115 protein-coding genes, 2 tRNA genes and 2 pseudogenes (1 of these 119 cut by a window edge) are annotated in these 114,196 nt (G+C 65.3%); 65 read left to right on the top strand and 54 right to left on the bottom strand.

The window, feature by feature from the left end; all coding sequences use genetic code 11:
• The 16 genes and pseudogenes from JZ792_RS05745 to JZ792_RS43185 form a co-directional block, all read right to left on the bottom strand.
• Positions 1-294 carry the 5' portion of an ABC transporter substrate-binding protein gene (locus JZ792_RS05745; protein ID WP_216907570.1) on the bottom strand. 690 nt of this gene lie to the left of the window's left edge, so 294 of the gene's 984 nt are visible here — the first part of the coding sequence; its start codon is at positions 292-294; its stop codon lies beyond the left edge, outside the window.
• Between the two features lie 31 nt (positions 295-325).
• A complete protein-coding gene (locus JZ792_RS05740; protein WP_216907568.1) occupies positions 326-1,411 on the bottom strand; it encodes a FecCD family ABC transporter permease in 1,086 nt (361 codons plus the stop codon).
• The gene (locus JZ792_RS05735; RefSeq protein ID WP_216907566.1) at positions 1,408-2,244 is read right to left on the bottom strand and encodes an ABC transporter ATP-binding protein; all 837 of its coding nucleotides are present in this window, start codon (positions 2,242-2,244) and stop codon (positions 1,408-1,410) included. Before JZ792_RS05735 ends, JZ792_RS05740 begins: the two co-directional genes overlap by 4 nt.
• A 4-nt stretch (positions 2,245-2,248) precedes the next feature.
• Positions 2,249-3,172 carry a GHMP family kinase ATP-binding protein gene (locus JZ792_RS05730; RefSeq protein WP_216907564.1) on the bottom strand — a complete coding sequence of 308 codons (924 nt, stop codon included), beginning with the start codon at positions 3,170-3,172 and terminating at the stop codon, positions 2,249-2,251.
• Complete coding sequence (locus JZ792_RS05725) at positions 3,169-4,023, bottom strand: class I SAM-dependent methyltransferase (protein WP_254189352.1); 855 nt, start codon at positions 4,021-4,023, stop codon at positions 3,169-3,171. The genes JZ792_RS05730 and JZ792_RS05725 overlap by 4 nt, the downstream gene beginning before the upstream one ends.
• Positions 4,004-5,320 (bottom strand): MFS transporter, encoded by a 1,317-nt coding sequence (locus JZ792_RS05720; protein WP_216907562.1) that lies wholly within the window; start codon positions 5,318-5,320, stop codon positions 4,004-4,006. Before JZ792_RS05720 ends, JZ792_RS05725 begins: the two co-directional genes overlap by 20 nt.
• Positions 5,317-6,363 carry an enolase C-terminal domain-like protein gene (locus tag JZ792_RS05715; protein ID WP_216907560.1) on the bottom strand — a complete coding sequence of 349 codons (1,047 nt, stop codon included), beginning with the start codon at positions 6,361-6,363 and terminating at the stop codon, positions 5,317-5,319. The genes JZ792_RS05720 and JZ792_RS05715 overlap by 4 nt, the downstream gene beginning before the upstream one ends.
• A complete protein-coding gene (locus JZ792_RS05710) occupies positions 6,360-7,430 on the bottom strand; it encodes a PLP-dependent cysteine synthase family protein (RefSeq protein WP_216907558.1) in 1,071 nt (356 codons plus the stop codon). The genes JZ792_RS05715 and JZ792_RS05710 overlap by 4 nt, the downstream gene beginning before the upstream one ends.
• The gene (locus JZ792_RS05705) at positions 7,427-8,287 is read right to left on the bottom strand and encodes a Rossmann-like domain-containing protein (protein ID WP_216907556.1); all 861 of its coding nucleotides are present in this window, start codon (positions 8,285-8,287) and stop codon (positions 7,427-7,429) included. The genes JZ792_RS05710 and JZ792_RS05705 overlap by 4 nt, the downstream gene beginning before the upstream one ends.
• Positions 8,284-9,549, bottom strand: a complete 1,266-nt coding sequence (locus JZ792_RS05700) for an ATP-grasp domain-containing protein (protein WP_216907554.1) — start codon at positions 9,547-9,549, stop codon at positions 8,284-8,286. The genes JZ792_RS05705 and JZ792_RS05700 overlap by 4 nt, the downstream gene beginning before the upstream one ends.
• Before the next feature lie 1,569 nt (positions 9,550-11,118).
• Entirely contained in the window at positions 11,119-11,826 is a 708-nt protein-coding gene (locus JZ792_RS05695) for a DUF8020 domain-containing protein (RefSeq protein ID WP_216907552.1), read from the bottom strand.
• An 853-nt stretch (positions 11,827-12,679) separates the two neighbouring features.
• Positions 12,680-13,531, bottom strand: a complete 852-nt coding sequence (locus JZ792_RS05690) for a phosphoadenosine phosphosulfate reductase domain-containing protein (protein ID WP_216907550.1) — start codon at positions 13,529-13,531, stop codon at positions 12,680-12,682.
• A gap of 113 nt (positions 13,532-13,644) precedes the next feature.
• The gene (locus JZ792_RS05685) at positions 13,645-14,754 is read right to left on the bottom strand and encodes a deazapurine DNA modification protein DpdA family protein (protein WP_216907548.1); all 1,110 of its coding nucleotides are present in this window, start codon (positions 14,752-14,754) and stop codon (positions 13,645-13,647) included.
• Positions 14,755-14,805: 51 nt separating this feature from the next.
• Positions 14,806-15,870, bottom strand: coding sequence for a DUF4192 domain-containing protein (locus JZ792_RS05680; protein ID WP_216907546.1), 1,065 nt, complete (start codon positions 15,868-15,870; stop codon positions 14,806-14,808).
• Positions 15,871-16,132: 262 nt separating this feature from the next.
• On the bottom strand, positions 16,133-16,882 hold the full coding sequence (locus tag JZ792_RS41845; protein ID WP_254189351.1) for a DUF4192 domain-containing protein: 750 nt from the start codon (positions 16,880-16,882) through the stop codon (positions 16,133-16,135).
• Positions 16,872-17,204 (bottom strand): annotated as a pseudogene (locus JZ792_RS43185) (DUF4192 family protein); the annotation flags it as partial. The pseudogene JZ792_RS43185 and the gene JZ792_RS41845, both read right to left, overlap by 11 nt.
• A gap of 325 nt (positions 17,205-17,529) precedes the next feature.
• Here JZ792_RS43185 and JZ792_RS05665 point away from each other — a divergent pair.
• Entirely contained in the window at positions 17,530-18,018 is a 489-nt protein-coding gene (locus tag JZ792_RS05665; RefSeq protein ID WP_216907543.1) for a hypothetical protein, read from the top strand.
• 193 nt (positions 18,019-18,211) lie between these two features.
• Here JZ792_RS05665 and JZ792_RS05660 read toward each other — a convergent pair whose 3' ends face one another.
• Positions 18,212-18,823 (bottom strand): hypothetical protein, encoded by a 612-nt coding sequence (locus JZ792_RS05660; protein ID WP_216907542.1) that lies wholly within the window; start codon positions 18,821-18,823, stop codon positions 18,212-18,214.
• 766 nt (positions 18,824-19,589) lie between these two features.
• Here JZ792_RS05660 and JZ792_RS05655 point away from each other — a divergent pair.
• Entirely contained in the window at positions 19,590-19,766 is a 177-nt protein-coding gene (locus tag JZ792_RS05655; protein WP_216907541.1) for a hypothetical protein, read from the top strand.
• A gap of 451 nt (positions 19,767-20,217) precedes the next feature.
• Here JZ792_RS05655 and JZ792_RS05650 read toward each other — a convergent pair whose 3' ends face one another.
• The 3 genes from JZ792_RS05650 to JZ792_RS05640 are packed head-to-tail and all read right to left on the bottom strand — an operon-like array spanning position 20,218 to position 22,630.
• Entirely contained in the window at positions 20,218-21,123 is a 906-nt protein-coding gene (locus JZ792_RS05650) for a DUF2637 domain-containing protein (protein ID WP_216907540.1), read from the bottom strand.
• Positions 21,120-22,199 carry a tyrosine-type recombinase/integrase gene (locus JZ792_RS05645; RefSeq protein WP_216907538.1) on the bottom strand — a complete coding sequence of 360 codons (1,080 nt, stop codon included), beginning with the start codon at positions 22,197-22,199 and terminating at the stop codon, positions 21,120-21,122. The genes JZ792_RS05650 and JZ792_RS05645 overlap by 4 nt, the downstream gene beginning before the upstream one ends.
• Positions 22,196-22,630 carry a hypothetical protein gene (locus JZ792_RS05640; protein WP_216907536.1) on the bottom strand — a complete coding sequence of 145 codons (435 nt, stop codon included), beginning with the start codon at positions 22,628-22,630 and terminating at the stop codon, positions 22,196-22,198. The genes JZ792_RS05645 and JZ792_RS05640 overlap by 4 nt, the downstream gene beginning before the upstream one ends.
• 1,452 nt (positions 22,631-24,082) lie before the next feature.
• On the opposite strand from JZ792_RS05640, the gene JZ792_RS05635 reads away from it, so the two are divergent.
• Positions 24,083-25,822 carry a recombinase family protein gene (locus tag JZ792_RS05635; RefSeq protein WP_216907533.1) on the top strand — a complete coding sequence of 580 codons (1,740 nt, stop codon included), beginning with the start codon at positions 24,083-24,085 and terminating at the stop codon, positions 25,820-25,822.
• Here JZ792_RS05635 and JZ792_RS05630 read toward each other — a convergent pair.
• Both JZ792_RS05630 and JZ792_RS05625 read right to left on the bottom strand, forming a co-directional pair.
• A tRNA-Leu gene (locus JZ792_RS05630) sits at positions 25,801-25,888 on the bottom strand. The genes JZ792_RS05635 and JZ792_RS05630 overlap by 22 nt on opposite strands.
• Positions 25,889-26,040: 152 nt before the next feature.
• Positions 26,041-26,910, bottom strand: coding sequence for an NAD(P)-dependent oxidoreductase (locus JZ792_RS05625; RefSeq protein WP_216907531.1), 870 nt, complete (start codon positions 26,908-26,910; stop codon positions 26,041-26,043).
• 135 nt (positions 26,911-27,045) lie between these two features.
• On the opposite strand from JZ792_RS05625, the gene JZ792_RS05620 reads away from it, so the two are divergent.
• Positions 27,046-27,402, top strand: a complete 357-nt coding sequence (locus JZ792_RS05620) for a winged helix-turn-helix transcriptional regulator (RefSeq protein WP_308165165.1) — start codon at positions 27,046-27,048, stop codon at positions 27,400-27,402.
• Between the two features lie 94 nt (positions 27,403-27,496).
• Positions 27,497-27,581: transfer RNA gene (locus JZ792_RS05615), tRNA-Leu, on the top strand.
• A 675-nt stretch (positions 27,582-28,256) separates the two neighbouring features.
• On the opposite strand, the gene JZ792_RS43180 is transcribed toward JZ792_RS05615, so the two are convergent.
• Complete coding sequence (locus JZ792_RS43180; protein WP_216907529.1) at positions 28,257-28,580, bottom strand: ATP dependent DNA ligase; 324 nt, start codon at positions 28,578-28,580, stop codon at positions 28,257-28,259.
• A 66-nt stretch (positions 28,581-28,646) separates the two neighbouring features.
• Between JZ792_RS43180 and JZ792_RS05605 the strand changes: the two genes are divergently transcribed.
• Positions 28,647-29,237, top strand: a complete 591-nt coding sequence (locus tag JZ792_RS05605; protein WP_254189350.1) for a tyrosine-type recombinase/integrase — start codon at positions 28,647-28,649, stop codon at positions 29,235-29,237.
• Between the two features lie 142 nt (positions 29,238-29,379).
• Here the strand turns inward: JZ792_RS05605 and JZ792_RS05600 are convergent, their stop codons facing one another.
• Complete coding sequence (locus tag JZ792_RS05600; protein WP_308165164.1) at positions 29,380-30,111, bottom strand: TetR/AcrR family transcriptional regulator; 732 nt, start codon at positions 30,109-30,111, stop codon at positions 29,380-29,382.
• A gap of 86 nt (positions 30,112-30,197) precedes the next feature.
• On the opposite strand from JZ792_RS05600, the gene JZ792_RS05595 reads away from it, so the two are divergent.
• The 5 genes from JZ792_RS05595 to JZ792_RS05575 all read left to right on the top strand — a co-directional run bounded on the left by JZ792_RS05595 (position 30,198) and on the right by JZ792_RS05575 (position 34,919).
• Positions 30,198-31,295, top strand: a complete 1,098-nt coding sequence (locus JZ792_RS05595; protein ID WP_254189349.1) for an MBL fold metallo-hydrolase — start codon at positions 30,198-30,200, stop codon at positions 31,293-31,295.
• A gap of 89 nt (positions 31,296-31,384) precedes the next feature.
• A complete protein-coding gene (locus tag JZ792_RS05590; RefSeq protein WP_216907525.1) occupies positions 31,385-32,962 on the top strand; it encodes a zinc-binding dehydrogenase in 1,578 nt (525 codons plus the stop codon).
• Positions 32,959-33,753 (top strand): MBL fold metallo-hydrolase, encoded by a 795-nt coding sequence (locus tag JZ792_RS05585; RefSeq protein ID WP_216907523.1) that lies wholly within the window; start codon positions 32,959-32,961, stop codon positions 33,751-33,753. The genes JZ792_RS05590 and JZ792_RS05585 overlap by 4 nt, the downstream gene beginning before the upstream one ends.
• 102 nt (positions 33,754-33,855) lie before the next feature.
• Positions 33,856-34,392: a VOC family protein gene (locus JZ792_RS05580; protein WP_216907521.1), complete on the top strand. Its 537-nt coding sequence runs from the start codon at positions 33,856-33,858 to the stop codon at positions 34,390-34,392.
• 17 nt (positions 34,393-34,409) lie between these two features.
• Complete coding sequence (locus JZ792_RS05575; RefSeq protein WP_216907519.1) at positions 34,410-34,919, top strand: carboxymuconolactone decarboxylase family protein; 510 nt, start codon at positions 34,410-34,412, stop codon at positions 34,917-34,919.
• A gap of 651 nt (positions 34,920-35,570) precedes the next feature.
• Here the strand turns inward: JZ792_RS05575 and JZ792_RS42595 are convergent.
• From JZ792_RS42595 to JZ792_RS05545, 7 genes and pseudogenes are all read right to left on the bottom strand, one after another.
• The gene (locus JZ792_RS42595) at positions 35,571-35,702 is read right to left on the bottom strand and encodes a hypothetical protein (protein ID WP_256461365.1); all 132 of its coding nucleotides are present in this window, start codon (positions 35,700-35,702) and stop codon (positions 35,571-35,573) included.
• Between the two features lie 150 nt (positions 35,703-35,852).
• Positions 35,853-36,836: an SDR family NAD(P)-dependent oxidoreductase gene (locus JZ792_RS05570; RefSeq protein ID WP_216907517.1), complete on the bottom strand. Its 984-nt coding sequence runs from the start codon at positions 36,834-36,836 to the stop codon at positions 35,853-35,855.
• A 13-nt stretch (positions 36,837-36,849) separates the two neighbouring features.
• The gene (locus JZ792_RS43175; protein WP_216907515.1) at positions 36,850-37,068 is read right to left on the bottom strand and encodes a hypothetical protein; all 219 of its coding nucleotides are present in this window, start codon (positions 37,066-37,068) and stop codon (positions 36,850-36,852) included.
• On the bottom strand, positions 36,975-37,817 hold the full coding sequence (locus JZ792_RS05560) for a glycoside hydrolase family 3 C-terminal domain-containing protein (protein WP_216907513.1): 843 nt from the start codon (positions 37,815-37,817) through the stop codon (positions 36,975-36,977). Before JZ792_RS05560 ends, JZ792_RS43175 begins: the two co-directional genes overlap by 94 nt.
• Positions 37,818-37,966: 149 nt before the next feature.
• Positions 37,967-38,395: pseudogene (locus JZ792_RS05555) on the bottom strand (CoA transferase); the annotation flags it as partial.
• Between the two features lie 489 nt (positions 38,396-38,884).
• Complete coding sequence (locus tag JZ792_RS05550; RefSeq protein WP_216907511.1) at positions 38,885-39,154, bottom strand: hypothetical protein; 270 nt, start codon at positions 39,152-39,154, stop codon at positions 38,885-38,887.
• A gap of 11 nt (positions 39,155-39,165) precedes the next feature.
• Positions 39,166-39,717: a TetR/AcrR family transcriptional regulator gene (locus tag JZ792_RS05545; protein ID WP_216907509.1), complete on the bottom strand. Its 552-nt coding sequence runs from the start codon at positions 39,715-39,717 to the stop codon at positions 39,166-39,168.
• Positions 39,718-39,838: 121 nt separating this feature from the next.
• Between JZ792_RS05545 and JZ792_RS05540 the strand changes: the two genes are divergently transcribed.
• The 4 genes from JZ792_RS05540 (at position 39,839) to JZ792_RS41840 (ending at position 42,657) form a co-directional block, all read left to right on the top strand.
• Entirely contained in the window at positions 39,839-40,591 is a 753-nt protein-coding gene (locus JZ792_RS05540; RefSeq protein ID WP_216907507.1) for a carboxymuconolactone decarboxylase family protein, read from the top strand.
• 60 nt (positions 40,592-40,651) lie between these two features.
• Complete coding sequence (locus JZ792_RS05535; RefSeq protein ID WP_216907505.1) at positions 40,652-41,281, top strand: MerR family transcriptional regulator; 630 nt, start codon at positions 40,652-40,654, stop codon at positions 41,279-41,281.
• Entirely contained in the window at positions 41,278-42,213 is a 936-nt protein-coding gene (locus JZ792_RS05530; RefSeq protein ID WP_216907503.1) for an NAD-dependent epimerase/dehydratase family protein, read from the top strand. Before JZ792_RS05535 ends, JZ792_RS05530 begins: the two co-directional genes overlap by 4 nt.
• Before the next feature lie 243 nt (positions 42,214-42,456).
• Entirely contained in the window at positions 42,457-42,657 is a 201-nt protein-coding gene (locus tag JZ792_RS41840; protein WP_254189348.1) for a hypothetical protein, read from the top strand.
• A 371-nt stretch (positions 42,658-43,028) separates the two neighbouring features.
• On the opposite strand, the gene JZ792_RS05520 is transcribed toward JZ792_RS41840, so the two are convergent.
• Positions 43,029-43,841: a LuxR C-terminal-related transcriptional regulator gene (locus tag JZ792_RS05520; RefSeq protein WP_216907501.1), complete on the bottom strand. Its 813-nt coding sequence runs from the start codon at positions 43,839-43,841 to the stop codon at positions 43,029-43,031.
• A gap of 130 nt (positions 43,842-43,971) precedes the next feature.
• Here JZ792_RS05520 and acs point away from each other — a divergent pair, with 130 nt between their 5' ends.
• The 5 genes from acs (at position 43,972) to JZ792_RS42900 (ending at position 49,027) form a co-directional block, all read left to right on the top strand.
• Positions 43,972-45,903 (top strand): acetate--CoA ligase, encoded by a 1,932-nt coding sequence (acs, locus tag JZ792_RS05515; RefSeq protein WP_216907499.1) that lies wholly within the window; start codon positions 43,972-43,974, stop codon positions 45,901-45,903.
• A gap of 387 nt (positions 45,904-46,290) precedes the next feature.
• Positions 46,291-47,385, top strand: a complete 1,095-nt coding sequence (locus JZ792_RS05510; protein ID WP_216907497.1) for an NAD(P)/FAD-dependent oxidoreductase — start codon at positions 46,291-46,293, stop codon at positions 47,383-47,385.
• Entirely contained in the window at positions 47,382-48,266 is an 885-nt protein-coding gene (locus JZ792_RS05505) for an RNA polymerase sigma-70 factor (protein ID WP_216907495.1), read from the top strand. Before JZ792_RS05510 ends, JZ792_RS05505 begins: the two co-directional genes overlap by 4 nt.
• 76 nt (positions 48,267-48,342) lie before the next feature.
• The gene (locus JZ792_RS05500) at positions 48,343-48,747 is read left to right on the top strand and encodes a hypothetical protein (protein WP_216907493.1); all 405 of its coding nucleotides are present in this window, start codon (positions 48,343-48,345) and stop codon (positions 48,745-48,747) included.
• A 55-nt stretch (positions 48,748-48,802) separates the two neighbouring features.
• Complete coding sequence (locus JZ792_RS42900) at positions 48,803-49,027, top strand: SDR family oxidoreductase (RefSeq protein ID WP_216907491.1); 225 nt, start codon at positions 48,803-48,805, stop codon at positions 49,025-49,027.
• A gap of 503 nt (positions 49,028-49,530) precedes the next feature.
• On the opposite strand, the gene JZ792_RS05490 is transcribed toward JZ792_RS42900, so the two are convergent.
• Entirely contained in the window at positions 49,531-50,133 is a 603-nt protein-coding gene (locus JZ792_RS05490; protein ID WP_216907489.1) for a TetR/AcrR family transcriptional regulator, read from the bottom strand.
• Between the two features lie 98 nt (positions 50,134-50,231).
• Here JZ792_RS05490 and JZ792_RS05485 point away from each other — a divergent pair, with 98 nt between their 5' ends.
• The 4 genes from JZ792_RS05485 to JZ792_RS05470 all read left to right on the top strand — a co-directional run bounded on the left by JZ792_RS05485 (position 50,232) and on the right by JZ792_RS05470 (position 54,128).
• Positions 50,232-51,128, top strand: a complete 897-nt coding sequence (locus JZ792_RS05485; RefSeq protein ID WP_216907487.1) for an alpha/beta fold hydrolase — start codon at positions 50,232-50,234, stop codon at positions 51,126-51,128.
• Positions 51,129-51,736: 608 nt separating this feature from the next.
• Entirely contained in the window at positions 51,737-52,207 is a 471-nt protein-coding gene (locus JZ792_RS05480; RefSeq protein WP_216907485.1) for a tautomerase family protein, read from the top strand.
• A 109-nt stretch (positions 52,208-52,316) separates the two neighbouring features.
• Positions 52,317-53,324: an NADP-dependent oxidoreductase gene (locus JZ792_RS05475; RefSeq protein ID WP_216907483.1), complete on the top strand. Its 1,008-nt coding sequence runs from the start codon at positions 52,317-52,319 to the stop codon at positions 53,322-53,324.
• A gap of 216 nt (positions 53,325-53,540) precedes the next feature.
• Positions 53,541-54,128: a TetR/AcrR family transcriptional regulator gene (locus JZ792_RS05470; RefSeq protein ID WP_216907481.1), complete on the top strand. Its 588-nt coding sequence runs from the start codon at positions 53,541-53,543 to the stop codon at positions 54,126-54,128.
• A gap of 515 nt (positions 54,129-54,643) precedes the next feature.
• On the opposite strand, the gene JZ792_RS05465 is transcribed toward JZ792_RS05470, so the two are convergent.
• Positions 54,644-55,417 carry a PaaI family thioesterase gene (locus JZ792_RS05465; RefSeq protein WP_308165161.1) on the bottom strand — a complete coding sequence of 258 codons (774 nt, stop codon included), beginning with the start codon at positions 55,415-55,417 and terminating at the stop codon, positions 54,644-54,646.
• Between the two features lie 250 nt (positions 55,418-55,667).
• Here JZ792_RS05465 and JZ792_RS05460 point away from each other — a divergent pair, with 250 nt between their 5' ends.
• Both JZ792_RS05460 and JZ792_RS05455 read left to right on the top strand, forming a co-directional pair.
• The gene (locus JZ792_RS05460) at positions 55,668-55,823 is read left to right on the top strand and encodes a hypothetical protein (protein ID WP_216907477.1); all 156 of its coding nucleotides are present in this window, start codon (positions 55,668-55,670) and stop codon (positions 55,821-55,823) included.
• Positions 55,820-56,053 carry a hypothetical protein gene (locus tag JZ792_RS05455; RefSeq protein ID WP_216907475.1) on the top strand — a complete coding sequence of 78 codons (234 nt, stop codon included), beginning with the start codon at positions 55,820-55,822 and terminating at the stop codon, positions 56,051-56,053. The genes JZ792_RS05460 and JZ792_RS05455 overlap by 4 nt, the downstream gene beginning before the upstream one ends.
• A 105-nt stretch (positions 56,054-56,158) precedes the next feature.
• On the opposite strand, the gene JZ792_RS05450 is transcribed toward JZ792_RS05455, so the two are convergent.
• Positions 56,159-56,875 carry an SDR family oxidoreductase gene (locus JZ792_RS05450; RefSeq protein WP_216907473.1) on the bottom strand — a complete coding sequence of 239 codons (717 nt, stop codon included), beginning with the start codon at positions 56,873-56,875 and terminating at the stop codon, positions 56,159-56,161.
• Between the two features lie 140 nt (positions 56,876-57,015).
• Here JZ792_RS05450 and JZ792_RS42895 point away from each other — a divergent pair, with 140 nt between their 5' ends.
• Positions 57,016-57,969: an AraC family transcriptional regulator gene (locus JZ792_RS42895; RefSeq protein ID WP_216907470.1), complete on the top strand. Its 954-nt coding sequence runs from the start codon at positions 57,016-57,018 to the stop codon at positions 57,967-57,969.
• Between the two features lie 386 nt (positions 57,970-58,355).
• On the opposite strand, the gene JZ792_RS05440 is transcribed toward JZ792_RS42895, so the two are convergent.
• The 6 genes from JZ792_RS05440 to JZ792_RS05415 form a co-directional block, all read right to left on the bottom strand.
• Positions 58,356-59,489, bottom strand: a complete 1,134-nt coding sequence (locus JZ792_RS05440; RefSeq protein WP_216907468.1) for an FAD-dependent monooxygenase — start codon at positions 59,487-59,489, stop codon at positions 58,356-58,358.
• A gap of 42 nt (positions 59,490-59,531) precedes the next feature.
• Complete coding sequence (locus JZ792_RS05435) at positions 59,532-60,458, bottom strand: VOC family protein (RefSeq protein ID WP_216907466.1); 927 nt, start codon at positions 60,456-60,458, stop codon at positions 59,532-59,534.
• 125 nt (positions 60,459-60,583) lie between these two features.
• Positions 60,584-61,516 carry a flavin reductase family protein gene (locus JZ792_RS05430; RefSeq protein WP_216907464.1) on the bottom strand — a complete coding sequence of 311 codons (933 nt, stop codon included), beginning with the start codon at positions 61,514-61,516 and terminating at the stop codon, positions 60,584-60,586.
• Positions 61,517-61,608: 92 nt separating this feature from the next.
• Positions 61,609-62,628 carry an amidohydrolase family protein gene (locus JZ792_RS05425; protein ID WP_216907462.1) on the bottom strand — a complete coding sequence of 340 codons (1,020 nt, stop codon included), beginning with the start codon at positions 62,626-62,628 and terminating at the stop codon, positions 61,609-61,611.
• Positions 62,625-63,602, bottom strand: a complete 978-nt coding sequence (locus JZ792_RS05420) for a fumarylacetoacetate hydrolase family protein (protein ID WP_216907460.1) — start codon at positions 63,600-63,602, stop codon at positions 62,625-62,627. The genes JZ792_RS05425 and JZ792_RS05420 overlap by 4 nt, the downstream gene beginning before the upstream one ends.
• A gap of 85 nt (positions 63,603-63,687) precedes the next feature.
• Positions 63,688-64,623 (bottom strand): LysR family transcriptional regulator, encoded by a 936-nt coding sequence (locus tag JZ792_RS05415; RefSeq protein WP_216907458.1) that lies wholly within the window; start codon positions 64,621-64,623, stop codon positions 63,688-63,690.
• A gap of 197 nt (positions 64,624-64,820) precedes the next feature.
• On the opposite strand from JZ792_RS05415, the gene JZ792_RS05410 reads away from it, so the two are divergent.
• Genes JZ792_RS05410 through eno form a run of 3 tightly spaced genes read left to right on the top strand, consistent with a single transcriptional unit; the run spans position 64,821 to position 68,115 of the window.
• On the top strand, positions 64,821-65,834 hold the full coding sequence (locus JZ792_RS05410; protein ID WP_216907456.1) for a C-terminal binding protein: 1,014 nt from the start codon (positions 64,821-64,823) through the stop codon (positions 65,832-65,834).
• Complete coding sequence (locus JZ792_RS05405) at positions 65,831-66,820, top strand: phosphotransferase family protein (RefSeq protein ID WP_216907454.1); 990 nt, start codon at positions 65,831-65,833, stop codon at positions 66,818-66,820. Before JZ792_RS05410 ends, JZ792_RS05405 begins: the two co-directional genes overlap by 4 nt.
• Positions 66,817-68,115 carry a phosphopyruvate hydratase gene (gene eno, locus JZ792_RS05400; protein ID WP_216907452.1) on the top strand — a complete coding sequence of 433 codons (1,299 nt, stop codon included), beginning with the start codon at positions 66,817-66,819 and terminating at the stop codon, positions 68,113-68,115. Before JZ792_RS05405 ends, eno begins: the two co-directional genes overlap by 4 nt.
• 97 nt (positions 68,116-68,212) lie before the next feature.
• Here the strand turns inward: eno and JZ792_RS05395 are convergent, their stop codons facing one another.
• Both JZ792_RS05395 and fdhA read right to left on the bottom strand, forming a co-directional pair.
• Positions 68,213-68,614, bottom strand: coding sequence for a GlcG/HbpS family heme-binding protein (locus JZ792_RS05395; protein WP_216907450.1), 402 nt, complete (start codon positions 68,612-68,614; stop codon positions 68,213-68,215).
• A 42-nt stretch (positions 68,615-68,656) separates the two neighbouring features.
• Positions 68,657-69,877, bottom strand: a complete 1,221-nt coding sequence (gene fdhA / locus JZ792_RS05390; protein ID WP_216907448.1) for a formaldehyde dehydrogenase, glutathione-independent — start codon at positions 69,875-69,877, stop codon at positions 68,657-68,659.
• 157 nt (positions 69,878-70,034) lie between these two features.
• On the opposite strand from fdhA, the gene JZ792_RS42890 reads away from it, so the two are divergent.
• A complete protein-coding gene (locus tag JZ792_RS42890) occupies positions 70,035-71,372 on the top strand; it encodes a helix-turn-helix transcriptional regulator (RefSeq protein ID WP_308165159.1) in 1,338 nt (445 codons plus the stop codon).
• A gap of 450 nt (positions 71,373-71,822) precedes the next feature.
• On the opposite strand, the gene JZ792_RS43500 is transcribed toward JZ792_RS42890, so the two are convergent.
• Positions 71,823-72,344: a LysR family transcriptional regulator gene (locus tag JZ792_RS43500; protein WP_438804295.1), complete on the bottom strand. Its 522-nt coding sequence runs from the start codon at positions 72,342-72,344 to the stop codon at positions 71,823-71,825.
• 220 nt (positions 72,345-72,564) lie between these two features.
• Here JZ792_RS43500 and JZ792_RS42580 point away from each other — a divergent pair, with 220 nt between their 5' ends.
• The 7 genes from JZ792_RS42580 to JZ792_RS05345 are packed head-to-tail and all read left to right on the top strand — an operon-like array spanning position 72,565 to position 78,892.
• A complete protein-coding gene (locus JZ792_RS42580) occupies positions 72,565-73,467 on the top strand; it encodes an FAD-dependent monooxygenase (protein ID WP_216907446.1) in 903 nt (300 codons plus the stop codon).
• Positions 73,468-73,489: 22 nt separating this feature from the next.
• Positions 73,490-74,794: a VOC family protein gene (locus tag JZ792_RS42885; RefSeq protein WP_308165158.1), complete on the top strand. Its 1,305-nt coding sequence runs from the start codon at positions 73,490-73,492 to the stop codon at positions 74,792-74,794.
• Positions 74,707-75,444 (top strand): fumarylacetoacetate hydrolase family protein, encoded by a 738-nt coding sequence (locus JZ792_RS05365; protein ID WP_308165157.1) that lies wholly within the window; start codon positions 74,707-74,709, stop codon positions 75,442-75,444. The genes JZ792_RS42885 and JZ792_RS05365 overlap by 88 nt, the downstream gene beginning before the upstream one ends.
• Positions 75,441-76,169 (top strand): SDR family NAD(P)-dependent oxidoreductase, encoded by a 729-nt coding sequence (locus JZ792_RS05360; RefSeq protein ID WP_216907442.1) that lies wholly within the window; start codon positions 75,441-75,443, stop codon positions 76,167-76,169. The genes JZ792_RS05365 and JZ792_RS05360 overlap by 4 nt, the downstream gene beginning before the upstream one ends.
• 14 nt (positions 76,170-76,183) lie before the next feature.
• The gene (locus JZ792_RS05355; RefSeq protein ID WP_216907440.1) at positions 76,184-77,182 is read left to right on the top strand and encodes a cyclase family protein; all 999 of its coding nucleotides are present in this window, start codon (positions 76,184-76,186) and stop codon (positions 77,180-77,182) included.
• Positions 77,183-77,209: 27 nt separating this feature from the next.
• Positions 77,210-77,605 carry an SDR family oxidoreductase gene (locus JZ792_RS05350; RefSeq protein WP_216907438.1) on the top strand — a complete coding sequence of 132 codons (396 nt, stop codon included), beginning with the start codon at positions 77,210-77,212 and terminating at the stop codon, positions 77,603-77,605.
• A 12-nt stretch (positions 77,606-77,617) separates the two neighbouring features.
• A complete protein-coding gene (locus JZ792_RS05345; protein WP_308165155.1) occupies positions 77,618-78,892 on the top strand; it encodes an alpha/beta hydrolase family protein in 1,275 nt (424 codons plus the stop codon).
• Here the strand turns inward: JZ792_RS05345 and JZ792_RS05340 are convergent.
• On the bottom strand, positions 78,846-79,529 hold the full coding sequence (locus tag JZ792_RS05340) for a TetR/AcrR family transcriptional regulator (RefSeq protein WP_216907436.1): 684 nt from the start codon (positions 79,527-79,529) through the stop codon (positions 78,846-78,848). The genes JZ792_RS05345 and JZ792_RS05340 overlap by 47 nt on opposite strands.
• Positions 79,530-79,707: 178 nt before the next feature.
• Here JZ792_RS05340 and JZ792_RS05335 point away from each other — a divergent pair, with 178 nt between their 5' ends.
• The 6 genes from JZ792_RS05335 (at position 79,708) to pcaD (ending at position 84,685) form a co-directional block, all read left to right on the top strand.
• Positions 79,708-79,992 carry a putative quinol monooxygenase gene (locus JZ792_RS05335; RefSeq protein WP_216907434.1) on the top strand — a complete coding sequence of 95 codons (285 nt, stop codon included), beginning with the start codon at positions 79,708-79,710 and terminating at the stop codon, positions 79,990-79,992.
• Positions 79,993-80,087: 95 nt separating this feature from the next.
• Positions 80,088-81,320, top strand: a complete 1,233-nt coding sequence (locus JZ792_RS05330) for an FAD-dependent oxidoreductase (protein ID WP_216907432.1) — start codon at positions 80,088-80,090, stop codon at positions 81,318-81,320.
• A 40-nt stretch (positions 81,321-81,360) separates the two neighbouring features.
• The gene (locus JZ792_RS05325) at positions 81,361-82,335 is read left to right on the top strand and encodes a PDR/VanB family oxidoreductase (protein WP_216907431.1); all 975 of its coding nucleotides are present in this window, start codon (positions 81,361-81,363) and stop codon (positions 82,333-82,335) included.
• A gap of 25 nt (positions 82,336-82,360) precedes the next feature.
• On the top strand, positions 82,361-83,572 hold the full coding sequence (locus JZ792_RS05320) for a cytochrome P450 (RefSeq protein WP_216907413.1): 1,212 nt from the start codon (positions 82,361-82,363) through the stop codon (positions 83,570-83,572).
• 22 nt (positions 83,573-83,594) lie between these two features.
• Positions 83,595-83,912, top strand: coding sequence for a hypothetical protein (locus JZ792_RS05315; protein ID WP_216907411.1), 318 nt, complete (start codon positions 83,595-83,597; stop codon positions 83,910-83,912).
• A complete protein-coding gene (pcaD, locus tag JZ792_RS05310; protein ID WP_216907409.1) occupies positions 83,909-84,685 on the top strand; it encodes a 3-oxoadipate enol-lactonase in 777 nt (258 codons plus the stop codon). Before JZ792_RS05315 ends, pcaD begins: the two co-directional genes overlap by 4 nt.
• A 68-nt stretch (positions 84,686-84,753) precedes the next feature.
• On the opposite strand, the gene JZ792_RS05305 is transcribed toward pcaD, so the two are convergent.
• Positions 84,754-85,521, bottom strand: a complete 768-nt coding sequence (locus tag JZ792_RS05305; protein ID WP_216907407.1) for an IclR family transcriptional regulator — start codon at positions 85,519-85,521, stop codon at positions 84,754-84,756.
• Positions 85,522-85,597: 76 nt separating this feature from the next.
• Between JZ792_RS05305 and pcaH the strand changes: the two genes are divergently transcribed.
• From pcaH to JZ792_RS05260, 9 genes are all read left to right on the top strand, one after another.
• Positions 85,598-86,377, top strand: a complete 780-nt coding sequence (pcaH, locus tag JZ792_RS05300) for a protocatechuate 3,4-dioxygenase subunit beta (protein WP_216907405.1) — start codon at positions 85,598-85,600, stop codon at positions 86,375-86,377.
• Positions 86,370-86,942, top strand: a complete 573-nt coding sequence (gene pcaG, locus JZ792_RS05295) for a protocatechuate 3,4-dioxygenase subunit alpha (protein WP_216907403.1) — start codon at positions 86,370-86,372, stop codon at positions 86,940-86,942. The genes pcaH and pcaG overlap by 8 nt, the downstream gene beginning before the upstream one ends.
• Positions 86,939-88,144: a lyase family protein gene (locus JZ792_RS05290; RefSeq protein ID WP_216907401.1), complete on the top strand. Its 1,206-nt coding sequence runs from the start codon at positions 86,939-86,941 to the stop codon at positions 88,142-88,144. Before pcaG ends, JZ792_RS05290 begins: the two co-directional genes overlap by 4 nt.
• Positions 88,141-88,515 (top strand): 4-carboxymuconolactone decarboxylase, encoded by a 375-nt coding sequence (gene pcaC / locus JZ792_RS05285; RefSeq protein ID WP_216907399.1) that lies wholly within the window; start codon positions 88,141-88,143, stop codon positions 88,513-88,515. Before JZ792_RS05290 ends, pcaC begins: the two co-directional genes overlap by 4 nt.
• A gap of 20 nt (positions 88,516-88,535) precedes the next feature.
• Positions 88,536-89,729, top strand: coding sequence for a 4-hydroxybenzoate 3-monooxygenase (locus JZ792_RS05280; RefSeq protein ID WP_216907397.1), 1,194 nt, complete (start codon positions 88,536-88,538; stop codon positions 89,727-89,729).
• A 35-nt stretch (positions 89,730-89,764) separates the two neighbouring features.
• Complete coding sequence (locus JZ792_RS05275) at positions 89,765-90,511, top strand: IclR family transcriptional regulator (RefSeq protein ID WP_216907395.1); 747 nt, start codon at positions 89,765-89,767, stop codon at positions 90,509-90,511.
• A 107-nt stretch (positions 90,512-90,618) separates the two neighbouring features.
• Positions 90,619-91,707, top strand: coding sequence for a Rieske 2Fe-2S domain-containing protein (locus tag JZ792_RS05270; protein ID WP_216907393.1), 1,089 nt, complete (start codon positions 90,619-90,621; stop codon positions 91,705-91,707).
• 793 nt (positions 91,708-92,500) lie between these two features.
• Entirely contained in the window at positions 92,501-93,496 is a 996-nt protein-coding gene (locus tag JZ792_RS05265; RefSeq protein WP_216907391.1) for a porin PorA family protein, read from the top strand.
• A gap of 47 nt (positions 93,497-93,543) precedes the next feature.
• Positions 93,544-95,496: a sensor histidine kinase gene (locus JZ792_RS05260; RefSeq protein WP_216907389.1), complete on the top strand. Its 1,953-nt coding sequence runs from the start codon at positions 93,544-93,546 to the stop codon at positions 95,494-95,496.
• Positions 95,497-95,498: 2 nt separating this feature from the next.
• On the opposite strand, the gene JZ792_RS05255 is transcribed toward JZ792_RS05260, so the two are convergent.
• A complete protein-coding gene (locus JZ792_RS05255) occupies positions 95,499-96,437 on the bottom strand; it encodes a LysR family transcriptional regulator (RefSeq protein ID WP_216907387.1) in 939 nt (312 codons plus the stop codon).
• A 161-nt stretch (positions 96,438-96,598) separates the two neighbouring features.
• On the opposite strand from JZ792_RS05255, the gene JZ792_RS05250 reads away from it, so the two are divergent.
• The 7 genes from JZ792_RS05250 (at position 96,599) to JZ792_RS05220 (ending at position 103,506) form a co-directional block, all read left to right on the top strand.
• The gene (locus tag JZ792_RS05250; protein ID WP_216907385.1) at positions 96,599-97,591 is read left to right on the top strand and encodes a fumarylacetoacetate hydrolase family protein; all 993 of its coding nucleotides are present in this window, start codon (positions 96,599-96,601) and stop codon (positions 97,589-97,591) included.
• Positions 97,591-98,619, top strand: coding sequence for an amidohydrolase family protein (locus JZ792_RS05245; RefSeq protein ID WP_216907383.1), 1,029 nt, complete (start codon positions 97,591-97,593; stop codon positions 98,617-98,619). The genes JZ792_RS05250 and JZ792_RS05245 overlap by 1 nt, the downstream gene beginning before the upstream one ends.
• The gene (locus JZ792_RS05240) at positions 98,616-99,554 is read left to right on the top strand and encodes a VOC family protein (RefSeq protein ID WP_216907381.1); all 939 of its coding nucleotides are present in this window, start codon (positions 98,616-98,618) and stop codon (positions 99,552-99,554) included. Before JZ792_RS05245 ends, JZ792_RS05240 begins: the two co-directional genes overlap by 4 nt.
• 53 nt (positions 99,555-99,607) lie before the next feature.
• Complete coding sequence (locus tag JZ792_RS05235) at positions 99,608-100,738, top strand: FAD-dependent monooxygenase (protein ID WP_216907379.1); 1,131 nt, start codon at positions 99,608-99,610, stop codon at positions 100,736-100,738.
• Positions 100,738-101,736 (top strand): cyclase family protein, encoded by a 999-nt coding sequence (locus JZ792_RS05230; RefSeq protein ID WP_216907377.1) that lies wholly within the window; start codon positions 100,738-100,740, stop codon positions 101,734-101,736. The genes JZ792_RS05235 and JZ792_RS05230 overlap by 1 nt, the downstream gene beginning before the upstream one ends.
• Positions 101,737-101,815: 79 nt before the next feature.
• Positions 101,816-102,721 carry a fumarylacetoacetate hydrolase family protein gene (locus JZ792_RS05225; RefSeq protein WP_216907374.1) on the top strand — a complete coding sequence of 302 codons (906 nt, stop codon included), beginning with the start codon at positions 101,816-101,818 and terminating at the stop codon, positions 102,719-102,721.
• Entirely contained in the window at positions 102,718-103,506 is a 789-nt protein-coding gene (locus tag JZ792_RS05220; RefSeq protein ID WP_216907372.1) for an SDR family oxidoreductase, read from the top strand. The genes JZ792_RS05225 and JZ792_RS05220 overlap by 4 nt, the downstream gene beginning before the upstream one ends.
• Positions 103,507-103,548: 42 nt before the next feature.
• On the opposite strand, the gene JZ792_RS05215 is transcribed toward JZ792_RS05220, so the two are convergent.
• Genes JZ792_RS05215 through JZ792_RS05200 form a run of 4 tightly spaced genes read right to left on the bottom strand, consistent with a single transcriptional unit; the run spans position 103,549 to position 106,647 of the window.
• The gene (locus JZ792_RS05215) at positions 103,549-104,247 is read right to left on the bottom strand and encodes an alpha/beta fold hydrolase (RefSeq protein ID WP_216907370.1); all 699 of its coding nucleotides are present in this window, start codon (positions 104,245-104,247) and stop codon (positions 103,549-103,551) included.
• Positions 104,238-104,999: an enoyl-CoA hydratase/isomerase family protein gene (locus JZ792_RS05210; RefSeq protein ID WP_216907368.1), complete on the bottom strand. Its 762-nt coding sequence runs from the start codon at positions 104,997-104,999 to the stop codon at positions 104,238-104,240. Before JZ792_RS05210 ends, JZ792_RS05215 begins: the two co-directional genes overlap by 10 nt.
• Complete coding sequence (locus JZ792_RS05205; RefSeq protein ID WP_216907366.1) at positions 104,996-105,508, bottom strand: nuclear transport factor 2 family protein; 513 nt, start codon at positions 105,506-105,508, stop codon at positions 104,996-104,998. Before JZ792_RS05205 ends, JZ792_RS05210 begins: the two co-directional genes overlap by 4 nt.
• Before the next feature lie 14 nt (positions 105,509-105,522).
• Positions 105,523-106,647, bottom strand: coding sequence for a 3-hydroxyacyl-CoA dehydrogenase family protein (locus JZ792_RS05200; protein ID WP_216907364.1), 1,125 nt, complete (start codon positions 106,645-106,647; stop codon positions 105,523-105,525).
• Between the two features lie 71 nt (positions 106,648-106,718).
• On the opposite strand from JZ792_RS05200, the gene JZ792_RS05195 reads away from it, so the two are divergent.
• From JZ792_RS05195 to JZ792_RS05180, 4 genes are all read left to right on the top strand, one after another.
• A complete protein-coding gene (locus JZ792_RS05195) occupies positions 106,719-106,889 on the top strand; it encodes a hypothetical protein (protein ID WP_216907362.1) in 171 nt (56 codons plus the stop codon).
• Between the two features lie 39 nt (positions 106,890-106,928).
• Positions 106,929-107,642: a 3-oxoacid CoA-transferase subunit A gene (locus JZ792_RS05190; RefSeq protein WP_216907360.1), complete on the top strand. Its 714-nt coding sequence runs from the start codon at positions 106,929-106,931 to the stop codon at positions 107,640-107,642.
• A complete protein-coding gene (locus tag JZ792_RS05185; protein WP_308165152.1) occupies positions 107,639-108,319 on the top strand; it encodes a 3-oxoacid CoA-transferase subunit B in 681 nt (226 codons plus the stop codon). Before JZ792_RS05190 ends, JZ792_RS05185 begins: the two co-directional genes overlap by 4 nt.
• Before the next feature lie 1,548 nt (positions 108,320-109,867).
• The gene (locus JZ792_RS05180; RefSeq protein WP_254189346.1) at positions 109,868-111,025 is read left to right on the top strand and encodes a phosphotransferase family protein; all 1,158 of its coding nucleotides are present in this window, start codon (positions 109,868-109,870) and stop codon (positions 111,023-111,025) included.
• Between the two features lie 291 nt (positions 111,026-111,316).
• Here the strand turns inward: JZ792_RS05180 and JZ792_RS05175 are convergent, their stop codons facing one another.
• The 3 genes from JZ792_RS05175 to JZ792_RS05165 all read right to left on the bottom strand — a co-directional run bounded on the left by JZ792_RS05175 (position 111,317) and on the right by JZ792_RS05165 (position 113,335).
• On the bottom strand, positions 111,317-112,300 hold the full coding sequence (locus tag JZ792_RS05175; RefSeq protein WP_216907358.1) for a VOC family protein: 984 nt from the start codon (positions 112,298-112,300) through the stop codon (positions 111,317-111,319).
• Positions 112,300-112,845, bottom strand: coding sequence for a DJ-1/PfpI family protein (locus JZ792_RS05170; RefSeq protein WP_216907356.1), 546 nt, complete (start codon positions 112,843-112,845; stop codon positions 112,300-112,302). The genes JZ792_RS05175 and JZ792_RS05170 overlap by 1 nt, the downstream gene beginning before the upstream one ends.
• A gap of 70 nt (positions 112,846-112,915) precedes the next feature.
• Positions 112,916-113,335, bottom strand: a complete 420-nt coding sequence (locus tag JZ792_RS05165; protein ID WP_216907354.1) for a hypothetical protein — start codon at positions 113,333-113,335, stop codon at positions 112,916-112,918.
• Between the two features lie 92 nt (positions 113,336-113,427).
• Between JZ792_RS05165 and JZ792_RS05160 the strand changes: the two genes are divergently transcribed.
• Positions 113,428-113,997, top strand: coding sequence for a TetR/AcrR family transcriptional regulator (locus tag JZ792_RS05160; RefSeq protein WP_308165151.1), 570 nt, complete (start codon positions 113,428-113,430; stop codon positions 113,995-113,997).
• Positions 113,998-114,196 lie beyond the last annotated feature (199 nt).

Below are 114,196 nucleotides of genomic sequence, written 5' to 3'. Positions count from 1 at the left end.
GGCGTATTGGCCCGGGAAGGGAGAGGTTTCGAAGGTGCGGGCGACGACGCGGTCGGCGGCTCCGGCCGCGGCGATCATCGGCGCGCCGATCGATCCGACGGTGACCGCTCGTCGCGGCGGCGCGTCGAAGGTGACGTCGCGTCCACAGCTCGAGATCGTCATCGGGAAGCCGGGGGCCGTTCGGGTCGTCTCCGAGGAGGTGGTGCCGCCGCACGCGGTGAGTCCCGCGACGAGTGCGACCGCGGCAGACAGGAGTGCCGGTCGCCGGAGGCGCCGAAGGTGGAGGGATTTCACTGTTGTCGTTGTTCCTTTTCTGGGCAGGGGATTACGTGTGTGTGCCGCGCATGCGGCGGATGAGAACGAGCAGTAGAGGCGCGCCGACGACCGCGGTGACGATTCCCAGCGGTAGTTCGCGTGGGGCGAATGCTGTGCGGGCGACGACGTCGGCGGCGACGAGGAAGATCGCGCCGATCAGCGCCGAGACCGGAATGAGGGCACGGTGGGTGCTTCCGACACAGAGGCGGGCGATGTGCGGGATGATCAATCCGACGAATCCGATCGCGCCCGACACCGCGACCACAGCGCCGACACCCAGTGCGACGATGCCCAAGGCGTAGATGCGTAAGCGGATCGGTGAGAACCCCAGTGTTCGTGCGGTGTCGTCGCCGATGGCCAGTGCGTCGAATCGTGTACTCATGACGAACAGGACGCCGAGGAAGACCAGGACCACGGCGCTGGTGAGGCCGACCGAGCTCCATGCCGCCGAGCCCAACGACCCCAGCAGCCAGAACAGCACCGCGCGCGCGCCTTCGGGGGAGTCCGAGGCGAAGATGAGGAAGCTGGTCGCCGCGGAGAAGATGTAGCCGATGGTGACGCCGCCGAGCAGTAGACGCAGGGAGGTCATCTGGCCGTTGATCCTGGCGACGAGGAACAGCAGGACGGTGGCGATCATCGCTCCGAGGAACGCGCTCGAGGTGAGGGCGGCCGTAGAGACGGCGGTGGTCGAACCGAACAGCAGACAGACCGCGGCACCGGTGGAAGCGCCCGAGGTGACGCCGAGGATGTGTGGATCGGCCAGCGCGTTGCGGATGATGGTCTGCAAGACCACGCCGCTGACGGCCAGCGCGGCGCCGACGCAGGCTCCCAGCAGCACCCGGGGGATGCGCACCTGCCACACGATCGAGTCGTGGGCTCGGCTCCAGCCGACGGCGTCCGGCCATCCGAACATGTGGTGGCCCACGATCTCGGCGACTGTCGAGGGCGGCACCCAGACCGGGCCCAACCCGGTCGCGACGACGATGGTGGCGATGAGTGTCGCACCGAGTCCACCGATCCAGGCGAGGGTGATCCAACGCTTCCCGGCGTGATCGAGGTCATCGACGGTTCGCGGTGCCAGGGTGGTGGTGGTCACGAGTGCACTACCTTCCCGTCATCGACCGCGGTGTGGACGGGGCTGGCCGCCGAATCTTTCGCGGATAGCGACGTGGTCCGCCGTGGTCCGAAGAGCAATTGGGTGGACCCGAAAGCGATCGAGCGCTGCACCGAGACCTGATAGACGGGCTCGAGTACTTCCGGGGTCAATACCTCCTCGACCGGTCCCGCTGCGGTGATCCGGCCTCTCTCGAGCAGGACGAGGCGATCGCAGTAGCGGGCGGCGAGGTTGAGGTCGTGCAGGACTACCACCGTGGTGACCGCCAGTTCGCTCACGAGGCTGAGCAGTTCGTGTTGGTAGCGGACGTCGAGGTGGTTGGTGGGCTCGTCGAGCAGGATGTGGTCGGCGTCCTGGGCCAGCGCGCGGGCGATCAGAACCCGCTGGCGTTCCCCGCCCGAGAGTGAGGCGTAGCTGCGGTCGGCGAATTCGCGAACGCCGACTCGGCGCATGGCCGCGGCGGCGGCGACCCGGTCCTCGCGGGAGTAGCCCTGGAACGCCCCGACCCACGGTGACCGGCCGAGCAGCACCATTTCCGCGACCGTGATGGGGGTCTCGCTCGAGGATTCCTGGGTGACGACGGCGAGGCGGGCGGCCATCTGCTTTCCGCGCATGGACTCGACCGGCGTTCCGTCGATCATGATGGTTCCGCCACGCGGGCGCAGCGCTCGGTAGATCAATCGCAGCAGGGTCGATTTGCCGGATCCGTTGGGCCCGATCAGTCCCAGACTGATACCGGAATCGGCGACCAGCCCGATGTCGGTCAGCACGGTCTTGCCGTCGTAGTCGAAGTGGACGTCCTCGAGGGTGATCATGCGCTCACTCCGGCGACCGAGCGGGCGACCCGGGGCCGACAGGCCAGTCCGGCGGACCCGGTCGCCAGGTGCGATGCACCGAGATCGACGTCGCGAAGCCCTCGCATATCTCCTGCGCCCGAACGAGTTTGAGGTCATGATCGGGATCGGCGTCCGACAGCAGGATGCCGGTGGTCGTGCCGCTGTGTGCGATCACGACGCCGAGGGCCCCGAGCCGACGAGTCTGGTCGGCGACGGCCTCGAGATGTGGGCGTTCGCGCAGTACGGAGTTCTTGACGGCGCTGTGTGTGGAGATGGCGCCGATCGTGGCGAGATCACCGCAAGCGATGGCGGCGGCGAGGTCGGCGAGCATCGTGCTGTATTCGTGCCCGTCTGCGGCGGAGAACGGTTTGTCGCGTCGGTTGAACTCCACGGTGTCGAGTTGTCCGCCTTCGTCGCCGAGCACGATCGTCATCGGCGGCAAGGGCCGCAGTCGGGAAAGCAATTGCACCTCTCGGTGGTAGAAAGCGACCGCGCCGGGATACATGACGCCGTCGGAAGGTTCGATGTGCCGCAGGTCGGCTTCGATTTCGTGAGCGGTGATCGCGCAACCTTGGGAGTTGGCGACCGCCCGGGCGGTCGCCACCAGGTCGGCGGTGGAACTGGCGAGCCCTTTGCCCTCGGGCAACTCGCTGACGATCGTGAGCCGCCCGCCCTGGCCTCGGGAGGTTCTGCCCAGCATCATCTCCACCAAGCGGCGTGCCTTGGTCTTGTGCGAGGGCGAGACGTGGACGCGGTCCTGGTGTGGATCGGGTTCGAACACCGCGACCGAGCCCTGCCGAATCGGGAGGGTGACCAAGAAGTCACGGTGCTCGGAAGTGATGCCCTGCAACAGTTCCCCGCAGCTTCCGAACGCGCTGCCGACGCCGATCTCTCGCGGTCCGCTCACGACGGGGCCGATGTGAGGTGGGGACGACGCCGCGCCACGACGTGTAGACGGTCGTCCTCGAGCCGGTCCTCGAGTACGCCGTCGCCGGGCCACGCCGGCTCGGTGAGCGGTCCGGGACGATCGAACAGGGCAACGACACCGAAACCGGACAGAGCCAACAGGTGTCGCAGTTCCTGGGGAAACAGCAGACGCCAGGCTGTGTCCTGGCTGACCGGTTCCGGACAGCCGTCCCACGTCCAGACCCGCCGCCGACGCAGCAGCTGTGCCGGCAGATCGATCGACAGCGAGGTACGGGAGGTGTAGCCGACGCCCTCCCATTCGATCCGGCGCACCGATTCCTGATCGAGCAGTTCGCGGCGGCCGCGGTCGGTGAGCAGGAACGCGGCGTTGCGCATCTCCATGATCAGCAATCCGCCCTCGCGCAGACACCCGAAGAACGAGACCAGCGCGGCACGGATGTCGTCGGTGTCGTGCAGATGCAGCAATGTGCTGCCCAAGCACGTGAGAACATCCACGGGTTCGGGCACGGTGACGTCGCGGGCGTCGCCCACTCGGAAATCCTGACCGGGGTACTTCGCGCTCGCGTAGGCGACCATCCGGTCGGAGATGTCGATTCCGGTGACGCGATAGCCGATCTCGGCCAGCCGCGCTGCGTCACGTCCGGTGCCCGCGCCCACATCCAACAGCCGTGAACCGGGGATGGGCTCGGTGTCGGCATAACGGGTCACCAGGTCGTCGACGAAGCGGGCGTTGCGTTCGCCGGTGTCGGGGAAGGTCTGCTCGTACAGGGCGGGATTGTCGGTCAGCAAGTTCTCGCTGATCAGCATCGGGTCAGCGCCGGTCGGTGTCATCGTCGGATTCGCCTTTCACGAGAACGGTCGGGACCCGGTCTGCGGCGTTGCCACCGCCGGGCGCGGGCAGTGCGCCGACTCGGTGTAGCGCGGTCACCGCTGCCGCGGAAGCGAAACCTGTGCCCGCGCACAGCAGTGCGGGCCACCACGCCGACGCTCCCCCCAAACGGTCGATCGCGGCGCCGACCGCCGAGGTGAGTGTCACCGTGAACACCCCGGAGACGAGATAGAAAGCGCCGTAGTAGGTTCCGGTGAGACTGGGTCCGGCGAAGCGGGGAACGAGTTCCAAGACGAACGGTTGAACGGTCATGATGCCGATGGCCAGGATGGCTGCGGCGACGAGCACAGGAACGACCTGCGCCGCTGTGGGAACCGGTCCGTCGGTGATCGCGTCGATGACACGCACCGCCGCGGGCGGAACCAGGAAGGCAGCGCCCATCACGCTCATGCCGAGGGCCATGGCCGGACCTCGCGCACGGTTGCCGAATGCTCGTGTGATCCTGACCTGCAGTGCCAGGATGACGATCGTCTCGGTGAGGAACAGCGCGGCGACGGCTGCGGCCCCGGCGGTGTCGCCTGCGGCATCTTGGGCTTGCAGGGTGAAGATGAAATAGATCTGACTCTGCAGTGCGAACATTCCCATGAGGGCGACGGCGAACATCCAGAACACGCGATGCCCGACCAGGTTGGTGAGGTCACCGAACAGGCTGGTGCCGCTCGGTGTGACTCGGCGCTCCGGTAGTAGCAGGAACTGGGCAATGGTCAACGTGAGGAACACTGCCGCGGCGACGACGGCGGTCGGCCGGAAGCCCAGCGAGATCAGTATCGTTCCCACGATGGGTCCGGCCGCCGACCCGACGTTGCCGAAGATGTTGAACAGCGCGAAGGCGTCCGCGGCGCGGTCGTCGCTGTCGCGGGCGATGTAGGCACGGACCGCCGGATTGAACAGCGCTCCCGCGAAACCGGTCAGGACCGAGGCGGTCAGGACCACCGCCAACGAACCACCCACGGCGAACAGAGCGAATCCCGTCGCCCGGATCGCGGCCCCGATGATGATCACCCGCCGCGCGCCGAGTCGGTCGGCAGCGGTGCCGCCTACCAGGAACAAGCCCTGCTGGCTGAGGTTGCGCACACCCAGCACCACACCGACCACAGCCGCCGACAGTGCCAGGTCCTCGAGCAGGTAGTCGGCAAGGAAGGGGATGAGCATGTAGAACCCGATGTTGCCAGCGAGTTGGTTGACCAACAGCAACCGGACCGACAGGGGGAACGTCCGGAACAAGCGCAAGGTGGTCATGTCACGGCTCCGTGAGGTTCGATTCCCAGTCCGAGGCCCGGCGGTCGCCGCAACACTCCGTCGGAGCCGGAAAGACCCCGCCACGGGTCGTCGGCGATGAGCAGGTGCCCGTCCAGATCGACCCAGCGCGCGGCCCCACTGAGATGGGCGGCCGGCGCGATACTCAACGATGTAGAGGCCTGGCAGCCGAGCATGACATCCACCCGTGCGGTTCGCGCCCAGTCGATCATCGCGGCGGCGGCGTGCAGACCGCCGCATTCGGCCAATTTGATGTTGATGCCGGCCACCAACGCGGGCAGCGCCGCCAACTGCTCGACCGTGCCCGCGTCCTCGTCGGCGATCACCGGCATCGGCACCGCCGAGGCAACCGCGTCCAGTGCGTCGAGCCTGCCCGCCGGCACCGGCTGCTCGACAGCCGAGATCCCCGCGTCGGCCAAGTCGCACAGCACGGTCACGGCGGTCTCGACGTCCCAGGCGCCGTTGGGATCGAGCAGCAATCGGGCGTTCGGGGCCGCCGCGCGCACCGCGCGCACTCTGGCCGTGTCCTCGGCGGGATCCGCGCTGCCCAGTTTGAGTTTGAGCACGGTGAAGCCCGCGGACACCAGATCGCGGGCATGACGTGCCGCGATATCGACCGGCACGATGCCCAGTGTGTAGGCCGTGGGTACCGAATCCCAGTGCGGCATACCGAGATAGGCGTCCAGTGGCTGTCCGGCACGGATCGCGAGGAATTCGTGCACGGCCGCGTCGACTGCGGCGACCACCGGCAACGCGTCGCGTAACTCCGCGCGCAGTTCGGGAAGGCGGACGCGGAGATGGCGTGGATCGCGCTCGGCGGCGAGCCACTGCGCGGCGCGACGCAGCGCGTGGTCGATGGTCTCGAGTGTGATGCCCAGGCGGGGGCTGGTGACGACCTCCCCCCGCCCGCGAATATCTCCCTCCGACACCGTCACCCATACCGCGTCGCGAGTCGACATCGTCGCCCGCGAGATCCGCAGCGGTTCCTTCAGATCGATCCGGATGCTGTGCCAGTCCAGTCTCATACCCGCACCTGCCCCGCGGCGGGATCGCGCACAACACGACACCGGCCCCATCCGTCGACCTCTCGCTCCTCGGGGGTCGCCAACTCGGTCGGCTCGGTGTGCGGCTCGGCCAGCAAACCACGCTGTGCGCACCAGGCGTCGCTGTAGATGGTGTGCAGGTATCGGTGCGGACCATCGGGGAAGACGGTCAGCACCCGTGCGGTCGGATCTTGTCGCACCACCCAATTCGCCACCAAGGCCGCGGCTCCGGTACTCCAACCGCCTGCCAGACATGTGTGTGCGGCCAACGAACGACACGACGCGATCGTTTCCACCGGCCCGACCCAGTGCACTTCGTCGTAGTCGGTGTAGACGACGTTGCGGGGCAGGATACTGCTGCCGAGCCCGCGCATGATCCGCTCCTTCGACGGCTGACCGAAGATTCGCGAGCCGACCGAGTCGACACCGACGACACGCAGACGCGGCCAATGCCGACGCAGGACCCGGGTCAAACCCGCGCAGTGCCCGCCCGAGCCGACACTGGCGACGAGTACGTCCATCGGTTCGGCCTGTGCCAGGATCTCCTCGGCCATCGCGGTGTAGCCGAGCGCGTTGTCGGGGTTGTTGTACTGGTCGGGCCAGTAGGCGTTCGGCGTCGCTGCGATCACTTCGGCCAATCGATCCAGGCGCGCTCGCTGCCACCCGCCCTCGGGGTGCGCGGTATCGACGATCTCGAGATGTACCCCGTAGATGTCGAACAACCTGCGCATGTCGGGCTCGAGTTCACGGTCGACCACCAGGACGACCGGATGCCCCAGGGCCCTGCCTGCCAGCGCCAGCCCCAAACCGAGTGTGCCGCTGGTCGACTCGATGATCGGTGCGCCGGGGGCGAGATCACCTCGGTCGATCGCCGCGAGCAGCATCGAGGCCGCGGCGCGTGCTTTCATCCCGCCCAATCCGGCGTCTTCGATCTTGGCCCAGTAATGTCGTGCGCTTCCGGCCGCGACGGGGATCGCGGTCAGGGGAGTGCCGCCGATCGAGCGGAGAAGTCCGTGCCGCCCGTCGTGTGGGTGTGTCACCGTGGTCATATCGACTCCGCACGTCGGTAGTGGAAGTGTGTGCTCGGACCGCCGTCGAGGGCGAAGAACGGATACGGTTCCGCGGAGATCGCGGTGACCGCGTCCTCACCGAGAAACCACGGCAGTACCGCGCTGCCGCTCTGGGCGAACATGACCAGAGGGATGCCTCGGTGGGCGCAATCCCGCAGGATGGCGTCGAAACTGCCGTTCACCAAGGTCATTCCGGTGACGAGCAACGCGTCGTAGTCCTGGCTCACCTCGGCGATCGAGGTGAGCACGGGTTCGCCCCATTCGGTCGTGCCACCCACGGCGTCGCAAGCGATGTAGGACATGCCGCGCTGGCGGAGTTGAGCCAATAGCGAATTGACCACGCCGATCACCAGCACCGTGCGCACCCTCGTCGCGGGGAGCAGGTCGATGACCGTCCGCGCACGCGACTGCGACTTGGCCAGCGAGGACGGCCCGTTCACCGGCACCGGCTCACCGACGAGACCGGCAGCGCGCGGATGCGGGTGGACATACATGAGGTAGCCGTCGAGTGCGGCGATCCGCACGGCGGGAATCGCATGGTCGAGCAGATCGCTCACCTTCGCGCCGACGCACTCGTCGAGGACTTCGGCGTGATCGCGGTCGGTTTCCGGTTCGAAACCGCACGAGCCCACAGCGGACCCGATCCGAAGGCTCAAGATCTCGTTGCGATAGGCGTGTACTCGTCCGATGTGACGGGTGCCGTAGGTGGTGAGGAAGGCCGTCGAGACCGAGATCGTGTCAGGGGAGGGGCCCAGTGCCGCTGTGCGGACCAGATCGGTGAGCTCTTCGACGGTTCGGGGCCGCGCCGAGGGCGCGGTCTTGTCGATTCCGGTCATGCGCGATCACGGTTGTCGCGATAGGACACACGCAGCCCGGCGATGAGGTCCTGGGCGACCATCGCCGCCGCGCCCGGCTTCTCGTCGACCACCATTACGTGGGCGAGGTAGTCGTTGTTGCTGTTCGCCACGCGCACGTCCTTACCGGGCGCGGCCAGCGTGTGTTCGACCACGTGATCGAGTGCGGACCACTGTTCGGCACCGGTGATGCGGTCGAGTTCGCCTTGTCGGTCGGGTACCAGGAAGGCGATCGCGGCACTTCCTACGCCGGTATCACGTGGCGTGAGATCGGGTTCGACACCAGCCGCCAGATCAGCGTGTGCCGCGGCGAGGTCGATACCGGTCACACGTCGTACCAACTCGGTGATCCGGTTACCCGCAGGGCGGGGATTGACCTCGATCAGGCGCGGGCCGTCGGCGGTCAGCTTGATCTCGGTGTGCGCGACCGTGCTGTCCAGCCCCAGGGCCGCTATCGCGGACAGTGCCAGTGCACCGATCCTGTCCGCCTCCTCGTGCTCGATCGCGGCCGGGAACATGTGCCCGGCCTCGATGTAGCACCCCGTACCGATCACACGCTTGTCGGTGATGCCCACGATCGAAGTACGTCCGTCCCGGGACACGGTCTCGACGCTGAACTCCGCACCGACCAGACACTGCTCGACCAGCACCTGCGGGGCGCGTACCTGCCCGCGGGCATTCACCGGGAAACCCGCGATCGCGTCGACAGCGGCCCGCAGTTGCTCGACGTCGTCGACCTTGCGCACGAACATCCCGCCACACAGGTCGACGGGCTTCACCACCACCGGGAACCCGATGTCCTCGGCGGCATCGACGATCTCCTCCCACCGTGCGACAACCGCGAACCGCGGACCGGGAACACCCGCAGCACCGCAGATTTCGCGGGTCATGGCTTTGTCGCACGCTGCGACCGCCGCCTCACGGCTCGGCCCCGGCAGCCCGAGTTCGGCGGCGATCGCCGCGACGGTCGGTAGATAGTAGTCGCACGAGGAGAGCACCCCGTCGAAGCGCAGCACCTCGTGCAATCGATGTGCGTACGACGCCAGAGCGGACTCGTCGTTGGTCTCCGCCGACACGATATTCGCCGCCGACAGCAACGGGTGAGCGGGGTCGCCCGCCGCCCGCATGTAGTGCCCGAGGTCCCGGGTCAGAAAAGTGAAGCTGTGTCCGCGGTCGTGGATACCCCGCGGCAGCAGTGTGCTCATCGATCCGACCCAGCTCTCCACCATGAGTAGATGTCCCATGTGGCCTCCTCGTCACTAGAATGTATGGAAATGATAATCGTTACCGAAAAATCTCGAAACAGCTTTCGCAGAAGAGGTTTCGATGACCGTGTGGTGTCAGGCGGGCCTGTCCGGTCGGGAGTGGGTCGAATGGGAGCGGGAAGCGCGACGGGGCGTCGTGGACTATCGGCGCGATCGGCAGTCGTTCGCCGGTCAACGGTGGCGAGGCGACGATCAATCCGAAGAATGCTGCCGAGGTGACGGCCGCCTCGAGGCTGTGGTGGGGATGGGCGACTGCGGTACCTGCGGCAACCAACTCGGGGCTGCTCTGCGGTAACCCACTGTCGCCGTTGCCTTCGCGCTGCGATGATCGAACATGATGGCGGTGAGCGCCGTCACCGACCCGAGGGTTGAGGCGTGGCTCATTGTGATCGACATTGTCATTCCCTGTTGTGTCAGGCGCTTCAGCGTCCAGATGATCTTACTGGTAATGATTTCCATTTGCATAGTGGGTGATTCGGAGGCCTTATCCGATCGGGGTGAGCGCACTTCGGTCGGCCGCGCCGACGCGCTGCGAAGGGGCCCGACGAGCGCGCCCTGCTCTTCGAAAGATCTTGCGGAAGCCGAGCTCTTGTGAATCCGGGTCATACAGCTGCCGACCCCGGTCGGGCCTTCTACCGGTAAATCGTGGCGGCTCTTTCGGCTCGCGCGTGTCAGGTCGGGCAGTAGATCCACATGGGCTCGGGTGTTTTCGTCAAGATGCAGGTGGCGCAGCCGATGCGGGTTCCGACTCTCGATCACGGCATCGGGACGTTGTCGGGAAGCGGCGCAGGAAGCTCAACTCGCTCGGTGGTCCTGGTGGTTCGACCGAGCCTGCGGCAACTGTAAGTCTCGGCCCACTCGCATCGCGCTCGGCGTGGGCCGGGACTTTTGGGAACGACCGGGTCGACCAGCGGTTCCCAGGCGTGGGCGCAACGGCAGGCAGGGCGCGGCGCGACAAAGTTTCGAGACAAGAGACGACTTCTCGGCCTCGCCTGACCGGCCGCGCAAGGATGGGCTGGTGTCGAACAGGCATGATCGAGTCGCCTGACGAGGAGGATACCGTCGGCGACGATCGCGGTCTGTCCGCTCGGACCTGGTCTCGAGCTCGGACGTCTCGGCGTATGCGTCATTCGAATCGCCTCGGGCAGAGCGAGTTCGACCTGAACCCCCACACGGAAGAGGAAGTACGTGTCCGGATCATGGTTCCAGGACCGTGGGGTCATGTCAGGGCGATGGAGGGGTAGTCGACTACCAACAGGCACCTGTCCAATCCTTGTCCGCCCGCACGAGGAGAATCGTCACAAAGGACCGCGTCATTGGCGCGTGGCCATCGGGCGTGATGGTGGACGAGCAAGGTCGGAGGACCATGCGGAGATCCTCGAGGTGTGGGATGGCTCGGTGCGGGCGTACCGGATGTGCGACTTGTAGATCGGCGGTGGTACGCGAACCCGGTTCGAGCCGAGTCGGTCTACGCGGGAGCTGAAGAGCGGAAGCGCCGAGACGGCGATTCCGCCCTTTCGGAGAGGCGTCAGGTTGTCGTCTCCGGCACTACTTCGTGGGGGCGGGTTTAGGGGAGGGCTGGTTGATGGTGGTGAAATACTGGATACCGGCGGCGATGGCGACCGGGGCGGTGATGAAGATCTGGCCGACGATGGTCCCGAGCGCGCCGATGCCGGCGGCCCCGATGAGGCACCCGATCAGCCCGGCAGGCAGCCCGCCGAACAAGGTGCCGAGGGTGCCGCCTGCGGCGCCGGTGATACCACCGAGGACACAGCCGATGCCGGCGCCGGTGAGTCCGCCGACCAGCGTGCCGATGGTGGCACCCATGGAGATGGTGCTGGTCATCCGGCTCCAGGCGGCTTGCTCACGCTCGTACTCGGTCTTCCATGGCGCTTGGTCCTCGTAGGGGAGGGCGACCGGCTCGTAGACGGCCTTGTCGATGGCGAGTTGCGGTGTGAGCGTGGCGGTGTTTCCTGCGATCTCGGCGGCGATCGGGAACTCGAATTCATCGATCCTGAACTTCAATGGCAGACCGGCGACCACGGTGCCGTCGACTGCCTTGAGCTTCAGGGTCTCGTCCTCGATGACGACCGTGCCGGAGTCGGTCGTCACGATGGCCTGGGTGTCGGTGGTGAGGGCGGAGTAGCCCACTGCCCTTTCCGGTCCGGGAGTAGGTGTGGCATTCACACTTCCTGCGGTCACGCCTGTCGCCACGGTCAGCAGTGCGACCGCAGCCGCCAGTGTCCTCTTCTTCATTTCAGGAATACCTCATCTCGTTCGAGCAGCGGCTGAGTGCCGCGACGAAGCATAATGATAATCATTACCATTTGTACAGTCTCGGTCTCCGAGGATCGAGACTCTGGTCTGGGCTATTTCACGGCTATGGGGAGTTGTGGTATTCCGATGGCGATCGGACCAGCACGTACGGTGTTGCGGGCCAGTCGATCCAGCGCGACAAGCTTCTTGCGGGCTGCTTCCAGATGATTTGCAGCCCTTGAACTTCGCCGAGCCATCCATTGGCGCGCGCTTCGGTGATTCTGTCGGCGAGGTTGCGGACGATCGCGACCAGTCGGTCTCGCTGTGCGGGGTCGACCCTGAGCCGTCCGGTCGCGTTGGGTGACCGCTTTTCGGAGTAGGCCCTCGGTGCCGTCGATCATCGCTCCGGCCTCGGCAGCGTTGGCCGCGGCCAGCAGATCGGCCGCCGCGCGGTGCCTGTCGTTGGCGGTGCGAACCAGCAGCGGTAGAACGGGCAGCCGTTCGCGGGTCCGCTGGTCCATACGGGCCTTACGCCGCGCGCGATCCTTGGCGGTCTGGATTTCGGTGTCTGTGATTGGGCACGGCGCAACCCTGTGGCTCCAGCGCGCGGGTTCTCGACGGCCCAGTGCGCGATGTCGAGGTAGAACGCGCGGACCCGGATCAACTCGTCCTTGAGGTTCAGCCGCGGCGTCGGGACCTTGATTCGCTCGCGTCAGCGTTGGTGTGGTCCCGGTCGTCGACCACGACGAACGGGACCACCTCGTGGGGTCTCTCTACCACGCGACCCCACCGGGGCAGCCGAATCCCATCGACATCCAACTCGTCAAACCCATCTGCGCTCATCCACGTTTCTTCACATCCGACTCGAATGAACGAGGAATACACAACGCGCCAGAGTGATCGACAGAGACGCGCGGGAGTGTCGGGGCTTAGTCCGGTCAACATGTCGCGGAAAACCTGCCCGGTAGGAATAATGTGGTCGAGTGCGCGCCGCCGCGATCCGCGCCCACACCGTCTCGACATCCCAGGCGTGGATCGGCAGCCAGGTGTCCACGATCCGCCGCGAATTCGACACACCACCGCTGGGTGGGTTCCCGGCGTTGCGGGCGGCGCCGCACTGCGGGCATGGACACGTCCTGCCGGACTCGTGCACGAACGCGGGCCTTCTGCTTCTCTCCCTTGATTCCTGGGCCCTATGACCCATCGTGTTCAAAACCCTGATCGGGCGGTCCACGATCCCGGCGGCGCGCGATTCCGCGACCAGCATCGTGATCACCCGCCGCGCTGGCGTTCTCTTGAAATCGCTTGTGCACCAACGGTTGCGGTGTGATGGCCATTTGCCTCGTTCGGTGACGCGGTCGAGCAGATCCCCGCCGGTCCGGGCTACGACCTCATGACGAAGCGCATAGTGCTCGGCGTGTTCTCGCGCGAGAGCCGATGTCTCGGGCCAGTCGGCGCGGCCCATGTCGGCATGGACGGTGGTGACCCGGTCCAGCACACCGAGGCGGTGGAACTGCTCGACCAGGACATCGGTCATCGCCTGGCTGTCCTTGCCGCCGGAAATCGAGATCATGTAGTGGTCGTAGTCGAGCAGGTCCGGGCCTGCCGCGAGCGAGAAATCCGCCGCAGCAAGCGAAAGGTCCGAGCGACGGGCGCGGCGGGTGCCGCGCGGGACGGCGGGTCTGGAAACAGTAGAGATGGACACGAAACGGACCGCCTTTCTCGGTCGATGTCTCCCGCCGGGTCGAGGTGATGGGTTGCCGAAGACGCGAGCACCTGGGCGGGGCCAGGCGATTGCGTCGTGCGCGTGCTGGGTGTTCAGGCGGCCGGTGACTGGACGGTGTCGGTGAGGTCGAATAGTGCGAATCCGGCCTGGTCACCTCGGGTGCGGTGAGCCCGCCCAGGGGAGCGTTGGTGCGATGGCGTGGCCGCGAGGCCGGCCGGTAGCGGGTCGTCCCACAGCCCGGGGTCGGCGGTGGCGCGCTGCATGTGATTCACGCGGAGGGCGTGCATGGCCTTTTCTCGCCATGCCAGGGCGTAGCGCAGGCAGTGGCGACAATCGGTGAGATGGCGCCGCCCGGTGGCGTCGGGGCGGGAAAGGTGGACGCACCCCGGCATCAGGGTGCGGGCTCGGCGCGCGGCCATCGACCACCCTTGACTATCAGCACTGTGGAGCAGATGCCCGGCCAGGGCGAGGGTGCGCAGCGAGACCCCGTAGCCGTGCAGTCGCATCCCGAACGGGGCCAGTGCGGTGAGGATTCGGGCGATGTCGTGGTCGGCGTTGCGTCGGCAGATACTGCCGACCCCGACCCAGCGTCCGGTCAGGTCGACACCCGCGCGCTCGTACATTCCGACGTGGGCGACGAAGTCTTCGGGCCGCCAGCCCTGCAACGTCGGAAGCCATGGCACGAAATCGAACTGCTCGACCAGATAGAGGTAGTTCTCGACGGTGAGCCGTTGATGCTCGTCAATGCTGAGCCCGGTCGCGGTCAAACAGGCTGGCTCGCAGGGGTAGTCCTGGATGCCGACGAAGCACGGGGGCCCGATGTCCTCGATCAGCCGTGCCCACAACGCCCCGTATTCGTCCGGGCTCGCCCACCAGGGATGGGAGTGGCGGTCGCGGGTGAGCACAAGCGCGGAATAGGCCCCCGAGTCCCCGGCGTAGGGCGCGAGGTTCATGCGGACCGGGAAGCGTTCGCCGCGAGTGCGGTAGCGCACGAGCCGGGTCGCGGAGAGGAACACCGGGACCGGGGCGGTGTCGAGCAGGCTGGGTTGGGCGAGACCGAGGAAGAACCGCATCCGCCGCGCCGGGTCCGGGTGTTCGCTGGTGCCCGTCCACTGGGTGAGCGGACCCCACGCGGTGTCGAACCGCTCGAACCCGTGCCCGCCCGCCGGGGCGAGGCCGATCGTGTTGTCGTGTCGAGACATCGGTGATCCTCCTTCCGGTTCCACGTCACGCGGCGGGCCGGGCCGCTGGGTTCAGTCGGGGGCGGTGTAATCGATGGTGATGCCGAGGTCGGTGGCGGCGGCGGCGCCGAAGCGCGCGATCCGGTAGAGGGCTTCGGGGGCGAGTCGGTTCTCGAGGGCGGTGTAGATCAGGTGGGCGGTGATCTCTCTGGGGTTGGCGTGCAGGGCGACCGAGGTCGCGAGCGAGGCCAGTCCGCCGTCACCGCGCAGGAACGCGCTGTAGGCCAGCAGCATCACCGGTGTCGCGCGCAGCGGGCCGGGCAGGCACCGGCCCAACATCGCCCACAACGCTTCGGCGGCGTCGGCGTGGTCTCCGGCGGCGGTGGCGTGCAGGCATTGGCTGACCGCCGCGACCGACAGGGCGGCGGCCACGCGCGCGAGGTGCCGCGCGTTCGGGACGGCACCGTCGGCGATCTCGGCGATCGCCTCCAGGACCAGCTCCAGGTCACGCCGGTTGAGGCTGCGCACGTGCTCGTCGTGATCGGCCAGCGCGCGGCGCGAGCACGCGTCGAGCGCGGCAGGCAACTCGGCCGCGACCGCGCCGACCAGGTCGAAATCCGCTGTCAGTACATCGTGCAATGCCTGGGTGAGTTCCAGGACCGCCACCCCGGCTGCGGCGCGCTGCGGCGTGCCGGCTTTGGGGGTGGAGGCGGATTGGGGCGGGGTCGTCGCGTCGCGATGCCCGGACAGAGGCCACCACGGTTGGTCTCGGGCGAGTTCGCGGGTCGCCCAGCTCGCCGCGAGGAGCAGGGGTCCCTCGGTCAACGCGTCGGTGAGGTATTCGACCAGACGATATCCGCGATGATCGGGGTCGGCCGTGGCGGGAGTGAGACGGTCGTCGATGAGGATCGCGTAGCCGAGCCCGGTACCGGTCGTGGCGATGCGGCGTCGCAGCCACGCGGCCAGGATCGGGGCGGAGGCGCTGAATTCGATGTACGACAACGAAGCACGGGCGTCGTCGGTGTGCTGGTCGGGCACCAGGATCACGATCAGTGATCGGCTCGGGGCGAAGTCCAACGCGGTACGGATCGCGGAGATCCATTCCCGCGGCGGGAACTGGGGGTCGTCATTGAGCACGAGACATCCTTCGCGGTTGGTAGGAATGAAGGGGGACCGTCGCTACCGTGGTGTGCTTGTCGCAGCGGCGTCGGGTGGCTACGGCTAGGTATTCAGCGGTGTGACAATCTATTTCGGCTGTCCTGGCCGCACTGAGTGGCTGGTCGGGGTGCCCCATCGGCCGCCGAATGCAGAGCCCGAAGGCTCGTGTGGTGTGGTGTGGGGCCGTGGGCCTCGGGTGTCGGTGAGCGGCCGGTGGTGAGGCAGCGGGTGTTCGGTGTCGTCAGGGGATGGTGATACCGAGGTCGGCGGCGGCTGCGGTGGCCGAGCGCGCGAGCCGGTGTAGGGCTCGGGGTGGGAGGCCGCGGTCGATCACGGCGCCGAGCAGGCGGGCGTGGAGGTCGGCGGGGTCGGCGTGGAGAGCTGTCGTGACGGCGAGCCGGGCCACGACGCCGTCGCCGCGCAGGTGGGCACTGTGGGCGAGCAGGACCGCGGGATGGGCACGGTGAATGCCGGTCAGACTGCGGGTCAACAACACCCACAAGCCCTCGGCCGCGACGGCGTGCTCGCCGGTGGCGGTCGCGGGCAGGCATCGCGATACCGCCGCGACGCTCAGCGCGGCCCCCAGCCGCGCGAGGCGGCGCGCGGTGAACTCCTCACCGGCGGCGAGATCGGCGATCGCGTACAGCACCGCTTCGAGATCGCGGCGGTCCTGATCCGACATGGCCTGCGGGTGGGTGAGTGCGGCGCGGCGCCCGTGTAGGTCCGCGACAGCCTCGGTCAGGGCCGCTGAAACCGGTTCGGCGAGTGCGGGATCGGTGGCCAGCGAGTCGGCCAGCGCGGTCCTGGATTCCAGCACTGGTACCCCGAGCGACGCGCGCTCGCGTGCGAAGGGGGAGTGAGCGGGGTCGGGCAGGGTGCCGGAATCGGCGGGCTCCGACAGCGACCACCACGCCCCGCCCGCCACGATTGCGGCGGTCGCGAAGCTCCCCTGCCACCGGACAGAACGATTCGGCCAGCACGCCCACCACATGCTCGACGAGACGGTGATGGCTGATCTCGCCGGTCGGGGTCCGGGTCCCCTGGTGGTGCGGAGGGTGCAGCCGGTCGTCGACGACGAGCACGAAACCGATCGCCGGGCCCATCGCCGTGATCAGCGGACGGAGGCGGTCGGTGATCGAGGTCGGACTGTCGGTGAGATCGAAGCGGGGGAACGCCGCCGGTTCGTCACTGCTGGTTTCCGTGGATGCCGGGATCAGGACCAGGATCAGCGACCGTCGCGGAAGGAACCCGATGATGCCGGGTACCGAGGCGATCACCCGGCTCGCAGACCAGGGCGGGGTGGGCGTGGACATAGCGAAACTCCTTCTCGGTCAACGGAAAACAAGCTGAGGGGCGTGCGTTGGAACCGGGCCTGCGTCGAGACGTCACAGGGCGAGCAAGCGCTGCGGAGCGTCGTCGATGCCTCTCAGCGGTCCCGACAGCGAACACGGGCAACCATGTGGCGGCAGTTGTCTTTGCGGACGCGTTGACACGACGGGTGATCACGGCGAGGGGCAGGGGGTAGCATCGCTGGTGGAGGATCAGCAGGCTGGCCGATAATTTGGAGGTCAGCACATGGCTGCACGTCGCCCACCGCGCCCAACGCGGACGGCTCGATCACCGGAAATGACGCAGCGGGTGCAACGTTCACGCGAGCGTGTGCGCCGACGCCGCGAACTCGCCCGCGAACGCGACCGGGAAGTGTCGGCGGCGGTGCGCCGCTATCTCGCCGATTGGCAGGCGATTAGCGCGTGCGAGGCCAAGCGTGACTCTGAGATCGCCGAACTACGCCGCCGAATCAGCGCCGTCGAAGACGAAGCCGCCGCCCAGATCTCGGGTCTACGCGCCGACCAGGGCCAGGCGGCGGCGATCATTCGCGACCAGCCCGGCCACACCGACGACGACGTCGCCGACCTGCTCGAGATCACCCCCAAACAAGTCCGTCAACTCATCACCCTCGCCCGCACACAGCCCAACGACCCGGCCGACTCTGCCGCAGATGATGTCGAACAGACCGAGATCACGCATGATCAAGCCGTGCAGACCGAAGAAGCACAGACCGATACAGATGGCGCTCGAGCACTGACCACAACCGGTGACTCGGTACCGACCGACCCATCGAAATGACCCAGGATCGCCATCAGCCACTCTCAGATCAGCTGCGCGTGACTCGGTCGGCACCCAATCGCCGCGAGCGCGGCTGATGCTGAAAGCACAGCACGCCAACCGACCTCACGACACTCACCGAGCCGAGGACGGCGACGTTCGCGGTGAACGAAGTACGCGTCGAGCGGATGCCATATCCGCCACGCAGCGTCGATCAGGTGGCGAAGTAGCGGCCGACTTGCCACACATACCAGCGGAACTGCTGAGGCGACAACGGCTGCCGCACCGGGATACCCGCCACCGGCGAATACGGCCAGAACGCCCAACCACACCGATGACAGTAGAACCCGGCCCGCCACAGCCCGTGCGCAGCCGGGCGCCCGCGCAGAATCCGGTTGTTGTGACGCCGCCGGGCCCAGACAACAGCCAGGCACAACAGGCCCGGCGACGCGGTGAACCCGACCATGAACACCCCGGCCACCGCCGTCTGCACTTGGGCTTCGACCGGATCACCGTGGGTGCTGATGGCGAGAGTCAGGACCAGAGCCCACAAGAACGCGGGGATCAGTAACAGACAGCCCCAACGGGTCAGCCGCCGCGTCGGCTTCCAGGCGGGTTCGCGGGCGAAACTGCCGGCCAGTGCGGTGGTATGGGTGCGATCGACGGTCATGGTGCCGAACACCGGCACCAGCCCACCGCTCGAAACACCGAATCCCGAATACGATCCGCTGCCGTAGGAGACTGCGGTGCCGTCCGAACACAGCGCGGGCACACTCTGCACCCAGTCCAGCCGCCCGCAGCTGGGGCAGGTGATGTCGATATCCATCCGCGGATCTCCCGATCGGGCAACCACGTCGACGTCACGGCGGCGCGGTGGTGCCTGCGATGAAACCTCTGGCAAATCGTATTGAACACCGCCGGCGCGGATGTGTCGATGATCCGAATATGCGTAACGCATGGTCTGTTTCCCTTTCGTGGACGTGTCACCGCGAGGTCGGTCCGACAGGTCCGGGGGTTGGCAAATAGCTGGTAAATGGAGGTGAATTTCCGGCGCGGATCTCGCGCGAGGGCTGCTGAAAACTTCCAGGCGAAGGAAGGTGCCGGTCTTGAAATGTGCGTCAAATCACTCCGGAGAACCCGTCTCTCAGCGGCAGAGGCCGTTCGGAAGCGGTCGCAAGACTCGAAACCGGGCGACAGCGGGGGTGTCATCGAGGCGGTGGTGACCGGGTCGCCACCTGCGGTCACGGTGCGAAACCGCTGAACACGGCGGCCAACGCTCGGTGGTGGGTACGCGCGGAGTCAACCGGTCGAAGACACCGCGCGGCCGGGCTGCTGTTCGGCGCGGCCGAGGCGATCTCGTGGACGATGTCGTCGTACGCGAAGCACGCGGGTTCCACTGCGTTCCGTTCGAAGGTTGTCGCCGGCGAGTTCGATGCTGATCTGCGGGCCACCGGAGTCTTCTTCGACAAGGCGGACAGAACGAGACCGGGGTCGTAGCTCGCGCTGTATCGGTGAGGAGCAGCGGACTGGCCGGGGTGGGCGATTCCGGAACACTATGTTGAGCAGGGGTATACAGGTCGAGGGAGGTGCTGATGGACAGCTCAACGGACGCTACGGACTGCGCGCGGGACAGCGTGCGCGCGGGCATCGTCTACGCAGCGGGTCGGATCATCGAGCGCAGTGTCGATCCCAGCATCACCGCGGAGGCACGCAAGATCCTTCGCCTCGCCCAAACTCTGGAGTCGCACCATCCCTACGCGTCCGGATAGGGGCCGGCGCCGTCGAGGTAGGTACTTCGGTCGTGTGAGGTGCGATGTGAAGGGTTACGTCGTGATCGTCGGGCACTCATCATCGACCGGGTATCGCCCAGCGGGTTTGCTCCGATCTCCGCCGACTGCGGACCATCGCTCTCCGACGAGGCGTCGACTCGCAACTGGCGCACGAGTGGTACCACGCGTCCGCGTCGAGATGGAGTGCAGCACACTACTGCTGCCCGGGTCATGTAGCCGCTTGTGGGCAGAGAAGTCGGAACCTCACAGCGTCGGGTAGCTGCGAGCGTCAGGGACCCATCTCAAAGGCACGCCAGTATTCGCGCGCCGTCGACAACAGAGCGGTGCACGCACTTTGCGCTGTGCCGCGTCGAGGACGGGCCGAGGGTCGAAGATTCTGTGCTTAACATGACGCTTCGGGCCGAGCCTACGTCTCGGCCCGAAGCGATTGTCAATTCGTACCAACCGGGGTGTTGAACTCCGACTCGGCTGCGCTGGTACGGCCAGTCCCCTCGGTCGTGGGAACTGTCTGCTCATCGATGTCGTGAGCATGAAGACTGGCGGCGTCGCTGAGGATTCGACTGATGGTGGAGCGGCTCTTGTTCAACTCGGCAGCGATTCGAGAGGGATTCCAGCCGTCGAGGTGATGGTGGGTCAGTGCTCTGGCGACCAGGGCGGGGTCGCGGCGCTTGGCTGGATCACGTGCGCACAGTCGCGCCGCCTCCGCCGAAAAGTCTCGGCCTGTGTCATCGGCCGCAGGTGTCGGGGTGTGTACGGAACCGGCCACCACCGCTGGGGTCTGCGCAGCCAGAACCCTGATCGCCGTGGGTTGTTCGTCCAGCGGCGACGCAACACCGTTCGCCCGGTCGGTTTGGTGCGCACCCTTTTCTCCGTGACCAGAGTGCGCGAGGGCGAGCAGTGCAACGGTGGCCTGTGCCATGGACCCTTCGATGATGACGGGCCACAGCCACGCTTCGCCTGCGGGGACGCCGGCGACAATGGCCAGCGACCGCAGTGCGGTGAACGACAGCCAGAACGCGCCGGTGGCGATGAGCACGGTCATCGCGGTCGCGACCCACCGTGTGGCGCGGGTGGCGGTGTGCGCACGGGCGAGGACTGTCACCCCGTGGATGGCAGCGAGCAATGCCAGAGGCGGGATGACCGCGACCGCGGCGGCCACGGCGGGCAGTGCGGTGTCGTGCAGGAGGGCTTGGGTGGCGTTGCCGGTGATGCTGACCGTGGCGGCGGCGGCGAGCACGCTCCAGAAGAAGCCGTGCGCACGCGATGTCGGTGTGTCGGCCCCGTGGTGCACCGTGCGCACGGTGCCCGTGGAGGAGGTGAGGGCGAAGTCGGTCATGAGCGGGTTCCTCCGATCGTGGGCTCGGCGTGCGGACGGTCCGGCCGGTCGTGGCGGTAGGCGGGGGCCAGTGGATGGGATTCTCCGGTGAGAACGGCTACCGCGGCGGCGATCTCGTGCAGGTGGGCTTTGACGTAGGTGGCGGTGACACCGGCGCTCTTGCCGCGGTGTCCGGCGTAGGCACGGGCGACGGCGTAGCTGAAGGTGCGTTCGACCCAGGTCAGTGTGGTGTGGCGCAGCCAGTGCATGCTGACGCCCTGAGTGGCGACCCACGGCAATTCCTCCCCGATGCGTCCCCAGATGTGGTCGTAGCGACGCGAGGTGATGGGTCTGCCATCGCGGTAGCGCAGCAGTTGCTCCGAACGCGGGCTCCCGCGCTCGGCCGCATGCTCGAGTAGCCCGCGCATCAATGTCGGTGACACCGGTTGCCACCGGTCACTGCCGTCCTTCTCGCGCAGAAAGATCAGGCACTGGTCGGGATCGAGGTCGTGTGGGCGCAACGCGAGGGAACCGCTACGGCGGCAGGCGGTCTCGATGTGCAGGCGCAGCACCAGCGAGTCGAGGTCGGGGTCGTCGCCGGTGGTCGCGGCGACGGTCCAGATCTCGGTCAGCTGATTCGATCCGATGGCGTAGCGGTTCGACGGACGCCGCGTCGGGCGAGCGATCCCGCGCGCAGGGTTGTCGACAGGGCGGATCCAGCCCGAGTCCTCGGCGAACCGATAGACACACCGCAACGCGCTGACGAAATTCTCCGCCGCGCCGGTACCGCCGCGGGAGGCCCGGTTGGTGCGGGCCTCGGTCTGGATGCGGCGGGCCATGTCCTCGAACTCCGCCTTGGCCGGTTCGTCCAAACGCCTGTCGGCGCAGTGGGTGAGCAGGTGGGTGAAGTGGGTTTCGTAGGTGCGCAGGGTGCCGGGCGAGAGCCGGGCTCGCACCTTCGGGATGACCTCGGCGAAGGTCGGCACGGTCGTGCCGGGGTCGACGAGATCGGCGGGGGAGATACCCATCTGGGTCAACAGCAACCGTGCCGCAGCGAGGGTGTCGGCGGTGACCGGCGAGTGGCTGGAGGTCGTCATCGGTGGGCCTCGCTCACCAGCGCGAGACTCGTCGCGCACAGTTCGTCGAGTGCCGCGGGTGGGTGGATCAGTAGGTGATGGCTGATGCGGTGGGCGATCAACAGGACGCGGTCACCGATGTCGAGGCCGACCCGGCGGCGCAGCCGGTAGGGGATACGGAAGTAGCCGCCCTCGGCGAAGGTGACGTCCGCGGCGGGTGCGGGGCGAGCCAGCAAAGCACCGGCATCCAGACATGTCAACTCCAGCCGGATTCCCGGCCGCCAGTCGAGCGCGGCGAACACCGTCCGGTCCACGATCCGGCCTCCGGCCCCGACGGTGCACAGCCCGTACTGGATGTGCCCGTTTCCGGGACGGACCACGCGGTTCGTGACCTGCGGTCCTGAAACACGTTCCTGCAACCCCGGCTGCGGCGGGATGATCGGCGCGATCACCGCCGATCGCTTCCGTCAGCAAACATCCGGGATACGGCACAAATGACGGGAAATGGCATCCGCGCCACCAAAAGGCGCAGGTCAGAAGGTGAAATCACAGCTCGGGCTCCTGGGATAAAGGGCCCTCGCGCACACTGCACGGATATCTGTCACGTATGACGGAGATCTGTGCGCGAGAGGGGACTACCGCACACGGAAACATGCTGTTCAAGGGGTATATCTGGCAGATTTGCCAGATATCGAGCCGACGTCGGGTGGCTCTGTCCTCGTGAGCGGTGACGATGACTGGAGGCATCGGCTGCTGTCGGGTCGCCGTGAGTGGTGCGGGTGGTCAGCCGGAGGGGGTGCGGTGACCGGTGGGTCGTCGAGGTCGACTTGGAAGGTGAGCTGGTCGCCACCAGTGACGGTGAACACGGTCGCGGTCGAGCCGGTGGCACGGAAGAGTTCGGTCGCGGTGAGGGCGGTGGAGCGCGCACTCCCCTCCGGCTGGGGCGGGGTTCGGAGTTCGTTTGTTCGAAAGCGTTCGGTTGGGGAGTTCCGCCGACGACGATGGGTTGCGGTTGTGGACGGGCAGGTGCCGCGTAGGGCTTGAGATCGGCCAAGGCAACCATGTCGGTACTGACATATATGCATCAATATATGTGTCCGTCGATCGGGATACCGCGGTTGTATGTCGTCTGGCCGGGGACGGCTGGGACTGACGGGGAGGGGTCATGTCCTGATCGTGGTGTTGTGCGGCGATGTCGGGGGCTGTGGGGATGGCGGTGTGATCGTGTTCGATGGGGGTTGGAGGACCCATCGGCATGTCGCGGCGCGCTCGGGCAAATGTCAAATGCTGAGTCTGAATCCTCGATATTCTGCTGCATTTAGCGCCTCTGGACTCTTGCCAGCCTGCTTTGTCTCTATCGGACTGCTGCACGAGTGAGACTTCGGTGGTGCGAATTCGGATCACGCAGGTAGGGGCAGGATTCGGTGTGGCGGAATCGCTGGTGATGGGGTTTCATTGAGGGTGGAGGATCGGCAGGCTGGTCGAAAGGTCAGCATGTCGTGTGTGCGCTTGAGAGTTTCTCCGGTGTTGTCGGCGGCGGTTTCGCGGCGGTGTCCTGGTCCTCGATGATTCGGGGATTGACCTCGGATGAGTTTTCGCTTGGTAGAGCGTCGTTTTCGGGGTCGTCGAAGTGGTGTCCTGGTCGGCCGGTGAACGGGTTCGGATTCTCGACTCGACGGACTGGTCAGTGTGGTGCGCGCCCTGGGCTGTCCGACGCGGAGGTCGTCGTAGTCGGAAGCGCCGTTCGGTGACCGAGCCGGTCGACGCGGGCTCCGGTGATGATCCTGGTGGGTTCGCGGTTGTAGTGCCTGATGGTCCGCCGGAGTTGAGTGTGGCGGCGGCGCGGCTGTTGTTGGGGTTGTTGGTCGAGCATTCTCATAGGCGAAGTGGAGAAGGAGAGGGTGATGGGCGTGGAGGTCGGCGAGTGGGACGTGCTCGACGAACTGCTGGGACTCGTCCCGGAGATGGTCGATCCGAGCGGTGATCGCCGGTTCGCGTTCTATGGGCGGTGTTCGACCGAGGACAACCAGGATCCGGAGACCTCGTTTCGGTGGCAGCGGGGTAACGCGGAGAAGTTCGTCGACGGTGCGGCGATCGTGGCCGACTATTTCGATATTGGTCAGTCCCGCTCGGTGCCGTGGCACCGCCGTCAAGAAGCGTCGCGGTTGCTGGCAGATCTGAAGAACCCTGGGCGGGGGTGGTCTGCGATCGTGGTGGGCGAGGGCACACGGTGTTGGTTCGGCAACCAGTTCAGCCTGGTCGCTCCGCGTATCGAGGGACACGGGGTGGAGGTGTGGGTGCCAGAGTTGAACGGGCTGTTCGATGCCCGCAACGTCACGCATTCGATGATGATGTCGATGCTGGGCGGGCTCAGCGAGTCCGAACGCCAGCACGTCCAGCAACGCACCCGCGCCAGCATGGACGCCCAGGTGTTGAACGAAGGCCGACACCAAGGCGGACGCCCGCCCTACGGATACCTGGTGATCGACGGTCCACCGCATCCGAACCCGAACCGGGCCTCCGACGGACTCAAACTGCGGATCCTGTCCCTGGATGCAGCGGCGGCGCCGGTGGTGGCGCGGATCTTCCGTGACTATCTCGCAGGTCTGGGGGACAAGTCGATCGCGACCGCGTTGAATCGGGAAGGTGTTGCGTGCCCGTCAGCGCATCGCCCGGAGCAGAACCGGCATCGTTCCCAGGATGGTTGGCAAGCGAGCACGGTGACCGCGATCCTGACCAATCCGCGCTACACCGGGTACGCGGTGTTCGGTCGGTGGAGCAAGAAAGAGGAACTGCTCGATATCGATGACGTCGCCGCCGGACATGTGGTGCGGTTCCGTCGTTCACCGAACGACCGAATCGTGCGGTCGCGCAAGCCCGCTCATCCGGCGATCGTGTCGGTGGCCGACTTCACCGAAGCGCAGCTGCTGCGTCGCCGCCGTGCTGGGACGAGCAACCGTTCGCGGGCGAAGCTGGAACGCACACGTTCGGCACCGCATCTGTATCTGTTGGCCGGGCGGATCCGATGCGAGATCTGTGATCGGCGAATGCAGGGCGAGACCGTGCATCAACATCCCTACTATCGGTGCCGCGCGAAAACCATCGCCCCCGGCAGCCCGCTACTCGCCGAGCATCCCCGCACTGTGAACCTGCGTGAAGACCACTTGGTGGGTCCGGTCGACGGCTGGCTGTCGAGCTTGTTCGGCCGCGAACACCGGGACCACACCATAGCCGCCCTCCTCGCAGCCCAACCCAGCGAGGACACCGACACGCGGCGAGCGGGATTGCGACAACGCATCACCACCGCCGAGGGAAAACTCGCCAATCATCTGGCCGCGATAGAGGCGGGCGTCGAACCTGCAGCATTGGTCGCGGCGATGAACGCCGCCCAGGCCGAGAAGGCCGCCGCCGAGGTTGAACTCAAGGGCCTGCCCCAGGTCCGGACACTCACCGAGACCGAGATCCAAAAACTGGTCGAGTCCCTCGGCGACGTGAAGGCCGTCCTGACCGCAGCGAATCCCGCCGACAAGGCCCAGCTCTACCGGGCACTGGAACTCGAAGTGCGCTACCACCCCGACAAACACAGGGCAATCGTTGGCGTCACCCCTTGTGGGGTTAGCACTGGTGTCCGGAGGGGGACTTGAACCCCCACGCCCGTTAAAGGGCACTAGCACCTCAAGCTAGCGCGTCTGCCATTCCGCCACCCGGACCGGTGGTGCTCAGCAAGGTTAACGGATGCGTCGGCTGGGACCAAATCGCGGTACAACCGGACGCGCCCGGCGGGATTCCGCCGGGCGCGTCAGGCCTCTGACCGGGGAGAATTCGTCGGTTCGTGCGATTCCGAGCCCCGGTCGTCGACGGCTCAGCGGAGCTCTTCGAACGTTCGAGCGAAAGCGAGGTCGCCGTGTCCATCGGCGACCTGACGGTCGATGAGATTCTTCACCGGCGCGATGACATCGAGTGCGATCCCCGCGTCACGACTGGCCGTCACGATGGCGTCCAGCGCGGCCTTCTGGAAACCCAGGTGCTGGACATCGGTGGTGTAATCACCGGAATCGATGGTTCGGCCGTATTCCGGGAGCCCGTGTGCCATCGCCCTCACCCACCCGGACGCGCGTTCCGCGAATTCCGCGGCGGACACACCGACCGAGCGGACCATCGCCGCCCCGTGGAAGAAGCCGGCGAACATCGAGTACATCACCGACAGCAAGGCGAAATCGTAGGTGGAAGCCAGTCCCGGATCTTCCCCGAGGAATTCCACGGCAGCCACCGACTCGAGCAGCGATCGGTTGCTCTCGAATACGGCGCGGTCCCCGCTGTAGAGGATCGATGCTCCCGGCTGTCCGATCATCGACGGCACCGCCATGATCCCGCCGTCGAGATAGCCGACGCCGTTCGCCGCCGCCCACCTCGCCAGTTCGCGGGCGTGTTCCGGCGCCGTGCTGGTCAGGTTGATCAGCTGTCGCCCCCTCAGTCGAGCGACGACGGGGTCCAGAGTTTCGTGCACCGAGGCGTGGTCGAGCAGCACCGCGATGACGAGATCGTTCACCCCGACCGCCTCGGCGACCGAAGGGGCACCGATGGCGCCGACTTCGATCAGATCGTCACCGCGCCCGGGTGTCCGATTCCACACGGTCGTCGGTCGGCCGCTCGCGACGAGCGCCCCGGCCAGAGCATGTCCCATAGCGCCGAGACCGAGCACGGTCACTCCGTCGTGCAGGATTTCCGCCATGTGCGGATCAACTCCTCGAATAGGAAAATATCGTGGTCAGCGCGCTGAAACAAACAGTGCCTCCCCGTCGTTGAGTCGACAAGTACCCACTATTCGGTCGGGTACTTACCGGTGGGTGTGTGAAGAGGTCGCGCGGTGAGTGAGAAGAGATCCGGCCCATATTTCTGCGGCATCGACGCGGCCATGGACGTGATCGGTGGCAAATGGAAGCCCCTGATCCTGTGGGAGCTGGAAGCGAACGGAGTACGCCGTTTCGGTCAACTCCGACGCGGACTTCCCGGCGTCTCCGAGAAGATGCTCATCCAGCACCTGCGCGAACTCGAAGCCGACGGCATCATCGCCCGCGAGATCTTCGCCGAGATCCCACCCCGCGTGGAATACGAACTGACACAACTCGGTTCGGAGCTGAACAGCGCCCTGCGACCGCTCGGGGCATGGGGCCGCGACCGCATCGACCGGATCGGCGCGAATCGCGTCCAACCGCCCCCGTGACCCCGCGATTGGCATTCCTCGGACCGATATGTCTAAGATTTCGAATCGTCGGCGACGTACGAAGTCGCCTGCGTGACAAGAGAACACATCACCGGTCCGGGTGGCGGAATGGCAGACGCGCTAGCTTGAGGTGCTAGTGCCCTTTAACGGGCGTGGGGGTTCAAGTCCCCCTTCGGACACGACCACTACGCCCACGGGCGGTTGCGGGTCGACTTCGGCAACGACCGATCGTGCGGTGTGGTCGTAAGTGAGTTTGAGGCCGAGCTGGCGGTACAGCTCCAGCTTCTCCGAAGCGTCGGCGCGGCCGAGGATATCGGCCATTCCTCCGAGGGATTCGATGAGTGTCTCGATCTCGGCTCGGGTCAACGTCCGGTTCGATTGTTCGTCGGCCTGTAGCGCGATGATCCGGTCCGTGGCGAGCTGTCTTTTTCGTTGCACGTCGGTGGTCCACTCGGCCACAAGTATCGGGTCTGTGCCCGCTTCGAGGGCTTCGCGGTATCTGGCCATTTTCTTATCGAGTTGGGCAAGTTCGCGTCGCGCCGAGCCAAGCGCTGGGGTGTTGTCGGGTCGGGCGGTTTCGAGCGTGGTCAGCGAGTGCTCGATCTGGTCGGGGTGGAAGATGGGGACGGACATGATCAGGTCGTGTGCCTCTGAGTCGGGATCGATCGGACCGCCGATCTCGGGGACCCACAGCGCCACGCCGTAATGGACGAACACCGGGAAGGTGAGCCCGAACTGGTTGCCGTAGAACGCGCGCTGTGGTTCGCCGATCACGACCGCGTCGAGACCGATTGCCGTGCTGCACTTTCCTGGCGTCGGCGCGGCGATGCGGGAGGCTCGAGTGTCGCATTTGGTTACCGCGTCGGAAGCACAACTTCGGCGGGTGAGCGGTCGTGCCGCAGCCCGCGGAAGCCAGGATGTCGTAGTACTTCGTCTCCGGTGAACTCGCGGTACTCGACATAGGCGATCAAGACCGGCTCGACGTAGCGGGCGGTCCTAGCGATCGCGGTCGGTACCGTAGCGAGCGGGCTGGTCGGTTGCGCGATGGCGTCGAGCATCGCCCGCAGAGCCCGACGATCAGTGGTTGTGAATCCCGTCCCGACAGCCGATATACCGGAGCGCTGACCCGCTGTCGTGCGCGGCGAGCACCAAGGACCCGAACGTGTCGGCGAAGGCACCGTTACCTGGTAGCCAGGCCGAGCCGGTAGACCTCTCTCATCGATATCGAGAGAGGTGGTGCTGAGTTGTTCAAGGAGATCTGCCGGGACGTGCGGACTGCTCAGGTGCCGAAGTGGGGGCGCGTCGTCGAGGTGTCGGGGCCTGTTCTCTTCACGGTCATCGACGAGACCGGAGAACCGGTGGCGCCGATCCGCCGGTTCTTGATCGATGTCATCGCGCAAGGCAACAGTCGGAACTCGGTACGCCGCAGCGGGCGAGCGAAGGCACACCACAACCCTCTCGACCCGACCGTCCCGAAGGTCGGATCCGCTACAACCCGAAACTGCCCAAACCAGCCCCGCGAGATCTCGGACCCGCAGTGGCAGGCGTTGTTCGCGGCGTTGCGATCGAATCGGGACCGCGCGGTGCTGACTGTGGCGGTCAGCACCGCAGCGCGTGCCCAGGAGATCCTGGGAATGCGGATGGCGGACCTGGACTGGGGTGAGCAGCTTGTCCAGGTGATCCGCAAGGGAACGCAAGCGAGCCAATGGCTTCCGGCCAGCGGGGAGGCGTTCGTCTGGCTGCGGCTCTATCTCGCCGAGCTCGATGCACCGTTGGACCTGAGACAGCAGCTGTGGCGGACACTGCGGCGCGGGATCCCAGTACCAGCCGATTAAGACATTCGGGTCAGCGCAGGCGGCGTCACCGCACCCCGGCTCCGCCGAGCTGAGTTCGAGGCTGCCTCAGTGCCACCGCTCTCGACACGACCCAAACCTACAGCGCTGTCTGCAACGACGACGCCCTGCGGCACTGGCCTGCTCATCGACCGGCTGGATCGGGTGCTTCATTGTCAGCGAGTCGTGCGGTGAACAGGCCGACGAGTAGGTCGATGGTGAAGTCGAACTCGCGGTCACGGTCGAAGCGGGCGAGGTAGGGGGCGGCCATGGCGACCTGTGGCAGCCCCGATGACTCGAGCATGCTCTGCCTCTTAGTAATCTCGGCGGGTTCAGCAGTCCCGAAGGTGGGTCCGGCTGAGACCTCGCGCAGCAGGGTGCCTATGAGCGTGGCCAGCAGGGTGCGCATCAGGTGTACCGCCACTTCAGGGCCGCAGCCTGTGCGTCGCAGCACCGACAGAGCTCCTTCGACCGGTGACAACCCAGCGGTCGAGGAGAGCTGCCGGGTCAACACCAGTGTCGCGGCCTGGGGATGGGCAAGGGTGATCCTGCGGAACTCGTGCGCCCAGGCACGGAAGTCGTCTTCCAGTGAGTCGGTTTCCGCCGGGGGGATCAGCTGCTCGAGCAGGTACTCCGCAACCGCGTCGAGAAGGTCGTCCTTGTCCTGCACGTAGTGGTAGAGACTCTTGGCATCGACGCCGAGTGACCTGCTGACTGTTCGCATGCTCAGCGCGTCTATGCCTTCGGCATCGATCACCGCCAGCGCCGCCTCGCGGACCGCAGCGCGGGAGAGCTGTTTCTGAGCTTTCGGCGGCCGACCACGGCGGGCCGGAGCGGGGCGGTTCAAGGCTGCTGACGGCGCGGCTGCTGGGTTCACGGATTCCACCCTTGCATATTTCCACATCGTGGGTTTTACTTATCAGTAATCCCACGCTGTGGAATTACTGATTCGAGGTGAAACCGATGCAAATGCCCTGGCAACAAGGTGACGTGCTGGGCCTGGCGAGCATCGGCTCACCGGTCGACACCCTCGGCGACCAGTCTCTGATCGACGGCGGGCCGGGAGCGCGCCTGGCCACCATCCGCACGCAGGCCGGCGAGTTCCGCAAGGAGTTCATCGAAACGGGCACACCCGACAGCGTCGTCACCTGTGACCTGGTGACGCTGCCATATCCGACGCGGTTCGGGCTGTTTCGTGCGTCGCGGGCGATCGCGCCGTTCCTGGCGATCACCAACCGGATGCTGGTGATCCGCTGGCGTGAAAGCGATGGCACCCCGCGGGTGCTGCTGTTCGAACCCAGCGACGTCGAGCTCGGCCGCTACACCCCGTATTTCGACAAGCTCGCCGGGCGCACGCCCGCGGTGGTGTCGAACCTGATGGTCACCGAACATGGAACCGTGCAAGGTCACCTGGCGCGATTGGGGATCACTCCCGCCGAGGTCGACTACCTGATGTTCGATCACCTGCACACTCAGGATCTGCGTCGCTGGGTCGGCACCACCACCCACCAGGCCGATCTCGGTGAACGTCCGCGGGCGGTGTTTCCCCGGGCCAAGGTCATCGTGCAGCGCGACGAACTCGCCGCGATGGCCGAGCTGCACCCGACGCAGCGACCGTGGTACCAGCCCGATGCCTACCGTGACGTGCCTCCCGATGCGTTCCTGCCGATCAACGGGTCGGTTGTGCTAGGTCCCGGTGTCGCGGTGGTCAAGACCCCCGGCCACGTCTTCGGTAACCAGAGCCTGGTGCTCAACACCTCCACCGGCGTGTGGGTCAGCAGCGAAAACGTCATCGCCACCGAATGCCTGACCCCTGAACACTCGCGGATGCCCGGGCTGGCCCGCTGGGCCAAGGAGTGGGGCCAAGAACTCGTGCTCAACGCCAACACGATCGAAACCACCGTCGACCAGTACAACTCGATCGTGCTGGAGAAGACGCTGGCCGACCGAAGCCAAAAGGACTCCCGCTTCCTACAGTTCTTCCCCTCGAGCGAGCTGACCACGGCCTGGACCAACCCCGGCACCTCACCGACCTTCACCCACGGCGCCATCGCCCACTGAAGACCCGAGTCGGCCGAGTCGGTAGCCCACCGGCCGCCCGCCGCGCGGGCCGGACGACATTTCCCAATGCTGTGAAAGGAACCCCGCGCATGCGCGCACTCATCGGCGGCGGCAAGACTTGGCAGCTGCGCGACATCGACTCCCCGAGCCATCTCGGAGCGATCCGCATCCAGGTCATGGCCGCCGGAATAGACCGCGCCGACCTGTATGCCCTCGACGGCAGCTATACCGCCAAGTCCCAGCAGTCCGGGGAATTCACCGCCGGGATGGAGGTCGCCGGCATCGTGGAGACTTCGAGCCCGCTGGCTCCGCATCTGCGTGCCGGGACGCGCGTTATGGGCATCACCGTCGCAGCGTTCGCCGACTACGCCCTGTGTGATCCGCGGTTGCTCGTGCCCATTCCGGACGGTCTGAGCTTCGAGCAGGCAGCAACGTTGCCCGTCGGGTTGATCACCGAACACGACGCGCTGGTGACCCAGGCGGGTTTCACCGTCGGCAACAGCGTGCTGATCGTCGGCGGCACTTCCTCGATCGGGCTCGTCGGAATCCAGCTCGCCAAAGCCCTGGGAGCGGCGACGGTCATCGCGACCACTACCAGCGAGGAAGAGCGCGACGCTCTGACCGCCGCTGGTGCCGACGTCACGGTGAATACCACCACCGAGGACCTCGCCGAACTCGTCTCCGCTGCAACCGGCGGCACCGGCGTGGACATCACCCTCGACCACGTGGGCGGCGACCTGTTCGTCGCCCTGCCCGCCGCCACCGCCATCGGCGGCACGATCGTCAGCATCGGCCGCCTCGCTGGCGCGGCAACGAGTCTGAACCTCGACACCATCGCCTTCCGACGCCAGCGGCTGCTCGGAACCACCTTCAGTATCCGCACCCGCGCCGAACTCGCCGAGGTCGTGGCCGCGCTGACCTCCCATGCGCTCACCGCGGTCGCCGCAGGCAAGGTCCGGTCGTGGCTGGACACCGTGTTCATCCCGGAAAACGCCGACGAAGCCGCCGAACGGCTGCGCGGCCACGATGCGCTCGGCAAGATCGTGTTGTCCTTCGCCGCCACCCATCCCGGGTCGGCGCCCGCCCCGGCACAACCGGCCGATATGTTCGGCACGATCCGCCAGATCGGCTATGTCGTGCGCGATATCGAAGCTTCCATGCGCGGCTTTGTCGACAGTGGAATCGGGCCCTGGTTCTACCTCAAGGGCCTGCAGCCGGGGAACTTCACCTACCGTGGCGAACCGTCGGGAATGGTCATGGATGTCGCGGTCGCCAACAGCGGCGACATCCAGATCGAGCTCATCAGCCCGGTCAACGACGAACCCTCGATGTACAAGGACTTCCTCGACGCCGGCCATGAGGGCACGCAGCACTTCGCCTGCTGGAACGAGAACTACCAGGATCTCTACGACCCCGGGTTCACTGTCGGGCAGGAAGGCGAGATCGGCGGCGCTACAGGCCGATTCGCCTACCTCGAGACCGAACACCACCCCGGCACCGTCGTCGAGATCTCCGACTTCGGCGGCACCAAGAAATTCGTGTTCGACTTCATCGAACTCGCCGCCGCCAACTGGGACGGCACCAACCCCATCCAGGTGATCGACCCCGCTCTGCTCAGCGGCGACCCGGCCGTCATGGACGAGATGAAAGCGGCACTGGGCGGATGAGAGTCCATCACCTCAACTGCGGCACCATGCACCCGCACTTCACCCCCGCAGGGCTGGTCTGCCACGTACTGCTGGTAGAAACCCCCGGAGGTTTGGTCCTCGTGGATTCCGGGCTGGGGCTGCACGACTCGCTCTCTCCTGCCGAGCGGTTCGGACCGGGCCGCCACTATGTCCGGCCCGTCTTCGACCCTTCCGAAGCCGCGATCATGCAGATCCGGCGCCTCGGATTCGACCCGCACGATGTGCGCCATATCGTGCTGACCCATCTCGATGCCGATCACGCCGGGGGTTTGGCCGACTTCCCCTGGGCTCAGGTGCATCTCACCAGCGCGGAGTCCTTCGCCGCGCAGCATCCCCGCACCTTCATGGAGCGGGAGCGCTACGTCGCAGCCCAACGCTCGCACAACCCAACCCTGGTCGAACACACCGCAGTCGCCGGTGAGTCCTGGCGCGGTTTCGCCGGTGCCGAAGAACTCACCGATATCGCCTCGGGCATCGTGTTGATCAATCTACCCGGCCACAGTCGCGGTCACGCCGCCGTGGCGGTCGACGCCGGTGATCGCTGGCTGCTGCACGTGGGTGACTCCTTCTATCACCACGGCCAGCTCGACGGCAGCAATTCGGCCCCGCGTGCGATCACCGCGATGGAACGAGTCACCGCCTACGACTGGAAACAGGTCAAGGCCAACCATCGACGGCTCACCGAGCTGTGGAATACCGCCGAGCCGGACCTGCTGCTGGTCAACGCCCACGACCCCCACCTGCTCGACCGCGCACTCGGCCGCACCTAACCGGCCCGACGGACCAACCCAGCCACGCCCGACAGCGCAGTCCTGCAGAGCAGACCGCGCCAGGATGGCGCGCCCGAAACACGCACAGAAAGTACCGATTCCATGAGCCGGATCTTCGGCAGCATCGCCCAAATGGGCTACGTCGTCCGCGATATCAACGCTGAAATGCAGCGGTGGATCGCCCACGGCGTCGGCCCGTGGTTCTACGTCCACGACGTCGAAACCGACTACTTCACCCACCGCGGCACACCGTCGCCGATGAAAATGAGTGTCGCCCTCGCCAATTCCGGCGACGTGCAGATCGAACTGATCCAGCCCCGCAACGACGCCCCGTCGCTGTACCGGGAATTCCTGGACTCCGGTCGCGAAGGCCTGCAGCACATCGCCTACTGGAGCGAAGACTTCCAAGGTCTCTACGACAAGGCCCTGGAATCGGGCTACGAGGTCGGCCACGAAGGCTCGATCGGGGGCGAGCAGGGCCGTTTCGCCTACCTCGACACCGAGAAGACCTTCGGCCACATCATCGAGATCTCCGACATCAGTGGGCCAAAGGGCCTGTTCTTCCGCTACATCCGCGAGGTCGCCGCCACCTGGGACGGCAGCGAACCCATCCGCGGCGACATCGACAAACTGCAGTGAGTACCGAAGGACAAACCATGACTACGATCGCCTACCCCGACCCCGCCACGCTGCCCGAACAACTGCGGCAGGCACTGGCCACACACACCGCCAACATCTACCGCATGGTCGCCCACTCCCACGGCATGGGCGTGAGCTTTCTGAGCATGGCCGATGCCATGCTGCAAACCAACTCGGTGCCCTTCGCACTACGCGAACTGGCGATCCTGCGCGTGGGCCACGTCTATGAAGCCGCCTACGAACTGCACCATCACGAACGATTCGCCCGCGCGATCGGACTCAGCGAAGAAGCGATCGCCGCGGCCGCGACGGGATCGGGTGAGGGCATCAGCGCCGACGAGGCCGCCGTATTGCGCTGGACCGACGAGCTGCTCAACGACCACACCCTCGGCGAAACGACCCGCACCGAAGCCCTGGAACTGTTCACCGTCACCGAGCTCGCCGACTTCGTGCTCACCGTCGGCTTCTACCAACTGGTCTGCAACTTCCTCAACGCTTTCGACATCACCACCGACGGCGAAGCATGACCGCGCAGTGGCCACTACCGCGGTCCTGATTGCCGGCACCTCATCGGGAATAGGCCGGGGCCACAGCCCAACACCTTGCCCGAATACCCGAGCTGACGGCCTACCTGTGGCAAGCGTGTGGTAGGGGCTGTCGGTGGGTGCGGCTGCCATCGCGGTGGTGACGATGTCGCTGAACCCCGTGCCGCTGCGGCTCCCCACGACTTGCCGCCAGCCCCCGACACCCTCGCCCGCGCAATCACCGGAGCCGTCACCACCGCAAGACCATGAGCACCAATCAGCGTCGGCCTTGTCGCGAAGGTCTTGATCCGGGGGCGACGCCCACGCCTGTCGGGCAGCTGGGCGTTCGGTGCCCTTCTGCGCCATCAGCACCGGCCCACCCGAGGTCGGCAGCAGCGCGCCGCCAACTCCTCCGCGAGCTGCCGAGATCGCTGACTGGTCGGACCAACGTCACCAACCAGCTGCGTGCGAACTCCGGCGCCATGGACAAGAACGGAAGGCACTTCCGCACCCACGCACTGATCGGAACAGCCCTCTCCGGCGAGATCGACAGCGTGTTCTGTGAGCGCATCCAGATGAGATCCGATGCGGGGCAGGCCGGCTGTAGAACTGCGACAACAGCTTCGGATCGGAACAGTCGAAATCGACCGACAGTCAGCGCAGACCCCAGTAGCGCAGCGTGGAGACGCACAGATCGAGACAGGCGCCGTCGAGATACCATCGTGCGCCATCGACGCGAGCGAGCAGATTGGGGCAGTCTGGCTCGTCGCGCGCACTTCTCAGCATTTGTGCATGCGAATAGGCCACCTCGAGGCGGGGCTATCGTCACATACGATTCGCACCCGTCATAGACCGGATTTTCGGGCTGCATCTCTGACGTATCGCTCGGACAGCGACCGGGAGCGGCCGCGTCCCCGGCTCCCGGTCGCCGAATGATCAGACCTCGGGCGAGAACAATCCATCCGGCACGGCCCGGTCGAGTTCGTCCAGCGTCCAGAGGCTGCGCAGGTCGTTGTCTTTGAGGATGACCGGACCGTCCGTCACGTCGGTCCAGCGTGTGACTTCCGATCCCTTGACCGCGAATACCTGTCCGGTGACATCGGCGGCAGCATCCGTGCACAGCCAGGTGAGCATCGGTGCGATCAGGTCCGCCGGGGGCAGGTAGAACTGTCCGAACTGGTCCTCCGGCACGCCCTGTGCGCGGAGAGCCTCGTCCATTTGATCTTTGTAGAGGTCGAACGTGCGGGTGCCTGCTGCGGGGGCATAGCAATTGAAGGTCAGTCCGGTGCCGCTGTACTGATGCGCGAGGTCGTGACACAGACCGATCCCGCCGTTCATCGCGATAGCGCCCAGCGGGTTGGCCTGAGTTCCACGCGCGATCTCCGACGTGGCGAACAACATTCGTCCCCAACCGCGCTCGACCATCCCCGGCACAGCCGCACGAGCCAGCCAGAACTTCTGCCCGATATACAGGTTGAGCAGCTTCTGCCACGACTCGTCGTCAGCCTGAAGCCCGGCCATCGCACCGGCGACAAGGGCACCGGCGTTGGCCACGACGATGTCGCAGGCACCGAAGTTGTCGACGGCTACCCGGACGGCGTTGGCGGCTCCCTCGGGCTCGGCGATCGAATCGTAGCTCGGTACGGCGACTCCTCCCGCCTCGACGATCGCGGCGACGGTGCCGTCAGCGGCCTCGGAGCTGCGCCCCTCGCCGCCGACGCTCGTGCCCAGATCGTTCACGACCACGTTCGCCCCTTCGGCGGCGAGTCGGATGGCGAGTTCCTTTCCGATGCCGTTGCCGCTACCGGTCACCAGCGCAGTCCGGCCTTTCAGTCGATCACTCATGGGTGTTTCCTCTCGGTTGGGGTCGGCGTAAGCCGGCCCGTGGGTTGTGACTCGGGGTGTCGTGAGGCTGCGCACCGGGACGGTAAGGTCACCGGTCCGTCTCCGAGCAGTGTTCTGGCGTCCTCGGTGACCTCGAGGGGATGTACGCGAGGGCTTCGCCGCGGTAATCGCCTTCCCACCCCTGCGGGAAGTCCCGGCCGGAGTCCGGGAAGGTCACGATCGCGCTCTTGCAGGCCTCGAGTTCGATGTGTTCGAAACCGACGAGTCGAAGAACCGGGTGTACGACACTGCTGACCTCGGGATGCACGTACAGCGCAACGACCTTCTTGTCCGCGCTCTGGTATTCGCGATCGTCACCGACAGGGTGACCGTGCCGTCGCGGCTGATCTCGGTGCGGTCGAACTCCGGGTCGCCGTAGCCGAAGTCCGTGTAACCCAGGCCGAAGCCCAACGGGTAGCGGCGAGTTGTCATCGAACACGTAGCCCGGACGCGCCGCGGGTTGCGGTTGTAGAAGATCCGAAGCTGCCCGGCGTTGCGCGCGATCGTGACAGGCCGCCGCCCGGACGGATTGACGTCGCCGAACAGGATGCCCATGATCGCATTACCGGTCTCGTGCCCTTCGTACCAGCTCTCGAGGATCTCAGAGACCGACTCCGCCAGATCGAGCACCGGCGCGAGCGCCACCGAGAAACCCGCTACGCGAAGCTCCTTCCGAATGACGCCGAAAACCCGGCCGATCAAATCCCAATTCCGACGGTTGCCCAGCCCGATCGACTGTGGGAACGTCATCGCGCCGGCCAGCGAGGGGCCGTGCGAACCTTCGCAGTCGAACAGCACCGGGATGCCGAGAGGAATATCCTCGATCACCCGAGACTGAATCGCGTTCATCGTCGCCACCTCACCCGCGACGGTCGGGTGCCGGAATAGGAAGAACGAGCTGATGCCGTCCGGGATAGCAGAGCGCGCCACGGTCTGGTCGATCTCGCCCTGCTCGTCCACGATACCGAAAGTCGGCCGAGCGTCCTTGGCCGATATCGGAAACAACGTGGTCTTCACCCCAGGTTGAGACTCGCTCCTCGGCCATGCGCAGACCACGGGGCCGCCGGTGAGGGTGATAGACGAGACCGCAGGATCGGGCCGCCGATCGGATGTGCCGGCCACTCCGAGAGCGTCGACCCGACAGTGGCCGGAGTTCAACAAGACGGGAAGCTCGGTGAGTCGTAGCCGCCCTTGTCCGCATCGGGTCCACGCGCCCCCAGAGCAGTTCCCCGGACATAGATGATATCGGGATTGATCGCCCGAATATCCTCGTCTCTCCCGAGTTTCCGACGCGCGTCGGGCAAGAAATTGGTCACGAAGACATCACACGTCCGCACGATGTCGTAGAGAATCTCGAGAGCTTCCGGCTTCTCCAACGCCAAACCGATACCACGTTTACTGCGGTTGGGATGCTCCATGATCGGCGCGAACCCACCGTCGGCCTCCATACCACCGAGATTTCGGAGACCACGCTGGGCATCACCACGCACCGCGTGTTCCACCTCGATCACATCAGCTCCCCAATCGGCGAGCACCGCGCCCGACACAGGTACATACGTGAACTGGGCAACCTCGACCACCCGCACCCCGCTCATCGGCCTAGACGGCATCCGCGAACTCCCTACTGACAACGGCACGATAATGACCAGGTTGAGTTCTGAATCACTTTCACCGTAACTTCATTCGATTGATCACACAAGACAGGCAGTAGAATGAACACATATTCACAGTCGGTCCGCGGGCGATCGAACTCATGTGGCGCGGTGTCACCCGAGCCGGCCGACGCCCGCCACCACCTTGTCGCGCTACTGTCGAGAACTCTCGACAGGTCAGGCGAGTTTCTGCACGTCGGAGTGCCAACTGTCGGGACCTCCGGCCTTGGGGACCCACCATTACAAGCGGCAGACCGGCGAATGTGTCGACAACGACCAGTTCGACTTCGCGGTCATGATGACCCGACTCCAAGGCCGGCAGCTGGACTCTTGGATCGATATCGTCACCAACGACTCGCTGACCGCGACAGCCTCTTTCGCCCGGAAGCTGCGCCGCGACATCGACGCCGTCCGCAACGGCCTCGCCCTGCCCTATAGCTCGGTAACAGTGGGGAGGAAGCCGAAGTGTCCGGCGTGGTGGGTGTAGGTGAGGTCGGTGAGCAGGCTGTGGTTGTCGGGGGTGGAGAACCAGGCGATCTGGTCGTAGAAGTTGTGGTTGTTGTTGTCGCCGAAGATGGTGCGGTCGACGGTGTCGAGTTCGGCGGGTGGGAACAGTCCGGTGGAGACGAAAGCCGAAGAGTGGGTTGCCGAGTCGGTCGAGGTTGAAGTCGCCGCACAGGATCTGGCTGCGGCCTCATTCATCGGTGCACCGCTCAACCCAGTAGCCGCGCGGCGATGGCCCGTGCGCGCTCGGCGGCGGCCGGACTCGACTCGCGCACCGCTGTTACGATCGCCCCGTCGACCAGTAGCGCGAAGTCCGAGGCCAATTCGGCGGCGTCTGGGCGGCCCGCGTCCGCGAGCAGGTCCGCCAGGTAGTCGATGACGCGCCGCTTGTGCACGTCGGCGACCCGATGTGCGGGGGAATCCGGATCGGCCATCTCGATCATGGTGTTGATGAAGGCGCAGCCACGGAAATCGTTGCGCGCGAAACGTTGCGCGAGTGCGTCGAATACCGCGAGCGGGCGTTCGGCGGGCGAGCGCGCTCCGGCATCGACCGATTCCCGTAGCCACGCCAACCACCTGCGGTCCCGGTCCTCGAGAACCGCGACGACCAGCGCGTCCTTCCCGTCGAAATGCCGGTAGAAGGAGGCGCGGCCGACCCCCGATTCCTGGAGCAGTCGGTCGACACCGACGGCGTGGATCCCTTCGGCGTAGAAGAGATCTTCGGCGGTGGTGAGCAGACGCTGCCTGGCCCGGGTTGCCATGAGCACGACACTAGCAGAACGGCACCAATCGGTACCGTTCTGCTTGACGGAGATGGCACCGATCAGTACCGTCTTAATTCGGCACCGATTGGTACCGTTTGGAGTCGAACTCGGAGCGCACATGTCCCGACTGCCCCTGATCACTACCGAAATCGCCGACGACGAACAGAACGCGCTACTCACCGAGTTGAAGCGCCAACTCGGGCGAGTCCCGAATCTCTATGCCGCCCTGGCCAACAGCCCCGCCGCACTGCGCGGCTACCTCGAACTGCGCCACGCGCTCGCCGGGGGCGTACTCGGCGCGCGACTGCGCGAACAACTCGCCCTGCTGATCGCCGCCGAGAACGGCTGCGACTACTGCGTCGCCGCGCACACCATGCGCGCCGGTCGAATGGGGTTCGACGAGCGTGAGATCTCCGATACCCGCGACGCCCGCTCCGATGATCCACACACCGACGCGGTCCTGCGCCTGGCACGCGACATCCTGCGAACCCGAGGTCGGATCGATGACGCCGCACTCGCCGCCGCCCGCGCCGCGGGCGTCTCCGACGCCGAGATCGGCGATATCACCGGTCATATCGCCCTGAACGTGCTGTCGAACTACTTCAACCACATCGCCGCGCCGGAACTGGATTTCCCGGCCGCGGCCCCGACGGAAGGATCGAAGATGAACCAGGCATGGCGCGATGCCGCCCGCGTCGAACTGGCCGAGGGCTACACGCTGTTCGATCGCGAGGGACAGCCCGCACGCACCGTGCAGGACGCGCGGATCTCGATCGAGGGCGGCTTCCTGCACATCCGGGTCGCCGACGACGCGGATATCCAGATCGTCTCGGCTCCAGGCGTCGCGCTGGTGACCTATCGGGCCGAGTGAGCGACGCAGGCATACCGCACTATTGGATAGTGTTACTATCCAATAGTGCGAGTATCCGAATTGGCGAGGCAGGCCGGGGTCCCTCTCTCTGCGGTGAAGTACTACCAACGGGAAAGATTGGTACCGGAGGGGGACCGATCGGCCCCCAATCAGGCCGAATACAGCGAGGCTCATGTCCAGCGAGTTCGCCTGATCCGTGCGCTGTTGGAGACCGGCGGGTTGTCGATCGCGGCGACAAAGGCCGTGATCGAGACGTTGGATGCGGGAGGCACTTCTCTTGCGGAGACGTTCGCGGTCGCGCAGCACGCGATGAGCACTCCACGGACCAGCGAGTCCACTCCCAGCGCTGAATCACGAGACCGCGTAACGCAGATCGCCCATTCACAGGGCTGGGCCATCAGCGCCGACAACCCCGGAATCAATGCCGCGGCACGCGCTCTGGACGGGCTCCGCGCGATCGGGTTCGACGCTCCCGACGCCTATCTCACCGCCTACGCGACCGCCGCATCGGCCGCGGCCGTCGCGGACCTGCGTGCGCTGACCACGCGGCAAACGCCGGACCGGATTGCTGAACTCATGGTCGTAGGTTCCGTCCTCGGCGATCCGCTCTTCGCCGGTCTGCGCCGCCTCGCTCAGCAAGGCGCCACGCACGATCTGTTTCCCGCCGACACGAAACGAGACCGAACATGACCACCAGGCCCACCCACGTCGTCCTCGGCGGCAACGGGGTCATCGGAAGAGAAACCCTGCGCGCTCTGCTGAGTCGCGGTGAGAATGTCGCCTCGGTAGGACGGCGCCCCTCCACCGTCGAGGGATCTCGGTCGATAACCGCGGACCTCCTTGTCGCCGAGGATGTTTCGCGTGCGGTCGCTGGAGCGCGTACTGCCTACCTGACCGCGGGGCTGCCGTACTCCGCCCGCATCTGGGCGGAGCAGTGGCCGGTCATCGTGGCCAATGCGATCGAAGCCGCGCTCACCCACGATACCCACCTCGTCTACTTCGACAACGTGTACGCCTACGGTCGGGTAGAGGGTTCGATGACCGAGCGGACACCGATAAACCCCGCCGGTAAGAAAGGTCGCGTTCGCGCCGACGCGTTGCGGACCCTGGCCACCGCTGCCTCCGAGCGCGGACTCGTCTACACGGTAGGCCGAAGCGCGGACTTCTACGGTCCCGGCGCGAACACCAGCGTGTTCAACACCTTCGCCCTCGACAAGATCGCGGTAGGCAAGGACGGAACCTGGCTCTACGACGCGGACAAGCCCCACTCTCTCACCTATACGCCCGACATCGGAAACGCTTTGACAATCCTCGGCGCCGATCCGGCCGCGCGGGGCAGCATCTGGCACTTGCCCACGGCCGCGCCACTGACCGGCCGTCAATACATCGAACTCGCCGCCGGGTCCGACGCCAGTGTCAAGATCATGTCCTGCACGACGATGCGGATCGGAGCGCTGTTCAACTCCGGTGCCCGGGAAACACTCGAGATGGGCTATCAGTACACCGCGCCCTATGTGTTCGACTCCCACGCTTTCGAAACGTCTTTCTCGGTGGTGTCGACTCCTGCCGAGGAGGGGATCGCGGTGTCCCTCGCCTTCGCGAGGAACCAGATCCCGACCTGACCTGTTCGGTCCGGGTGATCTGGCCCTTGGGGAGGAGTCACTCTTATGAGAGTTGAGGCAAACGACTGTCAGGAAGGTCGTGGTGCCGAAATCGTATCCGCGGTCTTTGTGCAGGCAGGTGTGTGCGCGACTGTGTACTGGGGAGCCTGTTGCCGAGATTGTTTCTGAGACAGGAATGTTCGCGCGGCGACACTGTTCGAGTGGAAGGCTCAGGCCCTAGTCGATGCGGGAGTCCGCGAAGGCGTGCTGAGCGTTGAGGCCGACGAATTGGCCTCTGAGCATCGACGGATCGTTCAACTGGAGGCCGAGTTGAAGCTCACCCGGGATGCGTGTGAATTGTTCGACGAGCAGGCGGTGGTCTCCCCAACGGAAATATGCGATCGTCGAATGGCTGATCGCGAGTGGGCATTCGGCACGAGCGGGCGTGCCGTATCGCGGGATTGAACCGCGCCACCTTTGACCGCCTGCGCACACCAGCGGTATCGCTTCGGTTCCTGCGGCGAACGATTGTGGCCGACGAGATCGCAAGGATTCACTTGCGATCTCGCGGAACATACGGGTGGCGGCAGGTTCAGGCGGTGTTGCTGAGCGAGTGTGACATGGTGGTTGATCATAAGTCGTGTCAATCGTGGCCTTCGCCGAGAGAGGAAACTGATGCGCTCGCTCCACCAACGGTGTTACGCGCGGAGCGCGGTGAAGTGGATTCCGGTGTTGACGCCGCTGCGGCTCCGCAAACCTGTATTGACCCGAACCGCTGGAGCATTGTGTTCGGCTCCGAGGACCGGGCTGCGCGAGATTCGGTACAGCCCCGGTCCTCAGCCGATCAGGCCGAGTTCTCGGGCTCGTCCGACCGCTTCGTGACGACTGTGGGCATCGAGTCGGGCCATGGCGGCGCGTAGGTAGCTCTTGACGGTCGCGGGGGACAGGCCGAGACGGTCGGCGATCGCCGCGTTGCGCTGGCCGAGCGCGGCCAGGGCTAGTACGTCGAGTTGTCGTGGCGTAAGGGTGATGATCGAGTCCGGTGTGAAGGCACTGTCGAGGAGTTCCCGGATCTGTGGTCCGACCGAGGTGTCCGGCGAGGTCGAGACGAGCTGCCGGATCTCGGCGTAGAAACGTCGAAGTCTGGCGAGTTCGACCGAGTCGACGCTGGCGCAACTGGTGGATGTAGGGCTTTTTCGGGTGTGGACGGCCAGTTCGGTCGATGTCCGTATCCCTTCGCGGAACAGCGCCGACAGCAATTTCTGCGATAGCGGTCGTGGCTCGCGTGTGCCGACGTAGATCAATCCTGCCAACCTGTCGTCGACTATCACGGGTGCGACGGCCAGAGCGCCGATGCCTTCGGCGAGGATCTGCCTGTCGTAGTCGTGGGTGATCGTGCGCGCGGTGCCGTAGTCGTCGACGAATTGTGGGGTCTGGCGTATCCAGGTTTGCCCGCCGAGGCCTCGGCCTTCACGGATGGTGAGTGTGTGCAGATCGGGTGAGCGGGTTCCCGCGACCGAGGTGATCGGTATGCGGTCGCCTGTTCGGATACCGCCGAAGGTCAGGGGTGCTGCTGTAGTGGCCCGGAGCCTGACGACGGCCCGCCGCACGAGTGTCTGGGCGGTATATGGATCGGTGTCGAGCGTCAAAGGTGACTACCGCCTTTCGGGGCTGGTGCGATCGTGGGTCGTATCCGAGTATGTGTCCTGGGTCATCGTTGTCAGGCCAGTGTCGCCTGGCACACGGCCTTCTGTCACCTGCGCCTGAATGAGAGATTCGATGAGTCGTCCGCAGTCGAGCGAGCCCGTGTCCTACCCGCCGAGCCCGGAGTTCACCGCCGCGGCCAACGCGGGCCCCGAACTGCGAGCCGCCGCGGAGGCGGACAGGCTCGCGTTCTGGAGCGCACAGGCCGAGCGTCTGGACTGGGTGACTTCGTGGACACAGGTTCTCGACTGGTCGGACGCGCCCGTGGCGAAATGGTTCGTCGGAGGCAGTTTGAACGTTGCCTACAACTGCGTCGATCGGCATGTCGAAGCAGGCAACGGTGATCGGGTAGCGATCCATTTCGAGGGCGAGCCGGGTGATACGCGGTCGCTGACCTACCGCGACCTGCTCGCGGAGGTGTCGCGGGCGGCGAACACTTTTACCGACCTGGGTCTCGTGGCCGGTGACCGGGTCGCGATCTACATGCCGATGATTCCCGAAGCGATCGTGACGATGCTTGCGTGCGCACGCCTCGGACTGACACATTCGGTCGTCTTCGCGGGGTTCTCGGCTACCGCGCTGCGTTCGCGGATCGATGATGCCCAGGCGAAACTCGTCGTCACCGTCGACGGACAGTGGCGCCGCGGACAGGCCGCGCCGCTCAAGTCGGCCGTCGACGAGGCTGTCGAGGGCGCCGAGTCGGTGCGGAACGTGCTGGTGGTCGCGCGGACCGGAATCGCCGTCGACTTCACAGAGGGGCGTGACTTGTGGTGGCACGAGACCGTCGAGAAGGCGTCTGACGAGCACACCGCGCAGGCGTTCGACGCCGAGCATCCGCTGTTCATCCTCTACACCTCCGGCACGACCGGCAAACCGAAGGGCATCATCCACACCTCGGGTGGTTACCTCACCCAGGCGTCCTACACCCATCACAACGTGTTCGATCACAAGGCTGGCGTCGACGTGTACTGGTGCACCGCCGATATCGGTTGGGTGACCGGCCACTCCTACATCGTCTACGGGCCGCTGAGCAACGGTGTAACGCAGGTGGTCTACGAGGGCACACCGAATTCACCGAACGAACACAGGCATTTCGAGATCATCGAAAAGTATGGCGTATCCATCTATTACACCGCGCCGACTCTGGTGCGGACGTTCATGAAGTGGGGACGCGATATTCCCGACGCTCACGATCTGTCTTCGATCCGTCTGCTCGGTTCGGTCGGTGAGCCGATCAACCCCGAGGCCTGGCGCTGGTTCCGTGACGTCATCGGGGCCGGCAGTGCGCCGATCGTGGACACCTGGTGGCAGACCGAGACCGGTGCCATCATGATCTCGCCTCTACCAGGGATCACCGCGACCAAACCCGGGTCGGCGATGGCGCCACTGCCGGGTATCTCGGCCAAGATCGTCGACGACCGAGCCCGCCCGCTGGGGGCTGGTGGTAGTGGTTACCTGGTGCTCGATCAGCCGTGGCCGTCGATGCTGCGTGGGATCTGGGGCGATATGCAGCGCTACATCGACACCTACTGGTCCCGCTACGCCGAGCAGGGCTGGTACTTCGCCGGTGACGGCGCCAAATACGACGAAGACGGCGCCCTGTGGGTCTTGGGCCGGGTCGATGACGTCATGAACGTCTCCGGGCACCGCATCTCGACCTCCGAGGTCGAATCCGCGTTGGTCGCCCACCACGCGGTGGCCGAAGCGGCTGTGGTGGGAGCCGCCGACGAAACCACCGGACAGGGCATCGTCGCGTTCGTCATCCTGCGTGAAGGTGCCGACAACACCGGTGACACTCTGATCGCGGAACTGAAAGCTCAGGTGTCCACCGAGATCTCGCCGATCGCCAAACCACGCCAGATCACCATCGTCCCCGAATTGCCCAAGACCCGGTCCGGCAAGATCATGCGACGCCTGTTGCGCGACATCGCCGAAGGCCGCGAACTCGGCGACACCTCGACCCTGGTCGACCCAAAAGTCTTCGACACCCTGCGCGAGAGTCGGTAGTCCGCACGGGCCGTCGGTCCAAACTGCTGAGCGCTCTCTCGACCGCAGGGTGATCCGGGCGCCTCGAGTGGTAGTGCGGACTCGGTCAGAAGATGCCGCCGAGGGGCGGTACTTGTCACCGGTCCACACAGCAGCCCCCAGAGCCGTTCACCGGATAGACCCTTCTTGAAGGCTTTCACGTTGTATTGCCGTCGGAGCGCCCTACGGGGGGCCCGGGTCGTTGCAGCACCATAGGCAAGAAATCCGTGCATGACGCTGGTCGGAATTCGATGGATGGGCGAGCACGCGGTGATGTTCAGCCGTGATACGGCTCACTGCGCCGTCGCGTCACAAGTGGTCGGCGGCCGGCATCCCATGTGCGATTCGATTTCACAGCAGGAGGCAGACATGAAGGTTGTGGTGGTAGGTGCCGGCTATGCGGGGACCATCGCGGCGAACCGGCTGGTGGGGCAGGCACGCGATGCCGAGATCACGGTGATCAACCCGCGGTCGGACTTCGTCGAGCGAGTGCGCTTGCACGAGCGGGTCGCCGCGACAGGTGCGGCCTCGACTCCGCTCACCTCGATGCTGCGCGGTGGGATCACCGCGCAACTCGGCACCGTCGACAAGATCGGTGACGGCGGTATCACACTCGACGACGGCGGGAGTGACACCTTCGACTACCTGTTCCTCGCTGTGGGCAGCACGGTCGTACCACTGCCCGGCGCCGTCGCGGTGGGGACGTGGGAGGGAGCGGAGCTGGCATGTTCGGCACTGGCCGCACTCACCGACGGGAGCACTGTCACGGTAGTCGGCGGCGGATCGACCGGCGTCGAAACCGCCTCCGAAATCGCCGAGGCCCGACCCGATCTGCGCGTCCGACTGGTGGGCGCGTCGATCGCGACGACCCTCTCCCCAAGGGCGCGGCAGCGGGTACGCGTCGGGCTGGAGCGTTTGCGGGTCGAGGTCGTCGAGGAAGTGGTCGTGGAGGTGTGCACTGGTCCAGGCCGGTTCGGCGGTGTCGTGCGCCTGCGGTCGGGGGCGGAGTTCGCCTCCGACCTCACCCTGTGGGCGATCGTGGCGGACGTTCCGGACCTGGCCGCGCGCAGCGGACTGGAGGTGAACCCCGAAGGCCGCGCGGTCGTGGACGAGTACCTTCGAAGCGTGAACGACCCGCGCGTCTTCGTCATCGGTGACTGTGCGGCGGTTCCGGGTGCGCGCCCGAGCTGCGAGGCGGCTATTCCGCAAGGCGCGCACGCCGCCGACACCTTGGCGCGGATCGTCAACGGCCTCGAAGCGCAGCCGTTTTCCATGGGGTACGCCGCCCAATTCCTGAGCCTGGGGCGGAGCGACGGGGTAGTGCAACCCACTCGTCGGGACGACACGGCACGGCGGCTCTACATCGCCGGGCGCACCGCGGCTGTCGCGAAGGAGCGCATGTCGCGCTACGCGAAATACAGCTCACGCACCGCAAACTACGCCTGGCTGTCCGGCCCGAAGTGACCGAGAAGCCGCATCCCGATACCGAGTTCACACGGCACCGGCCGTTACTGTTCTCGATCGCCTACGAGATCTTGGGTTCGGTTTCCGACGCCGAAGACGTATTGCAGGACAGCTACCTTCGTTGGCGCGCAGTCGATGCCGCGATGGTGGCGAATCCGCGGGCGTATCTCGCGCAGATCGTCACCCGCCAGGCGCTGGGTGTATTGCGCGCCGCTGCTCGTCGACGGGAGGAGTACCCGGGACCTTGGCTGCCCGAACCACTGGCGACCGGACCGGAGGGTGGTGACCATGTACTCACCGGCGAGGCCGTAACGACCGCGATGCTCCTGATTCTGGAGACACTGACACCGCACCAGCGTGCGGTGTTCGTACTGCGCGAGGTATTCGACTTCGACTACCCCGAGATCGCCACCGCGGTCGGCAAATCCGCGCAAGCCGTGCGCCAGCTCAACCAGCGCGCCCGCAACCACGTGCGCACGCGGCGCGACCGCGCACACCCCGCGGTCGCGACCCCCATCGAAGCGCAGTCGGCCGCCCAACGGTTCTCGATCGCCGCCACCACCGGCGATATCCAGGGACTGATGGACGTACTGGCGCCCGAGGTGGTGTTCCTCGCCGATGGCGGTGGAGTCGTGAACGCGGGGCTACGCCCTGTTGTCGGTCCCGACAAGGTGGCCCGGCTGGTGGTCGGTTGGCTGGCCAAGGGTGCCCGAATGGGCGAGCTCAGCCTGCGGAACTGCACCTACAACGGGATGCCGTCGGTGGTGTTGTCGATCGACGGGGTGCTCGACCAAGTGATCTCCATCGAAGTCCGCGCCAACCTCATCACAGCGGTCTACTGCGTCCGCAATCCCGAGAAATTGACGGCCCTCGAGGTGTAGCCGAGCTGCGATGGCTTGAACCGTCGCTTCACGAATGTAGCGAAGCGTAAGAAAGGAAGGGGGTGAGACCGCCACCATGGCCTACTTCGACGAGATGTCACCTTCCCGCCGTGTGTGGGAGTCGGTAGGGGGAGCGGTCCTCACCGGCGCTCTGACCGGAATCCTGCTGGGGGTGAACCTGTGGGCCTATATCGCCGCCACCCTCGTTTCGGTGGTAGGCGGAATTCCTGCGGGTAGTCAGCACCGCACACTGGGGGGCGCGTTGCTGCGGGGCTTCCTCGCGGGAACATTGTGGGGCGCGGCGACGCTGATCGTGCACGACGTCACCGGTTCGACGGCGACAGCCACGCTGCCGGAGCCGCCGCTGTCGTTTCTGCCGTTCTGCTTCACACCGACCGCGTTGGTGGCGGCCATAGTATGGCTCGTTGCGAGTAGGCGTCGCGCATCGACCGGCAACGGTCTGGACGCGGCGACCCGATAGGTGCGCTCCAAAGCGCGGAAGGGACAACAGGTGCCATCGATCGCTCGAACGCTCCATGACGATGGATACATCGTCGTCTCGAAAGCACTGGGAGAAGGTACCAACCGTCAACTTGACGGGGCCGTTCCTCGGTTGTAGGGCCGTGGCACCCACGATGCAGCACGAAGAGATCGCCGAGGTGGTTGCCTCCCTCGCCTCGCCCCACGCGAGCTATGTGACCGGAGCGGAGATTGTTGTCGACGGCGGGCTCACAGCCGGGATACCGCAGTGCCACACATGACTCGAGTGCGGCAACGACCATCGGACAGTCCGCTGAAAGGTGACACGAAAATGGGTTCTGGCACCAGAACCGTGAATCCAGTGGTGTGCCACGCGATACGCTACTTCGCCAGTGTTCCGCGCGTCGCGGGGAGTAGAGCACGACGGACCAGCGGGCGCACGCTTCGGTGTCATTGGTGTGGCCGCCGAAAGGGCTACCGCCGAGGCGATCTGCCAGTGTGGGGAGCTTCGATCCGGACTTGCCTCAAGATGGACCGGGCTCGGTGCTGTCATCGCCCCTCGTTTGCTCGCGCCGATGCCGTGTCGATCGCTGCGCGCGGAGCTTCCCAGTTTCGGTTTACCGACCGGCATCACGGTCTTCCCCGGCGACAGCACAACTCGCGGCACCGCCGAGCCACAGACCGGCCTCGTGCTGGACCGAGTTCGACCGCGGTGGGCTTTCTCGGCGATGGAGGCACCTGGACTGCTGATCAGCGATATGCGCGAGTTCTTCCGCCCACTGCGCTAACCCTGTTGGGGCAGTCCGGTGGCGACCCCGTGGTCGCACCGACTGAAGGCGGTCATGAAGGTTTCGAATGCTGTCGTGATGCGGTCGGTGTCGCCGGTGGTGAGCAAATCGAGCAGTAGACCACGAGCGACGGCGATCGCCAGGGTGGCTTTGGTTGCCGCAGTGTCGTGGTCGTCGCCCGCGGCTTCGAAGGTTTCGGTCAGGATACGCAGCCAGTCCTCGACGATGTGTGCGAGGAAGGGTTGAAATTTCTGCGGCTGCTGTAGAGCGTTGCCGTAGATCTCGAACAGCAGTCGATACAGGGGTGCGTGCCCGGGGTCCGACATCCACCGCCACGCTCGGGACATCAGGGCGTGGGGGTGGATGTCGGTGGCGCCCTGTAGGTCGACGGCTTGACGCATCCGATCGCGGACCTGGCCGATTATGGCGGTGAGGAGTTGGTCTCGGCTGCCGAAGTGATGCACCAGGGTCGTGGTGGTGACTCCGAGTTCGCGGGCCAGCGGTCGTAACGAGAGGTCCGACAAGCCGTTCTCGATGACGTAGTCGCCCGCGGCTTCGAGGAGACGGGCCCGTCGTTCATGGTCCACCGGCCGTGCCATTCTCCCCATCCTTCCGATGTTTGAACAGTCGTGCTAGTTTAGCGGCACCATTTATTGAACGACTGTGCAAGGAATTTTCGAGCAAGGGAGCCGCCAGGATGGCACTGGGCAAGGGGACACTGGTGAGGTATCTTCGCGACGAGCCGATGCCGATGGGGCCGATAGCACGGCGGGACGCGCCCGGATCGTTCGTCGGTCTGCGTCACGGCATCACCCACTACGAACTCGCCGGTCCAGTCGAGGGCGAACCAGTCCTGTTCATTGCGGGAGCTACGCTGTCGCAGTGGATTTGGGACGGCTTGTACGAGCGAATCGCGGCATCGGCCCGGGTGATCCGATACGACCGCTACGGCATGGGATATAGCGATCGGCCGGATACGGACTACAACTACGAATTGTTCGAGGCCCAGATCCTGGAACTGCTCGACCGGCTCGGCGTGGATCGCCCGATCACGATCGTCGCGTTGGCCTTCGGCGGACCCATCGCCGCCCAATTCGCCCTGCGCAACCCGCAATCGGTCGCGCGGGTGTGCATGATCGCCCCGGACGGGTTCGGGGTGCCGATCGGTCTCGGACCGAAGATCGCCATGCTGCCCCTGATCGGCCGACCGTTCTTCTCGATCATCGGCAATCGCGCGCTGATCGCACGGATCCCGGGATACTCCGACGATGATCGCGTAATCGCCCAGCTGACAGCACGATTCCGGCCCGAGCTTCGATACCGAGGGTTCAAACGGGCACTGCGGTCAGCGCTGCGCAACGTGCCGATCCACGACACCGAGTACCTGTACCGAGACCTCGACACCTGCGGTATTCCGCTGCAGATCCTCTGGGGCACCAAAGATCAGATCACTCCGGTGCCGAACCGCGATCTGGTCACCGACGTGTTCTCTCATGCCGATGTCCGCCTCCTCGAAGGCGTCGGACATCTCCCACATTTCGAGCAACCCGACATCACTGCCGCAGCTCTCAAGGAGTTCATCACCGGTATCTGAGCACGCGGACTTCTTCTCCACTTTCAAGATAGGTGAACAAGAAATCGTCGACCGGATGCGTGGTCCCCGCAGGTCGAGAGCGTTCTCCAAGTTGTCGTCTGCGCTCACCCCAGTATTCTCCCGCACCAGTTCGGTCAGTGGATTCGCCCTGAATCAGGTGTCGCGGTGGCAACTCCACCTGGCTACCGTCTGTCACGGACCGAACACCTCGAGCAGGTCCCGTCACGGCATCCCGGTCCGCAACCGGAACAACATCCCCGCCACGACCAGGCGGTTATTGGAGACGTTACAGCCCACGCGGCCAACGTATTTCGGCAACAGCAGGTTAAGCAGTTGCCGCTGGTTGTCCGTCGGAACCTGATGCCGATCGCGGACAGGCGCCGCCACAGCGAATATGATGCCCGACCCGAAAGCCTCACGGAGGGAAACCGGAAGCTCGATCGGGAGACATGACCTCGTAGACCGTACCTTCACTGCCCAGGCTGGACGCGTTTGCGTAGCAGGGTTTTTCTCGGTCGGGCAGCTGGCGCAAAGCAACTGTTGACGATCAGGATGATGAGTGACATCCTGATGTCGCAGTCGAGAATTGAAACAACAAGGAGATGCCAATGCCGATGATCGATGTGACCATGCTCAAAGGGGCGCTCACTGCGCAGCAGCGCACCGAGTTGACCGAGAAACTCACGAGTGAATTGCTGAGAATCGAAGGCGTGGACAACGAGGCATCGCGATCGATCGCTTGGGTCCTATTCCATGAGGTCGAACCCGACAGTTGGGCCGTCGGAGGGAAGTTCGATGATTCCTACGTTCCAGAAGGTGGGCGTTTTTTGACGGTCGTCTCTGTACCCAGTGGGGGACTGCACGCCAAGGGCAAGAAGGACGATATCGCCAGGTCTGTTCACGACGCGTTTCGTGAAGTGCTTCAACTGCCACCGGAAACCGGTGCGCGGTGGGCTCCGTGGGTGATCGTGAACGACATACCCGACGGCAATTGGGGTGCTGGCGGGTCGATCCGTCATCTTTTCGAGATCCACTCCTACGCCAGGTCCGGCGTAGCAGCGCTGCCTCAGATCGCATAGAAGATTCCGTCCGACGGCTGGGCTTCGTTATAAATGTCACCGACCGAAGCCCAGCCGCGAAGTGAAGCGACACGACCGGCATATTCCAAGCCCCGAGAATTGAGTATCCATGGCTGTGACCAATACCGCGATCACTTTGGCACGTCGCCCTCGGGGGCGGGTCAGGGAAAGCGATTTTCGTATCGTCGAGTCGCCGGTTCCCGACGTTGGGGCGGGTGATGTCCTCATTCGCAATCACTATCTGTCACTCGACCCGTATATGCGAGGAAGAATGGATGACTCCCCCTCGTATGCGCAGCCGGTGATGATCGGCGAAACGATGATCGGAGCGACAGTCGGCGAGGTCATCGATTCGAACAACGACCGGTTCATCCCCGGGGACATGGTCACCGGATTCCTGGGCTGGCAACTCTACGCGGTGGCCACTCGTGGTCGTGGTCTGACGAAGATAGACAGCCGTGATCTTCCGATGACGGCCTATCTCGGAGCCGCTGGTATGCCCGGTGTCGCGGCATGGATCGGAATGACTCGGATCGCCGACCCGCTGCCGGGCAAGACCGTCGTGATTTCCGCCGCCTCGGGTGCGGTCGGATCAGCGGCGGGGCAGATCGCGAAGATCAAGGGCGCTCGCACAATCGGCATTGCCGGGGGGGCGGAGAAATGCGCATATGTGGTGGATGAATTAGGATTCGACGCATGTGTCGATCATCGCTCCGAGGCTTTTGCTTCAGATCTGGCAGCTTCGGCATCGCATGGCGTAGACATATACTTCGACAATGTTGGAGGAAAGGTTCTGGAAACGGTAGTGCAGCTACTCAATCCGTTTGCATGCATACCCTTGCGCGGTCTCGTATCTCAATACAATGAAGTTCGACAACACGGTCTCGATAACCTGCAAGCCATTCTCTCGAATCGGGTACGTATGCAAGGTTTTATCGTCTCGGACCAGCTCGATCTGTGGCCGTCTGCACTAGCGGACCTCAGCTCATGGCTTGTTGCGGGAAAGGTGAAGTATAAGGAGACGATTGCCGAAGGCATCGAGAGCGCGCCGTCCGCCTTCATCGGGGTTCTCAATGGCGAGAACTTCGGCAAGCAACTCGTCAGACTTGGTCCATGAGGGTGATTGCCCGTGTATGGCCGGAAATATGGAGCGCGCAACGCGGTTGGCTGGTCCGGCACCTTTCAGATCCTCCGAAGCGCGGTTGTGTTGCCATATCATCGTCCAACGGTCTGTACTTCATCGGCGAAATCGCCTCTCCCGACCGACGTCTTTGCCCACTGTTGGTTTCCAGGTAGTGTCGTGGGCTGAATCGAACGACGAGAGGCACCGCGAGTGGGACATTCCAGTGCTGAAAAGGCGGCCAGCCATGAACGTATCGTGGTTATAGCAGCCCGGCGGTTCCGTGAAGGCGGTTTCGAAGCCGTCAGCATAGCGGATATCATGGCCGAAGCCGGACTGACGCACGGCGGGTTCTACAAGCATTTCCAGTCGCGTGACGCGCTGGTCTCCGAAGCGGTCGTGCGTAGCTTCCTGGCAGGCAAGGCGAGGCTCGAACAGTTGATGAGGACAACCGATTCGAGCGGGCTCGAGGCGTTCCTGGAGGTATATCTCTCCCAACAGCACCTCGCCGACCCCGGCGCAGGTTGTCCGGTCGCGGCGTTGGCCGCGGACGCGTCCCGCTCACCTGTCGCACAGGAAGCCTTCGGCACCGGTTTCGAGAAATACGCCGATTGGGTGGCAGCGATGCTCGAAGGCCCCAGCCAAGGAAGGCGCGCGCGGGCGGCCTCCATCATCTGCACGATTGCCGGAACAGTCGCGGTCGCCAGGTCGCTTCGGAACCCTGCGCTCGCCGGTGGGATGCTCGATGCGACGCGGAGAATGGTCCTGTCAGTGGAGGCCGGTCCGAGCGATGTCGGCTGACAGTTCATGATCATTGTCGCGGTGGCGAATACGGCCACCGCCGCAGACCCGACGCCTGCGCTTCTTGCATTCTTCGAGGGCGGCTGGTGAACCGCGGCTTCGTGCCGACAAGAAAGGCGCGCCACTACTCGTCCCCGCCCAGGTTCTGGACCAATTCCCTCTCGTCGATGTCAGTGGCGAAGCCAACTTCGCCTGTCGGTCAGCGTTGGTCGCACCTGGGCCGGTGCGCAGCGAGTCCTGCATCACGTGAGTTCGGCGGGTACTGGCTGAACATCACACCCGAGTCCAACGGCCATCGCGACAACCAATGGTTATTGCCGGCCGCCGTTTTCGTGCTGTGGTGACGTCTTCGATGAATGGGTGTCGAACGCAGCCCGTCGACAGCGCCGGCCGGCCGGCAGCTGAGCGGAACAATCGTTCGGACGTTCCGGCGCAGTTTGTCGAACCTGAGGAACGAGAACGAGCTCCTCGTACAGGGATGCCGGGGGTGGGAATCCCTCGATGGGCCGTGGTGGTCAGCGGCCGAAGATGCGGGCGGTGGCCAGGGTGGTGAGGCGGTTGTCGTTGCCGGTGTCGCGCAGTTCGACTCGCCCGAGGCCCTCGTGCAGGCGGGCCGAGGCGATGACCGGGCCGACCCTGGCGCCGAGGAGATAGCGCAGGCCCAGGAAGCTGAGGCTGTCGCCGGGGGCGAGGGAGAGCACGGCTTCCTCGGCGGCCAGGGCGATGAGTCCGCCGTTGATCGTGTCGGAGGCATTGAGCGCCTCGATGGAATGCGGCAGCACAACCTTTCCGGGGCTGAGGCGTTCGCAGCGCGCACGTTCGGCGAGCGGGATCGGCAGTCGGTCCGGGGTGGGCGGGAGTTCGACGCTCAATGTCGGCGGCAGTTGGACATCCGGGTTCGGCGCGACCATGAAGGAGGCCGCCCCGACTGCGATCGGCACGGCATCGACGCTGAACTCGAATTCGGCGACGAAGACCGAGCGGCCGACCTTGACGACCCGTCCCACCGCGTGCACCGTGCCCGCACTGGGCGCGGGGCGATACAGGTTGACGTCGAGTTCGAGCGTCACCGGGACGCGTGGGCCCATCACCAGCGAGGCCAGCAGGCCGGCGACGGTGTCGGCCCAGGTCGCGAGCACCGAGGTGCGGAGGATGTCGGTGCCGGGCACATGCATCTCGGGGGTGATCTCCGCGGTGCCGTGGAGTTCCTCGCCCACCCGCCGGGTCACGAATGCCAGTTCGCGAATGATCTGTCCGTGCTTGTCCAGGCTGCCGGTCACACTCGTCACGATTTCTCCTCGAATACGCCGACCGCTCTGGCATCGCGGCGCGCAAACTGATCCCAGAGTTCGATGAATTAAACTAGATCGAATTGAATCATTAGTCAATTTTTTGAACATTCAGAGTTCGGCGGGCCGTGGCAGCGATAGGCCTCTCGTCGAGGTCGAACCGAGGCGCCGGTCTGGATCGGGAACCGGGCGAGCACTGGTCTTGGGCTCGGCCGCGTGAGGCGCCGAGTTGGCGCTGTCCGATGTCGATGTGAGCGGGCTCGCGAAAACCGCGCGGCTCGTGAAAGCGGCAGGTGCGCAAGTTCATACCGAGATGGTCGACGTGGCCGACCGTGTCGCGGTCGCCCGATGGACTTCGGAGGTGATCGTACGGTTCGGCACCGTCCATCAGGTCGTTCCACCGTGATCATCGCCGAGGCGTTCTCGCGCACCGATCAACGACTCCAACGAACTCGCCTGGAAGGGGCTGACGGCTACACATTCACCGCCGACTTCATCGCCTGGGCAGCGAGGCAGGCCGCCGCGGCAGAGGTGCGCGGCACCGGAGCACTCGACCCGGTCACCGCATTCGGCCTCGACCATCTGACGCACGGCGCGGCCGGCGCGGGACTACGCCATATCCCGACCATCTCGTGAGAACCCACGATTACCGATGCGCTCAGGCCCCAATCCGCTGATCATCACCGGATGTCTGGTCGTTCTGGTGGTCGGTGTGTGGCTGACCCGACCGGCCCGGTCATGTCAGACCAGTGCCGCGCCGCCGTCTATCGCGAGCGTGGTGCCGGTGACGTAGGCGTTGGCCACGACGAAGAGATAGGCCGATGCGGCTTCCTCGGCGGTGCCGACACGCCGCGTGAGCAGTTCGGACCCGGCGCCCCGGAGGAAGGCCTCCGGGTCCGAGACAGTACCGTCCCACAGTTCGGTGCGGATCACACCGGGCTGGATCACGTTGACGCGCAGGGGGGCGAGTTCGACGGCGAGTGCCCGGGACAGGGCCTCGATTCCGCCGGTGATACCTGCCGCCAGCGCGGTACCGGACAGCGGGCGGATCGCGAGGACGCCGGAGCTGAAAGTGATCGAGCCGCCGTCGCGCAGCCGCGGTGCGGCGTACTTGGCGGAGAGGAACGCGCCCCAGAAACGGCGTTCGAAGACGGCCCTGGCCTCCTGTGGGGTGGTGTCGACCACCGGCTTGATCAGCAGAGATTCACCCGCGGTGTAGACGAGGTGGTCGAATTCCCCGATCTGCTCGAAGAATTCGGCGATGGCGTCGCCGTCGGCGACGTCCAAGGGTCGGCCTTCGGCCGGAGCGCCGAGTCGCTTCGCCGCGGCGTCCACGCGGTGCTGATTACTGGAGGCGACCACGACGTCCGCCCCGGCCGCCGCTGCCTGTCGGGCTACCGCGAAACCGATGCCGGAGGTTCCACCGATGATCACGATCTTCTTACCAGCCAGAGACATGGGATCCATTCCTTCGTCGATGCAGTGCCGATTCGGCAACTGACAAGCCAAAACATACGCCTGCACATCGAGATGATGAATGCCTTGAAGTCTTGATTCCATGTCATATCGTCTTGTCAGGTGGGAGTTAGAGTGGTGCTGTGGACATCCTCAGCGACACCCTCGAAGTCCTGCGCACGGGTCGCCCGATGGTGACACGCACCGACGCGCACGCCCCGTGGGCCCTGACGTTCCAACCCATCTCTGGAGCCGGATTCCACGTGGTCGTGGAAGGGCACGGCCATGTGCTGCCACCGCACGGCCGACCGCTCGCGCTCGGGCCCGGCGACATCGTGTTCTTGCGGCGCGGCAGCGGGCACACATTGTGCGACGTGCCGGGCCGTGAGCCGGTGGACTTCGTGCCCGAGCGTGTGGACCGTTCCTCGCCGATCGGCCAGGTCACCGTGGACGGCCCGGGCCCGCGCACGGTGCTGGTGTGCGGCGCCTACGCGATCGACGTCGATCGTCCGCATCCGCTGTTCAGCGATCTACCGGAGCTCATCCACCTGCCCGCGGTTCCCGGCCGCCACCCGGTGCTGCGCTCGACGGTCGATCAGCTGTGCGCCGAGTTCCATGCGCCGCAACCGGGCTCGGACGCGGTCGTCACGGCGCTTGTCGATCTACTGCTGCTGTACATCCTGCGGTCGTGGTACGCCGAACTACCGAAGGAGCAGACGCGGGGTTGGGCGGCCGCGCTGACCGACCCGGTAGTCGCCCCGGCCCTGAAGGCGATCCACGACGATCCCGGCCATCCCTGGACCGTGGAATCGCTGGGTATCCGAGCCGGGCTGTCCCGTGCGGCGTTTGCTCGCCGCTTCGCCTCGGTGGTCGGCGAGCCGCCGTTGACGTACCTGACGAACTGGCGGATGGCCACCGCGGCGCGGTTGCTGCACCGATCGCAGACCCCGCTGAGCGCGATCGCGCAGCACACGGGGTACACCTCGGAATTCGCCTTCGCCAAAGCTTTCAAACGACATTTCGGATCGGCGCCCGGGGCCTACCGCAAGCAGGTCACGACGGCAGGCGAGGAACCACGCGGAGACAACGGACGGTGAGACAGCGCCGAGTGACGGTCTCGGACATCAGGGCGAAGCCGAAGCGACGAAGCACGCGCGCCCGCCCTGCTTCGATGAGAGATGTTGCTGGGGAAGAGATTCGATGCCTTCGACCACGTCCTCGAAGCGTCGGGATCGAATCGGTGTGGTGAACAGTGCTCGCGAGGAGAGCGTCCACGACCAGTACTACCCGTCACCACAAGTCAGCCACACACCGTCGAGATTCACCTCGACACCCTGGGCAATTCTTACTCTCTGCATCGAATTCACCGGTCCGACATCACATGACGTCGGACCGAAGCTTCCGGGAGCCGAATGGATCAGGGGGATGAGGAAGTGCAATCGTGCGCCGAGCCATCGGCACACGAACCGGATTCCTGGCTCGGTCATGCGGGTTCGGTGACGATCGTCGCGACTTCGGCCATCAGCCTCGGGATATCGCTGTGCTCGTGGGCGAGCACCCATTCCACGATCTGCAGTGTCGCTTCGATGACCGGGCGGACGCGTGCGAGGCGACGGACTGCGAATCCGTTCAGCAATGCGTCATCGAGCACGTCGTTGCCGAGCAGGAGTTCTGCCAAGACCTGGGCGTCCTCGAGCGCCATGGCAGCCCCTTGAGCGACGGTTGGCGGGCAGGTATGCACGGCGTCACCGATGAGTACGACCCGGCCACGGTGCCAGGGGCCTTCGGCGAGATAGGACTCGAACCATGTGTAGTGGACACGCGAGGTCTCGGTCAGGGTCGGGTGTATCACATCCCAGGGGCCGTGGTACTTCTCTGCGAATCGACGCATGACAGCGAGGCGTTCGTCGGCGGTGAGGGCCGTGCGGTCTTGGGCGTCCTCGGTGAAGAACGCATACATTTCGTGCTCGTTGATAGGGCCGAAGCCTGCGATGTAGGAGGGGCCGCCGTAGCAGACCTCGGTGTGCGTGATCGATTCCGGTCGCGGGACGATCGCTCGCCACGCGCCTAGGCCGGTACTTCGAATCTCGGCGTCGATTCCGAGATATCGCCTCGTGTGGGAGCGGACGCCGTCGGCGCCGATCACCAGGTCGTAGGTGCCCACCGAGCCGTCCGAGAAATGTGCTGTGACCGAGTCCGGCTGCTGCACCAGGTCGGTGAAGGTGAGTCCGGTACGTACCCGGATCGGCAGTTCCGCGACGCGTTCGATGAGAATACGCGCGAGGGTCGGTCGATCGATGCCGAGGGTGGCGGGCAGATCCGGTCCACCGGTGCGTGTGGAGGGAACCCGGGCCAGCAGCGTGCCCTCGGCGTCGGGAGCTCGCAGGCCGAGCCAATCTTCCTGGACGTATCCGGCTCGGCTGATTCGCTCCCAGATTCCGAGTTGGTTCAGGACTCGCAAGGCGTTGCCTTGCAGAGTTATTCCTGATCCCAAGGCCGTGATGTCGGGGTTGATCTCGATCAGATCGACCGTGACGCCCGCTTCGGCGAGCAGGATCGCACCGGCGGCGCCGGCAGTGCCACCGCCGACGACCAGGACGTTGTTGATTGCAGGCATCGTTGCCCTTCCTCCAGGCAGGGTGGTTCTGGTGGAACCGGGTCAGGACTCGTAGGGGTGAACGGCTTCGTTCGGCTGGAATCGGAATTTGTGGCCCCACATCTCCGGTCGCTTGCCTTTGCGCAAGTTGATGAACAGGGGTGACCTGCGTTCCAGATCATCGATTTCCAAACCGCCCCATCCGTATTCGATGAAGAAGCCGGCCGGGGAATGGAGGTAGTAGGAGATGACTTGGTCGCCGATATGGCGCCCCAGATTCATCAGCAGGTCGGGGCACTCGTCGCCACCGAGTACATCGAAATAGGAGTATCCGACGTCGTCGAAACTTTTCGACTCGAGGTACACATGGTGCAATCCGAGTGAATTCGGTACTTCCACGAAGGCGACGCTGTGGTGGCGGGGATTAGCTCGCAGGAACCACATTTCCCCCATGGGCGGGTTGAGGGTGATGATGTCACTGGTCTGAAAGCCCATCGCGTCGAGGTGGAAGTCGACGGCCTTGCGTACGTCGGGTACCGCGAAGACCACATGCCCCAACCCTTGGTCGCCGGTGACGAATCCGGCGTGCGGACGCGGTGGGTTCCAGTCCCGATACCCGGATTCCTGGTAGCAGAAAAGTTCGTACGGTTGTCCGAAGGGGTCCTCGAATCGCACCAACTTGTCGACTCCGCGGGATGCGGCGACCTCGATGTCCGCGAATTCGGGCTTGGCGCCGGCCTTCTCCAGGCGAGCCATGGCAGCATCGAGATCGCGGTGTGAGAGGACCTCCCACCCTACATAGGCAAGTTTGTGTTGTTCGCCGGGATGAAGGGAGAGTCGATAGTCGGCTTCATCGATCTTGACCCGGACCGCCCCGTCGTCTCCATCGGGGCCGAGCATGCAGCCGAGTACCTCGGGGGCCCAGGTGCGCCATTTTTCGTAGGTCGGGGATTCGATTCCCACATAGCCGAGCTTCGCGATTTCGCTCATGCCTTATCTCCTATGGTGTTTCGCCACAATGTGACGCAAGTCCTAACAACGACCGTATGGCTCGGGGAGGTGGTCGCGGAAATAATTGTTTTCGATTGCTCGCATTCGAGATTCGAGATGGTTCGTCAAAGGTCCAAGGTCAGGTGATGGTCGGCGGCCCTGGATACACAGGTGACGACCTGTGAGCCGGCGTCGCGTTCTGCGCGCGTCAGGATGGAGTCGCGATGCTCGACTCGGCCGCTGAGCACCGCTACGACGCAGGCGCCACAGATGCCGGCGCCGCACGAGAATGGCACATCGATTCCGTTGGCGCGAAGGGCGGTGAGCAGCGAGGTTTCAGCGGGTACGTGAATTCGCTCGCCGCGCCGAGCGAGCAGGACGTCGCATGACGGGCCGCCCGTACGCGATGGTGCGTCGAACCGTTGTCGGTGCAGGCTCACCCTCGGATGCTGTGCCGCGGCGACTTCGGCTCGGTCGACCAGATTGCTCCCGCCACAGACGTATACGGCCGCGCCCGGGGCGGCTGCGGCGAAGGTGCGATCGAGGTCGTACTTCGACACGACTGTCGCACCCGGGCCGAGAGATGACACTTCCTCGTGCAACGGGCCTTCTTCGTCATCACGCGACATGTAAACGAGTGACCACGGGTAGATGCGCGCAGCGGCGATCGCTCGTGCCATGGGTAGTAGCGCGGCGATCCCGGCGCCGCTGGCGAGGAAGGCGAAACTGCTCGCGCCGACGAGCCGGAACCGGTCGTGAGGTCCGCGGCAACCGATTCGATCGCCGGGCGCGAGATGGTCGTGAATGTATCGCGAGGCGCTGGCTTCGGTGCTGTTCTGGTGGAAATGCTCATGTCGCACCAGTACGCGCCACCGAGTTCGATCGGCGGGATCACCGCACAGCGAATAGGGACGGATCCGGCTCTGCGGTAACACGAGGTCGATATGCGCACCCAGAGGCCACGCGGGTAGGTCGGTGCCGTCCGGCGAGCTGAGGACGAGTTCGACCATTCGATCGGCGACTGTGCGCTTGGCCAGCACTACCAGGTCGAGCATCATGGGTCAGCGGGGTAGTGACTGCGGATGGCCACGCCGGTTCCGGCCGCGGGAACCTGGTTCACGGCTGTCGTCGCATCGGCCGGGGGCGGATGTCACGCGGTGACCTCGAGATGTGCGGGAGCGGGGAGTGGCCCGAGTAGCGCGGTTCCGTTTCCGCTGCGGATCGCCGCCTCGGACGTGGCATCCAACGCGGCCGCGGCGAGACGATCGAGTGGGTCTTCGACGCCCATATCGAAGGGATAGTCGGTGCCGATCAGGACACGTTCGGCACCGACCGCCGATACCAGGGCGCGCAGCCCGTCCGGTGTGTAGACCAGCGAATCGAACCACAGTCGGGGTAGGTAGGAGCTTGGTTCATCGCAGCAGGTATGCGAGTCGGGGCGTGCGTGCCAGGCATGGTCACCGCGTCCGAGATAGTACGGTAGATAGCCGCCGCCGTGGGCAGCGAGGATCCGCAGTCCCGGATGGCGGTCGAGCAGGCCGGAGAAGATCAGATGCGAGAGTGCGATGGTGGTTTCCATCGGCTGTCCGATGATGTTGGAAAGGTAGGCGGTGGCGAGGCGTTCACCCAGGGTGCACCCCCAGGGGTGGATGAAGACGACGGCGCCGAGTTGCTCAGCCCTGCTCCAGAACGGTTCCAACAGCGGATCCGCCAATCCCCGTCCCGCCACATCGGTCGATACCTCGACGCCGCGCAGCCCGTTGGCCATGGCACGGGTGAGTAAAGCCACCGCGAGGTCGGGGTGCTGTAGCGGTACGGTGCCCAGTCCGATCAGTCGATCCGGGGCGGCGGCGCAATGGGCGAGTACGCCCTCGTTGGTGAGTTGACCGAAACGGTCCGCGACGGCTCGGTCCGCCCAGTAATGGTGCATGGGCATCGGGCTGACGAGTTGGATGTCGATGCCGGAAGCATCCATTCTCGACAGTCGGGCTAAGGGATCGGTGAGTGCGGGCGTGAGCGCCACGATCTGTTCGCGGTTGACCGCGGCGGAGGTGACCCCCGCTCCGCGAGCATCCTCGGCGCGTTGCCGGATGAATCCGGGCTCGTCGGCCAGTACGGCGTCCGCGGCGGAAATTACGACATGAGCGTGGACGTCCAGGGTCGGGTTCATCGGATGATCTCCGTGACGCAGGTGTTGTGTTGGCTGCCCAGCCCGGTGATGGAGGCCTCGATGAGGTCCCCCGGGCGTAACCAGCGCTGCCACCGTCCCCCGTTTCCTGCCGGGCTACCGGTAAGTATCAGATCGCCGGGATACAAGGTGGTCGCCGCCGACGCGGCAGCGATCAGAGTGGGGACGTCGAAAAGCAGGTGATCGGCGGTATCCTGTTGTTTGCGTTCGCCGTTGAGATCCAGAGTCAATTCCAGATCGCGATAGTCGCCGACGAGTTCGGCGGGTACGACGAACGGTCCGGTGGGAAGGAAGGTCGGACGGTTCTTGGCTCGCATCCAGTCCCCGCCGAGCGGTTGGTGTTCGACCGGAAATTGGAGGTCGCGCGCGCTGATGTCGTTGCACACCGTGTAGCCCGCGACGTAGTCCATTGCCCGCTCGCGTGTCACTCGCCGCGCGGTCGCGCCGACGACGATCGTCAGCTCCACTTCCCAGTCGACCTGAGCGGATTCGGGCGGCAGGAGTACATCGTCGTCGGGGCCGCAGATGGCCGCGGGCAGGCCGGCGAAAAAGAACGGGCTGCCGATGCGCGCTCGCTCGTCCATCATTTCCTCGGCGGCGCGGCGCAGCTCGTCCGGTGAGCGCTCGTCGTCGGCCGCGCGTCCCGAAATCATGATCTCGGCGACATGGGTGCGGTAGTTCGCGCCTGCCTGAAAGATCTGACGCGGCTCGAGAGGAGCCTGTACGCGGAGCTCCGACAGAGGAATTCCGTCGGCGCCGAGAGCGGACTCGACCAGGTCGGGCAATCGTGACCGGACGAATTCCCAGTTCTCCAATAGGCTTCGCACCGTTGCGGGGCCCTTGACCAACCGGTCGGGCTCGAAACGTAGCACTCGGTCTCCGGTGATCAGCCCAGCGAACTGGTCGATCCCGTCGGTGAACGTGCCGAGGGCGTAACCCTCTACCCAACGCGTCACTGGGCGCTCCTCTCGCTCTGAGATCGACGCTAGTGACTTGAGGCACAGGCCCGGAAATAGTCTCTCTGAATACGAGGTATACGAGTCAGTTGGTCGATGCGGGATCGAGGGCTTCGCTGTGGGCGGTGGAGAGGAGTTGTTCGCGCAGCCAGCGATGCCCGGGATCGGCGTCGTGACGTGAGTGCCAGTAGGCGGATTGGCGCAGCGGCCGGAATTCGATGTCCGGTTCCAGCAGCGTGATTTCGGCGGCGGCCGCGACGCGACGGCCGAGCCGCTCGGGCACGACGGTGACCAGTTGGGTTCGGGCGAGCATGAATGGGAGGAGTGTGAAGTTGGTGACGGTGGCCTCGACCCGTCGTGGGATGCCTGTCTGCTCGAGATCCTCCTCGATGACGCTGTACCCGGCGGGTGGTTCATAGGCCAGATACGGATATTCCGACAGCAGCTCTGCCGACAGTCGCTCACCGGCGCATGGATGCTCGGCCCACACGGCTCCGACGAATCTGTCCGACAGCACCGGGATACTGGAACATTCGATGAGGCGATCTATCCCGGTCAACCGATCGGGCAGGATCGCGAGGTCCACTTCGTCGCGGCGCAGGGCGTTGAGGTATCTCTCGTGTATCGACGTCAAATTCAATCTGATGTCGGGCGCCAGGCTCGCGATCCTGCCCAGTAGCGGCCGGATCAGTACGACGCCGATGTAGTCGCTCGCGCACAGAGTGAACACGCGACGGTTCGATGCCGGGTCGAATTCTGTCGGACGCACGATCGTCTGCTCGATGGTGGCGAGGACATCGCGCACCGGTTCGATCAGCGACTCCGCGCGGGGCGTCAGCCGCATGTGTCTGCCCTGCTTGATCAGCAGCGGGTCGCCGAGAACCCTGCGTAGCCGTGACAAAGCGGTGCTGGTGGCGGGCTGGGTCATGTGTAGCCGTTCGGCGGCACGGGTGACATTTTGCTCGCGCAGCAGCGCGTCGAGAACAACGAGAAGATTCAGGTCGACTTGTCCGAGCTTCATCAGTCACCACCAACCACTCCGACGGCTGTGTCGCCGTCACGCATCTGTGTGAGCCGTCACAGTACCCGACAGTCGGAGGCTTACCGCCGTGCCGAGAGCGGGTATGCGCTGCATTTATGCCTGACAACCGCGCTGTGTATTTCCGCGGTGATCGGGGACTCCCTAGCATCGGAACGCGAGATGACAAGGAGGTCGCTATGAGGTCTGCTCCGGGGCAACGCGCCCGAGTACTGGTCACCGACTACACCTGGCCGGATCTCGCGATCGAAACCGATGTGCTCTCCGGTGTCGACGCGGACGTGATCGTCGCCGAGCGCGGCGATGCCGATGAGCTCGTTCGGCTCGCCGAGGACGTCGACGCCATCCTCACTTGCTTCGCGAAGGTGCCCGCCGAGGTACTCGACGCGGCACCGCGCTGTCGCACCGTGGCACGCTACGGCGTAGGCGTGGACAACATCGACGTCGCGCACGCGACCCGGCTCGGCATTCTGGTCAGCAACGTGCCGGACTACTGCGCGGAGGAAGTCGCCGACCACACGCTGCTACAGGTTCTCGCTCTGGCGCGCAAGCTGGTTCCACTGACACGGCAACTCGCCGCGGGAGACTGGGACGGCAAGTCGGTCGGCACACCGATGCGATTGCGCGGCAAGGTATTCGGCCTGGTCGGCCTCGGCGTGATTGGGCGGGCCCTGGTGCCGCGAGCCCGAGCACTCGGGATGGATGTTGTGGCCCTGTCCCGATCCGGCGCCGTGCCCGTCGGTGTGCGTGTGGCCGGGTCGCTCGCCGAATTGCTCGCTGTGGCCGACATCGTCTCGCTGCACGTTCCCCTCACCGCCGACACGCACCATCTCATCGGCGCTCCCGAGCTGAGCGCGATGAAGTCCACCGCGCTACTGCTCAACACCGCGCGGGGACCGCTGGTCGATACCGGCGCTCTGGTCGACGCGCTGGTTGCCGGAGAGATCGCCGGAGCGGGATTGGATGTCACCGACCCGGAACCACTTCCGCCCCACCACCCGTTGCGCACGCGCGACGATGTCGTGCTGACCCCACACATCGCGTTCTCCTCGGACGGCTCGCTTGCTGAACTGGCTCGTCGCGCCGCCACCAATGTCGCCGATGTGCTGCGCGGACGCCTGCCGGGGGATGTCGTGAATCCCGATGTTCTGTCCAGCTCTGCGCTGCGCGCGGACCTGGAGCCGCGGTCGTGACCGCGGCTGCCACCGACAGCAGGGCGCTGACAGTCCATCTGCTCGAACGCGGACTGATCGACGCCGATGACGATATCGACATCAGACCACTGACCGGGGGCGTCTCCAACGATGTTGTCGCAGTGCGGGGGCAACGGTGCGATTTCGTGGTCAAACGCGCGCTCGACCGACTGCGGGTCGAGCAAACCTGGCTCGCCGATCCGGCCCGGCTCGATACCGAAGGCCGGGCATTGCGAGTCGCCGGGAGTGTGATCGCGGATCGGGTGCCACGGGTTCTCGATCTCGATGACGGATACCTGGTGATCGAGCGGGCCCCGCACCGCTGGCGCACGTGGAAAGAAATGCTGCTCGATGGTGTCGTGCACCAGCACATCGCCGAGCAACTGGGTCGCGCTCTGGGGATCTGGCAGCGGGAGACGGCCGGGAATGCCGTCGTCGCCGCCGATTTCGCCGATCGCACCGCGTTCGTGCAACTGCGCCTTGACCCGTTTCACCGTGCTGTTCGCGATCGCCATCCCGATCTCGCGGTCCCGATCGACCGGACCGTCTCGGCGATGGATCAGGCGGCGGTATGTCTGGTGCACGGGGACTACACCCCCAAGAACGTGCTGGTCGACCCGGACGGGGCTGACCTGTGGGTCATCGACTGGGAAGTCGCCCATCTCGGAGATCCGACCTTCGACCCGGCCTGGATTCTCGGGCACCTGCTGCTCAAGACTCTGCATCGCCCCGTGGTGGCACCGGGATACGCGGCCGCGGCTCGAGTTTTTCTGGATGCGCTCACTCGAACACACGATGCCGCGATCGACCTCGATCCGGAACAGCTCATCCGTCAAACCGGCTGCCTGCTGCTGGCAAGGGTCGATGGCAAGAGTCCTGTGGAGTACCTCGACGACGCCGCCCGCGACCGTGCCAGGACATGGGCGCGCCGCCTTCTGATGAATCCACCCGTAACCGTCACCGATATCTGGGAGCTCTCTTCATGACCGATACCACCATCACCGGCCTCTTCGCCTGGGAGGCCTTGGATTCGAGAGGAAAGCCCACGGTGGGGTGCGAGGTGCGGCTGTCGGGAGGCGCAAAGGGGGAGGCGACGGTGCCCTCGGGTGCTTCGACGGGGCGCCACGAAGCACGCGAACTCCGTGATGGGGGAGTGCGGTACGGCGGCAATGGTGTTCGCGGTGCGGTCGCGAACGTGATGGGCGAGATCGGCGATGCCGTTCGTGGGCTCGACGCCGTCGACCAACCAGCCGTCGACGCCGCTCTGCGCGCCGCCGACGGTTCGGTGGACCTCGGAAGGCTGGGCGCGAACGCTGTTCTCGCTGTTTCGGTGGCGAATGCGGTGGCCGCCGCGGACGCCAGGAGGCTTCCGCTGTATCGAGCGGTAGCAGAGCCGGGCGCCGCGCCCCTGCTACCGTTGCCGATGATCAATGTCATCTCCGGTGGCGCCCATGCCGGACGCTCGATCGACGTGCAGGACTTTCTCGCCGTCCCGCTGGGCGCGACATCGTTTGCCGAGGCCGTGGAGTGGTCTGCGCGCGTACGGGCGGGGACCGCCGAGGTTCTCGCCGATCGCGGGCACAACGTGGCCCTGGTCGCGGACGAGGGCGGGCTCGGTCCTCGGCTGCCGAGCAACCGTGCGGCATTGGATGTGCTGATCGAGGGCATCGTCCGCGCTGGATTGCGCCCGGGCGACGATATCGGAATCGCCATCGACGTCGCAGCGACACAGTTCCACCAGTCCGACGGCCGCTACCTACTGGCCGCCGAGCGGCGCGAACTGGACGCGGTCGAACTGGTCGCGGAACTCGTCGGCTGGTGTGCGCACTATCCGATCGTCTCTGTGGAAGACGCACTCGCCGAGGATGACTGGGACGGATGGCGCCACGCGACCGAGCATCTCTCCGGCAGGCAACTTCTCGGTGACGATCTGTTCGTCACCGACCAGCGACGCCTGCGTCGCGGCATCACCGAAGGCGTCGCCAACGCGGTTCTGGTCAAGCCGAACCAGACCGGCACCCTCGATGACGCCCGCGGCGTCGTTCGTCAGGCACACGCCGCCGGCTATGCCACCGTGCTGTCGGCTCGGTCCGGGGAGAGCGAGGACAGCTGGCTGGCCGACCTGGCCATCGGTTGGCGCACCGGGCAGATCAAGGTCGGCTCGACGACCCGCTCCGAACGCACGGCCAAGTGGAACCGGATACTGCGGATCGAGGCCGAGCTGGGCGCCGAGGCCGAGTACCTCGGCGCGGCAGCTTTGGCTTTCAGCGGTATCGGGTAGAGCCTGGCTCGGCCGACCCGTGCCGACCATGGTGTGGCTGTTCGCCGGACGGTGAGTGCGACATATTTCGGAACGGCGATGGCCCGATCGTCTGCGCCTAGAGTGCTGCGAGTCCCGCTTCGGCCACGGTCTGGTCCTGCTCACCGGAGCCGCCACTGACGCCGAGACCGCCGACGACGACTCCGTCGCGAGTGAGGGGCACGCCGCCAGCGAAGATGGTGACGCGTCCGGCGTTGGTGGCGTGGATTCCGAAGAACTGCTGTGTCGGTTGGGAATTGTCGCCGAGATCTTTGGTCTGGATGTCGAAGGCGCGGGAGGTCCACGCCTTGTTGATCGAGATGTCGATGCTGCCGATCCAGGCTCGGTCCTGGCGGACGTGGGCGATGAGATTGCCACCGGCGTCGACGACGGCGATATTCATGGGCTGGCCGATCTCGATGGCTCGCTTTTCCGCGGCGGCGATGATCGTAAGAGCCTCGGCGAGGGTCAGTGCTGACATGAGGGTTCCTTGCTGTCCGGGTGGATTTCGGGCGTTGCCTGTTCAGGCCGTGATGTACCCGTTGGGGTCGAGGACGTATTTGGTGGCCGCGCCCGCGTCGAATTCGGCGTAGCCGCGGGGTGCCTCCTCGAGGGGGATCGCGGCGGCGTTGACGGCCTTGGCGATCTGTACCTTGTCGTGCAGGATGGCTTGCATGAGCTGACGGTTGTATTTCATGACCGGGCATTGGCCGGTGGCGAACGACAGGGATTTGGCCCATCCGGTGCCGAAACTCAGCGACAGAGATCCTGTTTTCGCCGCGGCGTCGGCCGCGCCCGGATCCCCGGTGACGTACAGCCCGGGAATGCCGATGGAGCCTCCGGCCGAGGTGATTTCCATCAGAGAATTCAGCACGGTGGCGGGTGCTTCCTGCGCGGCTGCACCGTGCCCGTGGCCGCGGGCCTCGAATCCGACCGCATCGACCGCGGCGTCGACCTCCGGTACGCCGAGCAGTTGCTCGAGTTGGTCTTCGATGCTGCCTGCGCCGACATCGATTGTCTCGCAACCGAAGCTGTGTGCCTGGGCGAGTCGGTCGTTGTTGAGGTCGCCGACGATGACGACCGCCGCGCCCAGGAGTTGTGCGCCTGCGGCGGCGGCCAGGCCGACCGGGCCCGCTCCAGCGATGTATACCGTTGATCCGACGGTGACGCCCGCGGTCACCGCGCCGTGAAATCCGGTGGGGAAGATGTCGGACAGGGTCGTGAGGTCCAGGATCTTTTCCAGGGCTTGGTCACGGTCGGGGAATTTGAGTACGTTCCAGTCGGCGTAGGGCACGAGGACGTACTCGGCTTGGCCGCCGACCCAGCCGCCCATGTCGACGTAGCCGTAAGCACTCCCGGGGCGGTCCGGGTTGACGTTGAGGCAGATGCCGGTCTTGCCGGTCTTGCAGTTGCGGCACCGTCCGCAGGAGATGTTGAACGGGACCGACACGATGTCGCCGATCTCTACGAATTCCACGTCGGGGCCGATTTCGACTACCTCGCCGGTGATTTCGTGGCCGAGAACCAAGTCGATCGGTGCGGTCGTCCGTCCTCGCACCATGTGCTGGTCGGAACCGCAGATATTGGTCGCAACTGTTCTGAGGATGACCCCGTGGGGCAATTTCCGGCCGATGTTGGCCGGGTTTACACCGGGGCCGTCTTTCAGTTCGAACGTCGGATAGTCGATATCGATGACCTCGACGACGCCGGGACCTTTGTAGGCGACGGCCCTGTTTCCTGACATGGATGCTCCCTTTCTCGGTCGTGTGCTTTTCGGAGAATTCTGCTCCCCTCGATGAATCCTGGCCGACCTGTTCCGGTGGCGGGATCGCCATTCTGAACGGCCTCACCTACCCGAACGGGTAGTTCGAGTGCGGTCGCGGTGGTCCTAGAGTGGGCATGTGTCGCTTTCCGGACAGGCCGACTCCGCCGAGGCAGGCGAGGCGCGGCCGGTCGAGGTAATACCCGCCCGCTCGGAGATTGCGATGCTGCGCGGGTTGGTGACGATATCGGCCGCGCCGCTGGATGATGTCGCCGAATATCTGGCCGCGGTTCTGGCGAGCTGTATTCCGCATTCGGCTCTGATAGTCCATACAGCGGACGATGTCGCGCACCCGTTCAAGCAGTACGGGGACGAGTCCATCGTCGCCGGTGTGACGTTGTCCGAACTCGAGACGATCAGACACGGGTTGTCGCCGGGGGATATTCGGCGCTACGAGGCGCCCGTGGCCGGGCGACCCCGGCCGGTACTGGCGGTATCGGCCACAACCGGTGCGCTGCTCGTCGTGGTATCGCCGGTCGGGTCCGAGTTCGACGAACATTGCCGTCTGGTGTGGGAGATCGTCGCGCTGCGGATCCAGCAGCATGCCAGCGCGGCCTCTCCGAGTTACTTGATCGGCTCCCGGGCGTCGTCCCGGGTCCGCGCCGAGGCGACAGCCGAACTCGTCGACGTCCAGTCGACCACCCTGGAGTCGCTGCTGGCGGTGTTGCGATCGCCCGCGCTCGATGACCGAGTGGCGCGCCAGACCGCGACCAACCTGGCGGCCGAGGCGATGGTGAACCTGCGGACGACCAACGATCGACTGCGCGATTTCGCCGAGGAGCCGGTGACCACCGCGTTCGAGCGGTTACGCGACGACTTGCGCCCGCTGACGCGGTATCGCGACGTCGATGTCCAATTCGTGGAACCGCCGGTCGATGGACGCGCGTTGCCCAGCGAGGTCGCCCATGGGGCCCGGGCGGTAGTGCGGGGGGCGATCTTGACCGCGGTGGACCAGCCCGGGGTCACGCGGGTTCGTGTGCAATGGGATTGCGACGGGAAGAATCTCCTGATCAACGTGCGTGACGACGGCCCGGGTGATCTCTGCGCGGACAGTAGTCAGCTCCAGCCGCTGCGGCAACGCGTTCTCGCCCTCAACGGAGAGCTCGGGTTGACGGCCACGAGGGGTTGGGGTTGCGAGATCTCGGTGGTCATGCCGCTGGACCCACCACCGGTCCGCAGTGAGAATTCATCGCTGTGGGAGTTGGGTCCGCGCGAACTCGAAGTATTCGCCCACCTCGCGGCGGGGCTGCGCAATCGTGCGATCGCCGATCAGTTGGGGATCAGTGAGAATACGGTGAAATTCCACATCTCGAATATTTACCGCAAGCTCGGGGTGGGCTCCCGAGCCGAGGCCGCCGCGTGGCTGCTCGAAGCGAGAGTGCCGTTGACACCCGGTTTTCCCCCGCGGCATCTGTGACGTTCGGCTGACGTGGATGATCACGCGGCGGCGTGCCCACCGAGCGCCTCGACCTGTGGGTGACATCGGGACCGACCGGGTCGCTGAGCGGCGGTCGGTGCCGGGCGCTACCCGTGGGCGTGGGTAGCTGTCGTGCGACGTGCCGGATCAATGTGCGCAGGAAACGGTGCTCGGGCTCGTCGGTGAACAGTGGATGCCACCACATCGCCTGGGTCAGTTGTCCGAGATCGACGGGGCAGGGGTAGGCGTGCAGTCCTTCGTGCATGCCGGGGATGTCGAGCATGCGCCGGGGGATGAGTGCCATCCCGGCTACTGCCTGTCACGAGGCCGGGAACGGTCAGGAAGCTTTCGGTGATCACTTGCCCGTGCGGTTCGATGCCGAGCATTCGCAGTCGCCCCGCGGCCGGGGTCGACGCGGTTTGGCTGTGGTAGACCAGGACCCACGGCCGGTCACGAAGGTCGTCGGTGGTGAGTTCGTGCGGGGCGTGTTCGAGATCGGTGACCACGACCCAGTCGTCGTGGAAGATCGTCTCGTTCGGCAGATCGGTGACGAATCCGTGGGGGACGAGCAGCACATCGTGGGCGGTGAGCGTGTGCTCGGCGCGCGACCAGGTCGGGAATCGACGGTAGCCAGCGCAACCGGGCGCGCGGGGCCCGAATGCCGAGCAGTTCGGTGAGTGGTCGTCCCAGCAGTGCGGTGGTGTAGTCGCTCGTGAAGATCGAGTACTCGCGGGCGGTGTCGGTAGCTTCGAAGGTGCCCCGGGCCGCGAAGACTCTTTCGACACCGGTCAACGCGATCCTGGCGCGTTGGCGAAGGTCGACACCGAACGGGGTGAGTTGATACCGATTGCCGACACGATGCAGTGTCTCGTCGTCGAAGTGTCGTCGTAGCCTGGCGAGGGCCGCCGAGACGGCGGGCTGTGTGACCCCGAGGTGTTCGGCCGCGCGGGTGACGCTCTGATGGTGGACCACCGCGTCCAGCGTGACCAAGAGGTTCAGATCGAGGTTGGCCAGCGTGCGGTCGGACGGTCCACGCCTCGCCTCGCCTCGGCACCGTCACTCGAACCTTGAGCCATAAATGGAGCTTATGCCCGGCATACCCGAATTCGACTTCCCTGATAGTGGCCCAGGTCCCAGAGTGGAGTAGGTCACCAGTCGCCCGCTCCGCGGGCTTGCTCAGGGAAGTGATTCGATGCACCCCCTCTCTGTTCGGTCCGTCCTTGTCATCGGTGGCGGCCTCGCCGGTTCGGCTGCCGCGATCTTCCTGGCTCGTGCGGGCGTGCGGGTGGATCTCATCGAGACCAACGGCCGTGGTCACACCGTCGGTTCCGGTATCACATTGCAAGGCAACGCTCTTCGTGTACTTCGTGATCTCGGAGTCTGGGAACGAGCGGCCGCGCGCAGCGGGGGTTTCGACACCATCGGCATTCGCGCCACCGACGAGGCCGGGACACTTCTCGCGGAAATACCCGACAACCGCACCGGCGGTCCAGATCTGCCCGCCGCGGTGGGCATGCAGCGCCCGGTACTCACGGCTATACTGCACGACGCGGCGGAGACCGCGGGTGCGAATCTTCGCTTCGAGACACAGGTCGACAGTCTGGTCGACGGCGCCGACGAGGTCGAAGTTACGTTCGGCGACGGTTCTCGAACGCGCTACGACGTGGTGATCGGCGCCGATGGCCTCCGGTCGGCCACGCGCCGGGCACTCGGCTTCGACAGCGAACCGCGGCCGGTCGCGGCTGACCGATCCCGACGCGATCAATTACACCTGGTTCGAACAGCACGTGATCGACGGGCCGTGGAACCGGGCCGCGTCGTGCTGATCGGCGACGCGGCGCACGTGTGCCCGCCCACTCTCGCCCAGGGCGGGGCCCAAGCGCTGGAGGACGCTGCGGTGCTCAGCGAACTGCTCACCACCGAACCGGTCGATGAACAGTTGTGGCAGCGGTTCACCGAACGCAGGCTCCCACGCGCGAATGCCGTCGTGGAGGCGTCGGTGCAACTGGGCCGTTGGATGCTCGACCACGATCCCGACGCCGACGTTCCCGGCTTGATGGGTCGCATCGCCGCCCTCGTCACCGACCCGACCTGACCCTTCCAGCAGTGGAGTTCCGATGACCGGATATGCCCTGACCCACCTTCGGCACGTCGCGCTGGCGGTGCCCGACTTCGACAAACAGCTCGACTTCTACACCCATCAGTGGGGTCTGTCGGTCGCCGCGACCGACGGCGACGTCACGTACCTGGCGGCCGAGGGTTCGCCGGAGCAGTACGTCGTCCGTATCCGCCGCAGTATCGACAAGCGCCTGGATCCGGTCGTGTTCGGCGCCGCCGACCCCGCCGCGGTCGACGCCATCGCCGAGAAGCTCGGGCGCGGGGGAGCACGGCTGATCGGTGAGCCCGACCGGCTGCACACGCCGGGCGCCGGGTACGGCTTCCGATTCTTCGACAACGAAGGCCGCACGATCGAGATCTCCACAGAGGTCGAGGTTCGTTCGCACCGAAAAATCGAGGAAGGCGAGTCGATTCCGGTGAAGCTGTCCCACGTGGTCGTCAACTCTGCCGATCCGGAGTCCACCGTCGCCTTCTACGAGAACTATTTCGGCTTCCGGACCTCCGACATCCTGATGCATCCCCGCATGGGAGACATGATGTGGTTCTTGCGCACCAACGACCGGCACCATTCCATGGCCGTCGCGCGAGGCCCGCATCCCGCACTGCACCACGCCTCCTTCGAACTGCGCGGCATCCATGAATACATGCGCGGTACAGGCCGGATGTTGCGGACCGGGGTGGAGAAGATCTGGGGTCCCGGCAGGCACAAGGCGGGCGACAACACCTTCTCCTACTTTCTCGACCCCAACGGCAACACGATGGAATACACCACCGCACTCGAAGTGGTCGACGAGGACAGCTGGCATCCGCACCTCTACGACTTCACCCAGCCCGAAGTCGCCGACCAGTGGGGCACCGCCAACGCGCTGGACGAATTCGTCGCGGCGAAGTCGTTCAACGATCCCGACAAGGGACCGTCGCACCGCCGGTGTGAGTTCCGACCGGCCTATCAGAAAGGCTCGCAATGCGATTCGCCACCATCCGTTTCAGTGGATCGGCCCGCGCCGCCGTCGTCGCCGATGACCATGTACACCTGTTCCCGGACGGAACAAGGGTGCTGGATCTGGTCCGGAGCGGGCTCGAGGCGGCGCTCGATGCCGGGCACCGTGTCCTGGCCGATGCGCCGCCGCTACCGACCGATCAGGTCATTTTCGAGGCTCCGCTTCGTCCGCCGACGATCCGGGACTTCGTCACCTTCGAAGAACACGTCGAGGGCGTGCGCGCGGCCGTGCAGGACCGCGGTGGTGTACCCGAATCCTGGTACGTCGCACCGCATTTCTACTTCACCAACCCTTACGCCGTGAACGGGCCGGGCGCGGTGGTGTCGGCACCGCAAGGATGTCGGGAACTGGACTTCGAACTCGAGGTCGCGGCGGTGGTGGGAGCGGCCGGTCGTGACCTGAGCGTCGAGCAGGCCACCGAACACCTGTTCGGGTACACGATTCTCAACGATTGGTCGGCTCGCGACCTGCAACGCGTCGAGATGCAGGTGGGCCTGGGCCCGGCCAAGGGCAAGGACTTCGCCAACACGCTGGGCCCGGTACTGGTGACCGCCGACGAGTTGGCGCCGCGACTGGATTCCGACGGGTTCCTGCCACTGCTGTGCACCGCACATGTCAACGGTGTCGAGGTGGGCCGCGACGTGCTCTCCAACATGGGGTGGACCTTCCCGGCGATACTGGCCTACGCCTCACGCGACACCGTGATCGCGCCGGGCGATGTGCTCGGATCAGGCACTGTGGGCAACGGTGGCTGCCTGGCCGAACTCTGGGGTCGCCGAGGCCGCCTGGATCCGCCGCCGCTGCGCGCGGGTGACACGGTGAGCCTGACCGTCGACGGTATCGGCACCCTCACCAACACGGTGGGCGCACCCGCGCCGCAGGCATTGGCCCTGCCCGGTGCGCGGCGTCGGGATCGCGCCCGGCACCGTGCCGAGACTGCGGCGACTCGATGACAGGCTCAGCTCCGACCGTGGTCGTGACCGGCGCGGCGGGTGGAATCGGCGCCGCGATCGTGGCGCGACTCACCGGCGACTACCAAGTCGTCGCGCTCGATCACGCCGCCGGGCCCGGCGTGCGTGCCTTCGATGTCACCGAGGGCGAGAATCGGAAGCGATTGGCCGCGTCCCTACCGAATCCGGTGCACGGCCTGGTCAACTGCGCGGGTGTGACCCGACGCGCGCGGCTGCCCGAGGTGACGGTCGCGGATATGACCGACACCTACGCGGTGAACGTGCTCGCACCCCTACTCGCCATCCAGGCCCTCGCGCCCCGGATGCGGCCGGGCTCCTCGATCGTGAACATCGGTTCGATCGCCGCGCTCACCGGCCACTACCCGGTGGCCTACACCACCAGCAAGTGGGCATTGCGGGGACTGACCCACACCGCGGCATTGGCGCTGGGAGAACAGGGAATTCGAGTGAACATCGTGCACCCCGGCTTCATCGACACCCTGGTGACAGCGGGAGCGCCCGCCGCGTTCCGATCGGCATCGATCGGCGAGACCGCGCTCGGCCGTGCCGGTGCCGCCGAAGAGGTCGCGGCGACCGTGCGGTTCCTGCTCGGCGCCGATTCCGGCTACATCACCGGCAGTGAACTCACCGTGGACGGCGGGGCGACCTCTCACGGAGGGGCCAAATCGATCTCCGATGCGTTGCGGACAGCGCCCACCCCGATATGAAACCGAGGACCGATATGGCTGACACCGAAAACCTCAGGGCAACTGATGAACTGGACCGCACCGATCCGGAGGGGGCGATCGCCGAGGCGGCTCGTCGCTGCTCGAACTGGGGACGTTGGGGCGACGACGATGTGTACGGCACCCTGAACTTTCTCGACGACCCCGCGCGGGTCCGCGCCGGTGCGTTGATCCGACAAGGGCGCAGCTTCAGTTTGTCGCAGCGCTTCGACATGGACGGCCCGCAGAAGGGCTGGCGTCGGCGCACCAATCCGGTCCACACGATGCTGGACACCGGCACCGATGCCGAAGCCGGCATCCAGGGTTTCCCGCACGGTATCGGTGGAGCCGACGATGTGGTCGCCATGCCGCTACAGTGCTCCACCCAGTGGGACGGGCTGGGCCATATCTTCGACCACGGCCGCGCCTGGAACGGTCGCCGCGCCGGGGAAGTGGTGACCTCGGGCGGGGACGCGGTAACCGGAATCGAAACCGTGGCCGATCGGATCGTCGGCCGCGGGGTCCTGCTCGACGTCGGACGCGCTATCGGCGTGGACGCGGAATTGCCGGACGGGTTCGCCATCACCGCCGACCATCTCGAGGAAACGATCCGGGCGCAAGGCGCGACCGCCACCGTCGGGCGCGGCGACATCGTCTGCGTGCGCACCGGCCAACTCGCGCGCACCCGACGTGAGGGATGGAACGACTACGCGGGTGGCCCCGCGCCGGGCTTGTCGTTCACCACCGCGGATTGGTTGCACCGCAGCGAGATCGCCGCCATCGCCACCGATACGTGGGGTTTCGAGGTACGCCCCAACGAATTCGACAACGCCTTCCAACCCCTGCACCAGGTGGTGATACCCAACATGGGCCTGTTCATCGGCGAAATGTGGGATCTGGACGCGCTGGCCGAGCACTGCGCTGTCGACGGCGTCTACGAGTTCTTCCTGACCGCCGCGCCTCTGCCCGTCACCGGGGCGGTCGGCGCGCCGGTCAACCCGATCGCGGTCAAGTGAGCCCGTCGTCGCGGAGCACAGGCCGCCTTGCCGGGAAGGTCGCGGCGATCACCGGCACCGGAAGCGGCCAGGGCAGGGAAGCGGCACTGCGCTTCGCCACCGACGGCGCGCTCGTACACCGGATGCGATCTCGACGCCGAGGCGGCCGCGGCCACTGTGGACCTGGTCGCGGCGACGGGCGCGACGATGCGCAGTTCCCGTCCGCTCGACCTCACCGATGATGCGGAGGTGCGCGAATGGATCGACGGCATCGGTGCCGCGCACGGACGCATCGGTGTCCTGTACGCCAACGCGGGACTTGCCACGTTCGCGCCGGTCCCCGATATCACCCCCGAGAATTGGCGATTCGTCATCGCGAACGAGGTGGATTCGGTATTTCTGCCGTTGCGCCATGCCTGGCCGCACCTGAATCACGACGAGTAAAGGACGATTTCCGTGTTCGAATATTTTCCCGGTAACTACGTCTGGAACCTCAGTGTCGTCGCGGCACTGAACAGTGGCGGCTACATCGATGAGGTGGATCGGGCCTGCAGGCCGATCCGCGAGGCCGCGAACCGTGGTGAGGACGCGGGCACCGACGAATTCCTGGCCTCGTGGACCGCCGTCGTCGACGCCCTCGTCATCGCCGCCGACACCGACCGCGACGCCGGACACACCGACTCCGCCGGCCACGCCTACGCCCGCGCCGCGAACTATCTCATCCACGCCGAGCGGATGCAGAGCCCCCAGACCCCGGACCGCAACGCGATCTATCGTCGCGTGCTCGATCTGGTGCAGCGCTGCTTCGATCTCGTCGATCCGCAGACCAGCAGAGTCGCGATCCCGTTCCGCGATACCACCCTGCCCGCCTACTTCACCCGTCCCGACATCGACGGACCGGTGCCGTGCATGATCATGTGGAACGGGCTGGACAGCACCAAGGAACACATGTACCTGTCCGGGTTCGCCAAGGAGCTGGCTCACCGCGGCATCGCCACCCTCATGGTCGACTGCCCGGGCAGCGGGGAGGCTCTGCGGCTGCAGGGGTTGACCGCGCAGATCGACACCGAGGAATGGGCGGCGGCCTGTGTGGACCACCTCGAGACAGTCGCGGGCATCGCCGTCGATCGTCTCGGCTTGGTCGGCTGGTCGCTGGGCGGCTACTACGTGCCACGCGCGGCGGCCTTCGAGAAACGGCTCGCGTTGTGCGTGGCGTGGGGCGCCAACTACGACGGGGGCAAGGTGCAGCGCCGCCGCGTCGAGCGCGAGAGCGAACGCCCGGTGCCGCACTACTGGAACCACGTCATGTGGGTGTGGGGAGAAACGGATCTCGACACTTTCCTCGCGCATGCCGACGGTGTCACCCTCGACGGAATCGTCGAGCAGTCACCGTCCCGTTTCTCATCGCACACGGGGAGAACGACCGTCAGATTCCGCTGGAATATGCCCATCGCTCCTACGAACAGGCCATCGCCAGCCCGAAACGCCAACTGCGGGTCTTCACCGCCCGCGAGGGCGGCACCGAACACATCGGTCTCGACAATCTGCCCGTGGTCAGCACCTTCACCGCAGATTGGATCAGCGACACCTTCGCCGAACTTCCCGTCTGCTCGCCGCGCGCTGTCCTCGCGCGCTGACCGGATTCGAGCCGGTCACCGCGGGCACGGGGGCGCTACCGTCGCGCTCAGGACCGGGCGGGTCCGTCGACCGGATACAGGAGGTAACTCCTGATCATCTGCGACAGTCGTCGGACGTAGGTGTCGTCATCTATGGGTGGGCCGAGGAAGGCCCGGCCATAGGTTGTACGCATCACCAGAGACGAGAAGATCATGTCGAACGACATCCGTATCGCCGCCTCCGGATCGGGGTGCGCGATGTCGTCGCGTGCTTGGATCAGCACCGCGGTGACGGCCTCTCCCAACGCTCGGGTATTGATACTGCCGCGTCGATAGATCTCGGGGTGCACGCCTCCTATGAGAATCACCGAGCGCAGGAACGCGGCGTGGGATGTGAACATCTGTGCAATCGCGGCGACAGTTCCGTGGATCAGTTGCTCGGTGTCGCATTCTTGCCAGCGTTCGACGCTCAACAGAGTGTCCTGGCTGCGGAGGAGGCCGCTCAGGCCGTGTTCGTAGACCGCGAGGAACAACCCTTCCTTGGTGTTGACCCGCTCGTAGATGGCGCGGGGGGCAACGTCGGCACGCTCGCATACGGCCGCGATCGTGAACGCGTCATAGCCGCCTTCTTCTATGACGGCGACCCCCGCGTCCAGGATTCGCGCCCACGACTCTCGGCTCCTCTGTTGTTTGGGCAATCGAATGGCCAGATCGCTATCGGGCGAGACCGCGTCTGAGGGAGATGTCGTCACGACAACATTCTTCCTTCTTCGGTCCGCTCATCTCGTCAGGAGGGTCTTGACAAATCGTGACGTGAAGCACATGATCGATAAACCGTAGTGATAACTACGGTTCTAGCTTTTCTTCGTGGCCGGCTGTGGCGCACCTCGCCCACCAGGACCGAAGGGTCCGCATCCTAGGAGGACTCGCATGCTCATCGTGATCGGTCGTGCGCAAGCCGCGCCGGGGCGGCGCGACCAGCTCGCCGCCGCCGCCAAGGCTGTCGCCGCCGCATCCCTCGGTGACGACGGTTGCGAATCGTATGGCTTCTACGCGGACCTGAACGACGACCGCACGATCGTCAGCGTCGAGATATGGCGCGACCGGAGTGCGCTCGACGCCCACATGGCACATGAGCACACTCGGCAGTTCCTTGCTGTCGCACCGGATCTCGTCGCGGACGAACCGGTGCTGACAGTGCATGAAGTGTCTTGAATGTCGCGCCCGGCCGATTCCACTGATCCATGGGCGTCCGGCCGGTCGCCCACGGATACCGTCCAATCCACTCTCCACGAAAGTCTTGGTTTCCCATGAGTAAATCTGGCGCGACGCGGGGCCGGGTCGCAGTAATCGGTGCGGGCCCGGCGGGCATGGCCACTGCCCTCTCCGTGCATCAGGCCGGTCACGATGTCGTCCTGCTCGAGCGCTACAAACGGGCACGCGCCGCAGGCAATATTCTCAACCTGTGGCCGCCGCCCATCAAGGCACTCGGGCTGCTCGGCGTCGATATCGATGACCTCGGCGCGCCGTGCTATTCCGAGTTCCGCAACGCCGTCGGACGGCGCCGGGTGAAGATCGATCTGTCGGAGGACGTCATTCGCGAATACGGCGGTGGCTTCATCGGACTCCTCCGGCCCGAGTTGTACGAACGGCTCCTCGCGGCGCTACCGCCCGGGGTGCTTCAGGTCGATCGAGGGGTGGCGAGCTTCGAGCAGGACGAGGCGGGTGTCCGCTTGCATTTGGCAGACGGCTCCGTGGAGGAAGCCGATGTGGTGATCGGCGCGGACGGCATCGATTCGCTCGTGCGTCGCACGTTGTGGGGTGAGTCGCCCAAACGTGAACACAATCTGCACGTCTTCGGCGGCTTCACCTTCGCTGATGACATCGACGCTCAGGCCGGTCTCTGCATCGTCTCGCACAGCCGTGCGGTACAGGGATCGTGGACAGCGATCCGGAACAAGGGTCGAAACGGCTATCAGTGGTGGGTGCTCGAGGCGCACGACGGCAAAGTGGAGTTCGTCGGCGATTTGCACACCAGGGCGACTACATTGGGTTCCGAATTCGCCTTCCCGCTTCCGCAGTTGATTGCGGCGACCAAACCCTCCGATGTACAGCGTTGGGTCATTCGAGATCGTAAACCGCTCGCACAATGGTCCAAGGGGCGCGCCACCCTGGTCGGGGACGCGGCGCATCCGACTTCTCCGTACGCGGCCTACGGAGCCGGCATGGCCACCGAGGACGGCTATTTTCTCGGCCGCCGCCTCGCCGGGGTCGATCTCTCGGACTACCGGGCTGTTCGCCAGGCGCTGGATGCGTTCGAGACTCCTCGCAAACCCCACACCGCGCGTCAGGTGCAGCAGGCCTACACCCTCGGCCAGATGTTCCATCACGCACCGCGTCCGCTGCGGCCGGTGCGGGATCTGATCCTGGACCGAACGCCATTCCTGCAGAAGGTAGTCGGCGAGTCCAGCCCCGTGGAGATCCTCAAGCAGATCGAGATCATCGATCGAACCGAACTCGACTTCCGCTCGGTCGTCGGCTGACCGCACGTTCCGTTGCGACGACCAGATCAAGGAGCTTCAGATGTCAGATCAAGCACCTGCGGTGCGAGTGACTGCCGAGTCCACGCTGCGGATCACGGCCAAGGAGTTCGTCTCCGACGGTGTCGTCGCGTTGACGTTGCGCCATCCGGACGGTCGTCGGCTTCCCGATTGGGCGCCGGGCGCGCACATCGATCTGATGTTGACGACAGGCATCACGCGGCAGTATTCGCTGTGCGGGGATCGTTGGGATCCGTACAGCTACCGGGTCGGCGTGCTTCGTGAGCCTTCAGGGCGAGGTGGTTCGGCCTTCGTGCACGACACGCTGACGGTCGGTGATGTGGTGGGAGTGGGTGGCCCGCGAAACAACTTCGCTCTGGTGCCCGCGTCGAAGTATCTGTTCATCGCTGGAGGCATCGGGATCACTCCGATGATCCCGATGCTCGCCCAGGCCGAATCGATGGGCATCGAGTGGCGGCTCCTCTACGGCGGCCGCACCCGTGGATCGATGGCGTTCCTCGATGAGCTCGCCCCGCACGGCGACCGGGTGGTCGTCGCACCGATGGACGAATGTGGTCTCCTGGATCTGCCGACGTGGCTCGACGCGGCGGCGACCACCGCCGCGAGGGTCTATGCGTGCGGTCCGGGCTCGCTGCTGGCTGCCGTCGAATCACGTTGTGCGCAATGGCCTGTCGGAAAACTTCGTACGGAACGCTTCGTGCCCGAGGAGCGCGCCGCGCCGGTGCGCGACGAGGCTTTCGAAGTCGAGCTCGCCCGGAGCGGATTGAGGGTGAGGGTCGATCCGGAGGTGAGTGTTCTCGATGCCGTACAACGTGCGGGTGTGAACGTGCTGTCCTCATGCCGTGAGGGCACCTGCGGCACCTGCGAGACGACAGTATTGGCCGGCACCCCGGACCATCGCGACTCCCTCCTCGACGACGACGAGCGCTCGGCCGGTGACTGCATGTTCATCTGCGTGTCCCGGTCGTGCTCGGACACACTCGTACTCGATCTCTGATATGACCCCCCGCGAAGGCAATACGATGACGACATTCGTCTCCAGCACCGATGTACCCGTCAGCAACGCCGACCCGTTCGGTCCGGATATCCTCGAGAACCCGCTGCCGTTCCAATCGGAGCTGCGCGACGCCGGGCCCGTGGTATATCTCGACCGTTACGACGTCTTCGCCATGGGCAGGTACGAACAGGTGCACGCGGCACTGACCGACTGGCAAGGATTCCAATCCGCAGCGGGTGTGGGATTGACCAACTACCTCTACGAAAAACCTTGGCGACCACCGAGTTTACTGCTAGAGACCGACCCGCCCCATCACGACGCCCCCCGCGCGGTGCTCAGTAAGATCCTCGGACCTCGTGCGCTCTCGAGACTTCTGGTCTCATGGCTGGCCGACGCCGAGGACCTCGTCGACAGCGTTCTCGAGGCTGGAACAGAGTTCGACGCCGTCACCGAGCTCGCCGAGGCGTTTCCCTTGCGCGTGTTCCCGGACGCGGTAGGGATTCCGGACGAAGGACGGGACAAGCTGTTGCCCTACGGTGACCACCTGTTCAACACATTCGGCCCGGCGAACTCCCTTGTGGAGAAGGGCGCTCCCCGCATCGCCGAGATAGCGGGCTGGGTCGACGCGCAATGTGCCAGGAATATGCTCTCCGACGATGGCTTCGGCGCGCAGATATGGGCTGCCGCCGACCGTGGTGATATCACCTACGAACAGGCTCCGCTGGTTGTTCGTTCCCTTCTGTCCGCCGGAGTCGACACCACCGTCAATGGTCTTGCCGCGCTTCTCCACGGACTCGCTCGGTACCCGGAGCAATGGGCTCGGCTGCGGGCAGCCCCGGAGACGCTGGCTCGCACGGCGTTCGACGAGGCAGTCCGATGGGAGTCGCCGGTTCAGACGTTCTTCCGCACCGCCACCCGCGATATGCGGATCGGAGGGGCGACGATTCCGCAGGGTCGAAAGATCCTTATGTTCCTCGGCGCCGCGAACCGGGATCCACGCCGCTGGGAGAATCCGGATGATTTCGATCTGGCCAGGAATCCTTCCGGACATGTCGGCTATGGAATGGGTATCCACCAATGCGTCGGCCAACACGTCGCACGCCTCGAGTCCGAAGCATTGCTGAGGGCACTCGCGGCTCGCGTCGAGTCGATCGAGCTCGCGGGCACGGCGAAGAGGCGCCTCAACAACACCCTTCGCTCGTGGGAATCGATTCCCGTCGAGATCCGGCCGCGCTGATTCGATGGCCGACTGTGGTGTGGTGGCTGTCGCCTTCGCGGTTGCGTCGCGACCGGCCCCGATCGGAAAGGATGGTTCGATGTACCGCACTGTGACCGTTGATCGGCTCCCTACCGCAGGTGATGTGCACCTGCGGATCTGGCTTGCCGACGTTGTCTTCGACTACGCGGCCGCCGCAGAGGCGGTGTACAACCTGATTCGCGATTGGCGTCAAAAACATTGGTACACAATCGAATTGATCGAAGATACCGTCGAGAACTGCCTATTGCTCCCGCGTCTGCCGTGCGAACGATTGTTCCTCGGGCATGAAGAACGGCGGACGAGAGGAACGATTCGATGAGCGGTATCGCGGTGAACCACCTGGTGGACGGTCCGGATGACGGAGAACCCGTGATATTGAGCGGATCGCTGGGCAGCGACGTGCGCATGTGGGAGCCGCAGGTCGCCGATCTGGTCGCCGCCGGGTATCGGGTCGTGCGTTACGACCACCGTGGCCACGGCCGATCCCCGGTACCTCGAGGTCCGTACATACTGGCTGAACTCGGTGAAGATGCTCTGGCGCTGTTGGATCGGCTCGGAATTCAGCGGGCGCACTTCGTCGGTCTGTCGCTCGGCGGGATGGTCGGCATGTGGCTCGGCGAGAACGCGCGGCACCGACTTCGGACGCTGACCCTGTGCTGCACCTCGGCCGACCTCGGTCCGGGCAGCGGTTGGTCGGAGCGGGCGCGGCGAGTACGAGTCGAAGGTACAGGCGCGGTTGCGCGAGCGGTGGTGGAACGCTGGTTCACGCCACGGTGGCGGGTAGCGAATCCCGACCGCGTCCGATTCTATGAAGCCATGGTCGCAGCGACGCCTCCGGAGGGGTACGCGTCGTGCTGTCAGGCGATCGAAACAATGGATATCGTCGACACGCTGTCCTCGATCACCGTGGCGACCCTCGTGATCGCCGGCGAGCAGGATTCAGCGACGCCGCCCGAGCACGCGCATTCGATCGCGGCTGCGATTCCGTCCTCGCGTATCGAAAGTATTTCTCCTGGTGCGCATTTGAGCAACGCGGAATCGCCGCAGGCGGTTAACGACCTGATACTGGGGCACCTCGCGGCGAACCGCTGACAGTCGACAGTGAAAGCGGTCCGCCGGACACGTCGCTGCCTTCCACGCTCTGCCTGGCACAGCGGAGTTCACAGGTCCAGCGCCCGCAACGACCGCGAAATTCCTTGGGCGGCGACCATGAGGGCGGTGGACAACCGGGGGCGGTCGCGTTTGAGGTCGGGTACGACGATTCCGAGCGCGGCGACGACCTCGCCATCGGGTGTGCCCTGTCGAATGGGGACCGCGACCGAGCATGCGCCCAGGGTCATCTCCTCGACGGTCGTGGCGTATCCGTCACGCCGTATACGGGCCAACTGGTCGGAGAGCTGCCTGGGCTGGGTGATCGTGTACGGGGTTATGCGGGCGAGCGAGGACAGGACAGAAGTCCGCACTTCCGGCGGAGAATGCGCCAGCAGGACTTTGCCGACCCCGGTAGCGTGCAGGGGGAGGCGACTGCCGACTTTGCTCACCACCGGCACCGAGGTGTGGCCGGAGAGCCGGTCGAGGTACAGCACCTCTTGGCCTTCGCGCACTGCTAGATGGACCGTCGCCAGGGTGGCCCCGTACAGATCGTGCAGGAACGGTGAGGCCACCTGGCGCAGTCCTGTCTGGACCGGCGCGAGTAGGCCGAGGTCCCAGATCATGCGCCCGATCGCGTATGTGCCACCCGAGGATCGCGTCAGCGCGCCGCCGTCGACCAATTCGTTGACCTGGCGGTAGGCGGTGGAGAGCGGTAGATCGGCCCGCTCGGCGAGTTCGGTGAGGGTGAGGGTGCGATGCTGCTCGTCGAAGGCTCCCAGCACAGCCAGCACGCGGGAGATCACGCTCTCCCCTTGTCGCGCAGTGCCACCGGCCACAGCACTCCTCGCTTTTTCTCACTGAGTGGAAGTTCAGCATAGACCTCGGCGGTATCGACACCCTAGCGTCACGCGCATGAGTGCCCCACCGGCCGTACCCACCACCCCGTTGTCTACGCAGGCGGAGATCACCGCGGAGATCGCCCTCGCCCACTCCTCGACCGACCGTGATGGTGGTCGACCGCTGTTGGACTTTCCGGCGTATCGCAGTTCGCTGTCGCGGCATCCGACCGGTGGCTTGCGGCCGGTGGATCCGGAAGGGGCCGAACTACTCGCTCCGGTGTTCGGGCACAGCGACGTCGACCCGCTCGAGGCCGATCTGACGATCCAGAACGGGGGTGATCCGATAGGGGAGCGGATCCGTGTCGAGGGTCGGGTTCTCGACGGAGACGGGCGTCCGGTGCGTCACCAGTTGGTGGAGATCTGGCAGGCGAACGCGGCGGGACGCTATATCCACGAACGTGATCAGCACCCGGCTCCGATCGATCCACGTTTCACCGGTGTCGGACGGTGCCTGACCGATGCGGAAGGGCGCTATTCGTTCGTGACGATCAAGCCGGGGCCCTACCCATGGCGCAATCACCGCAACGCATGGCGACCAGCGCATATCCATTTCTCGCTGTTCGGTACCGAATTCACCCAGCGGCTGATCACACAGATGTACTTTCCCCAGGACCCACTCTTCGCATTGGATCCGATCTATCAATCCATCGCCGACCCCGCGGCGCGCGCACGTCTGGTCGCCACCTACGACCACGAGATCTCCGAGCACGAATGGCTGCTGGGCTACCGCTGGGACATCGTACTGACCGGCAGTCGGAACACTCCGGTGGAGAGGGTGGAGCACCATGGCTGAGCTCTCGCCGACACCGGGCCAGACTATCGGACCGTTCTATGGATACGCGCTGCCGTTCGACCGTGACAACGAACTCGTGCCGCCCGCTCATCCCGACGCGATCCGGTTGTACGGCACCGTGTTCGACGGTAGCGGGCAGCCGGTGCCCGATGCGCTGATCGAAATCCGCCAGGCAGGGCAGGATGGACGGATTCCGCTCGTGGACGGGTCATTGCGACGCGATGGTCTCGCCTTCACCGGTTGGGGCCGCGCCGCGGTGAACGCGGCTGGGGAGTACTCGTTCACGACCGTGCTTCCCGGCCTGACCGAGGCGGGGAAAGCGCCGTTCTTCTCGATCGTGGTCTTCGCTCGCGGGCTGCTGGACCGACTGTTCACCCGCGCGTATCCGCCGGACCATGAAGCGGTCTTCGCGTCCGACCCGCTGCTGGCACGACTGGTGCCCGACGAGCGAAAACGACTGGTCGCCGAGCGAACCGGTGAGAACGCCTTGCGTTTCGACATCCATCTACAGGGCGAGCGGGAAAGTGTCTTCTTACACTTTCCCGAACCCGGAGCGACGACATGAACCTGCTCGCACCCGGAAGTCACCGTGCCGTGGGTATTGCCGACGATCAGGCCTTGCTGGGCGCGATGCTGAGGGTGGAGACGGCCTGGCTGTACGCCTTGGTCGAGGTCGGCGTGGCGACATCGGTCCAGGCAGATGCTGTCGGCTCGGCGGCCGAAGGGTGGTGTGTCGATCTCGGGTCCTTGATCGTGGATTCCGAGGCGGCGGGAAACCCCGTGGTGGCACTCGTGACCGGACTGCGGTCGGCCATCGAGGACACCGGCGCGGCCGCGCTGGTGCATCGAGGTCTGACCAGTCAGGATGTGCTGGACACAGCACTGGTCCTGATCGCGCGCGACGCGCTGAACCAGGTGTACGGGGACCTGCACGCGACGGCGCGCGCGCTGGCAGGACTGGCCTGTCTGCATCGCAACACAGTGATGCCGGGCCGGACACTGGGACGCTACGCCGTCCCGATCACCGTCGGTTTGAAAGCGGCGCAGTGGCTTTCGGCGGTACTCGATGCCCTCGAGTTGGTCGAGAGAAGCCGCGATCGACTCCCTGCCCAGTGCGGCGGTGCGGCGGGAACCCTCGCCCTGGTCGGAGAACTGACCGAACAGCCGCTGGCCGCGGCCGCGGCATTCGCGCGCCTCCTGGGATTGGCCGATCGGGGGGTCCCGTGGCACACGACCCGGACGCCGATCACCGGCATCGGGCACGCGTGTGTCACCACCTGCGACGCGCTGGGGGTCCTCGCCGCCGATCTTCTGTTGCTCTCACGCCCCGAGGTAGGGGAGTTGCACGAAGCGCGGGTGGCGGGTCGAGGCGGTTCGTCGACGATGCCGCACAAACAGAACCCGATCCTTGCCGTGCTGGTGCGTAGTGCGGCGTTGCGGGCGCCGCAACTCGGCGCCCAACTGCACCTGGCCGCCGCCGAGGCGGTGGACGAAAGACCCGACGGAGCATGGCATTCGGAATGGAGCGCGCTGCGCGATCTGCTGGAGTTGACCGTGACCGCCGCCTCACAGGCAGTCGAGCTCGTCACCGGACTCGAGGTCGACACCGATACCATCGCCCGCCACGTCGCCGAGAACGCCGATGACCTGCTGGCCGAACGCGGACCGGGCGGCGGCGACCCCGCCACCTACACCGGCTCCGCTCACGTATTCGTCGATCGCGTCCTCGACCGCTTCCCCGCGAGGGCCGATAAGGAGCACCGATGACCGACCCCTACGACACCGGAATGAGTATCCGCCGCCAGGTACTCGGTGACGCCCACGTCGACCGCGCCGAAGCCGCGAAAAGCCCGTTCACCCAGGACTTTCAATCCCTGATCACCCGTTACGCGTGGGGCGAGATCTGGGCGCGCCCCGGTCTGGATCGCCGCACCCGCAGCGCGATCACCCTGACCGCTCTGCTCGCCAACGGTCACTGGAGCGAGTTCGAAATGCATGTGCGAGCCGCGCGCCGCAACGGTATGACCGCCGAGGAAATCGCCGAGGTCATCCTGCAGAGCGCGATCTACCTCGGTGTTCCCGTCGCCAACCACGGATTCGCCCTCGCCGCAGCAGTTCTCGCCGAACCGACCGATTAGACAACATGAAGGAAGAAACCATGGCCGGACGCATCCCCATCAGGACGAGGGTCGGCATTGTCGGCGCGGGCCCCGCCGGATTGATGCTCTCGCATCTGCTGGCGTCGGCCGGTATCGAGTCGGTCGCGATCGATACGCGCAGTCGACAGCAGATCGAGACCACCCAGCGCGCGGGGATTCTCGAACGTGACAGCGTGCGCCTGCTGGTCGAATCCAATGTCTCGGACCGAGTGCTGCGCGAGGGTCACGAACACACCGGCATCTCGTTGCGCTTCTCCGGTATCGATCACCGAGTCGACTTCCAGGAATTGATCGGCGCGTCGACTTGGCTGTACCCCCAGACCGAAGTCTTCACCGATCTGGCCGACGCCCGAGCACGCGATGGTGGTGACATACGATTCGGAGTTCGCGACACGGAAATTCTCGGCATCGACGATGCCCGGCCGCGCGTGCGCTTCACCGACGCCGACGACATCGCCTACGAACTGCGGTGCGACTACCTGGTCGGCGCTGACGGCTCGCGCGGACTCAGCCGCAACCAGGTCCCACCCGCACACCGCCACCAGTACTTCCGGGAATACCCCTTCGCGTGGTTCGGCATCCTGGCCCAAGCCCCCCCGAGCGCAAACGAACTCGTCTACGCGCACTCCGATCGCGGTTTCGCCCTGATCAGTCAACGCACCGAATCGGTGCAGCGCATGTATTTCCAATGTGCGGCACAAGAAGACGTCGATGACTGGTCCGACGACCGCATCTGGTCGGAGTTGCAGGCCAGAGTAGCGGGAGAAGACGGATTCGTCCTGAAGCAAGGGCCGATCATCGAGAAGACGGTTCTACCGTTCCGCAGCTTCGTCCAGGAACCGATGCGTTGCGGCACCATGGTGCTGGCAGGAGACGCCGCGCACACCGTGCCGCCGACAGGCGCGAAAGGTCTCAACCTGGCACTGGCCGATGCGCGGATCCTGGCCGAGGTACTCGAACGCGCGATACGGAACAACGATTCGAGCGTCCTCGACGACTACACAACACGCGCCCTCGAACGCGTCTGGAAGGCCCAGCACTTCTCCTACTGGATGACCACCATGCTGCACCGACACCCCGACAGCAGCGACTTCGACGCCCGACGACAACTGGGAGAGCTGCACTCGGTGATCTCGTCCGAGGCGGGGTCACGCTATCTCGCCGAGGCATACACGGGCTGGCCGTCGACCTGAGCACCATTCACCCACCGCCCGTGATGGAGTCGACGATGACGGCCGAATCTTCGGTACTGATGCGGGCACTGGTGGTGCTCGAGGCATTCGACAGCACTCATATGGTGCTGAAACTGTCCGACCTGATGGTGCGTACCGGATTGCCGCAGACCACTTTGTACCGCTATGTCGTCGATCTGGTTGCCTGGGGCGCTCTGGACAGAGCACCCGGCGGGGGCGGATATCAGATCGGGCTGCGCATGATCGAAATAGCCTCGTACTGTCCTCGCAGCCGCCTGCTGCGGGATGTGGCGCTTCCCTTCATCGAAGACCTCTACGAGGCCACCCATCAGAACGTGCAACTCGCCGTCCGCGATGGCACCGATGTGGTGTACGTCGAGCTGCGGGCCGGGCGCGGGGCCGTTGTCGTGCATACCCGGGTCGGTGCGCGCTGGCCTATGCAGACGACCGGCGTCGGTCTGGCGATCCTCGCGCATTCCCCGAGTGACCTGGTGGAAAAGATCACCGCTCGACCGATGGTGGCGTTCACTCCCAAAACGATAGCCACGCCCGAACGGCTGCGTTACGCGATCGCCGAAGTACGTCGGACCGGTGTGGCGGTGAGCGACGGCCAGATCACCCTGGACGGATACTCCGTCGCCGCGCCGATCTTCGGTTCCGGCGGTGATGTCGTCGCCGCGTTGTCGGTTGTCGTGCCCGCCGGTGACACGCGTCGTGCGCTGTGGGCACCGGCGGTGCGGACCGCGGCGAACGACATCACCCGTGGTCTGGGCGGACGCTGACTTCCATCGAACGGAAGTACACCTTGGTTCGCGTCGATCCTGCCCACAGGCTGTGTGACACAGCCCACCCGGCACGCGCGTCGTCGGGGAACCCGAGGAGATCGACAATGAGCCCTTCCACCGCTTTCGTCCGCAACCAGTGGTACGTCGCCGCCTACGGCGAGGAGATCGGCCACGAACTGTTCGCCCGGACCATATGCAACGAGCCCCTGGTGTTCTTCCGTGCCGAGGACGGGCACGTGGTCGTGCTATCGGACCGGTGCGTCCACCGCAGGTACCCGCTGTCGAAGTCCCGACTGGTCGATGGTGACCGAATCGTCTGTGGCTACCACGGATTCACCTACGACCGCGGCGGAGTCTGCGTGGCTGTTCCGGCTCAGACCCGCGTTCCGCGTACCGCTCGCGTCACCGCGTATCCGGTAATGGAACAGGACTCGTTCGTATGGGTATGGATCGGTGATCGCGACAAGGCCGATCCCGCCGCCATTCCACGCGCACCGTGGCTGGTCGACCGAGGCTGGACGACCATCCGTGGGCTGGAGACGATCCAGGGCCGGCACGCGCTGTTGATGGACAATCTCATGGACCTGTCCCACGAAACGTACCTGCACGGCGGCTACATCGGCACACCCGAAGTGGCCGAAACCCCGATCACCACCGAAGTCGACCAGGGCGCGGGCGTGGTCCGGGTGAGCCGACACATGGACGACGCCGAATGCCCTCCGTTCTACGCGAATTCCACGGGGATCACCGGTCGCATCACACGATGGCAGGACATCGAGTTCCAACCACCATGCCTCTACCGGCTCCACAGCCGCATCGCGCCGCAGGGACACTACCCCCCGCACGACTACGAACCCGGACGCGACGCCGATCGAGACGGCGGTGCGTTCCACACCGAGATCGTGTACGCGCTGACCCCGGAAACGGAGCACTCGGTGCACGACTTCTGGATGGTCGCACGCGATTTCGCTCTCGACGACCAGGGTGTCACCGAGTATCTCCACAAGAGCAACCACACCGTCGTGATGCAGGATGTCGTCGCGTTGGCCCTGGTCGAAGAAGTCATCGCCGAAGAGGAGCGTGTCGGCGGCACCTATCAGGAGTTGTCGATCAATATCGACACCGGCGCACTCGCGGCTCGGGGGCTGATGGCCCGACTCGCCTCGCCAGACAGTTCCGAAGTGACGGCATGAGCACTCGATACCGCGTCGAGTGGTATCCGGGCGCCGATCGACTTCACGGTGTCTGCCATTGCGGTGCGGATCATTTCGCCGACGACCCGGGCCGGATGTGGCAGTGGCTGCTCGCCCACCCGGTCGGGCACCAGCTCGCCGACCTGCCCCTCGACGACGCCTGTGCTGGTCCGGACCACCGCGTGAGTATTGACATTGGGTGAGTTGAGACACACCATTAACGTAGTCAACACTACGGTTCTATTGCGCTACGGGAAGGAGTCGCAACTGGGTAGGCGGGCGTTCGGGGAATCGAAAGTGATTGTCATGGAACGTGCTCCAGTGTCTTCGGGGTCGCTATGACTCTCGGTGACTGCCTGTGAAGTCGATCGTTGGCAGTCGGACCTCTGTGCCTCTTCTCGCTGACACCGAAGATCTTCGATGATCGCTCGCCCCGAGTTGTGGGTTTCGTGTCGCCCGTATCGCTGACGAGAGTCCTTCGTCGGCTGAATCGGTCCGTCCGTATCGGCGTATGGTGTGGCCGGTCTATGTTTCGGTGTCCGCATTTTCTATAGTCGATATGAACGCTGTGGAATTGTGATGCCGCGATGAAACCTGGTCGGATTCCCGAATCGGTAGCTCATTCATAAATGTCCTGTCGTTGCCCCGTTTCGGGGCTTTCGTGTGGAGTTTGTTCTGTGTATGTCGCTGTACTTTCGTCACAAATCAAACGGATGGTATTGACTCTTCGGCATTGTTCTGATTACTGTTGCGGCCTGCAACAAGAGGGGGAATCTCAAGTTAAAGGTTGGAAATGAGAATCCGTAAATCTGCCGCTGTCCTGTCTACAGTCGGTGTCATCTTATTGGCGTGCGACGCGATCTTCTACTTCGGAGCGTTGCCTGCCTTCGATAAACTTCCCGGCAACCTCGACATCACCATGAACTACGAAGGCCGTGCCTCGATGTTGAACTCCGAAGCGCTGGCCGCGGGAGATGTCTCTCACGCGATGCTGGAAAACCTCCCCATCACCGTTCAGCGACGTATGTATATATCTTCGACCACGTCGGACACGGCGATCTACCATGAAGAAAGCGCGATCGCGGGTCCCAATGGCTTGACTTTGAAGGGCACCCATGTTTATGCCGTCGACCGGCACTCCCTCGGACGAGCAACGGCACCGTCCGATGCGACCGTCGAGGAGCATTCAGGTCTGACCGTCGCGTTTCCGATCGATCCCCCGGCGGATGATTCGTTGCAACTGTGGGACGCGAATACGCAGAACCCGACACCGGCGAAGTATCTCGGATCGGACACCATATCGGGTCGCGACGTCAAGCGATATGTCATGACGACGGAGGGGCCTCTCGCAGACCCGGCGCTGCTGCAATCGTTGCCGCCGGTTCTCCCGAAAGCGGTGGTCGAACTCATGCTGCCGGTGCTGTCGGTCGAGTCGCGGAATGCGTTGGAGACATCGTTGCCCGCCGCCGGTGACATGCTCCCGATCACGTATCGTTCGTCCGGCAAACTGACGCTCGGTGTCGATACACAGCTCGGCTCGCCTGTCGACGGAGCGCAGCAGCAAACCATAACGGCGGTCGCTCAGGTGGGTGACCGGCCGATCGACCTGCTGCCGATGATGGTCACCGATGTGAAGATCACCGAGGATTCCAGGAATGCCGCGGTGGATACGGTTCGGTCCGCTGGTCGAAAGCTGACTCTCGTCACAATTGTCGCTCCGCTCGTCCTCGGGTTCATCGGAGTTGTTCTCGTGCTGGGCGGACTCGGGATCAATCGACGTCGTAAATAGGAATGGGATAATTGAAACGATCTACCTTCTCGGTCCGTTTCCGTATCGTGGTGATTGCTTTGATCCCGTGCGTCACACTATTAGGACTGGGCGGCGGCGCCACCGTGTATCTCCTGGACAGGGAGATACACGCCGAGGACTGGGCGATCCAGTTGAAACAGATCACGCCGCCGATAGCCGCGGGTATCGAGGCATTCCAACAAGAGCGACGGCAGTCGATACAGCGCATTGCCGGCGACGATTCCGCCACCTACGGTCTCACGGTCGCGCGATCGGAAGTGGACAATCTGCGAAAGATGCTGGAGTCGATAGGGGCTTCTCTCGGAGATATCGATGCCGATGCCCTGGGGGCCGAGATGACCGAGTTCTGGAACATCTTCGGAGAGATTTACGATATCCGCGCACGCCTGGACGCGGGGACGTTGTCTCAGGAAGACGCCTACAATTTCTACAACAGGGTGATCGACGCCTATATGGATGTCGGATCGATCTCTCACCGACGAGCGCCCAATGCGGAGACTGCACTGCGTCTTTCCCAAGCGCTGGCACTGTCTCGCGTCGCGGAATTCGTGGACCGCGGCGCGGCCGTGCTGTCGTACGGGTTACTCCCCGGGGACTCTTCGACGGCCGCGCAACTGTCGGAGTACATGGCTGTGACCGGCTACTATCACACCGAAAGTCAACAGATCATTCGCCGAGGCGATACGTTCGAGAGAACGCGGTTGCAGGCAGTGCTCGGCAGTGAATCGTGGCGGCGGCTCGATCTCATGATGGAAGCTGTCCTCGGTCGAGGAACCTCGGGTCTCGACGGTCAAACCGTCGAAAGTCGTTCTGGCCCGTCCGGAGATGTCCGTTGGCCCGTCGCGGCGGGCGAGTGGGCGGCTGCCGCCGCGACGGTCGAATCAGAGTTGATGGCCATTTGGCGAGAACAGAACCAACGCATCCAACAAACGGCAGCCGAACTCGGTGCCAAATCCGCTCGTGAGGCCCTTTTTCTCGGGGGCGGTGTTCTCGGCATCACCCTCGTCGCACTCCTTGCAGCACTGTTGTTGTCCAACCGCCTGATCGGACGGTTGCAACAACTGCGCCGAGACACATTGGCGCTCGCGGACATCCGACTTCCCGACGTGGTGCGCCGTCTGGGAGACGGCGAACGGGTCGACCCGGCAACCGCGATTGTTCCGCTCGATTTCGGCGACGACGAGATCGGACAGGTCGCCGAGGCATTCAACCGGGCGCAACTCGCTGCGGTCGGATCCGCGACGGCAGAGGCGGAAACCAGAGCCGGTGTCAACGCGGTGTTCCTCGACATAGCTCATCGGAGCCAGGTCATCGTGCGGCGGCAACTCGAGGTTCTCGACGAGGCCGAACGACAGGTCGAAGACCCGGTGCAGCTGGGGATGCTCTTCGAGCTGGACCATCTGGCGACTCGTGCCCGGCGCAACGCCGAAAATCTCACGATCCTCGGTGGTGCGCAACCCGGTCGGCAGTGGCGGAACTCGGTGCCCTTGATCGACGTCGTACGAAGTGCCATCGCCGAGACACTCGAGTACACGAGGGTGAGCGCGAAGCGTATGCCGGACATCGAGGTGGTCGGCGGTGCTGTCACAGACATCGTTCATCTGATCGCCGAGCTGGTCGACAACGCGACGGGCCACTCCCCGTCGACTTCTCCGGTTGTCGTGTCGGGGGCTGTGGTCGCAAAGGGCGTTGCGGTGGAGATAAGCGACCAGGGTCTCGGCATGTCGCGGTCGGAATTGGACGAAAGCAACGCACTGTTGGCCAGCCCTCCCGCCTTCGGTCTCGCGACTGCGTCCGGAGAGTTTCGCCTCGGTCTGTTCGTTGTCGCCCGACTCGCGATGCGCCAGGGTGTCGCGGTCAGGTTGACCGAATCCGACTACGGCGGAATCCGTGCCGTCGTGTTGATACCGTCGGGCGTGATCGCCGAAGCGGCGGTTCCTCCGGAAGGATCGGTGATGATCCCTCCGGGTGCGCACTGACCTCACGGAGAGTCGGTATCGACCGGGATGCGCGCCACGGTCGATGCCGCTCGTTGGATCAGCTCGATGAACCAGCGGTGCCCCGGGTCCAGACGTCGCGACGGGTGCCACCACGCCACCTCGGTGACGGGTGCCAGCTCTTGGGGTAGCTCGACTCGTCGCAGTTCGGTGTTGGTATAGCGCGAAGCCAGACGCTCGTGCAGCAGCACCAGGAGGTTGGTGCCCACGACGAGTTGACCGAGGATCGTGAAGTTCTCGACACGGACCGCGCAGTGCCGATCGACGCCGAGCGCTGCGAGCGCGGCGTCGGCAGGCGAGGCCATGAGGACTTCTTGATACGGCATGACCCATCGCGCCCGCCGTACCTCATCGATGGTGAGGGCTTCGCCCACTTGCGTGTTACCTGTCCAGGTAGCACAGAGCCACCGGTCCTCGTACAACTCCACGCTGGACATCTCCGGAACCGAGAAAAGCCCGCGCGGTGCGATCAGGATGTCGATCTCGCTCAGGGACCGAACGGGATCGGTCACTGAGGTGTGATCGATCGTCCGGAAGTCCAAGACGACGTCGGGAGCGGCTTGCGCGACTTCCGCCACGATGAGCGGCGCCAAGACGGTCAGGACCGCGTCGGAGCACCGGACGACGAAACGTCGTCCGGTGGTGCCGGGGTCGAATTGGGGCTGTGCCTTCAGTACTCGCTGCAGGTGGTCGAGAGTCTCGCCCAGCTGGTCGTAGAGCCCCTGTGCCAGCGGTGTGAGCTCGTATCTGGTGCCGACCCGATCCAACAGGGGGTCGTGGAAGTGCCGCCGAAGACGGGCGAGTGCCGCGCTGGTCCCGGGCTGGCTCAGCCCCACCCTCTGGCCTGCCCGTGTCACGTTCCGCTCTTCGAGGAGCGCGTGTAGCACGACCACGAGATTCAGGTCCAGGCTCGGCAACTCCATATTCCGGATACTAGGCAATCGCCGTGGGCAGTGTGTGACCGCCGCCATAACGCGGCTGGATACCCCGACATTCGAATACAGCGTTTCCGCCGAGCGGTGGAACGGGGACATGCTGGTCGTGTGGCAGGCGTTACCTCGACTCACATAGGAGTAAGTCAGATATGCAGTCGACCGGCATCACCATGATCGACCACGCGGGCGAGTGGGCATTGGCTCGTTTGTCGGATCGTCCGGGGCGCGTCTTTCCCGCTCTCGTCCGCCGCGACCGGGTGCTCGATCTCTCCGCCAGACCCGAGGTCGGCAGTCCTACATCGACGGCTGAGCTGCTGGATCACTGGGATGATGTCTCTGCTGTACTCGACAGGCTCGCCCAGGTGCGTGACGGGTGGGAACCGTTGTCCGCGCACGAGGTGCTGAGCCCGGTGGAGCCACGTCAGATCTTTCAGGCCGGTGCCAACTACCGAACCCACGTCATCGATATCGCCGCCGCGCACCACGACGGTACCGACGGTCGGACCGTCGAACAGGTCCGTGCCGACGCGGCCGCCGAGATGGACGCGCGTCTGCTGCACCCGCCCTATGTCTTCCAGGGGCTGCCGAGTGCGATCTGCGGCGCGTACGACGAGGTAGTGCTCCCGGCCGACGGTACAGAACCGGACTGGGAGCTGGAACTCGCCGCCGTCATCGGTCGTCGCGCCCGGCGGATTCGTCCCGAGGAAGCTCTCGACTTCGTTGCGGGGTGGACCATGGTCAACGATCTGACGTTGCGGGAGAGGATCTTCCGTAAGGACATCCCAGCTCTGGGCGCGGACTGGCTCGCGGCGAAGAATTCCCCCACTTTCCTGCCCACGGGACCGGTGCTCGTGCCGCGCCGGGTGATACCCGACCCCGGCGACCTTCGCATCGTGTTGACGTTGAACGGCGAGACCATGCAGGACGAGTCGACCAAAGACATGATCTTCGACGTCGCGCGGATCATCGCGCACTGCTCCGAGGTGGCCACGCTGTTGCCCGGAGATCTCGTACTGACCGGGAGTCCCGCGGGCAACGGCAAGGCCTACGGCAGGCTGCTCCGGGCGGGCGATGTCATGGACTCGACCATCGGTGGGCTCGGATCCCAGCGCAACCGCTGCGTCGACGAGCAGGAGCGCTGATGGTCACCATCGACGTACACGCACACCTCGCGATCCCTGCGGTCGACAGCCTCATCGAAGGCCATCCGGGTCTGCTCGAACAACGCAAGGTCGATGGAGCGACACTCGGACCGGCCTCCCTGTCGGTGAACCTGGAACAGATGGGTGACATCGGGCCCCGGCTCGTCGGTCTCGATCTGCGTCTGGAAGCGATGGACGCGGCTCGTGTGGACATTCAGGCCGTCAGCGCGGTCCCGCTGCCGCACGCATGGGCCGACCGTGAACTGGCCACTCGCCTCGTCGCCGTCGGCAACGCGGGGGTTTCCACCTTCTGCGCGCGAGAGCCCGGTCGCTTGTTGCCGATCGGCACCGTCTCGTTGCAGCACCCGGATCTGGCCGTGGAACAGTTGCGCGCCGCAGTCGGTGATTTCGCGATGCGTGGCGTGCAGATCTCGACATCGGCCGGTCCGGACCGCGAGCTGGACCATCCCGATCTGGCCGAATTCTGGGCAGCTGCGGAGGAACTCGATGTCGCCGTGCTCATTCATCCCTGGGGCTGCACGCTCGGCGCGCGCCTCAACGCGTACTACCTGTTCAACAGCGTCGGGAACCCGACCGAAACCGCGCTCGCGCTGTCGCGAATCGTCTTCTCGGGACTGCTCGAACGCCACCCGCGTCTGAAGGTGTGGTCCGCACACGGGGGTGGCTACCTGACCAGCTATATGGTGCGGGCCGACCACGCGTGGTCGGTCCGACCCGACGCCAGGACGACCACCGAGGCGCCGTCGGCACTGCTGCGGCGAACCTATGTGGACTCACTGGTCTATACACCCGAGCAGTTACGCCATCTCGTGGCGACGATGGGGCCGACACAAGTGACTCTCGGGTCCGACTACCCGTTCGACATGGGCGTCGAAGATCCGGTCGATCGTCTCGAGGCAACTGGGTTCGATGACGCCGTGATGGAGGCGATCCGCGGTGGCAACGCGGCCCGGCTTCTCGGTCTGGATATCGCCACCTCGACCCTTCCTCAGGAAGTGCAACTATGACCGACCGGCTCATCACCCACCTGCGTCACGTCGACCTGGCCATTCCGGACTTCGACACACAACGGGAGTTCTATACCAACCTGTGGGGCCTCACCCCGGTGGCCGAGGACAACGGGATCGTGTTCCTGGCCGCCGAGGGATCTCCGGAGCAATATATCGTGCGGCTCCGCAAGGACTCCGAGAAGCGGCTTGACCTGATCTCCTACGGTGTCGCCTCGCGCGAGGACGTCGAGACGATGGCCGAGCGGCTCGGTCGGGCCGATGTCCAGTTGATCAGCGAGCCCGACACCCTGCACACCGCCGGCGGTGGTTACGGTTTTCGCTTCTTCGACATCGACGGTCGCACCATCGAGATCTCGGCCGATGTCGCCCTCCGTCAGCACCGCGGGATCGAGGAGCGGGAGTCGATCCCGGTGCGCCTGTCGCACGTCGTCATCAACTCACCCGACCCGTCGCGCACGCAGGCGTTCTACGAGCAGCATCTGGGATTCGCGCTCACCGACACGCTGACCCACCCGCATCTCGGCGAGATGATGAAGTTCATGCGGTGCAACCCCCAGCACCACAGCTTGGCCATCGCGAAGGGGCCGCACGTATCCCTGCACCACGTGTCCTTCGAGATGCGCGGCCTCGACGAATACATGCGCGGCACAGGACGATTGCTGCGTGCGGGGACCCGGTTGCTGTGGGGGCCCGGCCGGCACGCGGCGGGTGACAACACCTTCAGCTATTTCATCGACCCGCACGGCAACACCGTGGAGTACACCACCGAGTTGGAACTGCTCGATGAGGACAGTTGGCACCCGAGCCTCTACGACGTTTCGCGGTTGGAGAACCAGGACCAGTGGGGGACCGCCAACCCCTTCGGGGAACTCGTCGCCAAGGAGAGCTTCAACGACGTCGACCGAGGGCTCTTCATCGCGCCGCCTGTATGAGTGCCCGCCGACAGTCACTCACCCGATACGTATACCAACTCAGGAGGCATGTCATGCCCTCAGTCGACCGCGTCCTGGTCGTCGGCGCCGGTAGTGCGGGTGCCACGGTCGCCGCGCTGCTCGCGGATACCGGCGTCAGTGTCGATCTGATCGAGGCCAAGTCCGATATCTCGGCTCTCGGATCCGGTATAACACTGCAAGGCAACGCATTACGTGTGCTCGATAGGCTCGGTGTCCTGGACGCGTGCCTGGCCGAGGGGTGGGCCGGCGACGCCCTTGTGCTCCGGGCGCCGGATGCCGAAGCCACCGTGCTGGCCGAGCTCGCCGAACATCGCTCGGGCGGTCCGGATCTGCCGGCCAGCATGGGCATGTACCGGCCGGACCTCGCTCGCATTCTCGTAGCACGCGCCCAACGGGCCGGTGCCAAACTTCGATTATCGACCACCATCGACTCCCTGCGGCAGGACGATACCGGGGTGGACGTGCGGTTCGCCGACGGCTATACCGCGCGCTACGACCTCGTTGTGGCTGCCGATGGCGTGCGCTCCGCGACACGCCGATTGCTGGAGATACCGTTGGAAACCCGCTCCGTCGGAATGGGCGTCTGGCGAGTGTTCACGCCGCGTCCGCGCGAAGTTCTCGGCTCGCAGGCCTACTACGGTGGTCCCTGCTACATCGCGGGCTATACGCCGACCTCGGAATCGATGCTCTACGCGTTTCTGACCGAGGACGCCCAGGACCGCACTGTGTTGTCACCGCAACAGACCGTCGAGACGGTCAGAGAACTCATCGCCGCCTACCACGGTCCGTGGGATGAGATCCGAGCGTCGGTTACCGACCCCGCCCGCATCCACTACACCTGGACCGAAGCCCATCTGCTCGCCGCGCCCTGGCATCGCGGCCGCGTTGTCCTGATCGGTGACGCCGTCCATACCTGTCCACCCACCCTGGCTCAGGGCGCCGCGATGGCCCTGGAGGATGCGGCAGTCCTCGTGGAAATGCTCGCCACCGTCGACAACATCGACGAGGACCTGCTCACCCGGTTCGCCGAGCGCCGCCTCCCGCGCGTCGAAGCTGTGGTGGATGCCTCGGTGCAGATCGCGCGGTGGCAGTTGGACGGCATCGACGGTGACGTACCGGGCCTTATGGGTCGCATCGCGGCCATGACCAGCGAGGAACCGTGATGCAGGACTTCGATATCACCGCAGAACACGGCCGCGATCCCGAAGCCGCGATCGCACGTGCCGCGAAGCGGTACAGCAATTGGAACCGCTGGGGCGTCGACGACGGGATCGGCACCGTCAACTTCATCGATGAGAACAAGCGCAGCACCGCCGCGTCACTGATCCGGCACGGCCGGACTTTCAGCCTCTCGCTCCCCTTCGACGAGAACGGTCCGCAGTTCGGCTGGAAGCGTCGGGTCAACCCCGTCCACACCATGATGTCGACCGGTATGGATACCGCCGAGCAGATGGGATTGCCGCACGGCCTGTCCGTGGCGGACGACGCGGTGTTCATGCCACTTCAGTGCAGCACCCAGTGGGACGGACTGGGCCACGTCTTCGATCACGGCATCGCATGGAACGGCCGCGTCGGCCGCGAAATCGTCACCAGCGAAGGCGATGTCGCCACCGGTATCGAGCGCCTGTCGGCGCCTGTCCTCGGCAGGGGGGTGCTCCTGGATATCGGTCGTGCCCTGGGGGAGAACGGTGAGCTGCCCGACGGCTGCCCCATCACCAGCGCCGACATCGAGGAGACCATGCGCAGGCAGGGGACGAGCTCGCAGGTGGGGCGCGGCGACATCGTGCTGATACGTACCGGCCAGCTCACCCGCGCGCGCCGGGGCGTCGCGGCGGGTGAGGGATGGGGCAGGTACGCGGGTGGCCCCGCGCCGGGTCTGTCCTTCGAAACCGCGGGGTGGCTGCATCGCACCGAAATCGCCGCCGTCGCCACCGACACCTGGGGCGTGGAGGTCCGGCCCAACGAGTGGCCCGAGGCGATGCAGCCCCTGCACCAGGTCGCCTTGCCGCATATCGGTCTCCTGCTCGGCGAAATGTGGGACCTCGACACACTCGCGGCCGACTGCGCGGACGACGGTGTCTACGAATTCTTCCTCGCCGCGCAACCGTTGCCCTTCACCGGCGCGGTCGGCTCGCCGGTCAACCCGATCGCGGTGAAATGATATGCGCCTGACCACATTACATACGCCAGCTGGCGCTCGCATCGGTGTACTGGACCACGACATCATACGGATACTCGATATGGGCGCCACCTTGCTCGATGTGATCCGCGGGGGAGAGGAAGCACTCGCCGACGTGGCTCGTCAGGCCCGATCGGGCCAGGCGGTCGCGGTCGAGCACGCGACCTTCGCGCCGCTGCTCGAGCCCCCGAGTGTGCGTGATTTCCTCACCTACGAACAGCATCTCGCGGAACTGGCGGGACACGTTCCGGAGGAGTGGTACGAGAAGCCGCTGTTTTACTTCTCCAACCCCGCCGCGATCGTCGCTCCCTACGACGAGGTTCCGATACCACCATCGGTGACGCAGTACGACTACGAGCTGGAGATCGCCGCGGTCATCGGCCGCGCCGGTGCCGACCTCACCCCTGAGCAGGCGCAGCGGCACATCCTCGGCTACACGATCATGAACGACTGGTCGGCTCGGGACTTGCAGGTGCACGAGTTCAAATTCCCCATGGGGCCGTCGAAGTCCAAGGACGGCGCGATCACCCTGGGACCCTGGCTGGTCACGGCCGACGAAGTCGCCGACAGATTCGAGGACGGTCGGCTCGCCCTCACGACGTCGGTATGGCTCAACGGGGTACGCGTGGGTGGCGACAATTCGGCGAATATGGCCTGGTCCTTCGCCGAATTGGTCGCCTTCGCCTCGCGCGGCACAGTCGTCAGGCCCGGTGATGTGCTCGGATCCGGAACCTGCGGCACCGGTTGCCTCGCCGAGATCAAACGCACTCTGGGTGCGTCGGCCCCGGACTGGCTGAAACCGGGCGACGTCGTCCGCATCGAGGTCGAGAAACTCGGAATGATCGAGAATACTCTCGCTCCCGGACCGGCACCGACCGCTATTCCTCCCGGCCGCCGTCGAATTCACGCTGCCCCGCTCGAAGCGGGTAGCGGTCGACCAGATCCAGCAGAAGAGGTGCACCCGTGAAAATCGAGAACGCCGTCGCCGTCATCACCGGGGCCGGAAGCGGCATCGGTGCCGCGCTCGCTCGGCGGTTCGTCGCGGAAGGGGCCGCCGCGGTCGTGGTCAGCGACCGTGACGGTGCCGCGGCAGAGAAGGTCGCGCGCGAGATCGGCGCGACCGCCGATCAGACCGACGTCACCGATGAGCACGCCGTCGCCGCTCTGGTCGAGCGGACCCTGGCCCAGCACGGGCGGATCGATCTCTTCTGCTCCAATGCCGGGTGGTTCTGCGGTGGCGGGGTGGAGGTGGACACCGAAACCTGGCAGCGGGTCTTCGCGGTCAATGTGCTCGCGCACGTCTACGCGGCCCGCGCCGTGGTGCCCTCCATGCTGGAGCGCGGCAGCGGTTACCTGGTCAATGTCGCTTCGGCCGCCGGGCTGCTCACCACGCCGGGCGACGCGCCGTACACGGTGACCAAGCACGCGGCAGTGGCATTGGCCGAGTGGCTTGCCGTCACCTACGGCGGCCAGGGCATCGGAGTCAGCGCGGTATGTCCGCTCGGAGTGGCGACGCCGCTGCTGCTCGACCCCCTCGACGCCGGCCGGTCATCGGCACGAGTCGTCGCGGCATCGGGCGAGGTGCTGACACCGGAGGATGTGGCCGAATCGGTCGTGCGAGGCGTCGCCGAGGAGCGGTTTCTGATCCTGCCGCACGCCGAGGTCGGAAAGTTCTGGATGCAGAAGGCCGCCGACCCGCAGCGCTGGCTGGCCGGGGTCCGGCGACTGGTCGACTCCGTCGAAGCCCAGTGATCCAGGTGCGCGGCTGTTCGGGAGGTCAGCCGCGCACCCCCGTCAGAGTGCGCGTACTCGCGACTCGATCAGATCCGCGACCGTGTTCGGTCGGGTGAGCGCCGGACTGTGCCCACCGTCCCAGTCCACCCGATATGTCGCCCGGCCCGCCATCGCGCGCTGGAGTTCGGGATGCACGACCTCGTCGGCGGTACACACGACGTAGGTCGAGGGCACCCGATGCCAGGAGATCGCCTGCGGGACACCTCGAAACAGCAGACGTGAGACCGGTCGTAGTTTCGCGGTCGACCGCGCGGCGACTGTGGTGTGTGCGTCGCTGTAGAGCAGTCCCGGCCCGAGTGCCGGGTCCAGCGACACTTCGCCACTTTCGATGTCCAGCCGCATCGCGTCCCCGATCCGGCTGTCGGGAAGCCCTCGATCGGGAAGTGTCCGGCTGATCGATTCTCCCGAATCGAGCTGGTACGCCGCGATATACATCAGTTCTCGCACCAGGGGATGGGCGCCGGCTTCTGTGATGACCGCTCCGCCGTAGGAATGTCCGACGAGCACCGCCGGACGAGCGAATCGGTCGAGCGCGGCCCGTGTCGCGGCGATGTCGTCGGCCAACTCGGTCATCGGGAGTTCCACTGCGACAGTGTCGATCCCCCGCGACTCCAACGCCGCGACGACAGCGTCCCAGCACCACGCGCCGTGCCACAGACCGTGAACCAGTACAGCCCCGGCGGTGTCGCTCACGACCATCGCGGCCGACGCTTCTCCGCGAAAGCGGTCCGGCCCTCCACGTGGTCGGGATGCTCGGCCGCGGCACCCTGATGACGCGCTTCGATCGCGAGAGCCGCCTCGAAGGAGACCTCGCCGACGGTGCGGAACTGCTTCTTGGTCAGCGCCAGCGCATACGCCGGACCGGATGCCAGCAATTCGGCAAGGTTGTGCGCGCGAGCGGCGAGTTCGTCGTCGGGAACCACCTCGTTGAGCAGCCCGAGGGCGTGCGCCTCCGCGGCGCCGATCGAGCGGCCGCTCGCCGCGAACCAGAAGGCGCGGGCATACCCAAGCTCACGGACGAGATACCACGAGACGGCGCTATCGGGGACAAGCCCGACCTTGCCGAAAGCGCACGCGAATGAGGCACTCTCGGCGGCGAGGCGCTGATCGCAGGCTAGCGCCAGCCCCATCCCTGCGCCGACGGCCGGGCCGTTGACCGCGGCGATCACGGGTTTGGGCATGTCGGCGATGATCTGGACGATCGGGTTGTAGGAGCCGGCGACCGTTTCGTCGGCGTGCACCAGTTCGTCTGTCTCGGAGAGATCTTGGCCGACGCAGAATGCCCGACCGGTGCCCGCGAGGACGACGGCGCGTACCCCGGTATCGGCGGCGACGTTTCTCAGCGCGTCGATGAGTTGCCATCGTGTCGTGTGGTCCAACGCGTTCAACTTGTCGGGTCTATCGATCGAGACCGTCGCGATCGCGCCATCCCTCACCACGGTGATATTCACTGGACACTCCCCGCTTGGTGGCTGTCGGCATCGGGATGGATGACGCTGTGTTCGCGGCCTGCGACGGAATAGCCGCGCTCGGCATAGGGGAAGCCGTCGAGTTCGGTGTTTGCGGGGCGTATCTGGTAATACGATCGGATCTCACGAATGAGGCCGTCCTCGCCGGTGAACCACTCCGCGCCGCGGGTGGCGACTCGCTCGATGTCCCCGTCGGGCGTCCACCACATCGTCCATTCGATCACGGCCTGTTCCGGTGTGGCGCAGATACTCTCGACCACCCAGCGTGCGTCGATCATCCGCGTCACCTTGCGCCAGTAGCGTGCCAGATGCTCGGCCCCGACGACGGCTCGCGACCCGGTATTCGGTGTCAGGAACCAGTGCACTACGTCGGGGTGCAGGGTCCGCATCATCAGGTCGACGTCTCCGTCGGTACAGCCGTTGTAGTAGTCGGTGATCAGCGCGGTCCATGCTGTGGTCGTGGCCGCGGCGCGCGGTGGAGAGGTAGTCATCGCGTGGTCGGTCCTCATCGGTAGGTGTGGAATCCGGCGCCGGTCTTACGCCCGAGGCGTCCGGATCCGGCCAGCTCACGCAACGTCTCGGCAGGTGACAACCGAGGATCGTCATCAACCGCTGTCATCGACTCGAGCGCCGCGATGGTCACGTCGATGCCGATCAGGTCGATCAACGCCAGCGGCCCCATCGGGTGCTCGGCGCCCCGGCGCAGAAGCTCGTCGACCTCGTCGACGCCGCGGCCGGATTCGTGAAGGCGCACGGCATCGTTGAGAAAAGGAATCAGTAGCCGGTTGACGATGAAGCCGCGCGAATCGGCACACGTCACCGGGGTTTTCCCGATAGCACGCACCCAACTTCCGGCGCTGGACCGCAGAGACTCGGCCCCGACGACATCATCGGGAACCACGACTTCGACGAGTTTCATCACCGCGGCGGGGTTGAAGAAGTGCAACGCGAGGACAGGTCGCTCCGCCGTGAGGAACGGCCGGAGATCGGCCACTCGGAACGACGACGTGTTGGTCGCGACCGGTACGTGAGTGGGGATCGCCCTGTCGAGCTCCGACAGCACCGCAGCCTTGACGTCGAGATCCTCGGCGACGGCCTCCACCACGACATCGACGATCGAGAGGTCGGCGGCGTCGCCGGTGGTCCGCAGCCGCGCGAGCGCATCGGTCGCGGCTGTCTCTCCGAGACGGCCGCGCTCGCTCGCCCGCGTCAGACTCGCCGCCAGTCGATCCCGCATACGTTCACCCGACTCGGGGGAACGGGTCAACGCTATGACCTCACGGCCACTGCGGGTTACGGCCTCGGCGATCCCGGTGGCCATATGTCCGCTGCCGAGGATCCCGATCGAGCCTGTCCAGTCCGCACCGACCGCGGCCACCTCGACCGGCCCCGGGGCGATAGCCGGGGGCGTCCAGGTGATGCCGAATTCGCGTCGCTCGTCGGGGTCCAGCGTGGCGATCAACTCGAGCGGACCCTGGCGGTGCCCGGCCCCGAGTCGCATCGCCGCGTCGATGTCCGCGCCGGATGCGGTGCCGCGCTCCGCGAGAAAGATCGCGTCACGGAGCAGCCCCGCGAGCGCGTCGAGAGCTTCTCGTCGCGGTGGCACGACTTCCGCTGCGGGTTGGGGCATCACTGAGACCTCCTGGCCGACGAGGATGACGCACGTCACGTCCCGCCCAGTTTCCGACCGATGGCATTCGGATGGAAACGCTGATCCACGATGCGATGCCATCGCTGCCAGCGATACCCCGGCTGGTCGTGCGGATGTGGTACGTGATGGAGCAATCGAAGAACCGGATGGCTTACCAGTCGAATGAAGCGTTTCCGCCGGATGTCGCTTTCCGGCATCCTCACTATCAGCGGTGTGTGTGATCGACGCCGTAGGCACGAGGGCAGCAAGGAGGCTGGGACGTGGTCGAGATCGTGGCATCACCGCGTGAAGCGGTGGCGGGAATACCCGACGCAGCGACGGTGATGATCGGCGGGTTCGGCGAGGCCGGGCAACCGCTGGCGCTGGTCGAAGCGCTGATCGACTCGGGGGTCACCGACCTCACGGTGATCAACAACAACGCGGGCGGCGGGGATGTGGGCCTCGCGCGACTGATCGGTGCCGGACGGGTACGCAAGATCGTCTGCTCGTTTCCCCGGCAATCGGACTCCTGGCACTTCGACGACAAGTACCGCAAGGGCGAAATCGAGCTCGAGCTGGTGCCCCAGGGCAACCTCGCCGAACGGATCCGCGCCGCCGGCGCCGGTATCGGCGCCTTCTTCACACCTACCGGTTACGGCACGCTTCTCGCCGAGGGTAAGGAAACCCGCGAGATCGACGGCAGGCACTATGTGCTGGAGTACCCGCTGCGCGCCGACTATGCACTGATCAAGGCACAGATCGCCGACGAGCGGGGAAATCTCGTCTACCGCAAGACCGCTCGCAACTTCGGCCCGATCATGGCCGCGGCCGCCGATACGACGATCGTGGAGGTCGCCGAGATCATCGCGGCCGGTGGGCTCGATCCCGAACACGTGGTGACTCCCGCCATCTACGTCGACCGCGTGGTCCGGGTGGCATCTCTGCGCGAGGCCGAGAACTCGGCCGTCGCCGCACAGGCAGGCGCGACCTGGTGACCGCTATCGACCCTGAAGCCCGGCGTGGTCTGAGCAAGATCCAGATCGCCGAGATCGTTGCCCGCGACATACCGCACGGTGCGTACGTGAACCTTGGTATCGGACTGCCGACCCAGGTCTCCAACCACCTGAAACCGGATAGCGCGGTGACGCTGCATACCGAGAACGGCATGCTCGGGATGGGCCCCGAGGCCCGAGCGGACGAGATCGACCAGGACCTCGTCAACGCCGGTAAAGTTCCGGTGACCGAATTATCCGGGGCATCCTATTTCCACCACGCGGATTCGTTCGCGATGATGCGCGGAGGACACCTGGATGTCTGTGTCTTGGGCGCCTATCAGGTCTCGGCGGCGGGCGATCTCGCCAACTGGCACACCGGTCGACCCGAGGATATCCCCGCGGTAGGCGGTGCGATGGATCTCGCCATCGGAGCCAAACAGACCTTCGTGATGATGAACCTGCTGGACCGGGCCGGGAACTCCAAATTGGTCGCCGAGTGCACCTACCCACTGACCGGGATGCGTTGCGTCAGTCGCGTCTACACCGACCTCGCCGTCTTCGTGCTGGATCGGCGCGGTGACAATCCGCGGGTGACCGTCCGTGAGATGTTCGGTACAACGTTCGATGAGCTCGCCGACATCGTCGGGCTACCGCTGGTGGACGCGAGCGTCCTGTGAGCTGCGGCGGTCGGCGTTCGGCCGCCATAGCTGCGGAGAAACGGCGCCAGACCGGCTACATTCCAGTTGTGACATTCGGAGGCACGCGAGCCGGCGCGTGGCGTGGTCCGCCGATCACTATCGGTTCACGGCTCCAGGAAGAGTCGTTCGCACGGCAGCCGTAGCAGCGGTCGGTGATCCGCGATGCTGTCGCAGACCAGTTCGATTGTGAGGCTCCGCTTCGACGACTGCTTTGATTCTCGCCACCGATTGCTCCAAATTCGATACAAGATCTCGACGGCGGTCGCGAACGAGAAGGAACAACCACTCGTAGATCAACACCCCCGGTGGGCAGGTCGACACATACCCGGAACTCCTCGGACAACCGCACCGTGCCGGGTTCCGATTTTTCCTCGAGAAGGTAGGTCCACTGCGTCCAGTCACCGCCCATCGACTGGACCACGAACGAGCACCGTCGCCCCTGCTCCGCGGCGACCACCTTCGCATCCGTTCGGCACACACCGATCCTGTGGCGATTCCACGAGCGGAACTGATCCTCGGTCAGCCATCGAGCGGACGTGGTCTCGGGGCTCCACGACGAGCAGATGTACGGCCCGACCATCGACACCGGCACGGCGCAGCGACATGCATTGTCGCGGTGACCGGCCCGGCCGCTTGATACTCGAACGCGCGTGACCCGATGTCCAATAACCGGCGCGAAAACCAACGGCTATAACGCGTATCAATGGTGCGGAACACTCATCCCGGGGCCGGTCAGTGGCTCGGTCGACCTCGGATCACTCCCTCGGAGCCGGACTGCTCGCCATCTGGCGGCGGCGATATCGCGTGCCGCGAGTACCTGGTGCGCGACCCGGCGGGCCGCGGGATCTGGGTGCGGTTGCCGGCCGGTCCGTTGCTGATCGATATCTCCATCGGCTCTGGCTCTGGCGCAACGGTATTCGGCGGCCTTCGCCGCGCGCTTCATCGACGATTCGGTCTCGACTCGAGACGGTTGCTCGCGGCGACTCGAATGGTTACAGTGATGATCTACCTCAAAGTCCAGTGTCACTAGTCACATCAATCGAGCAGCACTATACAACGATCCGGGCTGCGACCCGTGTCTCGAATGTGCCGAACAGAGTCCGATGCGTCCCGGACCGGATCGATGTGCCTGATTCGCTTCTCGCACCACACCGTCGTGCGTACTGAGATCGGAGAACAAACCAGTGCCCCACGCGAAGCCTCAGGAACTGTCGGCCGGTGGTGGCGGACGTTGGCCGACTGTATCCACCGCGTTCCGATCCGAGCAGTGGGGCGATATGGAGGTTGGTTTCACGACCGTCGACGGCCCGCTCGACTGCACGGACCTGTACCGACATGGTGGAATGCCCGGCGGAGTCTGTATGTGTCCGCATTATGGCTACATCTTCAGCGGAAGTATGCGAGCCGTCTACCCCGATACCGGCAGGCCCGACGAAATCGCGACGGCCGGAGAAGCGTACTTCTTTCCGGCCGGCCACATCCTCGTATACGACGAGCCGACCTCAGCCCTGGAATTCAATCCCGCGCATGCTCTTCAGGCATGCATGGATGTCATGGAACGAATGGCCAAAGCTCAACGGACGACGGATTAGCATGGCCGCCTATTCAGGCGGGTCCGCAACCTCGAGCGTGACCGTGCCGGAAAGCCTCGATGAAGCGATGTCTGCGGCGTGGCTCACGGCAGCACTACGCCCGAGGTTTCCTGGCATCGAAGTCACCGACGTCATTCGCGGACCGGTCGTGGACCGTGTATCGACGAATGCGCGATTCACCATCGAGTGTGAGGGCGGTGTGCCCGAAGGGCTTTCGTCCCACCTGTGTGTCAAGGGCTACTTCAACGAGATCGGGCACACGGTCCGTCGGTTCTGCGAATCCGAAGCCTTTTTCTACCGTGATCTGGCTCCCGCTACCGGGGTTCGGACCTTGCGGAGCGTCTATGCCGACGTCAGCGCGGCCACTCACCACGGTGTCGTGATCACCGAGGACGTTCTTGCCGATGGCGGCACGTTCCTCGACGGAACCACCGAGTATTCACCCGAGCAGGCGGCCGACAGCCTCGCCGAGTTCGCGAGGCTCCACGCGGCAACTTGGGCCGATGCGCGACATTCGAAACTTCCGTGGTTGCAACCGCGCCTCGCGCAACTGTTCGCGACGCGCGGACTCGCGGAGATCAGTCACAACTTCGACGGCCCGATCGGTGCGAACGTCCCGATCGAGGTACGCGATGCGCGACGACTCTTCGACGGATATCGCGCTCTCGTCGCAGTCGAAGCCGCTTCGTCTGCTTCGCAATGTGTGATTCACGGTGACGCCCACGTGGGCAACATGTATCTCGACGGCGAAGGGCGACCCGCGTTGGTCGACTGGCAGTTGGTACAGCGCGGTCGATGGTACTTCGACGTCGGCTATCACATCGCCTCGGCGCTCACAGTCGAAGACCGTAGGCGCTCGGAACGAGAACTGCTGCGGCACTACCTCGACACCCTCGCCGCGCATGGCGTAGACGCTCCGTCCTGGAACACTGCCTGGCGGGCAATGGCTCGCGGAATCCTGCACGGTTTCTACCTTTGGGGCATCACGGTACAGGTCACCCCTGCTGTCACCGCCGAGCTCCTGCGCCGAATCGGTACGGCTGCGGTCGATCACGACGCGTACGAGGTGGCGGCTACGGTACTTCGAGCGTGAGCGATTGTGCGTCGAATCGTCCGCCGGACGCGGTGTTCCGGCGATATCGGAGGCTGGAGATCTCGGCGCCGCTGGTGACCGCACATCTCGATCTCGAATGCCTGCATGCCTTCGGTCGCCATTGATGGGACCCCGTTGATCGGGTCCGGACCATCGGGACAGGTCAGATCTGCACGCCGCGGCGGTGAACCGGTCTCGACAAGAGGTCGGTTCCCTCGACCGTGCTGATTCGGAACCGATCGGTGCCGACTGAAGACGACCTCGGAGTGCGCATGCCCAGACTGCCCCTGATCACCACCGATATCGCCGAGGAAGCCCGATCCGCACGACTCGTCGAGGTGAAGCGGCAACGGTCCTGCCGAGACCGTAAGTGGGAACCCGGACAAGTGAATTGATGTCGGCGGTCCTCGAATGGTGAGGGTGTGGAATGTGCAACGCCGAGCGCTTCGGTCGACTCATCTCGGCGTCGGCGGACGGAATTGCCTCCCGAATCCGGGAGGTCGGGTTGGTCGAACCATCGGCGTCGTAGTCATCCGGCGGGGGGAGCGGGGATGCCTGTGCGTTGTCGGTAGAAATCCGATATTGGTGGTTGGTCACCGCTGTGAGTGGTGTGGGGTGTGTCTGGTGGATGAGAGTGAAGCGGGCACCGCAAGGGTCGATAAGAGCGCCGGCGATATCGGGGTCGGGTGCGGCGCCGAGTTGTTCGGCGCGGTAGCGGGTCGCCGCCGGGTCGGCGACAGGGAATCGGATCAGCCATGGTGAGGGGCGTACTGGCGTGGTGACCTGGGACCATGTGGCGATGAATCGCGCACTGTCGGTGATGGTGCCGTCGGGCAGTAGTCGCCAACCCAGTGCGGCCTCGACGAATGCCTGCGATCCTGTTGTGTCGTGGACGAACAGGTGGGCGTGGACCCTGCTGCCTCCGTGCTTTCGTGGTTGCCAGATCGAGAACCGGATGTCTTGGGGACCGTGTGCCACGGCACTGATTCCGGCGTCCCCGGCGACGGTGGGTGGGACCAGGATTGCCGCGCCCGCAGTGTGAACGGTTCGGGTGGTGGCGTAGATATCGGGGGTTCCGACGTAAACGGTCCAGTACGGAGGACCGGGGTCGTCTGCGGGGCCGAACGCGGCGACAGGCTCGTCGTGCAGTGAGGCGATGCGGTAGCCCGTATCGTCGGGTGCGTCGATGGACCAGCTCAACAGCTGACGGTAGAAATCGGCCGCGCGCTCGGTGTCGGTGACGCCGAGGTCGATCCAGCAGAGATCGCTCGTCATCACGCGGGACTTCCCAGTGCGTTCAGCAGGAGTGTGGTGAATTCTGCGACGTCCTGGTCGCTTTGGGCGGTGATCATGGTTCCGTCGACATGGGTGTGGTCCGGGGTCCAGGTGGCGCCCGCGTTGGTGAGATCTGTCGCCAGACTGGGCCACGCGGCAACTGTGCGGCCCGCGACCAGAGCGGCGTCGATCAGTGTCCATGGGCCGTGGCATATCGCTGCGATCGGCGCACCGTTCGCGTTTGCTTCGCGCAGGAACCGGTGTGCGCTCGAATCCCGACGGAGGATGTCGGGATTGGCCACACCGCCGGGAAGGACGACGGCGTCGTAGTCGGCGGCACGGGCGTCGGCGATCGTCATATTCACCGGATGGCGGCCGACTCGATCGAGATGACGGTATGTCTCGACGTATCCGGAGAACGGGGCGAGGAGTACCGCGTGGAACCCCGCGGTCGTGACGGCCCGCCAGGGATGGACGAGTTCTATTTCCTCGATGCCGTCGTTGGCGACGAGGAATGCGACGGCGCGTGTCGTGGGGCGAGACATCTAATTGGTCCTTCTATCTCGATGATGCGCATCGGTGGCCGCGCTGCTCGGGTCGCGGCCACCGGGTGGCTCAGTGGGCGGCGGTGATCGTGTCGATGAGGGCTTCGTTGGTGTAGGCGATGCCTGCGATTCCCCAGGCTCCGTCGGGTGCGTTGAGGATGTTGACCCAGGTGTCGGTCCGTTCGTGTCCGGTCACGGTGAGGGCGTCGACGATGTCGGTGGCGGCGGTGATGAACGCGGCGCGTGCCGCGAGATCGGGCAGTCCGATGTTCGGCAGTTTCAACTCGACCATCACCACCGGCCGGTTGATTCCGCCTGCGTAAATGTGTTCGGGCGCCAGCAGGTGGACGGTGCCGCCGACGATCGAGGTGAAGGCCGAGTTGCCGTTGGCGCCGCTGACATCGACGAGTGCGGCGGTCAGCTGGGGCAGGATTTCGCGTTCACCGAATTCGGTGAGTACGCCGAGTGGGGCGGTGACTGTGATAGGCACTGGATCCTCCTACGCTACCTCGCTAGTACGTACGTACTAGCGAGGTAAGTGTGCAGTAGGATGCTTGTACTAGTCAAGTGCCGGGAGGTTCTGTGTCCGCCGATACCCGATCACGGATGATCGATGCCGCCGTCACGGCGTTGCAGCACCGTGGCGTGGCCGGGATGTCGTTCACCGAGATCCTGTCTGCCGCCGGTGCGGCTCGTGGCGCGATCTATCATCATTTCCCCGGCGGGAAGAAAGAACTCGTTTCCGAGGCGGCCCTGCGCAACGGCGCCGATGTGCGGGCGGTGTTCGCCGAAGTGCCCGGTGAGAGCCCTACGGCGGTGGTCGAGAATTTCCTGGCGACTGTTCGTCCGGTGGTCGAGGCATCCACCGCGGGTGGCGGATGCGCGGTCGCGGCGCTGACCGTGGCCCCGGAGGACGAGCGGTTGCGGCAGATCGCGGCTGGGGCGTTCGATTCCTGGACCGCGGCATTGGCCGAGCGGCTGCTCGCCGCCGGTGTCCCCGAGCTTCGTGCGGCCGAGGATCTGGCCGCGATGCTCATCGGCCTTCTGGAAGGAGCCCACATCACCTGCCGCGCGGCCGGTGCGATGGGGCCGTTCGAGCAGGCGTCCCGCGCGGCGATCGAACTCGTGCGTGCGCGTTATTCGTCCATGTAAGCCTTCGATGCGCGCCGACCACACGCCAGGCCATCGCAACCCCGGGGGTTGTAGTTCCGACCGGCGTCCGTTTTCGTTCAGCCGCGTGCGGCCTTGAGCAGATCCTCGCGGGTGGTGAGCTTGACGCGGGGGCGTCCCGCCGCCTTGCCCGCGGTCTTCTCGGCGGCGTCGATGGCCTTCCAGCCGTCACGGTCGACGA

Origin of the sequence: Nocardia noduli (assembly GCF_019038455.1) — a bacterium.
Classification (GTDB): Bacteria; Actinomycetota; Actinomycetes; order Mycobacteriales; family Mycobacteriaceae; genus Nocardia; species Nocardia noduli.
This window is presented reverse-complemented; position numbering and strand designations above follow the sequence as displayed.

Coding starts and splice junctions, on each gene's coding strand:
- JZ792_RS05700 (WP_216907554.1), bottom strand. CDS start 9,549: ATGGGACATCTACTCATGGTGGAGAGCTGGGTCGGATCGATGAGCACA.
- JZ792_RS05440 (WP_216907468.1), bottom strand. CDS start 59,489: ATGCCTGCAATCAACAACGTCCTGGTCGTCGGCGGTGGCACTGCCGGC.
- JZ792_RS05280 (WP_216907397.1), top strand. CDS start 88,536: ATGGCCGGACGCATCCCCATCAGGACGAGGGTCGGCATTGTCGGCGCG.
- JZ792_RS05450 (WP_216907473.1), bottom strand. CDS start 56,875: ATGTCTCTGGCTGGTAAGAAGATCGTGATCATCGGTGGAACCTCCGGC.
- JZ792_RS42595 (WP_256461365.1), bottom strand. CDS start 35,702: ATGCTGAGAAGTGCGCGCGACGAGCCAGACTGCCCCAATCTGCTCGCT.
- JZ792_RS05580 (WP_216907521.1), top strand. CDS start 33,856: ATGAGCCGGATCTTCGGCAGCATCGCCCAAATGGGCTACGTCGTCCGC.
- JZ792_RS05230 (WP_216907377.1), top strand. CDS start 100,738: ATGCAGGACTTCGATATCACCGCAGAACACGGCCGCGATCCCGAAGCC.
- JZ792_RS05360 (WP_216907442.1), top strand. CDS start 75,441: ATGACAGGCTCAGCTCCGACCGTGGTCGTGACCGGCGCGGCGGGTGGA.
- JZ792_RS05705 (WP_216907556.1), bottom strand. CDS start 8,287: ATGACCGGAATCGACAAGACCGCGCCCTCGGCGCGGCCCCGAACCGTC.
- JZ792_RS05200 (WP_216907364.1), bottom strand. CDS start 106,647: ATGCCCCAACCCGCAGCGGAAGTCGTGCCACCGCGACGAGAAGCTCTC.
- JZ792_RS05270 (WP_216907393.1), top strand. CDS start 90,619: ATGAGCCCTTCCACCGCTTTCGTCCGCAACCAGTGGTACGTCGCCGCC.
- JZ792_RS05540 (WP_216907507.1), top strand. CDS start 39,839: ATGTCCCGACTGCCCCTGATCACTACCGAAATCGCCGACGACGAACAG.
- JZ792_RS05595 (WP_254189349.1), top strand. CDS start 30,198: ATGCAAATGCCCTGGCAACAAGGTGACGTGCTGGGCCTGGCGAGCATC.
- JZ792_RS05685 (WP_216907548.1), bottom strand. CDS start 14,754: ATGTCTCGACACGACAACACGATCGGCCTCGCCCCGGCGGGCGGGCAC.
- JZ792_RS05325 (WP_216907431.1), top strand. CDS start 81,361: ATGTCAGATCAAGCACCTGCGGTGCGAGTGACTGCCGAGTCCACGCTG.
- JZ792_RS05590 (WP_216907525.1), top strand. CDS start 31,385: ATGCGCGCACTCATCGGCGGCGGCAAGACTTGGCAGCTGCGCGACATC.
- JZ792_RS05510 (WP_216907497.1), top strand. CDS start 46,291: ATGAAGGTTGTGGTGGTAGGTGCCGGCTATGCGGGGACCATCGCGGCG.
- JZ792_RS05320 (WP_216907413.1), top strand. CDS start 82,361: ATGACGACATTCGTCTCCAGCACCGATGTACCCGTCAGCAACGCCGAC.
- JZ792_RS05175 (WP_216907358.1), bottom strand. CDS start 112,300: ATGACGAGCGATCTCTGCTGGATCGACCTCGGCGTCACCGACACCGAG.
- JZ792_RS05475 (WP_216907483.1), top strand. CDS start 52,317: ATGGCTGTGACCAATACCGCGATCACTTTGGCACGTCGCCCTCGGGGG.
- JZ792_RS05695 (WP_216907552.1), bottom strand. CDS start 11,826: ATGAAGAAGAGGACACTGGCGGCTGCGGTCGCACTGCTGACCGTGGCG.
- JZ792_RS05645 (WP_216907538.1), bottom strand. CDS start 22,199: ATGACGACCTCCAGCCACTCGCCGGTCACCGCCGACACCCTCGCTGCG.
- JZ792_RS05415 (WP_216907458.1), bottom strand. CDS start 64,623: ATGAAGCTCGGACAAGTCGACCTGAATCTTCTCGTTGTTCTCGACGCG.
- JZ792_RS05530 (WP_216907503.1), top strand. CDS start 41,278: ATGACCACCAGGCCCACCCACGTCGTCCTCGGCGGCAACGGGGTCATC.
- JZ792_RS05255 (WP_216907387.1), bottom strand. CDS start 96,437: ATGGAGTTGCCGAGCCTGGACCTGAATCTCGTGGTCGTGCTACACGCG.
- JZ792_RS05180 (WP_254189346.1), top strand. CDS start 109,868: ATGCTCTTCAGGCATGCATGGATGTCATGGAACGAATGGCCAAAGCTC.
- JZ792_RS05480 (WP_216907485.1), top strand. CDS start 51,737: ATGCCGATGATCGATGTGACCATGCTCAAAGGGGCGCTCACTGCGCAG.
- JZ792_RS05735 (WP_216907566.1), bottom strand. CDS start 2,244: ATGATCACCCTCGAGGACGTCCACTTCGACTACGACGGCAAGACCGTG.
- JZ792_RS05225 (WP_216907374.1), top strand. CDS start 101,816: ATGGGCGCCACCTTGCTCGATGTGATCCGCGGGGGAGAGGAAGCACTC.
- JZ792_RS05485 (WP_216907487.1), top strand. CDS start 50,232: ATGGCACTGGGCAAGGGGACACTGGTGAGGTATCTTCGCGACGAGCCG.
- JZ792_RS05720 (WP_216907562.1), bottom strand. CDS start 5,320: ATGACCACCTTGCGCTTGTTCCGGACGTTCCCCCTGTCGGTCCGGTTG.
- JZ792_RS05265 (WP_216907391.1), top strand. CDS start 92,501: ATGAGAATCCGTAAATCTGCCGCTGTCCTGTCTACAGTCGGTGTCATC.
- JZ792_RS05195 (WP_216907362.1), top strand. CDS start 106,719: ATGGAAACGCTGATCCACGATGCGATGCCATCGCTGCCAGCGATACCC.
- JZ792_RS42900 (WP_216907491.1), top strand. CDS start 48,803: ATGACGATGGATACATCGTCGTCTCGAAAGCACTGGGAGAAGGTACCA.
- eno (WP_216907452.1), top strand. CDS start 66,817: ATGACCGATACCACCATCACCGGCCTCTTCGCCTGGGAGGCCTTGGAT.
- JZ792_RS42885 (WP_308165158.1), top strand. CDS start 73,490: ATGACCGGATATGCCCTGACCCACCTTCGGCACGTCGCGCTGGCGGTG.
- JZ792_RS05490 (WP_216907489.1), bottom strand. CDS start 50,133: ATGGCACGGCCGGTGGACCATGAACGACGGGCCCGTCTCCTCGAAGCC.
- JZ792_RS05425 (WP_216907462.1), bottom strand. CDS start 62,628: ATGAACCCGACCCTGGACGTCCACGCTCATGTCGTAATTTCCGCCGCG.
- acs (WP_216907499.1), top strand. CDS start 43,972: ATGAGTCGTCCGCAGTCGAGCGAGCCCGTGTCCTACCCGCCGAGCCCG.
- JZ792_RS05550 (WP_216907511.1), bottom strand. CDS start 39,154: ATGAATGAGGCCGCAGCCAGATCCTGTGCGGCGACTTCAACCTCGACC.
- JZ792_RS05725 (WP_254189352.1), bottom strand. CDS start 4,023: ATGACACCGACCGGCGCTGACCCGATGCTGATCAGCGAGAACTTGCTG.
- JZ792_RS05240 (WP_216907381.1), top strand. CDS start 98,616: ATGACCGACCGGCTCATCACCCACCTGCGTCACGTCGACCTGGCCATT.
- JZ792_RS05410 (WP_216907456.1), top strand. CDS start 64,821: ATGAGGTCTGCTCCGGGGCAACGCGCCCGAGTACTGGTCACCGACTAC.
- JZ792_RS05290 (WP_216907401.1), top strand. CDS start 86,939: ATGAACCTGCTCGCACCCGGAAGTCACCGTGCCGTGGGTATTGCCGAC.
- JZ792_RS05335 (WP_216907434.1), top strand. CDS start 79,708: ATGCTCATCGTGATCGGTCGTGCGCAAGCCGCGCCGGGGCGGCGCGAC.
- JZ792_RS05435 (WP_216907466.1), bottom strand. CDS start 60,458: ATGAGCGAAATCGCGAAGCTCGGCTATGTGGGAATCGAATCCCCGACC.
- JZ792_RS05500 (WP_216907493.1), top strand. CDS start 48,343: ATGGCCTACTTCGACGAGATGTCACCTTCCCGCCGTGTGTGGGAGTCG.
- JZ792_RS05585 (WP_216907523.1), top strand. CDS start 32,959: ATGAGAGTCCATCACCTCAACTGCGGCACCATGCACCCGCACTTCACC.
- JZ792_RS05395 (WP_216907450.1), bottom strand. CDS start 68,614: ATGTCAGCACTGACCCTCGCCGAGGCTCTTACGATCATCGCCGCCGCG.
- JZ792_RS05235 (WP_216907379.1), top strand. CDS start 99,608: ATGCCCTCAGTCGACCGCGTCCTGGTCGTCGGCGCCGGTAGTGCGGGT.
- JZ792_RS05355 (WP_216907440.1), top strand. CDS start 76,184: ATGGCTGACACCGAAAACCTCAGGGCAACTGATGAACTGGACCGCACC.
- pcaC (WP_216907399.1), top strand. CDS start 88,141: ATGACCGACCCCTACGACACCGGAATGAGTATCCGCCGCCAGGTACTC.
- JZ792_RS05545 (WP_216907509.1), bottom strand. CDS start 39,717: ATGGCAACCCGGGCCAGGCAGCGTCTGCTCACCACCGCCGAAGATCTC.
- JZ792_RS05250 (WP_216907385.1), top strand. CDS start 96,599: ATGCAGTCGACCGGCATCACCATGATCGACCACGCGGGCGAGTGGGCA.
- JZ792_RS05655 (WP_216907541.1), top strand. CDS start 19,590: ATGGACAGCTCAACGGACGCTACGGACTGCGCGCGGGACAGCGTGCGC.
- JZ792_RS05650 (WP_216907540.1), bottom strand. CDS start 21,123: ATGACCGACTTCGCCCTCACCTCCTCCACGGGCACCGTGCGCACGGTG.
- JZ792_RS05625 (WP_216907531.1), bottom strand. CDS start 26,910: ATGGCGGAAATCCTGCACGACGGAGTGACCGTGCTCGGTCTCGGCGCT.
- pcaD (WP_216907409.1), top strand. CDS start 83,909: ATGAGCGGTATCGCGGTGAACCACCTGGTGGACGGTCCGGATGACGGA.
- JZ792_RS05575 (WP_216907519.1), top strand. CDS start 34,410: ATGACTACGATCGCCTACCCCGACCCCGCCACGCTGCCCGAACAACTG.
- JZ792_RS05215 (WP_216907370.1), bottom strand. CDS start 104,247: ATGGTCGTGAGCGACACCGCCGGGGCTGTACTGGTTCACGGTCTGTGG.
- JZ792_RS05710 (WP_216907558.1), bottom strand. CDS start 7,430: ATGACCACGGTGACACACCCACACGACGGGCGGCACGGACTTCTCCGC.
- JZ792_RS05330 (WP_216907432.1), top strand. CDS start 80,088: ATGAGTAAATCTGGCGCGACGCGGGGCCGGGTCGCAGTAATCGGTGCG.
- JZ792_RS05275 (WP_216907395.1), top strand. CDS start 89,765: ATGACGGCCGAATCTTCGGTACTGATGCGGGCACTGGTGGTGCTCGAG.
- JZ792_RS05245 (WP_216907383.1), top strand. CDS start 97,591: ATGGTCACCATCGACGTACACGCACACCTCGCGATCCCTGCGGTCGAC.
- pcaG (WP_216907403.1), top strand. CDS start 86,370: ATGGCTGAGCTCTCGCCGACACCGGGCCAGACTATCGGACCGTTCTAT.
- fdhA (WP_216907448.1), bottom strand. CDS start 69,877: ATGTCAGGAAACAGGGCCGTCGCCTACAAAGGTCCCGGCGTCGTCGAG.
- JZ792_RS05635 (WP_216907533.1), top strand. CDS start 24,083: ATGGGCGTGGAGGTCGGCGAGTGGGACGTGCTCGACGAACTGCTGGGA.
- JZ792_RS05660 (WP_216907542.1), bottom strand. CDS start 18,823: ATGGATATCGACATCACCTGCCCCAGCTGCGGGCGGCTGGACTGGGTG.
- JZ792_RS05430 (WP_216907464.1), bottom strand. CDS start 61,516: ATGATGCTCGACCTGGTAGTGCTGGCCAAGCGCACAGTCGCCGATCGA.
- JZ792_RS05205 (WP_216907366.1), bottom strand. CDS start 105,508: ATGACTACCTCTCCACCGCGCGCCGCGGCCACGACCACAGCATGGACC.
- pcaH (WP_216907405.1), top strand. CDS start 85,598: ATGAGTGCCCCACCGGCCGTACCCACCACCCCGTTGTCTACGCAGGCG.
- JZ792_RS41845 (WP_254189351.1), bottom strand. CDS start 16,882: ATGTGGTGGGCGTGCTGGCCGAATCGTTCTGTCCGGTGGCAGGGGAGC.
- JZ792_RS42580 (WP_216907446.1), top strand. CDS start 72,565: ATGCACCCCCTCTCTGTTCGGTCCGTCCTTGTCATCGGTGGCGGCCTC.
- JZ792_RS05715 (WP_216907560.1), bottom strand. CDS start 6,363: ATGAGACTGGACTGGCACAGCATCCGGATCGATCTGAAGGAACCGCTG.
- JZ792_RS05170 (WP_216907356.1), bottom strand. CDS start 112,845: ATGTCTCGCCCCACGACACGCGCCGTCGCATTCCTCGTCGCCAACGAC.